Annotated in this window: 101 protein-coding genes (2 of these 101 cut by a window edge); 40 read left to right on the top strand and 61 right to left on the bottom strand. The window is 49.8% G+C overall.

Going from position 1 to position 115,343, the window contains the following annotated elements:
• Positions 1-2,638, top strand: the 3' portion of a protein-coding gene (locus tag Q4563_RS05045; protein ID WP_303603821.1) for a TonB-dependent receptor domain-containing protein. Its footprint begins 59 nt before the window's first position; only the last 2,638 of its 2,697 coding nucleotides appear in the window; its start codon lies beyond the left edge, outside the window; the stop codon is at positions 2,636-2,638.
• Between the two features lie 399 nt (positions 2,639-3,037).
• Entirely contained in the window at positions 3,038-3,766 is a 729-nt protein-coding gene (locus tag Q4563_RS05040) for a hypothetical protein (RefSeq protein WP_215978136.1), read from the top strand.
• 89 nt (positions 3,767-3,855) lie between these two features.
• On the opposite strand, the gene Q4563_RS05035 is transcribed toward Q4563_RS05040, so the two are convergent.
• Entirely contained in the window at positions 3,856-4,941 is a 1,086-nt protein-coding gene (locus tag Q4563_RS05035; protein WP_303603820.1) for an acyltransferase family protein, read from the bottom strand.
• Between the two features lie 339 nt (positions 4,942-5,280).
• Between Q4563_RS05035 and Q4563_RS05030 the strand changes: the two genes are divergently transcribed.
• On the top strand, positions 5,281-7,050 hold the full coding sequence (locus Q4563_RS05030; RefSeq protein ID WP_303603819.1) for an SLC13 family permease: 1,770 nt from the start codon (positions 5,281-5,283) through the stop codon (positions 7,048-7,050).
• A 48-nt stretch (positions 7,051-7,098) separates the two neighbouring features.
• On the opposite strand, the gene Q4563_RS05025 is transcribed toward Q4563_RS05030, so the two are convergent.
• The gene (locus tag Q4563_RS05025) at positions 7,099-7,632 is read right to left on the bottom strand and encodes a peroxiredoxin-like family protein (protein WP_303603818.1); all 534 of its coding nucleotides are present in this window, start codon (positions 7,630-7,632) and stop codon (positions 7,099-7,101) included.
• A 432-nt stretch (positions 7,633-8,064) separates the two neighbouring features.
• On the opposite strand from Q4563_RS05025, the gene Q4563_RS05020 reads away from it, so the two are divergent.
• Positions 8,065-9,396, top strand: a complete 1,332-nt coding sequence (locus Q4563_RS05020) for an OmpP1/FadL family transporter (RefSeq protein ID WP_303603817.1) — start codon at positions 8,065-8,067, stop codon at positions 9,394-9,396.
• A 68-nt stretch (positions 9,397-9,464) separates the two neighbouring features.
• Here the strand turns inward: Q4563_RS05020 and Q4563_RS05015 are convergent, their stop codons facing one another.
• The 8 genes from Q4563_RS05015 to glnA all read right to left on the bottom strand — a co-directional run bounded on the left by Q4563_RS05015 (position 9,465) and on the right by glnA (position 17,050).
• Positions 9,465-9,941, bottom strand: a complete 477-nt coding sequence (locus Q4563_RS05015; RefSeq protein WP_215978131.1) for a GNAT family N-acetyltransferase — start codon at positions 9,939-9,941, stop codon at positions 9,465-9,467.
• Entirely contained in the window at positions 9,938-10,183 is a 246-nt protein-coding gene (locus Q4563_RS05010; RefSeq protein WP_303603816.1) for a DUF2164 domain-containing protein, read from the bottom strand. The genes Q4563_RS05015 and Q4563_RS05010 overlap by 4 nt, the downstream gene beginning before the upstream one ends.
• A complete protein-coding gene (locus Q4563_RS05005) occupies positions 10,180-10,791 on the bottom strand; it encodes a transglutaminase-like domain-containing protein (protein ID WP_303603815.1) in 612 nt (203 codons plus the stop codon). Before Q4563_RS05005 ends, Q4563_RS05010 begins: the two co-directional genes overlap by 4 nt.
• 14 nt (positions 10,792-10,805) lie before the next feature.
• The gene (locus tag Q4563_RS05000; protein ID WP_303603814.1) at positions 10,806-12,191 is read right to left on the bottom strand and encodes an alanine/glycine:cation symporter family protein; all 1,386 of its coding nucleotides are present in this window, start codon (positions 12,189-12,191) and stop codon (positions 10,806-10,808) included.
• 84 nt (positions 12,192-12,275) lie between these two features.
• On the bottom strand, positions 12,276-13,697 hold the full coding sequence (gene glnG, locus Q4563_RS04995) for a nitrogen regulation protein NR(I) (RefSeq protein ID WP_215978127.1): 1,422 nt from the start codon (positions 13,695-13,697) through the stop codon (positions 12,276-12,278).
• Complete coding sequence (gene glnL, locus Q4563_RS04990; RefSeq protein ID WP_215978126.1) at positions 13,684-14,787, bottom strand: nitrogen regulation protein NR(II); 1,104 nt, start codon at positions 14,785-14,787, stop codon at positions 13,684-13,686. Before glnL ends, glnG begins: the two co-directional genes overlap by 14 nt.
• A gap of 191 nt (positions 14,788-14,978) precedes the next feature.
• Positions 14,979-15,500 (bottom strand): DUF4124 domain-containing protein, encoded by a 522-nt coding sequence (locus tag Q4563_RS04985; RefSeq protein WP_303603813.1) that lies wholly within the window; start codon positions 15,498-15,500, stop codon positions 14,979-14,981.
• Between the two features lie 140 nt (positions 15,501-15,640).
• Positions 15,641-17,050 (bottom strand): glutamate--ammonia ligase, encoded by a 1,410-nt coding sequence (glnA, locus tag Q4563_RS04980; RefSeq protein WP_215978124.1) that lies wholly within the window; start codon positions 17,048-17,050, stop codon positions 15,641-15,643.
• Positions 17,051-17,391: 341 nt separating this feature from the next.
• Here glnA and thiI point away from each other — a divergent pair, with 341 nt between their 5' ends.
• The 8 genes from thiI (at position 17,392) to Q4563_RS04940 (ending at position 25,260) form a co-directional block, all read left to right on the top strand.
• Positions 17,392-18,864 carry a tRNA uracil 4-sulfurtransferase ThiI gene (thiI, locus tag Q4563_RS04975; protein WP_303603812.1) on the top strand — a complete coding sequence of 491 codons (1,473 nt, stop codon included), beginning with the start codon at positions 17,392-17,394 and terminating at the stop codon, positions 18,862-18,864.
• A 9-nt stretch (positions 18,865-18,873) separates the two neighbouring features.
• Positions 18,874-19,344: a hypothetical protein gene (locus tag Q4563_RS04970; protein WP_303603811.1), complete on the top strand. Its 471-nt coding sequence runs from the start codon at positions 18,874-18,876 to the stop codon at positions 19,342-19,344.
• A 163-nt stretch (positions 19,345-19,507) separates the two neighbouring features.
• Positions 19,508-21,331: a translational GTPase TypA gene (gene typA, locus Q4563_RS04965; protein WP_215978121.1), complete on the top strand. Its 1,824-nt coding sequence runs from the start codon at positions 19,508-19,510 to the stop codon at positions 21,329-21,331.
• A gap of 215 nt (positions 21,332-21,546) precedes the next feature.
• On the top strand, positions 21,547-22,878 hold the full coding sequence (locus Q4563_RS04960; RefSeq protein WP_303603810.1) for a glycoside hydrolase family 2 TIM barrel-domain containing protein: 1,332 nt from the start codon (positions 21,547-21,549) through the stop codon (positions 22,876-22,878).
• A gap of 85 nt (positions 22,879-22,963) precedes the next feature.
• Positions 22,964-23,308 carry a hypothetical protein gene (locus Q4563_RS04955; protein WP_303603809.1) on the top strand — a complete coding sequence of 115 codons (345 nt, stop codon included), beginning with the start codon at positions 22,964-22,966 and terminating at the stop codon, positions 23,306-23,308.
• Between the two features lie 151 nt (positions 23,309-23,459).
• On the top strand, positions 23,460-24,761 hold the full coding sequence (locus Q4563_RS04950; protein ID WP_303603808.1) for a sensor domain-containing diguanylate cyclase: 1,302 nt from the start codon (positions 23,460-23,462) through the stop codon (positions 24,759-24,761).
• A gap of 2 nt (positions 24,762-24,763) precedes the next feature.
• Positions 24,764-24,934 carry a hypothetical protein gene (locus Q4563_RS04945; RefSeq protein ID WP_303603807.1) on the top strand — a complete coding sequence of 57 codons (171 nt, stop codon included), beginning with the start codon at positions 24,764-24,766 and terminating at the stop codon, positions 24,932-24,934.
• A gap of 80 nt (positions 24,935-25,014) precedes the next feature.
• Positions 25,015-25,260 carry a hypothetical protein gene (locus tag Q4563_RS04940; protein ID WP_215978116.1) on the top strand — a complete coding sequence of 82 codons (246 nt, stop codon included), beginning with the start codon at positions 25,015-25,017 and terminating at the stop codon, positions 25,258-25,260.
• Here the strand turns inward: Q4563_RS04940 and Q4563_RS04935 are convergent.
• Together Q4563_RS04935 and Q4563_RS04930 are read right to left on the bottom strand one after the other, a co-directional pair.
• On the bottom strand, positions 25,257-26,240 hold the full coding sequence (locus Q4563_RS04935) for a response regulator (protein WP_215978115.1): 984 nt from the start codon (positions 26,238-26,240) through the stop codon (positions 25,257-25,259). The two genes, Q4563_RS04940 and Q4563_RS04935, sit on opposite strands and share 4 nt — an antisense overlap.
• Positions 26,230-29,556 carry an MHYT domain-containing protein gene (locus Q4563_RS04930; protein ID WP_303603806.1) on the bottom strand — a complete coding sequence of 1,109 codons (3,327 nt, stop codon included), beginning with the start codon at positions 29,554-29,556 and terminating at the stop codon, positions 26,230-26,232. The genes Q4563_RS04935 and Q4563_RS04930 overlap by 11 nt, the downstream gene beginning before the upstream one ends.
• Positions 29,557-29,756: 200 nt before the next feature.
• Between Q4563_RS04930 and Q4563_RS04925 the strand changes: the two genes are divergently transcribed.
• Positions 29,757-30,368 (top strand): DNA-3-methyladenine glycosylase I, encoded by a 612-nt coding sequence (locus tag Q4563_RS04925; RefSeq protein ID WP_303603805.1) that lies wholly within the window; start codon positions 29,757-29,759, stop codon positions 30,366-30,368.
• Positions 30,369-30,429: 61 nt separating this feature from the next.
• Here the strand turns inward: Q4563_RS04925 and fusA are convergent, their stop codons facing one another.
• On the bottom strand, positions 30,430-32,520 hold the full coding sequence (gene fusA, locus Q4563_RS04920; protein WP_215978112.1) for an elongation factor G: 2,091 nt from the start codon (positions 32,518-32,520) through the stop codon (positions 30,430-30,432).
• A gap of 552 nt (positions 32,521-33,072) precedes the next feature.
• On the opposite strand from fusA, the gene Q4563_RS04915 reads away from it, so the two are divergent.
• The 3 genes from Q4563_RS04915 to Q4563_RS04905 all read left to right on the top strand — a co-directional run bounded on the left by Q4563_RS04915 (position 33,073) and on the right by Q4563_RS04905 (position 35,662).
• On the top strand, positions 33,073-34,317 hold the full coding sequence (locus Q4563_RS04915) for an EAL domain-containing protein (protein ID WP_215978111.1): 1,245 nt from the start codon (positions 33,073-33,075) through the stop codon (positions 34,315-34,317).
• Positions 34,318-34,355: 38 nt separating this feature from the next.
• Positions 34,356-35,099: a glutamine amidotransferase-related protein gene (locus tag Q4563_RS04910; protein ID WP_303603804.1), complete on the top strand. Its 744-nt coding sequence runs from the start codon at positions 34,356-34,358 to the stop codon at positions 35,097-35,099.
• Positions 35,100-35,236: 137 nt separating this feature from the next.
• Positions 35,237-35,662: a DUF4168 domain-containing protein gene (locus Q4563_RS04905; RefSeq protein ID WP_303603803.1), complete on the top strand. Its 426-nt coding sequence runs from the start codon at positions 35,237-35,239 to the stop codon at positions 35,660-35,662.
• Between the two features lie 82 nt (positions 35,663-35,744).
• Here the strand turns inward: Q4563_RS04905 and Q4563_RS04900 are convergent, their stop codons facing one another.
• The gene (locus Q4563_RS04900) at positions 35,745-36,392 is read right to left on the bottom strand and encodes an MOSC domain-containing protein (RefSeq protein ID WP_303603802.1); all 648 of its coding nucleotides are present in this window, start codon (positions 36,390-36,392) and stop codon (positions 35,745-35,747) included.
• A gap of 386 nt (positions 36,393-36,778) precedes the next feature.
• On the opposite strand from Q4563_RS04900, the gene Q4563_RS04895 reads away from it, so the two are divergent.
• From Q4563_RS04895 to Q4563_RS04885, 3 genes are all read left to right on the top strand, one after another.
• On the top strand, positions 36,779-38,881 hold the full coding sequence (locus Q4563_RS04895; RefSeq protein ID WP_303603801.1) for a sensor histidine kinase: 2,103 nt from the start codon (positions 36,779-36,781) through the stop codon (positions 38,879-38,881).
• A gap of 88 nt (positions 38,882-38,969) precedes the next feature.
• Positions 38,970-39,659: a response regulator transcription factor gene (locus Q4563_RS04890; protein ID WP_303603800.1), complete on the top strand. Its 690-nt coding sequence runs from the start codon at positions 38,970-38,972 to the stop codon at positions 39,657-39,659.
• 217 nt (positions 39,660-39,876) lie between these two features.
• On the top strand, positions 39,877-45,453 hold the full coding sequence (locus Q4563_RS04885; protein WP_303603799.1) for a DUF7933 domain-containing protein: 5,577 nt from the start codon (positions 39,877-39,879) through the stop codon (positions 45,451-45,453).
• Between the two features lie 57 nt (positions 45,454-45,510).
• On the opposite strand, the gene Q4563_RS04880 is transcribed toward Q4563_RS04885, so the two are convergent.
• From Q4563_RS04880 to Q4563_RS04855, 6 genes are all read right to left on the bottom strand, one after another.
• Positions 45,511-46,593, bottom strand: a complete 1,083-nt coding sequence (locus Q4563_RS04880; protein WP_303603798.1) for an endonuclease/exonuclease/phosphatase family protein — start codon at positions 46,591-46,593, stop codon at positions 45,511-45,513.
• Between the two features lie 163 nt (positions 46,594-46,756).
• Entirely contained in the window at positions 46,757-49,012 is a 2,256-nt protein-coding gene (locus tag Q4563_RS04875; protein ID WP_215978103.1) for a TonB-dependent receptor, read from the bottom strand.
• Between the two features lie 632 nt (positions 49,013-49,644).
• Positions 49,645-49,863 carry a DUF6500 family protein gene (locus Q4563_RS04870; RefSeq protein ID WP_215978102.1) on the bottom strand — a complete coding sequence of 73 codons (219 nt, stop codon included), beginning with the start codon at positions 49,861-49,863 and terminating at the stop codon, positions 49,645-49,647.
• 233 nt (positions 49,864-50,096) lie between these two features.
• Positions 50,097-51,503: a tyrosinase family protein gene (locus tag Q4563_RS04865; protein ID WP_303603797.1), complete on the bottom strand. Its 1,407-nt coding sequence runs from the start codon at positions 51,501-51,503 to the stop codon at positions 50,097-50,099.
• 514 nt (positions 51,504-52,017) lie between these two features.
• The gene (locus tag Q4563_RS04860; RefSeq protein WP_303603796.1) at positions 52,018-52,302 is read right to left on the bottom strand and encodes a hypothetical protein; all 285 of its coding nucleotides are present in this window, start codon (positions 52,300-52,302) and stop codon (positions 52,018-52,020) included.
• Positions 52,303-52,412: 110 nt separating this feature from the next.
• The gene (locus Q4563_RS04855; protein WP_303603795.1) at positions 52,413-52,847 is read right to left on the bottom strand and encodes an Rrf2 family transcriptional regulator; all 435 of its coding nucleotides are present in this window, start codon (positions 52,845-52,847) and stop codon (positions 52,413-52,415) included.
• A 115-nt stretch (positions 52,848-52,962) separates the two neighbouring features.
• On the opposite strand from Q4563_RS04855, the gene Q4563_RS04850 reads away from it, so the two are divergent.
• Both Q4563_RS04850 and Q4563_RS04845 read left to right on the top strand, forming a co-directional pair.
• Positions 52,963-53,862, top strand: a complete 900-nt coding sequence (locus Q4563_RS04850; protein WP_303603794.1) for an NAD(P)/FAD-dependent oxidoreductase — start codon at positions 52,963-52,965, stop codon at positions 53,860-53,862.
• A 47-nt stretch (positions 53,863-53,909) separates the two neighbouring features.
• Entirely contained in the window at positions 53,910-54,608 is a 699-nt protein-coding gene (locus Q4563_RS04845) for a class I SAM-dependent methyltransferase (RefSeq protein WP_303603793.1), read from the top strand.
• Between the two features lie 101 nt (positions 54,609-54,709).
• Here the strand turns inward: Q4563_RS04845 and Q4563_RS04840 are convergent, their stop codons facing one another.
• Positions 54,710-55,186 carry a DUF6231 family protein gene (locus tag Q4563_RS04840; protein WP_303603792.1) on the bottom strand — a complete coding sequence of 159 codons (477 nt, stop codon included), beginning with the start codon at positions 55,184-55,186 and terminating at the stop codon, positions 54,710-54,712.
• A 356-nt stretch (positions 55,187-55,542) separates the two neighbouring features.
• On the opposite strand from Q4563_RS04840, the gene Q4563_RS04835 reads away from it, so the two are divergent.
• The 3 genes from Q4563_RS04835 to Q4563_RS04825 all read left to right on the top strand — a co-directional run bounded on the left by Q4563_RS04835 (position 55,543) and on the right by Q4563_RS04825 (position 61,431).
• Positions 55,543-57,681 (top strand): ATP-binding protein, encoded by a 2,139-nt coding sequence (locus tag Q4563_RS04835; RefSeq protein WP_303603791.1) that lies wholly within the window; start codon positions 55,543-55,545, stop codon positions 57,679-57,681.
• A complete protein-coding gene (locus Q4563_RS04830; protein WP_215978094.1) occupies positions 57,678-58,316 on the top strand; it encodes a LuxR C-terminal-related transcriptional regulator in 639 nt (212 codons plus the stop codon). Before Q4563_RS04835 ends, Q4563_RS04830 begins: the two co-directional genes overlap by 4 nt.
• A gap of 67 nt (positions 58,317-58,383) precedes the next feature.
• On the top strand, positions 58,384-61,431 hold the full coding sequence (locus Q4563_RS04825; RefSeq protein ID WP_303603790.1) for a S8 family peptidase: 3,048 nt from the start codon (positions 58,384-58,386) through the stop codon (positions 61,429-61,431).
• Between the two features lie 217 nt (positions 61,432-61,648).
• Here the strand turns inward: Q4563_RS04825 and bla are convergent, their stop codons facing one another.
• The 17 genes from bla to Q4563_RS04745 all read right to left on the bottom strand — a co-directional run bounded on the left by bla (position 61,649) and on the right by Q4563_RS04745 (position 83,158).
• On the bottom strand, positions 61,649-62,290 hold the full coding sequence (gene bla, locus Q4563_RS04820) for a metallo-beta-lactamase (RefSeq protein ID WP_303603891.1): 642 nt from the start codon (positions 62,288-62,290) through the stop codon (positions 61,649-61,651).
• 342 nt (positions 62,291-62,632) lie between these two features.
• Positions 62,633-64,342 carry an ABC transporter ATP-binding protein gene (locus Q4563_RS04815; RefSeq protein WP_303603789.1) on the bottom strand — a complete coding sequence of 570 codons (1,710 nt, stop codon included), beginning with the start codon at positions 64,340-64,342 and terminating at the stop codon, positions 62,633-62,635.
• Positions 64,343-64,869: 527 nt separating this feature from the next.
• Positions 64,870-67,212 carry a DEAD/DEAH box helicase gene (locus Q4563_RS04810; RefSeq protein WP_303603788.1) on the bottom strand — a complete coding sequence of 781 codons (2,343 nt, stop codon included), beginning with the start codon at positions 67,210-67,212 and terminating at the stop codon, positions 64,870-64,872.
• Entirely contained in the window at positions 67,209-67,907 is a 699-nt protein-coding gene (locus tag Q4563_RS04805) for a hypothetical protein (protein ID WP_303603787.1), read from the bottom strand. The genes Q4563_RS04810 and Q4563_RS04805 overlap by 4 nt, the downstream gene beginning before the upstream one ends.
• A gap of 123 nt (positions 67,908-68,030) precedes the next feature.
• A complete protein-coding gene (locus tag Q4563_RS04800; protein ID WP_303603786.1) occupies positions 68,031-69,707 on the bottom strand; it encodes a hypothetical protein in 1,677 nt (558 codons plus the stop codon).
• 540 nt (positions 69,708-70,247) lie between these two features.
• Positions 70,248-70,535: a type II toxin-antitoxin system RelE/ParE family toxin gene (locus Q4563_RS04795; RefSeq protein WP_303603785.1), complete on the bottom strand. Its 288-nt coding sequence runs from the start codon at positions 70,533-70,535 to the stop codon at positions 70,248-70,250.
• The gene (locus Q4563_RS04790) at positions 70,516-70,764 is read right to left on the bottom strand and encodes a CopG family ribbon-helix-helix protein (protein ID WP_303603784.1); all 249 of its coding nucleotides are present in this window, start codon (positions 70,762-70,764) and stop codon (positions 70,516-70,518) included. Before Q4563_RS04790 ends, Q4563_RS04795 begins: the two co-directional genes overlap by 20 nt.
• A gap of 728 nt (positions 70,765-71,492) precedes the next feature.
• Positions 71,493-73,166 carry a dihydroxy-acid dehydratase gene (gene ilvD, locus Q4563_RS04785; protein ID WP_303603783.1) on the bottom strand — a complete coding sequence of 558 codons (1,674 nt, stop codon included), beginning with the start codon at positions 73,164-73,166 and terminating at the stop codon, positions 71,493-71,495.
• Positions 73,167-73,263: 97 nt separating this feature from the next.
• Positions 73,264-73,941, bottom strand: coding sequence for a hypothetical protein (locus Q4563_RS04780; protein WP_303603782.1), 678 nt, complete (start codon positions 73,939-73,941; stop codon positions 73,264-73,266).
• Positions 73,942-74,037: 96 nt separating this feature from the next.
• The gene (locus Q4563_RS04775) at positions 74,038-75,321 is read right to left on the bottom strand and encodes an Nramp family divalent metal transporter (RefSeq protein ID WP_303603781.1); all 1,284 of its coding nucleotides are present in this window, start codon (positions 75,319-75,321) and stop codon (positions 74,038-74,040) included.
• Between the two features lie 90 nt (positions 75,322-75,411).
• Positions 75,412-76,605, bottom strand: a complete 1,194-nt coding sequence (gene uxuA / locus Q4563_RS04770) for a mannonate dehydratase (protein ID WP_303603780.1) — start codon at positions 76,603-76,605, stop codon at positions 75,412-75,414.
• Positions 76,606-76,635: 30 nt separating this feature from the next.
• Positions 76,636-78,087, bottom strand: coding sequence for a mannitol dehydrogenase family protein (locus tag Q4563_RS04765; RefSeq protein ID WP_303603779.1), 1,452 nt, complete (start codon positions 78,085-78,087; stop codon positions 76,636-76,638).
• A gap of 78 nt (positions 78,088-78,165) precedes the next feature.
• The gene (locus tag Q4563_RS04760; RefSeq protein ID WP_303603778.1) at positions 78,166-79,242 is read right to left on the bottom strand and encodes a class I mannose-6-phosphate isomerase; all 1,077 of its coding nucleotides are present in this window, start codon (positions 79,240-79,242) and stop codon (positions 78,166-78,168) included.
• Between the two features lie 281 nt (positions 79,243-79,523).
• Positions 79,524-80,660 carry a DUF748 domain-containing protein gene (locus Q4563_RS04755; protein WP_303603777.1) on the bottom strand — a complete coding sequence of 379 codons (1,137 nt, stop codon included), beginning with the start codon at positions 80,658-80,660 and terminating at the stop codon, positions 79,524-79,526.
• Between the two features lie 173 nt (positions 80,661-80,833).
• Complete coding sequence (locus tag Q4563_RS23595; protein ID WP_442903720.1) at positions 80,834-81,097, bottom strand: GNAT family N-acetyltransferase; 264 nt, start codon at positions 81,095-81,097, stop codon at positions 80,834-80,836.
• Between the two features lie 118 nt (positions 81,098-81,215).
• A complete protein-coding gene (locus tag Q4563_RS04750; RefSeq protein ID WP_303603776.1) occupies positions 81,216-81,791 on the bottom strand; it encodes a YdeI/OmpD-associated family protein in 576 nt (191 codons plus the stop codon).
• Between the two features lie 164 nt (positions 81,792-81,955).
• Positions 81,956-83,158 (bottom strand): MFS transporter, encoded by a 1,203-nt coding sequence (locus tag Q4563_RS04745; protein WP_303603775.1) that lies wholly within the window; start codon positions 83,156-83,158, stop codon positions 81,956-81,958.
• Between the two features lie 276 nt (positions 83,159-83,434).
• Between Q4563_RS04745 and Q4563_RS04740 the strand changes: the two genes are divergently transcribed.
• Positions 83,435-83,707, top strand: a complete 273-nt coding sequence (locus Q4563_RS04740) for a type II toxin-antitoxin system Phd/YefM family antitoxin (protein ID WP_303603774.1) — start codon at positions 83,435-83,437, stop codon at positions 83,705-83,707.
• Positions 83,688-83,957: a Txe/YoeB family addiction module toxin gene (locus Q4563_RS04735; RefSeq protein WP_303603773.1), complete on the top strand. Its 270-nt coding sequence runs from the start codon at positions 83,688-83,690 to the stop codon at positions 83,955-83,957. The genes Q4563_RS04740 and Q4563_RS04735 overlap by 20 nt, the downstream gene beginning before the upstream one ends.
• A 223-nt stretch (positions 83,958-84,180) precedes the next feature.
• On the opposite strand, the gene brnA is transcribed toward Q4563_RS04735, so the two are convergent.
• From brnA to Q4563_RS04690, 9 genes are all read right to left on the bottom strand, one after another.
• Positions 84,181-84,438: a type II toxin-antitoxin system BrnA family antitoxin gene (brnA, locus tag Q4563_RS04730; protein WP_099036669.1), complete on the bottom strand. Its 258-nt coding sequence runs from the start codon at positions 84,436-84,438 to the stop codon at positions 84,181-84,183.
• A complete protein-coding gene (locus tag Q4563_RS04725) occupies positions 84,428-84,691 on the bottom strand; it encodes a BrnT family toxin (RefSeq protein ID WP_303603772.1) in 264 nt (87 codons plus the stop codon). The genes brnA and Q4563_RS04725 overlap by 11 nt, the downstream gene beginning before the upstream one ends.
• 782 nt (positions 84,692-85,473) lie before the next feature.
• Positions 85,474-86,514 carry an IS481 family transposase gene (locus Q4563_RS04720; RefSeq protein ID WP_303603771.1) on the bottom strand — a complete coding sequence of 347 codons (1,041 nt, stop codon included), beginning with the start codon at positions 86,512-86,514 and terminating at the stop codon, positions 85,474-85,476.
• A 110-nt stretch (positions 86,515-86,624) separates the two neighbouring features.
• On the bottom strand, positions 86,625-87,575 hold the full coding sequence (locus Q4563_RS04715; RefSeq protein WP_303603770.1) for a DUF5655 domain-containing protein: 951 nt from the start codon (positions 87,573-87,575) through the stop codon (positions 86,625-86,627).
• A 107-nt stretch (positions 87,576-87,682) separates the two neighbouring features.
• On the bottom strand, positions 87,683-87,997 hold the full coding sequence (locus tag Q4563_RS04710) for a hypothetical protein (protein ID WP_303603769.1): 315 nt from the start codon (positions 87,995-87,997) through the stop codon (positions 87,683-87,685).
• Between the two features lie 32 nt (positions 87,998-88,029).
• A complete protein-coding gene (locus Q4563_RS04705; protein WP_303603768.1) occupies positions 88,030-88,302 on the bottom strand; it encodes a hypothetical protein in 273 nt (90 codons plus the stop codon).
• 1,557 nt (positions 88,303-89,859) lie between these two features.
• Positions 89,860-91,035: an ABC transporter substrate-binding protein gene (locus Q4563_RS04700; protein ID WP_303603767.1), complete on the bottom strand. Its 1,176-nt coding sequence runs from the start codon at positions 91,033-91,035 to the stop codon at positions 89,860-89,862.
• Positions 91,032-91,463, bottom strand: coding sequence for a GNAT family N-acetyltransferase (locus Q4563_RS04695; RefSeq protein ID WP_303603766.1), 432 nt, complete (start codon positions 91,461-91,463; stop codon positions 91,032-91,034). The genes Q4563_RS04700 and Q4563_RS04695 overlap by 4 nt, the downstream gene beginning before the upstream one ends.
• 119 nt (positions 91,464-91,582) lie before the next feature.
• On the bottom strand, positions 91,583-92,620 hold the full coding sequence (locus tag Q4563_RS04690; RefSeq protein WP_303603765.1) for an NAD-dependent epimerase/dehydratase family protein: 1,038 nt from the start codon (positions 92,618-92,620) through the stop codon (positions 91,583-91,585).
• A gap of 684 nt (positions 92,621-93,304) precedes the next feature.
• Between Q4563_RS04690 and Q4563_RS04685 the strand changes: the two genes are divergently transcribed.
• A complete protein-coding gene (locus Q4563_RS04685) occupies positions 93,305-94,288 on the top strand; it encodes an integron integrase (RefSeq protein ID WP_303603764.1) in 984 nt (327 codons plus the stop codon).
• An 84-nt stretch (positions 94,289-94,372) separates the two neighbouring features.
• Here the strand turns inward: Q4563_RS04685 and minE are convergent, their stop codons facing one another.
• The 6 genes from minE to trmH form a co-directional block, all read right to left on the bottom strand.
• Positions 94,373-94,627 (bottom strand): cell division topological specificity factor MinE, encoded by a 255-nt coding sequence (gene minE, locus Q4563_RS04680; RefSeq protein WP_215976009.1) that lies wholly within the window; start codon positions 94,625-94,627, stop codon positions 94,373-94,375.
• Complete coding sequence (gene minD / locus Q4563_RS04675; protein ID WP_215976008.1) at positions 94,627-95,436, bottom strand: septum site-determining protein MinD; 810 nt, start codon at positions 95,434-95,436, stop codon at positions 94,627-94,629. Before minD ends, minE begins: the two co-directional genes overlap by 1 nt.
• 28 nt (positions 95,437-95,464) lie before the next feature.
• Positions 95,465-96,169, bottom strand: a complete 705-nt coding sequence (gene minC, locus Q4563_RS04670; protein WP_303603763.1) for a septum site-determining protein MinC — start codon at positions 96,167-96,169, stop codon at positions 95,465-95,467.
• A gap of 197 nt (positions 96,170-96,366) precedes the next feature.
• On the bottom strand, positions 96,367-97,062 hold the full coding sequence (locus Q4563_RS04665; RefSeq protein ID WP_303603762.1) for a hypothetical protein: 696 nt from the start codon (positions 97,060-97,062) through the stop codon (positions 96,367-96,369).
• A 248-nt stretch (positions 97,063-97,310) separates the two neighbouring features.
• Positions 97,311-97,643, bottom strand: coding sequence for a hypothetical protein (locus Q4563_RS04660; protein WP_303603761.1), 333 nt, complete (start codon positions 97,641-97,643; stop codon positions 97,311-97,313).
• A gap of 106 nt (positions 97,644-97,749) precedes the next feature.
• The gene (trmH, locus tag Q4563_RS04655; protein WP_303603760.1) at positions 97,750-98,442 is read right to left on the bottom strand and encodes a tRNA (guanosine(18)-2'-O)-methyltransferase TrmH; all 693 of its coding nucleotides are present in this window, start codon (positions 98,440-98,442) and stop codon (positions 97,750-97,752) included.
• 83 nt (positions 98,443-98,525) lie between these two features.
• On the opposite strand from trmH, the gene Q4563_RS04650 reads away from it, so the two are divergent.
• Positions 98,526-98,732, top strand: coding sequence for a peptidase S14 (locus Q4563_RS04650; protein ID WP_215976002.1), 207 nt, complete (start codon positions 98,526-98,528; stop codon positions 98,730-98,732).
• Positions 98,729-99,523, top strand: a complete 795-nt coding sequence (locus Q4563_RS04645; protein ID WP_303603759.1) for a sulfite exporter TauE/SafE family protein — start codon at positions 98,729-98,731, stop codon at positions 99,521-99,523. The genes Q4563_RS04650 and Q4563_RS04645 overlap by 4 nt, the downstream gene beginning before the upstream one ends.
• On the opposite strand, the gene hemH is transcribed toward Q4563_RS04645, so the two are convergent.
• Positions 99,524-100,534 carry a ferrochelatase gene (gene hemH, locus Q4563_RS04640; protein WP_303603758.1) on the bottom strand — a complete coding sequence of 337 codons (1,011 nt, stop codon included), beginning with the start codon at positions 100,532-100,534 and terminating at the stop codon, positions 99,524-99,526.
• 382 nt (positions 100,535-100,916) lie between these two features.
• On the opposite strand from hemH, the gene Q4563_RS04635 reads away from it, so the two are divergent.
• On the top strand, positions 100,917-101,285 hold the full coding sequence (locus Q4563_RS04635; protein WP_303603757.1) for a thiol-disulfide oxidoreductase DCC family protein: 369 nt from the start codon (positions 100,917-100,919) through the stop codon (positions 101,283-101,285).
• Positions 101,286-101,288: 3 nt separating this feature from the next.
• Here the strand turns inward: Q4563_RS04635 and Q4563_RS04630 are convergent, their stop codons facing one another.
• On the bottom strand, positions 101,289-102,419 hold the full coding sequence (locus tag Q4563_RS04630) for a PQQ-dependent sugar dehydrogenase (RefSeq protein ID WP_303603756.1): 1,131 nt from the start codon (positions 102,417-102,419) through the stop codon (positions 101,289-101,291).
• A gap of 273 nt (positions 102,420-102,692) precedes the next feature.
• Between Q4563_RS04630 and pip the strand changes: the two genes are divergently transcribed.
• From pip to Q4563_RS04605, 5 genes are all read left to right on the top strand, one after another.
• On the top strand, positions 102,693-103,664 hold the full coding sequence (pip, locus tag Q4563_RS04625; protein ID WP_215975998.1) for a prolyl aminopeptidase: 972 nt from the start codon (positions 102,693-102,695) through the stop codon (positions 103,662-103,664).
• Entirely contained in the window at positions 103,664-104,101 is a 438-nt protein-coding gene (dtd, locus tag Q4563_RS04620; RefSeq protein WP_303603755.1) for a D-aminoacyl-tRNA deacylase, read from the top strand. Before pip ends, dtd begins: the two co-directional genes overlap by 1 nt.
• A 61-nt stretch (positions 104,102-104,162) precedes the next feature.
• Complete coding sequence (locus Q4563_RS04615; RefSeq protein ID WP_303603754.1) at positions 104,163-105,035, top strand: TraB/GumN family protein; 873 nt, start codon at positions 104,163-104,165, stop codon at positions 105,033-105,035.
• 24 nt (positions 105,036-105,059) lie between these two features.
• Positions 105,060-105,239 carry a hypothetical protein gene (locus Q4563_RS04610; RefSeq protein WP_303603753.1) on the top strand — a complete coding sequence of 60 codons (180 nt, stop codon included), beginning with the start codon at positions 105,060-105,062 and terminating at the stop codon, positions 105,237-105,239.
• A 33-nt stretch (positions 105,240-105,272) separates the two neighbouring features.
• On the top strand, positions 105,273-105,632 hold the full coding sequence (locus Q4563_RS04605; protein WP_215975994.1) for a glutaredoxin family protein: 360 nt from the start codon (positions 105,273-105,275) through the stop codon (positions 105,630-105,632).
• Between the two features lie 426 nt (positions 105,633-106,058).
• Here Q4563_RS04605 and Q4563_RS04600 read toward each other — a convergent pair whose 3' ends face one another.
• The 5 genes from Q4563_RS04600 to Q4563_RS04580 all read right to left on the bottom strand — a co-directional run bounded on the left by Q4563_RS04600 (position 106,059) and on the right by Q4563_RS04580 (position 111,399).
• Positions 106,059-107,726 (bottom strand): S41 family peptidase, encoded by a 1,668-nt coding sequence (locus Q4563_RS04600; protein ID WP_215975992.1) that lies wholly within the window; start codon positions 107,724-107,726, stop codon positions 106,059-106,061.
• A gap of 107 nt (positions 107,727-107,833) precedes the next feature.
• Positions 107,834-109,492: a ubiquinone biosynthesis regulatory protein kinase UbiB gene (gene ubiB / locus Q4563_RS04595; RefSeq protein ID WP_303603752.1), complete on the bottom strand. Its 1,659-nt coding sequence runs from the start codon at positions 109,490-109,492 to the stop codon at positions 107,834-107,836.
• A gap of 3 nt (positions 109,493-109,495) precedes the next feature.
• Positions 109,496-110,122: a ubiquinone biosynthesis accessory factor UbiJ gene (locus Q4563_RS04590; RefSeq protein ID WP_303603751.1), complete on the bottom strand. Its 627-nt coding sequence runs from the start codon at positions 110,120-110,122 to the stop codon at positions 109,496-109,498.
• The gene (gene ubiE / locus Q4563_RS04585) at positions 110,122-110,871 is read right to left on the bottom strand and encodes a bifunctional demethylmenaquinone methyltransferase/2-methoxy-6-polyprenyl-1,4-benzoquinol methylase UbiE (protein ID WP_215975989.1); all 750 of its coding nucleotides are present in this window, start codon (positions 110,869-110,871) and stop codon (positions 110,122-110,124) included. Before ubiE ends, Q4563_RS04590 begins: the two co-directional genes overlap by 1 nt.
• Positions 110,872-110,931: 60 nt before the next feature.
• The gene (locus Q4563_RS04580; RefSeq protein WP_215975988.1) at positions 110,932-111,399 is read right to left on the bottom strand and encodes an RDD family protein; all 468 of its coding nucleotides are present in this window, start codon (positions 111,397-111,399) and stop codon (positions 110,932-110,934) included.
• 171 nt (positions 111,400-111,570) lie between these two features.
• On the opposite strand from Q4563_RS04580, the gene Q4563_RS04575 reads away from it, so the two are divergent.
• Together Q4563_RS04575 and Q4563_RS04570 are read left to right on the top strand one after the other, a co-directional pair.
• The gene (locus tag Q4563_RS04575) at positions 111,571-111,981 is read left to right on the top strand and encodes a YeeE/YedE family protein (protein ID WP_215975987.1); all 411 of its coding nucleotides are present in this window, start codon (positions 111,571-111,573) and stop codon (positions 111,979-111,981) included.
• Positions 111,982-111,990: 9 nt separating this feature from the next.
• Entirely contained in the window at positions 111,991-112,407 is a 417-nt protein-coding gene (locus tag Q4563_RS04570) for a DUF6691 family protein (protein ID WP_215975986.1), read from the top strand.
• Here Q4563_RS04570 and Q4563_RS04565 read toward each other — a convergent pair.
• On the bottom strand, positions 112,404-113,714 hold the full coding sequence (locus tag Q4563_RS04565) for a sigma-54 interaction domain-containing protein (protein WP_303603750.1): 1,311 nt from the start codon (positions 113,712-113,714) through the stop codon (positions 112,404-112,406). The two genes, Q4563_RS04570 and Q4563_RS04565, sit on opposite strands and share 4 nt — an antisense overlap.
• 191 nt (positions 113,715-113,905) lie before the next feature.
• Between Q4563_RS04565 and Q4563_RS04560 the strand changes: the two genes are divergently transcribed.
• The 3 genes in view from Q4563_RS04560 to Q4563_RS04550 are tightly spaced (at most 31 nt apart) and all read left to right on the top strand, a layout consistent with a single transcriptional unit that may run on beyond the window.
• Positions 113,906-114,808, top strand: a complete 903-nt coding sequence (locus Q4563_RS04560) for an MBL fold metallo-hydrolase (protein ID WP_215975984.1) — start codon at positions 113,906-113,908, stop codon at positions 114,806-114,808.
• Positions 114,809-114,839: 31 nt separating this feature from the next.
• The gene (locus tag Q4563_RS04555; RefSeq protein WP_303603749.1) at positions 114,840-115,319 is read left to right on the top strand and encodes a TIGR01244 family sulfur transferase; all 480 of its coding nucleotides are present in this window, start codon (positions 114,840-114,842) and stop codon (positions 115,317-115,319) included.
• On the top strand, positions 115,319-115,343 hold the beginning of the coding sequence (locus Q4563_RS04550) for a SulP family inorganic anion transporter (protein ID WP_303603748.1). Its footprint extends 1,712 nt past the window's final position; 25 of the gene's 1,737 nt are visible here — the first part of the coding sequence; the start codon lies at positions 115,319-115,321; its stop codon lies beyond the right edge, outside the window. Before Q4563_RS04555 ends, Q4563_RS04550 begins: the two co-directional genes overlap by 1 nt.

Raw genomic sequence — 115,343 nt, 5'->3', positions numbered from 1 at the left:
CGTGTTGTACAGTGGCCAGCAGGCTGTTGCACAATCTTCCGACGCCGGTGAAGTATCTTCAACACCAAGAATTCAAGCACCGGTGATTGAAGAAGTTCTTACAGTTGGCCGCCTACAAAGCGCGTCCGATTCAATTATTGATGAGCGCATTGAGCAGCCCTACGCCGCTGATGTTCTCGGATTTGATCAAATTTCCCGCGCTGGCGACTCCGATATTGCCGCCGCGCTTTCTCGTGTTACTGGTTTGACCGTTGTCGACAACCAGTACGTCTACGTTCGTTCTTTGGGGGAGCGTTATTCTACGACCCGACTCAACGGCGCGGCTGTGCCGTCACCAGAGTTAACGCGTAACGTGCTACCGCTCGACCTTTTGCCTTCTAGCATTGTTAAAACGCTAAAAGTGCAAAAAGCCTACTCTCCCAACTTACCGGCAACTTTTGGTGGTGGTAGTGTTGATATCCGCACCAAAGGTATCCCCGATGATGTCGTATTCGATATTTCAATCGGTACCGGTTGGAACAGTCAGAGCAGTAATGACGGTCTAACTTACTCCGGTGGTGATGTTGATAATGGCATTCCCGTTGAGCTGGGCAATGCGTTGACTCAATACCAGGGTGACCCCAGCATCAATGGCATCCTGAATGTTTTGCACACCAGTGGCGGCGCGGCCAGTGCCGAACTGCGTGAGCAAGCCGAACAAATCAACCGCGACCTTATTCTCTCGCTGGATCGGGACGTTGAGATCACTTCAAAATCTCTTGATCCCGATGTAGGCGCCAAAGTGTCGCTGGGTAATTCTTGGTATGTCTCTGATGATTGGCGCATTGGTGCGCTGGCCAACCTCTCTTATGACAAAGAGTGGCGCAATAAGAATCAAGAGAAAAAGGGTGTTGGTAACCCGGATACCGTGAACTCGAAAGTAGCCCGGACCACCGAAGAAGTAAAAGAGCTGGCCTCGGTCAGTGCCGGTGTTAGTTTTCAGGAAATGCACACAATCGAAGCGAGCGGCTTCTTTATTACTAACACTGAAGATTTAGCCAGCATTACAGAAGGTTTTAATAACAACAACACTCTTGCCGATGGCTCCCAGAGAGTGGATTATCAAACTCGTTTTGAAGAGCGTCGCCTTGAGGTACTCCAGGTGACGGGTGATCACGCTGTCGAGTTTGACTTGTTTGATGCAATGGATGAGTTGAGTGCTAACTGGTACTACTCAGACTCCAAGGCAGAGACTGCTGTACCTAACGAGACTAATATTCAGGGCTCCAACACGCTGAATCCAGCGACTGGCGAACTGATTGACACGGCGTTACTGGCGACCACATCCGTGGCCACCTTTGCATTCCTTCAACTGGAGGATAACGTTGAAAGCTACGGCTTGGATGTGGAGTTGCCATTAAACTTTGGCAACAACCTGGTCACGTTAAGTGGTGGTTATGATTACAACGACAAATCGCGTGCTTACTACGGTTACACGGCCAACATTAATACTGCCGGTATATCTGGCGATGTATTGGCCGGAACTCCCGGGGCGGTGTTGTCGGATGATAACTTAAGCAGCCTGGAGAACGGCTTTAACCTGAGCATGGGAACCGCGACTGGGCAGGAAAGTTATATTGCCGCCCAAATGACGGATGCTGCCTACGGCATGATCGATATCAATTTCGATTATACGTGGCGGGTCAATGCCGGTGTGCGCTATGAGGATTTTCGTCAGGCGGTATTGCCAATCGATCTGCTGGATCACACTGGTGAATCAATTCGTCAGCTGAACGAAGAATTGGCCAAAGAGGGGCAGTCCTTAGCGATTAAAGAAGACGGCTGGTATCCATCCTTAGCGTTGACCTATATGAATCAGGGCTTTATGGACGCCGATGATTTCCAGGTTCGCGCAGCGGTTAGCCAGTCAGTGATTCGCCCAGATTTGCGGGAGATGTCGAATGTGTCTTACATCGACCCCGATTTGGGTATTCTGGTTCAAGGCAATCCCTTGCTTAAGTTCTCCGAAATTAACCATTTGGATTTGCGCACAGAATGGTTTTATGGCGACGGGGATAACCTCACTGTCTCTTTCTTCTATAAAGAAATTTCTGATCCGATTGAGCAAACACGCAAACCAGCCTCAGATGATGATATTTCTCTGGAGTATTACAACGCGACTTCCGGTGAGATATATGGCCTGGAGTTTGAAGGTAAGAAAGGCTTGGGTCGCGGTTTGTTTGTGTCCGGTAACCTGACATTAAGCGATTCTGAGATCGTATCACCAGACGGTGAAGGCTTTACCAATACGGTACGTCGTATGACGGGCCAGTCCGAGTATGTGATGAATGCACAGCTGGGTTTTGACTCTGACGATGGTATGCATACAGCCTCGCTGTTGTATAACGTATTTGGTGATCGGGTTTACTATGCGGCGCGCTCTAACGGCCACCAGGACGCATTTGAAATGCCGTATCACTCGCTAGATCTGGTGTACACCTTTTATCCTACAGAAACTCTGAGCTTGAAGCTTAAGCTAAGCAATTTGCTTGACCAAGACCGTGAGTTTGAGCAGGTGAATGCTGGTGGTGAAACGGTTACGATTTTAAAACAGGAGCAAGGCACTGGTGTTGGGTTGGACTTTAAATACTCCTTCTAATACCTAATGCCTGTCACAAGGCAGGACAATAACGCAAAGGAATGCGAACCAGCCGCTGCCATCAGCGGCTTTTTTTTGCCCAATAGAAGGGGTGCTTGCCTGAATTTGGCTTCTACTGTCGGTTTTACTACTGGTATTTTTAGACTTTTTTGTTATAGATAAATGCTCATTTGCCCATTAATTGAGCGCTCCGCCCCTTTTTTGCCCACTATTTGGCTAAAAAAACGATAAAAAATTCAAATTTTTGCCCAAAAACAGGCAAATAAGTCATTTCTGTCACAATAAATTAACATTGATATGCTTGGGGCGGTGATATTCTTAATACAACGGCGCTGGTTAAACAATTGCAATTGGCGCACTTTGTAGTCGGGGCAACTCCCCAGTAAAGAGGAAATGAGCATGAAAATTCATCTAACCAAAAAGGTGCTCGGTTCACTGGCAATGTTGGCAGTTATCCTGCCTTTTTCCAGCAGTGCGAGCTCCATGTATCAGCCCGCTCAATTTGGCGATGTGGTTGATCAGGTAACCAGTAAAGTTGTTATTCCCCAATCTATGGCCACTGATAATAGAACTATAGCTGTATATTGTCAGGCTGACATTGCTACCACGGGTGCCGCCAGCAATGTAACTTGTTTTGAGAAAGCCGGTTACGATGATCTGCAAGGGCAAACCGAGCGCGCTTTAGACGGCTTGGCTTTTACCCCTGCTCAGGTGGATGGCGAAGCGGTGCCTGTTCGCATGACCTTTCGCGTTGTGTACTCGCGCAACGACTCACAGCCCAATGTGGTGATGCTGCCCAATATGGGTACACTACAGCGCGAATATGGCGTAAGTTACTTCGCCCCGCAAGAGCGTTTGGACAATGCCGATTGGTACAGTAACTATTCCGACCGCGGTGAAGGCCAGCGTTTTTTCAATAGCGGTCAGATGGCTCGTATTCTCGGTAACGTCAACGCTGAAGGTGGTGTGGACAGTGTGCAAACCATTGAAGCGCGTGGACGGGCTCGTCGCGACGCCCGTATTATTGAAGGCGCCCTGAAAGACTCTCGTTTTATTCCGGGTTTTGTCGGAGAGGACGCGGTCGGTATGCATTATATCGCTGTGGTGAACTACCCCGGAAACGACTAAACACTAGAGATATCGTAAGCTCCTGTCTTTAAGGCCGTCCTGTTGGGCGGCCTTTTTTATATGTGTGTTAAGGGCTTATTAACAACCTGCTAGGTGTTGTGAGTTTGCGGTGCAGGTGGTGGGGATACCGGTTTCAGCAGCTTTTTCTTCAATCCCAGGGCTGGCTTTTCAATCAATCGCCACGAGGCAAAAGCAAGAATAGCGACTATTATGCTGGCAATAACGGCGTGTAAGTAGGGGCGGTCACCTGGTAGGTAAGATGCCACTATCTGTTGTACTGGCCAAGCGTAAATATATACGCCGTACGAAATGTCCCCTAGGTATTTGTCTAGGTCTATGTGCTTGACGCCATAGGCCAGATAAAAAATTAAATACGTCAGGCTGGCAGGGAAGACATACGGAAACCACTGCTCACCAAAAGCGGTGATTATTAAAATCAGAGCTAATAAAGCCAGCCGGTAATGAATCAGAATAAGGTCGCGATTTATATAAAAGGCTACGCCGAGCAAGAAATATAAACAGGTACGGGTCCAGCGGCTATTATTACCTAGTAGTGGTATTTCACTAAAAAAGTAAGCGCCGAACAAGAAAAGAGCCAACAGAAGTGCGTTCGCCATTATTCGGGTGCGGAATACATAAAATGCGGAGAGAACGACCAAAAATACATAACACAGAACCTCTACGGATAGGGTCCAAAGTGAACCATTGATGGCTGTTTCCGGATTGTTTTCAAATACGCCCGGTAAAACCCACTGAACATTGGGTAAGGCGAAAGCATTTGACAGGTAGTGCAGCGTTTTGGGGTGTGAGAAGTACTCCGCCACTGGCAGGCTGGTCATTATGGGGCCGAGCACAAACACACATAGAGCAACACACACCATCAGGCCGGGCAATACTCGCAGTAAACGTGAAAGGCAGTAATCCACAGCTCCGCGCCGCAATAAACTAGCGGTGACCAGAAAGCCACTTATGGCAAAGAACCCATCGACTGCAATGGCTCCAATCCAAGTGGAGCCCTGAAACAATTGGGTTAACGGGTCGGGAATGCCTTTCGTAGACTGTATCGGGAAGCTGTGGCCGTATAGAACTGCCCATGCGAGCAGTAGTCGAATAACTGTAAAGTTATTGTCTCTACGGCCATCAAAATCGGTTAAATATCTGTTGGAGGTATTCACATAAGCCTCTTTATGGGTGATGGTTTATCGCCTGGACGCTATCGCAGCATGGTGTGGGCGAGCTCAACGCCCAAGTGTGGGCAGCACACCACTTACAAAGGGGCGGCCACTGGAGAGCCGATGATCAAACGCACAAGTTTACCATTCTCGGTTAGCCGGAGGGGGGCTTTTTATCATACTAGGGCGTGGGTTGTGGTTGTTGTTGATATTCAAGAAGTGTTGAATGAAAAGTGATCGATATACGCAGAAGTTATAAACCTAGCAGAAATAACTATTTTTCCCTTGCGCCAAGTTCGGGTATCCTCGCCGCCTTATTGTCTATTATTGGGTCTGAGAAAAATGGAGTGGCAGGGATTATTATCATTGGGGCTTGTGGTGGGTGCTTTGTTAGTGCTCATTTTTACCCGTATTGCCGCTCACTTGGTGATGATGGCCGTGTTGGTGATTCTCAGTGTTGCCGGGGTGCTGGAGGTCGGCGAGGCCTTTGCCGGCTTTAGTAATCAAGGAGTACTGACGGTCGCAGCCATGTTTGTGGTAGCGGCGGGTATCCACGGTTCAGGCGGCGTGGACTTGCTGGTAAATCATGTATTGGGGCATCCACGCTCTATTCGCTTAGCCCAAATTAGAATCGGCTTGCCGGTGGCCATACTAAGTGCGTTTTTGAACAATACACCGGTGGTTGCCACCATGATTCCCGCCGTGCGTTCATGGGCGCGGCGTATTGATGTGGCTCCTTCCAAGCTGATGATCCCCCTCAGCTACTCTGCCATACTCGGTGGTACCCTAACCCTAATAGGCACCAGTACCAATTTAGTGGTCAACGGTCAATATCAAGAATTGACCGGCCATGCCAGCTTCTCGTTATTTTCGATAACCGCTGTTGCACTGCCTGTGGTGATCGTGGGCATGGTATTTATGTACTTTGTCTTTCCCAAAAGTTTGCCGGATCGTCGCGAAAAAGCCATCTTTGGCAATTTGCGTGAATTTACTCTAGAGGTGGCGGTAGCATCGGACGGCCCTTTGGTGGGGCGCACGGTAGAAGAGGCGGGGCTGCGCAATTTAAAGCGTATCTACTTAGTGGAGATTGAACGCAAGGGCAGTATTATTCCTGCGGTTAGCTCAGAGGAGCCTCTGCAGGCAGCTGATCGCTTAGTCTTTGCTGGTAACACCGAAGCCATTTCCGACTTGTTGCGTATTAAAGGCATTGTGCCTTCTACCGATGGTGAGCTAACCCTTGCCAGTGAGCGTCAAGAGCGACGTTTAGTCGAAGCGGTTATTTCTCCGCACAGCGACTGTATTAACCAGACGGTACGCGATTCGAACTTTCGCGAGCGCTATGGCGCGGCGGTTTTGGCGGTGGCTCGCAATGGTGAGCGTATTCCGGGCAACCTGGGGTCAACGACACTAAAACCGGGTGATACATTGCTACTGGAGGCGCGCCCAGCGTTTGTCAGCCGGCAAAAGTACAGTAAAGAGTTTTTGCTGGTCAGTGATCTTGGTACCGAGCCGCCACGACATCAGCGTGCCTTTTTGTCTTGGGCGATTTTATTGGGTGTTGTACTCTCGGCCGCACTGGGGCTGCTCTCTATGCTGAACGCGGCCTTACTGGGAGCAGCCGCTATGATGATTACTGGTTGTTGTTCGGCGCAGCAGGCGCAAAAGAGCCTCGACCCGACCGTACTGCTTACTATTGCCTCCTCGTTTGCGCTGGGTAATGCCTTGTACAAAACCGGCGTGGCTCAGTTGCTGGCCGATGGCTTGCTTGTAATTGGCCAGGGGCATCCGGTGTTGATTTTGTTTCTGACCTACGTGGCGGTTTGGTTATTAACCGAATCCATTACCAATAATGCGGCGGCGATTTTAATGGTACCCGTGGTCTTGGAGATGACCGCCAAAGCAGGATTAAACCCCGAGCCTTTTATGCTGGTAGTGATGATGGCGGCCTCCGCTAGCTTTAGTACCCCCTTGGGCTATCAAACCAATTTAATGGTCTATGGCCCCGGAGGTTATCGATTTACCGACTTCCTTAAGGCGGGCTTGCCAATGAGCATCTTGGTGGGGTCTACCACCGTGCTAGTGCTGGCCCTCGGTTGGCCTTTAACACTTTAACGGGCAGGCGCCGCCCTCGTGGTTTTGGGGCGACGCCCGAGTACTGAATTAAGAGTAAGTACCGCGGATAGGGTAGTCATTTTCGGGGTCGCGAATGAACTCCAAACCCGATACCAATATCTCAGGGTCCGGCCGTGAAAAAGGCGCATTGGCGATATCAACGATTTGAATGCGCCCATCACCGTTAATAATAAACAAGGCTGGCTCTGCAAAGGGGTGATCCGTTTCTTTTGCTGAGCGAGGCTGCGAAATATACACCCCTAGGGTTTGCATTTGTTCGATGCTAAGGCTGTGGTAGAGCGCAAACGAAACCTCAAGCTGCTCTTTGTGTTCATTCAGCTGCTCTGAACTGTCGGCAGAGACGGCGACCAACTCCACATCCATATCGGCCAGCCTCTGTTTGTAATTTTCGAGCTCGTTTAAGTATTTTGTACAAATAGGGCAGTGTTTACCGCGGTAAACCACGACCATTTTCCAGCTCGATTCCGATTGACGTTGACCGAGCAGAACGTCGGTATTGTCGGCGCTTTTAACGCTAATGTCAGGAAAAACGGCGGCTGAAGAGATTTTTCTATCAGACATAATTGCCTCCTAATAATGCAACTTAAAAAATGCGCTATAAGCGCTTGAATCATCGCACTCTACAAGGGGCAAAAATTAAGCCAGTAGAGAGTGCAGGCTAACAAGATGTGCTGCGTCTCACAGAACTCGAAAATTGTACAAATAATAAACAAAGTCGACGGCGTGTAAGCAGTCTCGGAATTGGCTCGCATCGTTGTAATAGGGCTTTGGGGAGGGGGTGAGGTGTCGGTAAATTTTTGTGAGAAAAGCTGAATTTAGATTTCTATCTGCTAGTCTTATGGGAGGCAAGCTTATTTATGATTGCGGTGCCTCGCTGCCAGTGATGATTTGCTCTGCTGGCTGTGAGCCTATCTCTAGGCTCGGACCTTAGATGTATTCGGGTTCGAGTTGGAATCATTATCTTGTCGCTCGACTGACGCCTAGGAGCTATCTATGTATCATAAATTTAATAAAACAATACTGGCTACTACCCTCGCCTGTTTACCTGTGCTTGCACACAGTGCCTCTTTTCAGCTGTTAGAGCAAAGCCCTGCGCATATGGGGAAAGCATTTGCCGGTACAGGTTCGGATATTACGGATGCGAGTACCGTTTATTTCAACCCTGCTGGTATGACCCAGATCGATCGCACGTCCTTTACCGCGGCCATTAACTTTGTAGCAACCGATGCAACCTTTAATGATGAGGGATCATCCTTTTCTGGCGGCGGCGATAACACCGACGAGTTAGGTGTCATACCCAACCTCTACGCCGTTGTACCCTTGAGTGACCGGTTCTCGGTAGGGTTTGGTATTAATGCGCCCTACGGCTTGTCCAGCAGCTTTAGCGATGAATGGGTGGGGCGCTACTCGGCCACCTATAGTGAGCTGCAACTGGTTAATATTAATGCCACCACCGCTTGGCAGATAGCCGATTTTATTGCTGTTGGGGTAGGTATTAACTATCAAACCATCGAGGCCGACCTGCAAAGTCAGGTCGACTCGACCCTTGGTTTGGCTCCCAGCCCTGCTACCGACAGTAGCGCTCAAATCAAAGGCGATGACGACGGCTTTGTTATCGATTTAAGCGTACTGATTACCCCGTCCGATAAAACGAGCATTGGTGTTTCGTGGCGGGAGGGCGGCGAATATACTCTCGAAGGCGAAGCCACCTTTGATTTTAATGCTACCTGTAGCCCCGGCGTTGGTGCGCCTTTACCTCCTCAGGCAGGTGGGTCGACAGGCACCGCCTGCTTTGCAGGATTATCCACACTCGGTGGGGATATCGAATCAGATGTCACTCTGCCAGACACACTGACCGTTAGTGCGACGCAATATATTACCGACGGCTGGGCATTCCACGCGGACATTGCCAAAACCAGTTGGAGCAGTATTCAAAATATCCAGGTAATCAATGTCGGTAATGGTGCTGAGGTAGACGTGCTGGATCTGCAGTACGATGACACCATGCGCTATGCACTGGGCACCAGTATGGATACCGGGGCCTGGACTTGGCGCGCCGGGGTAGCGCTTGATGAAGCGCCGCAAACCAACCCAGAGCACGTCAGCCCGCGTATTCCCGATGCCGACCGCACTTGGTTAAGCCTCGGGGCTAACTGGGAAGTCTCTGCTAACTTGTCACTGGATTTTGGCTATACCCATCTATTGATTGACGATGCATCGCTCATTGAAGAAGAGACGAATGATCTGGGTATTACTCACACACTTTCCGGCTCATTTGACAGTAGCGTTGATATCTTCGCTGCGCAGCTGAACTGGCAGTTTTAAAATACGCAGAACGCAGAACGCAGAACGCAGAACGCGAGACGGGGTACGGATTATCATTCCGTACCCCGTTACAGCTTTTTCTCCCAAAAAAATGCCTGCCCTTGGGTGGGGTCTAATTGATAGCGGGAAAACCCGAAGGACTGGTAAGCGGCTTGCGCCCGTTCGTTGCCGCTGAGTACTTCTAGCGTTAATTTGCAGCAGTCATGATTGCGCCCCACTGATTCTAGCTCTGTCAGTAGCAGGCGGCTTAGGCCCCGGCCGCGGTAGTTTTTTAGTACCGCGAGATCATGAACGTTGAGCAGTGGCCGGCAGGCAAACGTCGAAAACCCAAAAAATGCGTTGAGGATAGCCACCGGGCGTTGTCCGTCCCAGGCTAAAAGTGTTACGGCATTGTGTTGCTTAAGTTTAGTGGCCAGATTTTTCCGGCTGTAATCCGACAGTGGTTGTCCACCCCCCATCGGATCTTGAGCGTAGGCGTCCATCAGTACAATAATGGCCTCGGCATCTTCAGCTCGATCGTAATCGGCGCGTTTAATGGTTATCAACGGCTCAACTCCGTGGCTTTTTCTAAGTCATAAACCGCATCGGTTATGCTGTCCATACGTTCGTGCAGTAAAGCACTGGCGTCATGCAGGCCGCGATTATAAAAATAGGGACCAATTTCTTCGGCAAAGAAATCCAATAAAAAAAGTGCATCAAAACTGCCAATGGTTTGATCCAACTCCTCGCGAAAGTACAGTTGAATTTTAGATGTAATGACCTCTTTTTCCCGGTCGGAAAATTTCATGAGGATATCCTTAAAGTTTGAATAAGAGGGATGTCGGGCAAGTGATCGGCCACTGCCTGCCATGTATGCTGTCGCTCTAGGCACTGGGTAATCAATGGCAGTGGCTCAGGCCATATTTCAGATAAATCGGCCTCGCCGGGTGTCAAGATTGGAAAGGCCAACTTTTCAATCGGTGGACAAAACTCAGTATTGACGCCCGGTTTATTGCCGCGAGCATCCAGCCGATACCAGCCGTATGGCGGTAAATACACGGCGTTTAAACCGTGCAGGCAAAACGGCGCCCGGTTATTACTAACAGTTAAGCGTTGATAGCACAATCCGGCTGGAATATTGGCGGCGCGTAGCAGTGCCGCCAGCAAATGGCTTTTGGCGTAGCAATATCCCGTACCGGCTTTTAATACTTCTGAGGCGCGGCAGGTGGTTGGGCTGCGCTGGTAGTCCCAGCTGTGTTCGATCTGGTCGCGTACAAATACAAAACATGCCTCGGTTTTTTCGCGAGGGGTATCGAGCTTGTGAGTTAAAGCGGCACTTTGTTGTGTTATCGCTTTATTTTGCCAATCAATATATACGCTGGCGGCTAAGTAGGAGGTCAAGGTGTCGGGCGTCATGGCGTACTTGAGGCCTAGCGATACGATTTATTCAGTTTTTGTTGTGCGAAATATTCTTGAGCCCTTCGCATAATACGTGGAGATAACAGTAAAGCCGACACCATGGTGGGGATGGCCATAACCGCGTACATGCCAATCAGAAAATTAAACAGGGCGGTGAGTGATGCCACCGCGCCGATCACAATAAACACACAGTAGATCCATACATAGTGGTGTTGGTGTTGAGCCCCAATTAAAAAACCTAAGCATTTACTGCCGTAATACCAAAAAGTAAGAATAGTGCTCAAACTTAGAAATATGACCATCATCGTAAGGAGTATGGGCCCCCAAGAGCCATAGGTCGCCGAAAAGGCACCGGCGGTTAACAGTACCCCATCGTTCTGGCCTAATTGCCAGACGCCGGTTACTAAAATTGCCAGAGCAGTGCAGGTGCACACCAGCAATGTATCGATGATAGGCCCGACCATTGCCACCAACCCCTCGCGCACCGGTTCATTGGTTCGCGCCGCCCCGTGCGCCATGGATTCTGTGCCTATGCCCGCCTCGTTGGAAAAAGCGCCGCGACTGACCCCAACTTTAATGACTGTGCCCAGCGCGCCCCCGGCCACAGCGGTGGCGGAAAAGGCGTCGTGAAAAATCAGCGAAAATGCCTCGGGAATAGCACTAGCGTGACTGATTAACACCCCCCCGGTCATCACTAAATAAACCAGTACCATGGTGGGTACGATGCGTGCAGTTACCTTGCCTACGCGCTGCAATTGACCGCTAATAATGGCAAAAATAACAAGGGCAGCCAATATGCCTACAACCAAATCGAACAGAAAGTGCGAACCATCACTGGCGAGGTTGAGGGGGTAGGCAACCGAGGTTCGTAGCAAGTTAACAAGCTCGTTGATCTGAAAGATAGGTTGTGTGCCGCACAAACCAGCAAACGCGAAGACAAAGGCCAGCCAGAGCCAGCGGGCGCCCAGCCCCTCGCGTATCACATACATGGGCCCGCCTTGAAGTTCGCCGGCGGAGTCACGGCCGCGATACATGACCGCTGCGGTGGCGGTAAAAAACTTAGTGGCGATACCCACCACGGCGGTTACCCACATCCAAAACACAGCGCCGGGCCCGCCGGCGGTAATGGCCAGGGCGACGCCGGAAATATTACCCAAGCCCAAGGTGCCAGAAAGCGCCGTGCTGAGAGCCTGAAAGTGATTGAGAGTGCCCTGGGCGTAGCTTTGGTCGTAGCGGCCGGTGAGTATGGCCAGGCCGTGGCCGAGGTGCCGATAGGGCAAGCCGCGGCTGTAAATGACGAAAAAAAGCCCGCCACCGACCAGTAAAACGATCAGTGGTGTGCCCCACATAAACGTGGCAAATTGTTGTAATAGCGTTTCCACAGAGCCCCCAATCATTAGATGAGGGTTAGGGTAACATTTTCAGCGGAGAACGGAGAACGGGGACAGGTTAAGGAAAAATCGGACCCGTAACCCGGCTCTCTAGCTCGTCTCGTCTCCCCCCGCCATGTTCAGCTCTTTGAGTTTGCGGGTCAGCGTGTTGCGTCCCCAACCCAGCAAGTTGGCAGCATCGCGTTTGCGCCCGGCGGTGTACTTAAGCGCGGTTTCAATCAGGGCGCGCTCAAAGGTGGGGACGGCTTCGCTTAGTAATTGGTGGTGGCCGCGAGCCAGGGCTTGATCGGCCCAGTGGCGCAGGGCTTTTTCCCAGTCATCGGCCGGCGCATTGCCTTCTTTATTGTCCATCAGCTCCGGCGGTAAGTCTTCGGTGTGCACTTCGCGCCCCGAGGCCATCACCGTAATCCAGCGACAGGTGTTTTCTAGCTGGCGGACATTGCCCGGCCATGACAAGCCACACATAAAGTCTTCGGTTTCTTGCAGCAATACTTTCGGGTCGACGTTTAATTCACCGGCAGCTTTTTGCAAAAAGAACTGAGATAGCTTGGGGATGTCTTCGCGCCGATCAGCCAACTTGGGAATATGAATACGAATAACGTTTAGGCGGTGAAACAAGTCTTCACGGAAACGGTTATCGGTTACCAAATTTTCCAAGTCCTGGTGGGTGGCGGCAATAATGCGTACGTCCACTTTCACTGGTGTGTGGCCGCCAACGCGATAGAATTCGCCATCGGCTAAAACGCGCAGCAGGCGCGTTTGGGTCTCGGCTGGCATATCGCCTATTTCATCTAAAAACAGGCTGCCACCATTGGCTTGTTCAAAGCGACCTTGGCGCTGTGTGGCGGCCCCGGTAAAGGCGCCTTTCTCGTGGCCGAACAGTTCTGATTCCATTAAGTCTTTGGGAATGGCGGCCATGTTCAGTGCTATAAAAGGTTCGTTGCGTCGCGGGCTGTGGCGATGCAGTGCGCGTGCTACTAGCTCTTTACCCGTGCCCGATTCACCGTTAATCAATACCGTGATATTGGATTGCGATAGACGGCCAATCGCGCGAAACACTTCTTGCATGGCTGGTGCTTCACCGATAATCTCGGTATCGACTTCTACAGCATCGGGGTGAGTGCGTTCGCTTTTTTGCTCTTCGGCGTGAGCCAGCGCGCGTTGAACCACGGCTACCGCTTCGTCTACGTCAAAGGGTTTGGGTAGGTATTCAAAGGCCCCACCTTGGTAGGCTGCTACGGCACTGTCTAAATCTGAGTGCGCTGTCATAATAATCACCGGCACTTCAGGGTGGTTGGTGTGTAGAGTTGATAACAACCCTAGACCATCAACCCCGGGCATGCGAATGTCACTGACAATAGCGTCGGGAATTTCTCGGTTAAGCTGACTGAGTGCCGAGTCACCGGTATCGAAAGTACGCGTTACAATGTTGGCACTTTGTAGGGCTTTTTCTAAAACCCAACGAATTGAACGGTCGTCGTCAATAATCCATACGCAATTAGACTTCTGCATGGCGGTTTCTCGTAGCTGTAGTTGAAGAGGATGTGGTTTCCATGGGCAGGAACAAGGAGAAGCGTGTCTCGCCCGGTTCACTGTGGCACTCGATTAAGCCATTGTGTTGATGGATCAAGTGCTGGGAAATAGTTAAACCTAGGCCAGTGCCTTCGGCGCGGCCAGATATCATGGGGTAAAAAATTTGTTTTACCATATGCTCGGGAATACCCGGACCGTTATCGACCACCTCAATATGAATCACCAGCGGATGGTGATGGCCGGCAATGGTGTATTGGCGGCGTACTCGTGAGCGCAAGGTCAGCGTTGGGTTGGGTGTATGGTTTTCTTTCATCGCTTGCATGGCGTTGCGTGCAATGTTGAGTAATGCCTGAATAAGCTGTTCTTTGTCGCCGTTGATATCGGGTAGGCTAGGGTCATAGTCGCGAACGATGTGAATCGCATCGCCACTTTCTGCGTGTATCATTGTGGCCACACGCTCTAAAACCTCGTGAATATTCAGTTGCGACAACTGCGGTAATTGATTGGGGCCGAGCATCCGGTCTACTAGATTTCGCAGGCGGTCGGCCTCGTCGATAATAATGCCGGTGTATTCTTTCAGTTCAGGTTCCGGTAATTCTCGGGCCAATAATTGCGCTGCTCCACGAATACCACCCAGTGGGTTTTTGATTTCGTGAGCCATACCGCGAATCAGAATTCGTGTGGTCTCTTGCGATGATGACAACATTTCTTCACGGGAGATGCGCAGTAAGCGGTCTATGGGTAAAATCTCAATCACTAAGCCTTGATTGTGACTGAATGGTGTAACCGTATAATCTACCGTAATTTGCTCGCCGTTGAGCAATTGCCATTCGGCGTGTCGCTTGGTGTAATGATTGGCTTGCTGTGCCGCGTGACTCAGCTCACCAGGTGTATCACTAGACTCGTGAAAAAAATGCGTAAAGGGTTCGCCTAGGCAGCGCTCCAGACTGATGGACAACAACGCTTCAGCGGCCGGATTGATATGGCACAGCTGCAGGTGGCCATCCAAAAGAATGATGGCTGTGCTCAGGCTGTCGAGCAATTGTTTGTGTAAATCAGTGGGTGTCACGTTATTTCTATACTCCTGGCGCCGCAGCGTTAAGGCTTGCGGTGATTAATCAAGGTGCACTATGCAATAACCAAACCAACACAAAAGGCGCGAAAAACGGGCGTTTCCTTGCTTGAAGTGTTATTGGGGTTTGTATTCTTGCACAGAATGAGGGCGTTTGCGCCATATTGGGGCGGTTTCTGCGGTCGGGATTACTTCACCGAGGCACGGTGAACATAAACGGTCACGGGCGCGCTGCTAGAGAGCGTGTGCTCATTGCTATCTAGTACATCTACCCGAATGGTGTGTTCGCCACGAATAATCTCGCGAATGGAATAGTTGTTGAGCTCGGTCGTGCCGAGCTGTTTGCCATCCATGTAAAACGCAAATTTGGCCTCGTGGCGCAATGGTGCCTGGGTGGTTACCGCAATCACCAGGTCTCGCTGGCCAGGTGTGAGGGTGTGACCCTCGGAGGGGCTAATAATACGCACCTGATAGTCGGGGTGCTTTTCTTCAGTTTCTATATCCAAGTCAATGTCGGGCGCCATGGCTTTGCCGGCTGGCACAATATTGGTGGGTGGGACATTCACTTTTTCAGTTTTTTCACCGCGTTTGTAGGCTGGGGCGGGGTCATCAGTGTAGGTGACGTTACCGTATTTATCGACCGATTTATAAACTTCGGCCGAGGCATGAAAGGCGAAAAGTGTCAGGGCAATAAATGTCAGTCTAACCATGGTGGTCATTCCTGTAGGAATCAGGTGCGTGCTACATAGTACGATAACGCTTTACCGACAAAAGAAAAAGGCCCGCCTGTTGCCAGGCGGGCCTTTTTGCGACTTAGTCCCTTATCCCTTAAGGGGGGGCTAAGCGAGACTTACACGCTGTAGTACAGTTCGAATTCTACAGGGTGTGGAGTCATTTGCAGACGCTGAATGTCGGCTTGCTTCAGCTCGATATAAGAATCGATAAAGTCTTTGGTGAATACGCCGCCTGCTTGCAGGTATTCGTTGTCGTCTTCCAGAGCTTGCAGAGCTTGTTCCAGGCTAGAGCACACAGTTGGGATTTGCGCTTCTTCTTCTGGGGGCAGGTCGTACAAGTCTTTAGAGGCTGCTTCACCTGGGTGGATCTTGTTCTGAACACCGTCGATACCGGCCATCATCAGTGCAGCGAAGCACAGGTATGGGTTGGCAGTTGGATCAGGGAAGCGAGTCTCAACGCGCTTGGCTTTAGGGCTGGTCACAAACGGAATGCGGATAGACGCAGAGCGGTTGCGAGCAGAGTAGGCCAGCATAACAGGAGCTTCAAAGCCTGGAACCAAACGCTTGTAAGAGTTGGTAGAGGCGTTACAGAAAGCGTTCAGTGAGCGTGCGTGCTTGATGATACCGCCAATGTAGAACAGGGCAGTTTCAGACAGGCCAGCGTAGTCGTCACCAGCAAACTGGTTAACACCGTCTTTAGAGAAAGACTGGTGTACGTGCATGCCAGAGCCGTTGTCGCCAATCAGGGGCTTAGGCATAAAGGTCGCGGTTTTGCCGTAGGCGTGAGCAACGTTATGTACGCAGTACTTCAAAATCTGTACTTCGTCAGCTTTTTTAACCAAAGTGTTGGCACCAACGCCGATTTCGCACTGACCAGCAGTGGCAACTTCGTGGTGGTGTACTTCAATTTCCAGGCCCATGGCTTCCATGGCGTTACACATAGCGCCACGCAAGTCGTTCAGTGAGTCAACGGGAGGTACTGGGAAGTAACCGCCTTTAACGGTTGGACGGTGGCCGGCATTGCCGTCTTCAAAGTCGTCGCCAGAAGACCAGGCGCCTTCTTCAGATTTGATTTTGTAGAAAGAGCCGCCCATTTCAGAGGCCCAGTGTACGCTATCGAATACAAAGAACTCAGGCTCGGGACCGAACAGTGCGGTATCACCCAGGCCGGTAGATTTCAAGTACTCTTCAGCGCGCAGGCCGATAGAGCGTGGGTCGCGATCGTAGCCTTGCATAGTGGTAGGCTCAACGATGTTACAGCGAATAATAATGGTGCTGTCTTCAGAGAACGGATCGACGATAGAGGTTTCGTCGTCTGGCATCAAAATCATGTCTGATTCGTTAATGCCTTTCCAGCCGTTGATGGAGGAGCCATCGAACATTTTGCCTTCTTCGAAGAAGTCCTCGTCAATCGTGGCGGCGGGGATGGTGACGTGCTGTTCTTTACCGCGGGTGTCGGTAAAGCGCATGTCTACCCAGCGCGCTTCGTGTTCTTTAATCAGTTCCAGTGTCTGCTTGTTAGACATCGAATGCCTCCAATTTGAAAAGCCTAGGGCTACGTACGTTTAGTTAAAAAATTCGTCAGTACTCAACGCTACTGATTCAGTGCACCACCGCTAAGGTGGGCAATTTGTGGTTGTGCTCGATTTAAGGCAAGAACTGTACCATAATATTCATATCAAAAGGTGGAGAAAATACAGGGCTTCCGGCCATGGGGTATCTACAGTGGCGCAATGGTGTGCACCATGGTTGTGCTCGTGCACCACGTTTTGACTCATTATGGTGCGCATAAGGTTTGCGCATTTCGCTCAGGTACCTGATTGCATTATAATAACGCGTTTTTACTGCGCGCTTACAGTAGGCTTACATGCATTTCATCGTCAAGGTTTTCCCAGAAATAATTATTAAGAGTCCACCGGTGCGAAAGCGCTTTATTCGTCAGTTGCGAGATAATATACGGTCGCAGGTGGTAGAGGTGTCCAGTGACATTCGGGTCAGTCGCGACTGGGAAAAAGTCGAGCTGATCGCCAGTGATGCAGGGCTGAGCGACCAGGAGGTGGCTCAGCGTGAGGCCCGGGTGACGGAAATTTTGGCCCACACGCCAGGTATCGGTAGCTTTCTAAAGGTGTTGGAGTTTCCCTTGGGGGATATGCACCAAAACTTTGAGCAGGTGCTCGCTTGCTGGCAGGGGCGTTTGGTTGGCAAAACTTTTTGTGTGCGGGTAAAGCGCAGTGGTCGTCATGATTTTACCTCCACCGACGTTGAGCGCTATATCGGCGGTGGCTTAGCCCAGCATACGGAAAACGCCGGCGTGGTGTTGAAAAAGCCCGAAGTGACCGTGCGTTTAGAAATTAAAGATGATCGTTTGTTAGTGGTTTCAAGTCTTCGCAGAGGCTTGGGGGGGTACCCACTGGGGTCGCAAGAGTCTGTGTTGTCACTCATTTCCGGTGGCTTTGACTCTACTGTGTCCACTTATTTGACCATGAAGCGCGGCATTCGCACCCATTTTTGTTTTTTTAACCTCGGCGGTCGCCAGCACGAGATGGGCGTTAAAGAGGTATCTTACTTTCTTTGGAATAAATACGGCGTTTCGCACCCTGTTAAATTTATCACCGTCCCCTTTGAGGGGGTGGTCAGTGAAATTCTGCAAAATGTCGACAACTCCTACATGGGGGTGGTGCTAAAGCGCATGATGATGCGCGCTGCCAGTCAGGTGGCGGCAGAGTTGAAGTTGCCCGCGCTGGTAACAGGGGAGAGTGTGGCCCAGGTGTCGAGCCAAACCTTGCCTAACCTCAATGTGATCGACCGAGTCACTGATACCTTAGTGTTGCGTCCATTGGTGACCATGGATAAAGGCGAAATTATTGATATTTCACGCCATATTGGCACCGAAACCTTTGCTGCCAGCATGCCTGAATATTGCGGGGTTATTTCGGTGCGACCCACCACTCGTGCCAAGCTCGACAAAGTGGTTGCGGTGGAAGAGAAGTTCGATTTTGCTGTATTGGAGCAGGCTGTGCAAAATAAGATCGTCTCGGATGTGCGCGATTTGGCTGAGTCAGTTATGCCCGAGCAACCGCTGGATATCGTGTCGAGCCTGCCCGTGGGTGGAGTGATTATTGATATTCGCCACCCCGACGAAGAGGCGCTCAAGCCATTGGCGGTTGGTGATGCCGAGGTGCTTAAAATTCCCTTTTATACTCTCAATAACGCGCTGGGGCAGCTCGAAGGCGAAAAGCGGTATTATTTGTATTGCGATAAAGGCATTATGAGTCAATTGCACGCCTCTCATTTGGTGGAGGATGGCCAGTCAAATATCGGCGTCTATCGCCCTGAGTGATCAGTGATTATGCGCAAAAAACACAGGGCATCAGTGTTGCAGGGAGCCGTATTGGGATTGGCGGCATTTGGGTTGGTGATGTTGTCGGTTGGTGCCACCTTGTATTTTTCAGGGGTTCCACTCGGTGAATTTGACTTTAATCGAGATCAGGCTGAGCAACAGCGCTATCGCCATTCAACCATGACCGATGCCCGTATACACTGTGAAGAGCGAATGCAGGAGTCTTTCGTTGATCGCATTCGGGTCATGCACGTAGATAAATTCAGCAGTCGTCATGACAGGTCAACCAATCAGTTTAAGATTTATATCGAAGCTGAGATTTTTAAGGACTCCAGCCGAGAGCCTCCCGTGCGTGAAATGTTTATCTCTTGTTTTACCAATGCCGAGTCCGGGCTGATAGAGCTGTTCCAGTTTGCCGGCGACAGCGAGGGGCAAATTGGCTCCGATGGTGAAGAGCCGACCAATTATTTTGGTCTTTGAGGCGGCAAAAGCCACTCACTAGGGATTATTTCCTCAATAGTGCCTAAAAACTGATCTTTTTCATTCCTGTTATCCCTTGAGACCGTTATAATGCGCGCCTTTTTAGCGGTAGAGGCTTCGAGTTGTCTGCCGCTGTCATTTCCCCAAAGTACTGAGGCACACTGTGACCACCCAATCCGACATCGCTAATTTGCGTAATATCGCCATTATCGCCCACGTTGACCATGGCAAAACCACTCTGGTGGACAAGCTGTTGTCTCAGTCTGGCACGCTGGATCGCCGCGACGAAGGCGCCGAGCGCATCATGGACTCCAATGATCAGGAGCGTGAGCGCGGCATTACCATCTTGGCTAAAAATACCGCCATTCGCTGGAATGACTACCGAATTAACATTGTAGACACCCCTGGGCACGCTGACTTTGGTGGTGAAGTAGAGCGCGTTCTGTCGATGGTGGACTCAGTATTGCTGCTGGTGGACGCTGTTGACGGCCCTATGCCGCAAACACGTTTTGTAACCAGCAAAGCGTTTGAAAAAGGTCTGAACCCGATTGTGGTGATCAATAAAGTTGACCGCCCCGGCGCTCGCCCTGACTGGGTTGTGGATCAGGTATTTGATCTGTTCGACCGCTTGGGTGCTACCGACGAGCAGCTCGATTTCCCGATTATTTACGCCTCAGCTCTTAACGGTGTTGCCGGCCCCGAGCCAGATGAGCTGGCCGAAGACATGACCCCGCTGTTTGAAATGATCACCGAGCATGTGAAGGCTCCTGCAGTTGATATCGACGGTGATTTCCAAATGCAGATTTCCGCACTCGACTACAACAGCTACGTTGGGGTTATTGGTATTGGTCGCATTAGCCGCGGCTCGCTCTCACCCAACCAACAGGTAGTGGTAGCCAAACGTGAAGGTGCACCTAAAAAAGCCAAGGTTCTGCAGGTAATGGGTTATCACGGTCTGGAGCGTGTCGACACCGATCGCGCCACCGCCGGTGACATTGTTTGTATTACCGGTATCGATGGGTTGGATATTTCCGACACATTATGTGCCCCCGATGCGGTAGAGGCGCTGCCCGCCCTGACGGTTGATGAGCCTACCGTGAGCATGACTTTCCAAGTGAACGACTCACCGTTTGCCGGTAAAGAAGGTAAGTTTGTCACCAGCCGAAACATTCGCGAGCGACTGGATCAAGAGCTGATTCATAACGTGGCACTGCGCGTTGTGCAGGGTGACAGCCCCGATAAATTCGTCGTATCCGGCCGTGGTGAGCTGCACTTGTCGGTACTGATTGAGAACATGCGCCGTGAAGGCTTTGAGTTGGGTGTGTCACGCCCCGAGGTTATTCAGCGCGAAGTGGATGGCGAGATTCACGAGCCCTACGAGAATGTGGTGATTGACGTTGAAGATCAGCACCAGGGCTCGGTGATGGAAGAGATCGGCTTGCGCCGTGGCGAAATGACCAACATGGAGCCAGACGGTAAAGGTCGCGTTAAGCTGGAGTTCTTGATTCCATCGCGCGGTTTGATTGGCTTTCGCGGTCAGTTCCTCACCATGACCTCTGGCTCGGGCATCATGACCAGCATCTTCGACCACTACGGCCCGGTCAAAGGCGGTGACATTATCAGCCGTCACAACGGCGTACTGATCTCTATGGTTAAGGGTAAAACTTTGGCTTACGCGCTCTTTACTTTGCAAGATCGCGGTCGTCTATTCTTAGGCCACGGCGCCGAGGTCTACGAAGGTCAGGTTATTGGTATTCACTCGCGCGATAACGACTTGAGCGTTAACCCGACCAAAGCGAAACAGCTGAATAACATTCGTGCCGCCGGTACTGATGAAGCGCTGACGTTGTCGCCACCAGTTCGCCACACGCTTGAGCAGGCGTTGGAATTTATTGAAGACGACGAGCTGGTTGAAGTGACGCCCGAGTCAATTCGTGTGCGTAAAAAGCTGTTGACCGAGAATGAGCGCAAGCGCGCTAAAAAATAAGTAATACTTTGGTCGGATGTCTGAGCTCGGGCATCTAATCCAATCATTGCTTGGCAAACCCCGCTATAGGCGGGGTTTGTTGTTTCTGGGGCTTTATTTTGCTCTAGACAGTGTGCCACTTTTCTCTGCGTCCCACTTTGCTTATTTCTGATAGGTGGGGCGAGTCCGTTCAAACCGCGTGCTTCAATAATCCAAAATAATATCGAGGTTATTGTATGCTGGTAAAATTCCTAGCGTGGTTAGCGCCCGTTCTGCTTGTTACTCTTCTGACTTCTACGGCCTGCGCCGAAGACAATAACGGCCCTCGCGAGGTTGATATTGTCAAAGTCGATAACGTCTACCAGCTAAGGGTCGAGGGTCAGCCGTTTGAGGTGCGAGGCGTGGGTGGTTCGCCTATAGGCAGTATGGATCTACTGGTGGCGATAGGCGGTAACAGTGTTCGTACCTGGAATACGAGCAAGGCCGACCAGTTGCTGGCCGAAGCAAAAAAACATGGCGTTATGGTGGCTTTGGGATTTGATACCGACAAAGAGCTGCACGGTTTTGATTACAACGACGAGGCCGCTGTTGCCGAGCAGTTCGAGGCCTTTAAAACAGCCGTTCAGACTTACAAAGATCACCCCAACTTACTGGCTTGGGTCGTCGCTAACGAGCCCAATTTGCTGATGGGCGAAGATGGCTCCCCCCAGGATGTGAACCCTAAAGTGTATGCGGCGATCAACGACATGATCGAGTATATACACCAGCACGACCCCAACCATCCGGTCACTTACACTTTTGCCGGCGCTTCTGAACAGCATATTAAAACCGCGCTGCAGTATACGCCCGATGTCGATTTTATTTCGGTGCAGTTGTATGGCGATGTCGGCAGCTTACCGGAAATCATCGAGGGCCATAATATCGACAAGCCCTACATGGTTACCGAGTATGGCGCCATCGGTCACTGGGAGCGTCCGGCAACCGAATGGGGGCGCGAAATTGAAGAGCCGAGTGGCGAGAAGGCCCGAACCATGGCGCTGCGTATGCGCGATGCCTTCGCGGGCAACCCCACCGGTAAGGTGATTGGCTCCTACGCGTTTTTGTGGGGGCAAAAGCAAGAGCGTACCCCCACCTGGTACGGTATGTTTAACGCCGACGGCAAACCCAATGCCCGTATCGATGAGTTATCGCGTTTCTGGACCGGGCAATACCCAGATAACCGTGCGCCGTTGGCCGCCGATATTCGGTTAAACGGTAAACTTGCCACCGACAGCGTCTACCTTAAGCCGGGGCAGCGGGTCGAAGCTGACGTGGCCGTGCAGGACCCGGATGGCGACCCGATTGACTATCAGTGGGAGCTGCTAAAAGAGGTAAAGACTAGAAGCCAGGGCGGCGCCTTTGAGCAAAAGCCCGCGACCGTTCCGCTTCAGGTTATTGAGCAAGGCTCAGGCCGCCTTGTCTTTACGGCGCCAATTGCAGAGGGCGACTATCGACTCTATTCTTATACCTATGATGGCAAAGGCAAAGTGGGTAATGCGAATTTTCCTTTTTACGTGAAGTTAAACTGACGGCAAGATAATCGCTCGCAGGTTAAAATTCTGTGGGCGAACTTGCTAAGTGATCTTGCCCTTCTTTTGGTTAAAAGGACTTAAAATGTACGTTGTTAAATGGATAATCGGTTCTTTAGCCTTAGTGGCGTTATTAACTGGCTGTATTTATGTGCCCAAGGTGGTGCATAAATACGATTCTGAATGCCAGATTATGGTTCGTCAGGCCGAGTTGGAGGTGAGCACCGTGAATCATCTGCTCCGCTGTGAAGGGGAGCGCTGTGCGGGGGCGTTAGTCTCGGCAGGGTTGGTCAGTACCGGCAGTGCGATTATCTCGGGGAGTATTGTGCTGGTGTCCAATACCGTCTATTGGTTCGAAAAAAATATCGACTGTCGCTCTGCCAGGCGTGCGCATGCATCAGAGTTGGCCGATCAACCCTCTGATGCATGACTCAATACTTTAAGTGAGTCGGGGCCACTTTTTATTTGCCTGGGGTTCATGGATAATCGTTGTAAAGGCGCTGGTTGTATTGCGCGCCAATACAACATGACCCAATAACCCGTATCACCCAATGACCAAACCCTGTGGCGGCCCACGCGCAATGACCTCACGCTTATCCCATTTGCTCCATATTCGTGACCATAAAGAGTTGCGGCTTTACGAACTGATTCCCGATGTGGTGTGGATTTTTGATGTCGATGATCACAAGTGGTGGTGGGGTAATCAGGCTGCTATTGATTTTTGGGGGCTCGCCAATCTGGATGAATTGATCAATAAAGATTTATCGGGAGACACACAGGGTGCCCGTGATCGCACTTGGCAAACCTTCGAGCTTGCTCAACAGCAGGGGTTAACGATTGACCCCTGGACAACCTACCCCCAGGGCAAACCAAAAACGCTTTATATGCGCCACCGCGCCGTGCTGGTGGGGCCAGACAAGCACCGCGCGATCATTGCCTATATCAACGAGCAGGTCAATTTGGGCGAAACCCCGGAGAATCTGCTGTTGGTGGAAGCTATGCGCTACACCCGGGTACTGGTTACCAGCTTTGATATGAATGGCACACGGGTCACCGAAAACCCGGCCGCCACCGAAGCCTACCCCCAGCAAACGGAGCGGGAGACGGGCGTTAGTGAATTTGTTGCGCGCTTTGTCTGCCCCGAGGATGGCCGCGAGTGTTTGCAAAAGGCAAAGCGGGCACCCGGTGGGCGCTGGACCTATGAAATGCGCACCGCTCAGGGCGTGCGCCGCCATACTTTGGATATTCGCCATACCCGCCATCCGCTCACCGGCGACTTCCTGTTGCTGATGGTTGAATACGATGTCACGGATCTACAGCAGGCACTGGATGATGCCGATCAGGCCAAATCACAGTTGCAAAAAATGGCGCACTACGACCCTCTGACCCAGCTGCCAAATCTACGACTGTTTGAGCGACAGGGCGCGGCAATACTGAGTTCGGCGCAGCGTACCGATTCACAGGTGGCCATTTTATTTCTTGATCTGGACGGCTTTAAAGCCGTCAATGACCAGTACGGTCATCAAGCCGGCGACGTGTTGCTCAAGGCCGTTGCCGAACGTTTGCAGGAACACTGCCGCCAGTCGGACTTGCTGGCGCGCATTGGCGGAGACGAGTTTGTCCTGTTACAGTCCAATGTTACAGATAGAGCCAATGTCGAACACTTGGCAAACAAACTGGTGGCGTTGATTGCTCAGCCCTTTCGTTTGGGCGGTGTGTCGCAACCACTCACCCTGGGAGGCAGCATTGGTATTGCTTGCTACCCGAAGGATGGCGAGCAAATGCAGGTATTATTGGATAAGGCGGACCAAGCGATGTATCAGGTTAAGCAGTCCGGCAAAAGTCACTACACATTTTATACGCCCGAATCACAGAGGTCATGAAGATGAATATCATATTGCGTTTGGCCGTTGTGGTCGGTTGTTTCTTTGCCGCAATAGCTTGCTTTGTTTTTGCTGCACCTGTGGGCGGCGCTTTGTTTATTGTCGCCGGTGTTATTTTTGAGGGGCTGATGTGGCGCGGTGTTTTTGGTGTGGCAAAGCCCGGCAAGCATTGAAGAGCCAGTTAATTAGCAAGCCTCTGTCCACCGGTTGAGCGGTGACTTACTTTTACCTGACAAATTTATATGGAGGTCGAATGACTCTGGAACGTATCGTCTCAATTTTTCTATTGGCTATTCTTGCAAGCGCTTGCTCACAGGTTTACTACGATCCGGGTTACTCCAAAGACGGTTTGCGTGAAGGTTACGAGCCCGACCTTGAAGCTTGTCAGGAAGCCTTTGCAGACTCTGCGACTCAGCGAGATGCTTGTATGGCTGAAAAAGGCTGGACTCGCTCCGACGCTATTAAAGTGGAGCGCGAGCCAGATTCTGCCATTGATTAACGGTTGTACCTTTGTTTGATGTCCAGCAATTGCGTTTTAATGCCGAGAAAGGTGGCCGTCAGTACCGGATCAAAATGTTTACCCGCCTGCTCGGCAATATATTCAAACGCCTGATCGGTTGGCCAAGCCTCTTTATAGGGGCGCTTAGAGGTCAGGGCATCGAACACATCGGCTAGGGTAACAATGCGCGCCTCAATGCTGATTTGCTCGCCCTGCAAGCCGTAGGGGTAGCCGCTGCCGTCCCACTTTTCGTGGTGTTCCATCGCCAGCTTGTGCGCCAGACGCAGCAAGGGCGAGTCGGAGTTTTCTAAGATTTTTCCGCCGATCGTGGTGTGCTCTTTAATTTTATCGAACTCACTGTGAGTCAACTTGCCCGGCTTTAATAAAATCGCATCCGGGATGCCGATCTTCCCCACATCGTGCATCGGTGCGGCCTGGCGAATAATTTCCGCATCGTCTTCGTTAATGCCATGCGCCAGTGCCAAGGCCTTACTGTACCGACTCATGCGCAAAATATGCTCGCCGGTATCTTCGTCTTTATATTCCGCAGCCGCTCCCAGTCTTTGCACTAAATCTACATGAGCCTTTTTAAGTTGTTCGGCCTGCACCAGTGATAAGTGGGTGCGCACCCGAGCCCGCACCAGCGCTGGTGTAATGGGCTTGATAATGTAGTCCACCGCGCCCACTTCAAAGCCTTGAAATTCATCGTTGTTATCGCTCAGCGCGGTGACAAAAATGACCGGTATATGCTGGGTATTGGGATTGTTTTTCAGTGCTTTACACACCTCTATTCCGCTCATTTCCGGCATCATGACATCGAGCAGTATCAAGTTGGGCACTTGTTCATCGGCAAGCTTAAGCGCGGCCTGGCCGGATTTAGCAAAAGAGAGCTGGTAGGTATCGGCCAGCACGTTTTGCATGACTTTTAGGTTGGTGGGCTCATCGTCCACCACCAGAATTCGCAAAGGGTTATGTGGCATGGTTGCGGTGTGTCATCTCTTCGTTGAGCGTGTTGATCAATTGGCTAAGTATTTGTTGCGCTTGCCCGAATTCGAACTCTTCAAAAGCAAGAGCAAGTGACTCTACCAGTGTTTTTTGACTTCCGGTGGCATAGGCTTGCAGTTGCTCTAACAGGGCGTCATCGGTTTGGGCTGCCTCGGCTTTTGCCTGCAGTTGTTGGCAAAGTGGCAGTAGTTCAGCCAAGTTAATGCTCGATGCTTGTCGAGTATCTTGTTCGCTGCCGGCCGTCTCGCCTGAAACTTCTTGCTTAATGGTCGCAATGATCGCCGGCAAGCCTTGGGCGACTTCCCGTAGCTTGGGTTCGCTTTGGCAGAGCTCCATCTCGGTTAATACTCGTGCCAGCTCGATTAAGCCGAGGTTGCCGGCGGTGCCTTTAAGTTTGTGTAGACTGTGGGCCAACACCTCAGCTGCCTGGCCTTCGTGGCCGAGCGCTAAAATTTCATTCTCCAACTTTTGTAAGAATAGTCGTATCTCTTGTATCTGTCTTTCCCTGCTGCCCCAGAGCAATTCACCGTGGTCGAAATCAATGGCGGAATCTTGCGGCGGCGCTATGCTGGTCGTGGTCTCGTGCTGGATGCCGAGGGCATTGGCCATTTCGCCAAACAATTGGGGCGGATCAATGGGCTTATTGGCAAATCCATTCATGCCGGCATCGAGTGCAGCCTTTTGATCCTGCTGTAGCACGCTGGCAGTCAGGGCGATGATGGGGATTTGTGGGCGTTGATGTTCTTGCTCGTAGGCGCGAATTCTTTCAGTGGCGCAAATGCCGTCGCACTCGGGCATATGAACATCCATCAGAATGATATCGACGGGTTCATTTTTATAGCGCTCAATAGCTTCTAGCCCATTACAGGCGGTAATCACGCTGTGCCCTTCACGCTGCAGCAGTAGCTGCAAGAGATCAATATTGGTGTCGATATCGTCAACCGCCAACACCTTCTGCGCCGGCAGGTGCAGTCCGCTCAAGGGGGCTTTAGGGGCAAGCTTATGCTTGTCGCCCGGAGGTAGCGGCAGGTGAAAGTAAAAACAACTGCCTTCTCCTAATTGGCTGCGGGCATTAATTTCACCGTCCATTAACTCCACCAGTTGTTTACTGATGGTGGTGCCAAGGCCGGTGCCACCAAAACGCCGGGTGGTCGTGTTGTCCGCCTGTTCAAAGGGTTGAAAAATAGTTTTTAAGCGTGCAGGGGCTACGCCAATTCCAGAGTCGATGACTTCGAATAGCACGCGCGAGTATTTTGTCGTGCTGACCTTTAAGGCGACACTGCCGGTATCGGTAAACTTGACCGCATTGCCAAGCAGGTTGTTGAGCACTTGTTGCAGTCGGTTGCTATCACCGATGCGCACATCGGAAAGGTTGGGGGCCACCTCAAGAGTTAAATCAATACCCTTGCGTTTGGCGAGCAGCCAAAAAGTGGAAATAATAGTGTCGAGCAACTCGCGCAGAGAAAAATGTTCGTGGTGGATGTCCAGTTTTCCTTTCTCGAGTTTGGCCGAGTCGAGAATATCGTTTAGCAGGTGCATCAAAGATCGGGCCGAGGTGTTAATGGTTCCCAAATGCTTTTTTTGTTCACTGTCGAGGCGGGACTCCAGCAGCACTTCACTAAACCCGATGATGGCGTTCATTGGGGTGCGAATCTCATGACTCATGTTGGCCAAAAAAGCCTGCTTGGCTTGCGCCGCTTGCTCGGCCTGTTGTTTGGCCGCTTTTAGCTCGTCCTCGTATTGACGCCGCTCGGTAATATCAATCAACACACCGTCGATCCACAGCGCTTCGCCCTGAGGGTTGAAATAAAAGCTGCCCTGATCGAGCACCCAGCGCAATTCGCCACTGCGGTGGTGAATACGATATTCCATGGAGTAGTTAGAGTGAGACTTCAGTGCCTGATTGATGCCGTTGTCAATCATGGGTAAATCGTCGGTATGGAGAACATCGCCCAGTTCGATAGTACGCTGCATGAAGTCGTCCAGTGGGTAGCCGGTGAGCTCCTCAATACTGGGGCTGGCAAATATCATCGACCAGTTTTCATTAATTTCACAGCGAAATGCCACCCCGGGAATATTGTTAAGCAAAGAGCGGTGCTGGTGCTCCTTTTGCTCAAGATTTTCCTGCAGAATCTGCTGGTCGGTTAAATCGGTAAGAAAAGCCACATACATGGTTTGATTGTGAGGGAGCGGGACCTCGCCCACACCGAAGCGAATAGGGAGGTTGTGTCCTTCTTTGTGACGGACCTGCACGGTTTGGTTGCGACCGACAAAATCCGCTAGGGCCTTTGATTGATCGGCATCAAGGCGAGCGCTGCTAAGAGGGGTGTCCTCTGTCAGGCTAGTTGCGGGTAGACCGATAAGCTCCTCTTTGGGGTAGCCGGTGATTTTTTCCACCGCGGGGTTGGCACCGATAATTAAGCCGTGTTCGTCCATGGTCACAATGCCGTCCACGGCAGTGGACAGGATGGCGCTTAGGCGCGATTCGCTCTCGGTTTTTTCTGCCAGCAGCAACTTAAAGCGGACCAAGCCATTGATAACCGCCACACTGAGAGTGAGCAAGATACTGGCGCAGGCCACGCTAATGGCGATAAACGACAAGTCCGCCTGCACTGTAGGTTGGTTGGGTTGTTGTATACCGGTGTCGATAAACCGAGTGGCTAGCATGCCCATATAGTGCATGCCAGACACCGCCAAGCCCATGATAAGGGAGCATATGGCTCGGTTATATCCGGTGGGAATGGCGGGCCAAATTTTAGGCAAGTAGTAACGTACCAATATGGCGGTCAGCGAGAGGCCAACCGCGACCACAATAGACAGCCCAAACAGCAAAGGGTCGTAGCGCAGCAGTGGCGCTAGCTCCATGGCGGCCATACCGCTGTAGTGCATGGTGCCGATGCCTGAGCCCAGCAGCAGCGCACTAAAAAGCATATTGCTGAAGCTGGCCTTGGCGGTCAGTAAATAGCTGGTGCACAGGCAGGCCAGCACCGCAGGCCCTGCGGAGAGGAAGGTGATGGTTGGATCGTAATGGATTTCGTTGCATAGTGAGAAGGCAAGCATGCCGATAAAGTGCATGCTCCAAATGCCTCCCGCCATCACCAGTGATGAGGTGATTCGAGCCACATGAGTGTAGAGTGGAAAGGGCGTGCGCCGGGCCAGCTCTAGTAAGTACAGGGTAAAATAACTGGCAAATACAGCGATGCCGAGAGATAGAGCGACAAGCTTGCCGTTGTATACGCCACTGAGAACAAGACTCGGGTCGTGATGGGTTAAGAAAAAGTTATCCAGCATGATTAAATCCGAGGGCTGCTCTGGGCAGGGTGGTTGAAGGCGCGTAAGCTCGGTGCGCACAGTACTAGTGTAGGCAAGTCGAGAGAGAAATGAAACAAACGCCAAGGCGAAACCTTATACGTTGAGCAGGCTCGTATGGATGTATGGCCGTGTGCCGTGGGTGAATGAATTGCTGGCAGTTGAGCGAACAAGAGGGGCGTATGATGAAAACGGTAGCGGGGCCAGATGGTAAGCCGCGTTGCGGCTGGTGCAGCAATGTTGAGGCGTTTTTCCCCTATCACGATAACGAATGGGGCTATCCGGTCGCTGATGACCGCACACTATTCGAGAAACTATGCCTGGAAAGCTTTCAGTCGGGGCTGAGTTGGCGCACGATTTTGACTAAGCGGGAGAACTTTCGCCGAGCGTTTCGGTATTTTGATTTTAACCAAGTGGCCGAGTTTACAGAGCAAGATGTCGAGCGCTTATTGCAAGATGAGGGGATTATTCGTCACCGGGGTAAAATTGAAGCGGTGATTAATAATGCTAAACGAGCGCAGGAGTTGGTGGCGCGTGAAGGGTCTATTGCCGCTTACGTCTGGCAATTTGAGCCTTTAAAAGAGTGTGCGGCCCAGTCCCAGACCACCTCAGATGAGTCTGTAGCGCTGGCTAAGGCGTTGAAAAAACAGGGTTGGAAGTTTGTGGGCCCTACCACGGTCTTTGCCTTTATGCAGGCGATGGGGTTGGTGAATGATCACCTTGAAGCCTGTGTCATGCGTAATAAAGTAGCTCAGGCGCGGGCTGAATTTAAACGCCCTAAGTCGCGCACTTGAACGACGGACACAAAAAAGCCCGCATCAATCATGATGCGGGCTTTTTTAGCGTGGCGGTTGCTTACTTCTTCTCAGCCGCTTCGCGTTCTTTCACCTTGGCAATCACTTCTTCAGTTACGTTGGCCGGGCATGGAGAGTACTGCGAGAACTCCATAGAGAATTGGCCGCGACCGGAAGTCATGGTGCGCAGGCTGCCGATGTAACCAAACATCTCGGACAGCGGAACTTCTGCCTTGATCCGAACGCCGGTGGCGTTTGGCTCTTGGCCGCTGATCATGCCGCGACGACGGTTCAAGTCACCAATCACATCACCTACGTGATCTTCTGGAGTAAACACGTCTACCTTCATCATTGGCTCCAGCAGCTGAGGGCCAGCTTTGGGCATAGACTGACGGAAAGCGCCTTTAGCGGCGATTTCAAAGGCAACTGCCGAGGAGTCAACCGCGTGGAAAGCACCGTCGAACAGCTCAATCTCAACGTCAAGCACAGGGAAGCCAGCCAGTGGGCCTTTTTCCATCATGCCTTTAAAGCCTTTCTCAATCGCTGGGAAGAATTCTTTCGGTACGTTACCGCCCACAACACTAGAGCTGAAGGTGAAGTCAGAATTTGGCTCACCTGGCTTGATGCGGTAGTCAATTTTACCAAACTGACCAGAACCACCAGACTGCTTCTTGTGGGTGTAAGAATCTTCGATTTCCTGGGTAATGGTTTCGCGGTAAGCCACTTGAGGCTGACCCACTTCCATTTCAACGCCGTAGGTGCGCTTCAGGATGTCGACTTTAATGTCCAAGTGCAGCTCGCCCATACCTTTAAGAATGGTTTCGCCAGAATCTTGGTCGGTTTCAACCTGGAAGGATGGATCTTCGGCAACCATCTTACCAATGGCGATACCCATCTTCTCGGTAGAACCTTTATCTTTGGGTGCAACAGCGATCGAGATAACGGGATCTGGGAACACCATGGCTTCTAGCGTACAAGGGTTTTTCGGATCACACAGAGTGTGACCAGTTTGTACGTTCTTCATGCCCACGATGGCAATAATGTCACCGGCTTGGGCGTGAGTCAGCTCGTTGCGCTCGTCAGCTTGCATTTCTACCATGCGGCCTACACGTTCGGTTTTACCGGTGAACGAGTTGAGGATGGTGTCGCCTTTGTTTAACTTACCGGAGTAAATACGAACGAAGGTCAGGGCGCCGAAACGGTCGTCCATAATTTTAAACGCCAAGGCCCGGAACGGCTCGTCGGCACTTACAATGGCTTTATCGCCAGTGGGGTTACCTTCTTCGTCAGTCAAATCTTGCGGATCAACTTCGGTTGGCGCGGGCAGGTAATCATTAACCGCGTTCAGAACCAGCTGCATACCTTTGTTCTTAAAGGCAGAACCACAGTAAGTGGGGAAGAATTCCAGATCGCGAGTACCCTTACGGATACAGCGCTTAACGTCTTCTTCAGATGGTTGTTCACCATCCATGTAAGCCATCAGCAGGTCGTCGTCCATCTCCAGAGCGGTTTCGATCAGCTGCTCGCGGTACATTTCGACATCGTCTTTCATGTCTTCTGGAACATCTTCGATCGAGTAGTTTTCGGGCTGACCAGAATCGTCCCATACGTAAGCTTTTTGGCTCAGCAGGTCAACAACACCGCTGAAGGTGTCTTCGCGGCCGATTGGCAGAGTCATCACCAGTGGCTTGGCGCCCAGAACGTTTTTGATTTGATCTACCACGTTAAGGAAGTCGGCACCGATACGGTCCAGCTTGTTAACGAAGATGATACGAGCCACTTCAGACTCGTTGGCGTAGCGCCAGTTGGTTTCTGATTGGGGTTCAACACCACCAGAACCACAGAATACGCCGATGCCGCCGTCCAGAACTTTAAGCGAACGGTATACCTCAACGGTAAAGTCAACGTGCCCAGGGGTGTCGATGACGTTAAAGCGGTGGCCTTGCCACTCACAGGTTACAGCCGCGGACTGAATGGTAATACCGCGCTCAGCTTCCTGATCCATAAAGTCAGTGGTGGACTCACCCTCGTGCACTTCACCCAGCTTATGGATTTTACCGGTAAGCTTCAGGATACGCTCGGTCGTGGTGGTTTTACCCGCGTCAACGTGGGCAAAGATCCCGATGTTTCTGTATAAACTAAGGTCTGTCATGTCGATACTCGTATAATCAAGGCCAAAAATTGGACGGCATTGTACAGCGTTGCGGGGTTCAATTGCCAATGGCAATTGGTCTTAAAACGTCTTTATGGGGGTGTTTTTTGACTATCGGGGTGGGTGCGAGGCATTTTGGTGGAAATTAAGCGTATTGTATTAATTTTGGGCTATCGATTCCTGCCTTGTGATAGCTCGGTACTATTGATTGGTTTGTCTTCAAAAGGTCATAAAGAATGTCGTGCGCGGCGCTTTCTAGGCATTATCGATTGCCTCTAAGTGGTGCGAGGTGGCGCACCGCTTCGGTGCTTTGGTTGTGCGATTTACGCCTAAAGGCTCGGTGGTCGTTTTCGGTCGCGCTTCCAAAGTGCTTTAAAATTGCGCGTCGGAGGGCGCGCGGTTGTGTTTACCGCTTTATTTGTTTGCATTCAGCATTGTGGAATACATTCTGCTATGAGAGGGGCATTCCGCTCAATAGTAGCGTTGTATGGCCCATCAACCATTTTTGCAGGGGCCCGCGCGAAAAAGCGATTTTTGACAGTGAGATAAGATGTGAACCGTTACAGCTCTATACCACCTTTCGCGTCTGATGTAGGCATTGACGCCGCTCTTGATCAGTATTTCCCTTATTATCAGCCCCTCATTGAATTGAGCACCGGGCAAGTGGTTGGGCACGAAGCGCTCGCCCGCACAACAAATGAACAGGGCCAAGTCATCTCGGCGGCGCCTTTGTTTTTTGATTCGAGCCTCCCGGAGGACTGGGTGTTGAATGTCGACCGCGCAATTAGGCGACAGGCATTGCACGGTTACGCCCATATGCCTGCGGATTCTTTTATCGCGTTGAATATTTCACCTGTGTGGATCGATCGTTTGGCGAATATGAACGTGATCCCCACCTTGGCGATGATCGAGGAGGTTGGGCTGGATCCTAAGCGTGTAGTGGTTGAGGTTACTGAGCGCAGTGGTGATTTAGAGAATTTAAAATTTCTAACTCGCGAATATCAGCGTCACGGTATCCGGGTTGCGATTGATGATTTTGGCTCGGGGGCCTCGCAGGTGGATCGCATTATTGCGCTCGAGCCTGACATCATTAAGTTAGACATGGGGCTCTTTAAGGAGGCGTCTCGCGGTGGAGGAGCCGCCGATATTGCCCTGTCTATGACCTCTATGGCCATGCGCGCTGGCTGCCAAATTGTTTGTGAGGGGGTGGAGACGCAAGACGAATTCGATTTTGCCGTTGAGTGTGGCGCCGATATTGTACAGGGGTGGATTTACGCTCCGGCACGGGCCAACCCTATTAGCAGTAATGCTTATGTCGAGCCGACACAAACATTAAAACGGCAGTACCTTGAGCGCAAGGCGGCCACCTTTGAGCGCAGCTACCGCCACCGGTTATCGGTAGAGCAACTCGCGCGCCAGCTGTGCGGTTGGTGGCGGGCGTGTGAAGATATTTCTTTGCTGCACCGCAACGTCCAACTCGCCACCTTTCAAGAGTTGGGGATACTGCGCTTTTATTTGTGTAACAGTACCGGGACCCAAGTATCTCCCAACTTTGAACTCTCGGGCGACAGTGTTCAATCAGACGGTGCAATGCAGGGGCGCAACTGGAGCCACCGACCGTACTTCCCCCACTTGATTGGCATCCGAGACTTACCCCTTGAGCAAATGGTGGTTTCCGGCGCTTACCGCGATATACGCAGTGACGATATGTGTAAAACCTATGCCGTGGTCTTGGCTGAAGACAGTATTTTAATGCTCGATGTGCAAGTGCATGATCAAGTACTTTTTACCCGCTAACCCACTCTCATACATACTCCCTTAATATGGGCACTGCTATGTTGCCGATCGCCATTTACAATACCGACACCATTGCACCACATTTGGCTGTCGAGCATGGCCAATACCCAGATATGTTTGTGCGCAGTCTTGCCAGGCAGGCTCCTTTGCAGAGGTTTGAGCGTTTTGACGTGAATCGCGAACAGTACCCGCAGTCGCTCGATGGTTTTAGTGGTGTCATTATCACCGGCAGTCAGTCGGCCGCGTATGATCACGACCCTTGGATTAATCGACTAAAACAGCACATTGTCGATTTAGTTGCGCAGCGCGTTCCGGTTGTGGGTATTTGTTTTGGTCATCAAGTGATTCACCAAGCGCTCGGTGGGCGTGTGGAGAAGGCAGCTGCTGGGTGGTGTGTGGGCACTCACTACAATCGGTTAACCGATAGGGCCAAGTCGTTAGGTTTTGCCGGCGATGGGTTTCATTTGCTGTCGAGCCATCAGGACCAGGTGCAGGCGATGGCGCCAGGCGCCGAATGTTTGGCTAGCACACCGGATTGTCCCATCGCCATGACTTACATCGCGCCGAGCGTTTTGACTTTTCAGGGGCACCCCGAGTTTACGTTGGCCTATGCGCGGGCTTTGATGGAGGGGCGGGTGCGCGCAATTGGCGATAAGAAGGTTCAGGGGGCCTTGGCGACGTTAACCGAGCCGCTGGATGACGAGCGAGTGCTGTCGTGGATACTTCGTTTTCTACACTTTGGGGCGCAGGTGGGTGACGGCGCCGTGACCGCTGAATTGTAAATTGTGCATCAATCGTCTTGTCAATTTTACAAAACCCACCGAGCTGCCATCTTAAATAGAGTCAAATCAATAGGTTACATCTGGGCATGGTTCCTGCAGTTGAGGGTTGACCATTTTGAAAGTTCTAAGGAGATAATATGAAAATTGCTAAACCCGCTCTGCTCAGCGCAATGTTTGCAGCAACGCTTGCCTCTACCGCCGTACAAGCCCAAGAGGCCCCGCAAAAACCAGCCATGCCCGAGGCGGCCGCACAAGCCGCACAAACGATGGATGTCAGTGATGGCCAGGTGGCAGAATTTGCCGATGCTTATGTTGCTGTGCAGTCGCTGAGTAAGCAGTATGGTGCGCAAGTCCAGCAGGTGACTGATCCGGAAGAGAAGCAATCTTTGCAAAAGCAAACGCAAGGTCAAATCCAGTCCGCGATTAAAGATTCCGGCTTAAGTTTGGATGAATACAAAAACATTGCCCGTGCTGCGAATGCCAATGAAGAGCTGCGTGAGCGCATTTCCGTTGCGGTTAATGATATTGTTCAGCCCGAACTCAACGAAGAGTCTGGTAGTTAAACCACATGGCTGCGGGATCAGCTCGCAGCCAGTGTTCCCTTGATTTCCCGCCTTATAATTGCTATCCGCTATCCGCTATCCGCTATCCGCTATCCGCTATTCCTGCACGCTTAGAGATAATACGGCGCGCGATTTTGGAAAGGGGTGAGCCCAATGCTTGATGTAATGCTGCTTTATCCCACGCTTTTTGGTGCCATTGATAGAACATGCCCTTAATGTCAATATAGTTCTGCTCTGTGGGTTGCCACTTAAGGGCGTCTCCTTTAGTGACCGAGCCTATTTGTAGCACGCGTGCGTAAGCACCAGGACGCCCAGCTCGAATAAACGCTTTAACAAAACTGGCGTCTCCCATTTTGGCGGCGAACTTGGCGCAGGGAACCCGAGGCGCCGTAATTTCAAGTAGTAGTGACTCACCAATTTGCAGCCGATCCCCGACGCGTAGCACGCCGTCGTGAAAAGACATAATGGTCAGGTTCTCGCCAAAAGTACCCGCGGGTAGCTCGCGGTCTAGTTGTTCGCTCCACCATGCATAATCTTCTGCGCTGTATAGGTATACCGCCTGATCTTCACCGCCGTGTACCTTTGTGTCCACAATAGTGTCACCCGCGACCCCCAAACGACCGATAACCACAGTTTCTTGTGTGGGTTTTTTGAAAATACCAGTCGCTACCGTTTTATTGCCGAGAGTAATGTCGGTTGCGATGGCGCGATTAATAGATAAAAGCTGCATTGGATGCCTGTCATAAGGATGTAAAGCTGAACAGGTTTAAAGTTAATCACTATAAGCTATTTTTCGCAATGTTGAGGTGGGGGCTGGATGTAAATGCTTAGTGTGTATTCTGGGGTCGTTTTGTGCGCTTGGGGGTGGTCTTAAGTGACTTGTGGTTCACCTTATGTCTTTGATTGTGAGTTTTTGTGAGGTGGGTTTTCTATATTGACTGTAAATCCAATGAAAGCCACAGCAGTTCTGGCTATTCGAGAAGGTGTCGAGCTAGAATTGCTCGTAATGCAAATTGGGGCGTCATAGTGTTGTATGTCGCACATTTATCTGGCTGTGCTTGTTAGTGGTAGGGCCTATTTTAAGCTGGCGATGTAGCGCATGAAATGGTGTCAAAGTTGAATAACGCAAAAATTATGGCACAGCCCCTAAAAGTCATTATTGGCTACTACAAAGTCGTTATGTGGCTATTAACTGTCAGTATTATGTGTGGGTTTTCATCATTTTCCGCCGCGGGCTGTCTGCCTCAGGCTATCACTAGTTCGATGGAGGGCGCTCCTAATATTAAAAATCTTAGTATTTTGATGCTAGAGGACTCCACGCAAAAGCTGACGTTTGAAGATGTTTCTGGGTTTTCTATTGATCGGTTCACGCCTACAGCTGGGGTTGTGGATAGTGCCGTTAAAGGCGGGAGTATTTGGCTTAAGTTATGTCTAGATAAAAACCTGGATGCAAGAGAGCATTGGATATTAAGCGTTCTTCCTGCCTATATAAAAAAGGTGGAGCTTTACGAGATTATCGATAATAAATTAAACAGAAGTGTGGTGGGAGATGTCACCGCTTGGGATAAACGTAAAATAAATTATCGAGGCTATGCTTTTCATTTAGACTTTTCTAGGTATTCCGAAAAAACAATATATTTAAAGCTTGATTTTCATCATCGTATTTCAGCTGACATTATGATGATTGATGGCGCTTCTATGTATGATGTGGTGGCGGATGATTATTTAAAGTTTGGTATGTATTTCAGTATTGTATTGATTGTTTTCTTGGCTAACTTAATTCTTTCTTTTCGAACGAAAAATAAGTCTTATTTTTACTACTCAATGTGTATATTGTTTTTATCCTCATTTACTATTCTAAATGGAGGGTATTTATATCAGAGCCTTTTTTCTGATGAAGGGATGTCGGCAATGCCGGCGATCATGGTTTCAATCTGTTTGTATTTTTGTTCTCTTCATTTGTTTTTCAATGCAGCTTACGAGTTAGAATCTAACGCCAAGTTATTAAATATCGCTAATTATATATTTGCCGCTGGGTACGTTATTATCTCAGTTTGTTATTTGATAAGTAACGATTTGCTGCTGTATAGGATTGTTACTGTGATCTATATGGCCTCTATTCCTGTATTTTTTGGCATGGTTGTTTACGATGTTTTTTGGCTAAAAAAGCATAGGTTTTTCTCATTATCTTTAGTGCCTGTTTTGTTGGCGTTTGTACTAAGCAGTGCTCGATCGTTTGGAATGTCAGACTCGTTTGCGTTTGTTGAAGAGATTCCAGCAGTGGCTTCTCTTGTTCACATGATAACAACTAGTATTATATTGGCTAAAAAGGCGTGGTTTTTAGAATCAGAAAAATCTAAAGCCGTTAAAGAGTTGCTGCGATTCTCTCGTGAGTACAGTAGCAATCTCGAGCGTGATGTGGATTGTCGAACCAAGGATTTGGCGCTATCAAATGAAAAATTAAATAATGAGATAGAGAGCCGAAGGTTGACTGAGGATCGGCTTCGGGAAGCGATTATTATTGAGCAAAAAGAAAGAAAGATGAAAAGAGAGTTTGTGGCCATACTGTCACATGAGTTGCGGGCACCTGTATCAGCTATCGATATGGCTGTACAAAATTTGGAATTTAATCTTTCGAAGAGTGTTTTATCTGAGTCTGAAACTTCAACGTCTAATAGAATAGAGTCAATTAAAAAAAGCACGAATAAATTAAATCGTATAATTGAAAATACTATTGTGAATGATAAGTTGTTGCGAATTGATTGCGCCGAAATCGAGGTGGTAGAGGTTGAGTTGTTTGGTCTTATTGCCAAGACTGTCTCGACGATTGATTTTGAGTGCAGGGTTGATTTGAGTGGTATTAAAGAAGAAATGATGGCAAAGGTCGATGTTGATCTTGTTCAAATAGCATTGAGTAACCTTATAGATAATGCACTTAAATACTCTGATAAGTGCTTTCCAGTTAAAATTACAATGATGCAAGTGGACGATTGTGTTGAAATCTCTGTTATCGATAACGGGGAAGAGATTTCTGAGGATGAAAAGCGTGATATATTTGAGAAATACTATAGGTCTCATACTGCCCATGGTAACCCTGGGTCAGGGTTAGGCCTGTTTTTAACTAAGATGATTGCTGAAAAGCACAAGGGATCAATTAAAGTTATTACCAATGATTCGAATGTGGGAGGGAATACATTTGTGTTGAGGCTGCCCATATAATAATTTCGTGTTTTTGAATATGGGAGCAGGGTGTGTTGTAGGGGTATACTGTGTTTATTGAATGGGTAAATGAATTCTAAGGGGCTTTATGCATGTAGTTCTAGTTGATGATGATGTGACGTTTAGTTTGGAGTTGGCTTTGGCGCTAGAGAATCAAAGCTTTAAGGTTAGTTTGGCTCACAGCTACAGTGATTTAGAGAAAATACTGAAACAAACTCATGTTGATGTCATATTGCTGGATGTGGGTTTGCCAGATTTAGATGGTTTTTCCATTTTGCAGCGCCTGCATCTTGAATTTGAGCGGACGGGTGTTGTTATGCTGACGGCTCGTACCGAACTAGGGGATCGAATTCGGGGGCTTGCTACTGGTGCTGATGCTTACTTGTCTAAGCCAGTTAACGTTGCTGAAATTTCAGCGACCATTCATGCTGTGGGACGGCGACTAAACGTACATCGTGAAGGTAAAGAGACTAAAATTACAGCGTGGCGTATCGAGAACTCTGGCTGGGTTGTCATATCCGCAGACGCTGAGCGCTATGAGCTAACGGCTCAAGAGCGGCATTTTGTGCTGTCACTACACGATGGATTTTCTAAAGGTCGGGCCGTAAGCAGAAGAGAGCTAATGTTACAACTGGGGAAAAACCCAGATATTTACGATGATCACTTCCTGGATTCATTGGTAAGTCGACTAAGGAGTAAGTTGGGCAAGAGTTTTCCTTTGCAAACGATACGTGGCGTTGGTTATACCTTGTCGGAGTCAATTCAAAAATTAGATTAATTTTCCAGGGCATTATAGCACCTAATCCTTCCCGTTTTATTTCTGATTATTATTTTCTACTTTATTGTGAGTTTTGCAAGATTAGTGAGTTTTGTGATTTTTGTTAGTTTTCGTTCGAGAACCTGAGTTGATTGATTCATACACTGCCACCGGTTAGCCCTGGTTTAAAAATTAGGGCTGCCTGTCATTGCTGTCTCTATTACTCGTGGTGCTCTGTATGTTTCGCAAAGGAAGCTCGTTAAGTCTATCTTATGGTAGTGTATTTCATCGATATAATATCGTTGGTGTGGTGCTGGGAATTTTATTTTTGGTAGGTGCATCACAGTCATGGGCACAATCCAATGCCAACTTCGCTGTGGCGGTTAATACGGGGCCAGTAGCGCCCAATAGTGACACCGTATATCCCGGCGAGGCGACCAGTTTACGTATTACCTTAAGTAATAACTCTACTGTAGATGCCATTACAGGGGTTGCCTTTTCGAAAGCGCTCCCCTCTACCGCTAGCGGTGGTTTGACTGTTACGGGTACTCCGACCATTAGTGGTTCGGGTTGCACCGGTGGCTCGCTTTCAGCGGTACCAGGAACATCAACTATTACACTCAGCGGATTAACTATTCCAGTACAAGATCCGGCGGCACCTGGCTCAGGGCAATGTTATTTAGATATCCCCATTGCAGCTTATTCAGATGGTGGCAGTACGTCGTTCTCTTATGCACTGAATACAGGCGAAGTGACAAGCGACAGCGGTACTAATGCGTCTGGTGGGCCGCAAGGTTACACTGTGTTGGCAGCAAGTCTGCCTACCTGGCAAAAAGGATTTCCTACTGGCAACGGCTTGGCAATTTTGGGTGGAGAACCTACCACCTTGCGCATACAGTTAAATAATAATGACAGTAACATCGATCTAACCAATTTTAGTTTTGTCGATATATTTCCCACAAGTGGTGCCGGTGGCGCGGTAATTGAGCCCACTGGTGTGCCTGCGACAGGCAGCTGTGTGGAGCCACCAGTGAATGCCAATGTTGTGTTGACAGCGGGTTCGACTGCACAGGTTGCTGTCGATGGCGGAACTCTGGCGCCATCGACCAATTGTCTGTTGGAGGTTGAAATTCGAGCACGTCATACTGACGGTGATTATCAGTTGAATGTGCAAAACACTATGCAAACATCAAGCTTTAGTAGTGATGAAGGGTTAACGCCGGCGGCAAATGCTAGTCGAAACATCACAGTTCGCTCGCCAATCTCTGTAACCAAAGCGTTTACGGAAAGCCCGGTTGCCAGTGGTGTACCGAGCACCTTCACTATTACGCTGAATAATAATGGTGAAGTGGATTTACCCGTTAGTAATTTTTCTGACAACCCAGTTGCCGCTGCACCCTTTCAAGATCGCATGAATGTTACCCATGTGAATAATAGCTGTGCCGGTGGAACTGAGAGTATCGTAAGTGGTGGGCAAGGTTTTGATGTGGGTGGGTTTTCTATACCAGCACAATCGAGCTGTTTATTAACCGTAACTTATAGTGCTATTACTCCAGCAACTGATTTACCTTCTACATATACCAATCATATCCCTGCAGGAGCGGTAGAAGTAACGGGCGAGCCGGGAATTATTAGTCAGTCTCGCTCAGCAACAGTCATTGTTGCCGATCGCTTGCGTGTTCTTAAATCACGCAGTCCCAATAATGTCGCACCGGGTAACCCGGTTATGTACAGCGTGACCGTGCAAAATTTTTCGAATACAGATGTTTATAATGTAACGGTGGCCGATGTACTGCAAAACGGCTCTACCCTGCTAACCAATGGCAGTTTTGCGCCCAGTTTAACGGCCGCGTGTGGAAGCTTGAATTTGAATGGGCGTGTAGAAGGTGACAGCGACTTATTGTTTACTATTCCAACCTTGCCCGCTCGAGCCACAGCTAGCTCTCCGGGTTCTTGTACCATCAGCTTTTGGGCCATGATTGACCCCGCCAGCACCCAGAATACGACCAATCAAATTGGAGCGTGTGCGGTGAGAATTAACGGTGATGCTGGTAATTGCAACGCCAGCCCGTCACAAGAGGTCTCGGCCAATCATCACGCTGTGATCGCTCTGCAAAAAACCTTCGATGGTCAAAACAGTGCGACTTTGACCGAGGGGCAGGTATCGCGTTTGCGTCTGAGGGTATTAAATTATTCTGATAACGCACTTACTACCCTAGCCTTGAGTGATACTTTGCCAACAGCGGGGCCATTTGCTCAATTGCGTATTGCCTCCGTAGCTAATGCGGGTAATACCTGTGGAGGCACTCTGGTAGCCGTGCCAGGATCGACCTCATTGGCGCTTAATAACGGTACGGTTGGCCCACGTAACAGTGCGACTAACGTCCCTGCGAGTTGTTATGTTGAGGTTGATGTTGTGGGGCCTGCTGGTGTTTATGTGAATACCGCGACTGCCACGGCAATTCAAACGAATGCCGATGGCTCAATGTTGCCAGTTACCACCGATGACAGTGCCACCATAACTTACAGCGACGCGTTGGCGGCGAGCAAAAGCTTTACCCCCGACACCAGTGCACCTGGTGGTGAAGTCCAGGCACTGATTCGCCTGCAAAACCTTGACAGTACGGTACCGATTACGGGTATTCGTGTTGAAGATAATTTGCCAGCAGGGATGTACTTGGCTTCGCCGTCCAACGCTTATACGACTTGTAACGGCCCCGTTCAGATGACGGCAGTGGAGGGTGCAAGCTATGTTGGACTGGAGGGCGCAAGTCTAGCGCCTGGGGCGACCTGTGATTTACTTTTTAACGTGGACGTAGAGGGAAATAGTAGCTGGACTAACGTTATTGCACCCGGTGAAATAACAGCTGATGGTGGTTTGCTAAATCGCACCAACGTAAGCGCTACGCTTAATTACGAAGCTCCTGAAGTACCCGTTATATCCAAAGCAATTAACCCCGGCTCTATTGCACCGGGTGAGACGGCTCGTTTGACGATCAATATCACTAACGCTGCACAAGATCTAAGTAATATTCGTCTTAGTGATTATTTTACCGTTGATGGCCTGTTAGGTGGTGAGGTTAATGGAATGAGTGTCGCGGTTTCGCCCGATGCTCTTACCTCTTGCCCCGGCGGGGTAGTGTCGGCTGTGTCGGGTGCGACGAGTGTGACTTTAACAGGTGCAAATTTGGCGGCCAATGCGAGTTGTGATGTTAGTGTTAATGTCACCTCGTCTAAAGTTGGTACTATTACCAATACCATACCGATGGAGAGTATCGCCACCAACGAAGGCGCGACTAACACCACAACCTTTGCGCAAAGCACATTAAACACTTCGTACAGTGTGGGGTTGAGTAAACATTTTACTCCGGCGGTTGTAACACCAGGCGAAAGTTCGACACTGCGCATCACCGTATATAACTCGATGGAGTCCGGCTTGCTCGATTTTGATTTAATCGATCCCTTGCCGTCAGGTTTGCGTGTAGCCGATGAAGCCAATGAGTTTACCAATTGTGGTGGATCGGCCAATATTTCTTGGCCCGCTGGCACCCAAGTACAACTTATTGGCGGTAATTTGGGGCCAGTGATTGCCGGTGAGGCAAGCAGTTGTTATATCGATATCGATGTTGTGGCTGATCTGGAAGGTACCTATGAAAATATCATTCCAGCCGACTCTATTACCGTGGAAGAAGAGCCAGTAACGCATCCACCCGGGACAGGCACTTTGGAGGTGCGTGAGCATATTCGCGTCAATAAAGCGATTGATGGCTTTACGCTGGATGCGGATGACCCGGTAGGTTTTACCACCGGATCGGCTTATCGTTTGGCGGGTGTACCGGCACCACTGACTATTCGGTTGGAAAATCCCAATACTATCGATTTGACCCAAGTACAGCTGATAGACATCTTGCCAGAAGGCTTGTTTGTGGCAACCGCGCCCAACATTGGGACCGATTGTCCTCAAGCCGTGGTGGCGGCTCCTGCCTCGGGCACGCAAATTACTGTTACCGGGGTTACTTTAGCAGCGGGTTCTGCATGTACACTGACGGTTGACGTGTTGAGTAACGTAGCGGGTTCCTATATTAATGAAATTCCACAAGGCGGAGTTACGAGCTTTGAGGGAGTGGAAAATTTAGAGCCGACCCAGGCCGAGCTGATCATCAATGTGCCGGGCACTGTTGGCAAAGCGTTTGAACCACCCGTGATTCCACCGGCGGGAGTATCGCGCTTAACGATTACCATCGATAATCCTAACGATGCCGATATGGTATTGAGTCAGGACTTGGTTGATGAGTTGCCTGCCCACCCTGCACAAATGTTGGTGGCCAGTCCGGCTAATGTGGTAAATACGTGTACAGGCAGTATCTCTGCGGCTGCGGCAAGCACGACGGTAACGTTGCAAAGTGGCGCTATTGTGCCCCCTGGCGGTTGCCGCATTGAGGTTGATGTGACAGCCCCGGACGCCGGTGAATACATCAACAATATTGCCGTGGGTGCGCTACAGTCTAACTTTGGTCCCAATGAGGAGCCCGTTAATACGCCGCTGTTGGTCAGTACGTTGGGCTATATTTCCGGTAAGGTATTTTTGGATAATCAGGCGATACCCGATGGCGTTTATATTCCCGGTGGTTCCACTCCAATTGCAACCAACACCGTTGAGTTGCGTCAAGGTGCAGATTGCACGGGGGCTTTGTTAGAGCAGGCGAAGACCGACGCACAGGGTAATTACTTATTTGCGCTTTTACCCGCCGGTACATATTCGGTGTGCCAGCCATTGCAGCCTGCCGACACATTAAACAGTGTGACGACCGAGGGTACGATCGTCGGTTATAACGGCAGCGGGGGCACGCCAGGTGTGGCGGCAAACCCAAGTGATACGACTAGTGAAATTGTCGGCATTGAATTGACCGATAGTGGCGATGCTGATGAGGTGAGTGGTTCACCCAACAATAACTTTTCCGAAGTGCTGCCGGCGCAAGTGGCGGGACGGGTGTATCACGACATTAACGACGACGGTATCATTGATCCCGCAGAGAGCGCGATTAGCGGTGTGACAATTACTCTGACGGGACCCGTTACACGTACCACCACAACCGATGCCAGCGGTGCGTACGCCTTCACCAATTTACCGCCCGGTGAGTACACCATTACTGAAACACACCCGCAGGGTTGGACCGACGGTATAGATACGGTTGGTAGTCACGGTGGCAGTGTTAATGTCGATGATGAATTTATCGGGATTAATTTAGCGCCGGGCGATGATGCCACTGAATATAATTTTGGTGAGTATTTATCGGTGGGGGCCGGCGGCATTACACTGCAGGCGAGCAGCTACTGTAATGAACATGCGTCGTGGGTAGAGTATCAATTGTTGTCTGATGGTCAGCCGTTCGAAGGTTCTGCACCTGATGTGACTCTATCGTGGTTCAGTGGCACGGATCGTTTATTGCAACGGCTAACCAACCAACCGTCTTCTGGTCAATTGCTGTGGCCTGGTATGTCGCTCGGTGCTGAATTCGCCCCTACGGTATGGCCTGGCTGGAGTTATATCGATGAGAGCTGGGTTGAGGTGGAAGATGATCGCTTAGAGGGGGTGCGTATTGTGGCGGACTTGGGCGTGAGTGTAGAGCAGGCCGTCGACTACCCTGAGGCCGATTACAGCTGTGCAGCGCAACCCTTCGGAACGGGGCCTCAGCCTCCGGCCAACCTGCCGGCGACGTCGTACTGGTCACTCGCTTTGCTCTGGCTGTTTATCAGCGGTATTGCCGCGTGGGGTTATCGCTACCGGGCTTGGTTTGCGGCAACACGCCACTAGCGCGTAACGCTTTGGCCGAGGCGATTGTTGATCGCCTCGGCTTTTCCTTTCTGCGTATTACTCACCGGGTTCTGGTACATCATCAGCGCCTACCTCTTGCTCTTGAGCAATGGACTTGGCCCAAGATTTTTCATCGCGGTCGGTGGATGGCTCCTCTTGCTTTTCTTTCGCATTTGGCGTGAAGGCCAGACGAGTTAATAGCGGGAAGTGGTCCGAGCCAAAATAAGGTAAGCGTTCAATCGAACTGACTGTGAAGTGGCGGCTGTGAAATAAATGATCCAGTGGCCAGCGCAAAAATGGGTACTTGGCGTGAAAGGTGTTAAACATTCCCCGGCCTATACGCGGGTCTAGCAAGCCGCTGAGTTTGCGAAACAGCTGAGTGGTGGCAGACCAGGCTACGTCGTTTAAGTCGCCGGTGACTACCACCGGTTGATCGCTCTCAACAACACTCTTGGCCACGACAACCAGTTCTGCATCGCGTTCGGCCGACTCGGGATTTTCAGTGGGGCTGGGCGGCGCTGGATGTAAAAAATGTGCGCGTACGGCATCGCCACTGTGCAATATCACCTGAGCGTGCATGGAAGGAATGTCGTCTTCAACAAGGTAGCGCGTCTCGGCTTCTTTTAGCTCGAGGCGAGAATAAACGTGCATACCGTATAAATTATCCAGCGGGCACTTGATGCAGTAGGGCATATCGGCCTCTAAAACATCCAGTTGGTCTTGCCACCATTGATCGGATTCCAGGGTCACTAATATATCGGGCTGGTGCTTTTTCACCAGGGCTAGCAACGTGTCTGCCTGCCGATTGGGGGTGAGAACATTGGCGGTCATTATGGTGAGATTGTGCTCGGGTTTGGCGTTCGGATTGTGTTTAACCTCGGCGCGCCACAAGCGTGTGTAAGGCAGTACCCACCACAATTGCCGACACAGGCAGCCCAGAGTGACAATCAACACAATCCAAAACGTGGGTAGTGTCCAGGGTATTAAAAAAATCTGTAACGAGATAAGTGCTAGGGCAATCAGCGCAAGTTGTAAGCGGGGAAAATCCAGCCCACGCACCAGCCAGTGGGGATTTCGCCATAAAGGCAGCACTGTGGCCAGCGCTAATATACCAGTGGCAATACAGATAAATAGGGTCATATTGGGTCGCCATGGGAATTTGTGTGATCAATACGATAGCAGATGCGACAAAGCTAGGCACCCAGTGCCGAGGTGTTAAGTTACGGCTAGGTAAAGTGACGGTCGTAAAAAAGGGGAATGGTTGCCCATTCCCCTTAGTTGGTCTTCTAGTGCAGACTAGGAGTTAAAAACTGTAGTCGAGTTTGACGTAGGCAGTTTGTGGGGCGCCCCAAACCGCGTAACCCCAGTCATCACCGCCGGTGTTTTGGTAGGTGAAGTACTCTTCATCTAACAAGTTTTTAACCGCGCCGGTAACCGCCCAAGCGCCAGACCGCCAAGAGACCTGTGCGTTAAGTATCCCGTAGGCCTCTTGCTTGGACCAGGGGTCATTTTCCAGCTGCAGCTCGTGATCACCGAGCCAGGAGTAATCGGCTTGTAGTGTCCAGTCGCCCAGATAATAACGCGCTACCAGATTGAGGGAGGTGGCAGGTGCGGAAGGCATTTCGTTGCCGTCGATCTCGATAACCTGACCGGCGACATTAGTGACTAAGTCCGATTTGATTTCGGTGTCCAGAAGCCCCAGGCCAGTAATCAATTCGAAGTCGTCGGTTACGAGATAGGTCAGCTCTGCTTCCAAGCCGTGGCCATGGACATCCCCTAGGTTAGAAATATCGGCGGAGCCGGTGGATGAGTCCCACAGTTGCGCCTGAAAGTCTTCTAGCTCATAGGCGAATACCGCAACGTTTAGACGCGCTCGGCCGCCCCCCAGAGTGGCCTTGTAACCCGCTTCCAGGCTGGTCATGGTTTCTTTTTCGACCGGACCAAAAGCGCCAACGCTACCGACATAAGAGCCGTTAAAACCGCCGGATTTTAAGCCGCGAGACAGGCTGGCGTAGTACAGTGTGTTGTCGTTGGGGGTGTAGTCTAGGCCTAAGCGTCCGCTAAAACCTTCTTCGTCAATTTCGTCAGCAAACAGTTGGTCGCCGTAATAGCTGGGTTCGCCGCGGTTGCTCAATACGGCGTCTTTTTCTTCCCAAGTGTAGCGGGCACCCACCGTCAATGACAGTGTGTTGCTTAGTGCTTTGTCGATCTGACCAAAGACCGCGTAAGACTCGGTGTTTTGGTCGATATATTCGTTATGCCAGTAGCCTTCGAAGATAATGGCGTCACTGGTGGTGGGGCCCTGGGTGGCCAGGTTGCGTTCATCTTTAAAATAGTAGATGCCCGAGACCCAATCCATGCTATCGGTAGCGCCGCTGATGCGAAGTTCTTGGCTGAACTGTTCGGTGTCGGCTTTATACTGCTCGTCGAACCAAATAATCGACGTCGCGTCAAAGTCATCTTCTAACAGTTTGTCCATGGTCTCCAGTGCGGTAATGGAGGTGATATCAAATTTATCAGTGGTGATCGAAAGCTTAGCCGAGGCGCCAAAGGTTTCAATTTCGGTTTTAAGTCCATCGGCCGCACCGGAGGAGGCGTACTCTGGCCCCCAGCCGCCGGCCTCTTCGCGACCCGTGAGCGCGCCCGGAATGGTAACGCTGATACAATCGCCCTCAAGAATGCTCGCGGTGGCGCAGCGATTGTTCGTGTTGGTTGGGTCTTGATAACCCAAGTGCACAAAGCCTACGGTTTGTTGGTCGGCATCGCTGCCGTGCACATCCAGTAGCAAGTTAACGTTGTCCGTGAAATCGATTGCTAATTTACCGCGATACCCCAAGGTATCGGTGGTGCCAAGGTCTTGTCCATCAATCCCGTTGGTTTGCCAGCCATCGCTATCACTTTTCTTAACCGCAAAGCGGCCGCGTACGTTGTCGGTTAAGGCGCCACTGACCGCACCTTCAAAAATACTTTGATTGTAGCTGCCCAGCTGGAGGCTGGCGTTGGCTTCAAAATCTTCTGTTGGATCATTGGTAATATGGTGTACTAAGCCGGCCGAGGTGTTGCGGCCAAACAGTGTGCCTTGAGGGCCGCGCAGCACTTCAATGCGTTGTACATCAAACAATTGCATGCCAGAGCCCGAAGGGTTGCCACGATAAACTTCGTCTACATAAAGTCCAACGGGTGCTTCCCATGTGTCGGCAAAGTTAGATAAACCAATACCGCGCAGCGTTAGTGATGGGCTGGACGCTTCGCCAAAAATGGCAAAATAATTCATGTTGGGAACTTGCTGGGTAATATTGATACCCTCTTCAAAGCCCATCTTGTCCAGGTCTTCGCCGCTGAACGCGGAAATAGCGATAGCGACATCCTGTGCGCTTTCGGAGCGTTTCTGCGCGGTGACCATAACTTCCTCAATCGCTCTGGTGTTTTGGCCTTGCTCTTGTGTCGCGCCGTCTTGCTCTTGGGCGATGGTTGCTCCTGCATAACTGGCAGCGGCAATAGAGACAGCTATGGCGAGCGATGCGGATGCATTGCGGCGTTTGGTCTTCAACGTTTGCATAATTTTTCCTTTTAGTTAACCGACTTAATCGAATCTATCAAAATATCGCCTTCGAATGAAGCTCCGCTTAATTCAGTAGTACTGCTCAATATTTAAACCTTCAGGTCACACATAGGTTTAGTACCCCTTGCAGAAGATGTCCACTGTCAGCCACTGTGCGTTAGAGTCGTTCATCCACGGTTTCGATCAGCCAGCGTGAGAATACGAAGGTACGGCGGGTCACATAAGGCATATTTCGCGCCAACGCTCGATGTAAAAATAAGAAGTATGATAAAAACTGTTAAGAGCAATCGCATCGGGGCGCATAAATTTTTGTTGTCGCGCCAGATGCCACTGATGACGCAGGGGGTGATTATATAAAGACAGATTTAAAGAGTGAGGCGGGGCGTATAATTCTTTATTACTCAAGAATTTCTGGTGGTAAAACTGATTCAACTCTTATCAAATTATGCTCTGCTGCGGGGCAGATGAATAGCAGTCTGCATTTATGTGAGGCGAGTATTGAATCCTGGAAAATATTGCGGATCCAATTTTTCTTGTTTAAAAGAACAGTTTTTATACAGCACTATAAAGTTATGTAAACGCTTATCAAGTCAACTTTTGCACAAAAGTAGTGGTGGCAACCTGCTAGATTAAATGTCAGCGCTTACCATTGATTTAATTTTTATGGCTTTTTCGAAATGATCCAACTGATGGGTTTCTATCCACCAGGTTGCAGCCTCCATCAGCAATTCTGGATCAGTATTCTTGTTTTTGAAAAATGCATAAAAAGAAAGGCCCACGTTTTCTCCTTTGGATTGTATTTTTTGATCACAAACTTCAATGATCTTGGCTCTTAGTTCTTTGCGCATAAAGTTTTATCCATATACTCGTGGTGCTAAGTAAAAACATTGAGAATGACGTTAAGCTGAAGGTTTAACGTCTAGGTTCTTGATTGAGTTCAAAAGAAAACCGGTACTTGTCTGATTATGAGTATGTTAACAAGAAACGCTCGGTTACACTCAATGAGTGTCTGGGGCTGTGTTTAGAACACCAGCGGCAGGGCGCAGACAGTCTGAGCCCTGCTGTTTGCATGGTTAAAAGATTAATAACGGTATAGGGACATGCTCTTTACGGAAAGTGTTTCATCTTTATTGCGTTGGCTTTCTATGACAACGTCATAATCACCATCGGCGGGTATCTCTGAGCTTACGTCATAGGTGAATGTTTTTGTTCCGCCTGCTTGATGCGTGTCGTGCCCTTGCATGTGGTGAGCAGCTCCAAAAAATGTCATTACCCCCGTGAGTGTTCGGCTGCCGTTACCGTTAACAATAAATACGTTGTAACTGTCGTGTGGTTCAGTTTCAAAAGCCACAACAATCTCAATGACGAGCGCTTCGGGACGATTCAGTAGCATTAGTTCCATATTCTTTTGCGGTTGAATCATGGGGGCATCCATAACGATCGTATTATCTTCGGTGGTTTGCTCGATCTTTTGATGCCATACCAGCTCTTTGTTTTGGCTGGTATTTTCTGCCACTAACAGTTTGTGTTCGCTTGAATTGAGTGGTTGGATTTGAGATTGCAGCTGATCATATTGGTAGTCGATATTAAAAGCCGTTTTATACGCCTCCTCAATGGTGTACTCAACTCTTTTGCCATTTTCATCAAAGAATTGATAAGGCCAGGGCGCTTTTTCCAACTCAGCTAAAGAGGGGCGAGTTCCATTTGGGCTTAATTCCCAAGCTTGCCAAATGAAATCGATATTTGAATGGTGTAGCCAAAATATCGGATCAAACCCGGCGGATGGCACGTGAGACATCAACCCAAACTGATTGTCATTCTGGTAAATGGGGTTCCACATTTTCGTGCCAGCATAAAGGCCGCCAATATAATTGTGCATGGCACCGTGTGGGGCGCTATCAATGTTATTGTTGAATACAGAAAACACGCTATTTTTCATTAATAAATTAATGTTTAACTTGGAATCCATGTCCGAACTAATACTTTCCCCATTGTTCAGGCTGGGGAGCCTGGATTCTTCAAATAAAGAAGTATCCGTTGTTCGAAAAGCGTTAGGCATAACACGGTTTCTGGGGTCAGTATAATTCCAGTAGGGTAAAGCGAAATCGGACTTGCCTGAAAGCTTGCGTACAATTTTTTCAAAATGTGCAATATACAGGCGGTGCCACATAAGAAAATGTATTTCAGAGCCGGCTTTATGGGTGCAAGTAGCCCATGCCCACTTTAAGTCGGCCTTCTGGGTGTAGGACGGACACAGTGGGTTGGGTTTTATTTCGTCGGGAATGGAATGAGTTGCACCTTGATAGTACCAGCTGAATGGCTCATCGCATGACATCGCTTTCATTTTTTTGAGTGCAATGTTGAGCGCTTTAATGTCTGCTTGAGCCGCGTCGGTGGCGGCATTTTTTCGCAGATACTGAGCCGCTTGGGCGGTTGTAATGCTAAAAATGACTAGAATAAACAGGCAATATTTTATGATGTTTTTCATAAATTCCTCCTTGATTTTAATTGTCGCCTTACAAACCCGCAGGGTAACCCTTGGTTAAAGCAAGTGATTTATACGGGGATTAACTGCTGTTGGCGATCGCTATTGGATCATGTCCACTCGTCGTAGTCACGCACTATTAATTGCTGTACCTGTATTCGGCTAATACCGGCACAGGGTTATAGATAAAGGGAATAACACTAAAGGCTTCCGTGTGTTTTTTTAAAAATAATACTTAAGCTCTGTTGATCTGCGTGCCACAAGAGCTGAAGTCCTAGCTGAATAGAGTATCTGCCATTTCAAGGCGTGTATTTCATCTTTATTCTATCGCCGCTTAAAATAGATACATGTATTGATAAAGTGAAAAAGGGGGAGGCGCTTGGTAGCAATCTTTTGGTTGTTTGTCTAAATCCGGATGGTTTCGAGGCCTGTTTGGTTTTGATGATTGCAGTCACACAATCAATTCAGATCAGTGTACACCTGCGCCCTTATTAAATTTTTGAAGACTCAGCAGCAGTTAATAATATTGTACCCAAGCTTTAGTCGGCGCCACATACACAAAGTCCGCATTAATACATTGCACTAACCGTAGATCTCCATGATGAGGTGGGTCGTAATCTTCGAGTCCCTCTAGCGACAAACTATTTGCCATGGGTTCTTTGCGTGTTAATTGATCGGGTATTTCTTGTAAATGCAGTTCTGTGGCCGTCCAGGTCAAACCATCCCGCTCTTGGGCTGAGCTATTTGGATTGTTCTCATCAATAAAAACGGCCGAGGTGCCTGCTAATTTTTTGTAAGCCATATTACGTCCTCCAAAGTGAAGGGTAAATTTTAAGCTTTTATCCAGTGGTCGCTTTGATTTAAATCAGGTGTTGCTAAGTTTTCTGTCAAGCATAATGACTTAGAGATCTGTTAAGAGCGCAGATTGACGGGGTGGCCTGTGCTGCCTTGTTCGAGTTTATCTAATGTAATCTCGCCAAAGCGCTTCAGCATTAAATTTTCGGCTTCATTCATGACATCTTTTAACGCTTCATTAACGGCGATTTCTATCGGGCAGTTGTTGTGTTCGTCGGTCAGGCCAATGGTAAAAATTGAGCTTTCGCTGAGTGCGTTATGAATATCCAACAGGGAGATGTCGGCCAAGGGCTTAGTCAGTGCCCAGCCGCCGTTGTGGCCCTTGCTGGACTGCACATAACCCTGGGTGCGCAATAGCGCCATGGTGCGTCTGACTACCACAGGGTTAGTGGCGAGCATATTGGCCAATGTCTCTGAGGTAACCGGGCCGTCTGATCGATTAAGGTGTATGAGTACATGCAGCACTCGGGAGAGTCGACTGTCTTTGCGCATAGAACGCCTTTGCGAGTAAATCACCAATATATCATGAAACTTTTTGTGTTACATGGCTTGCTGTGGCGGCATATTCATGTAACTATTGTTGTTTCATGAGTTGCAGGTGACGAAAATGAAGACAGAAGTGCTTATTGTCGGGGGAAGTTTTGCGGGGTTGTCGGCGGCTATGCAGTTGGTGCGCGGTCGGCGCAATGTCATCGTGGTTGACGCCAATAAACCGCGCAATCGTTTTGCTGCCGAATCTCACGGGGTTTTTTGTCTGGACGGCAAAACTCCTGCTGAAATTCGTACCACCGCGCTAGCGCAATTGCAGGCCTACCCAACTTTTCAACTTATCGACGACAGTGCCGTCGATGTCGAGCAGACGCAGGGCGGCTTCTCGGTCACGCTGACAGGTGGGGCTAGCTACCACACGCAAAAGCTTATTCTTGCCACCGGCATCACCGATCGTTTGCCGAATATTCCGGGGGTTAAGGAGCACTGGGGCAAAAGTGTTATTCACTGTCCTTACTGCCACGGCTACGAGCTGCAAGACCGTGCGCTGGGTGTTTTAGCCACCGGTGAAATGTCTTTTCACCAAGCAGCGTTGATTCCGGATTGGGGCGCGACCACCTTATTTACCCAGGGGCAGTTCAAGCCTGAGGCAGAGGTACTAGAGCATCTAATTCAAAGAGGTGTCGGCATAGAAGATTGCGCCATAACCCAAGTTGTCGGTGACGGTGAAAAAATTCAATACGTTGCTTTGGCCGATGGCCGTCAGATTCCTATTAAAGGGCTGTATGTCGCCCCCCAAGTCACCATTACCTCACCCCTTGTGGCTAAGTTAAAACTTGAAACGGTAGAAGCCCCACTGGGTGCCGCTGTTAAAGTGGATGATTTTAAAGAAAGCTCAACCCCCGGTGTGTTTGTCGCAGGTGATTTATCCAACCCAATGCAGAGCGCTACCTTTGCCATTGCATCGGGCACCATGGCGGGTATCGCCGCCCATCGCGCGCTGATATTTAATCATTAAGCAGGCCAATCTCTGCCCGCCGCTATTCACTACTAAGCGAGAAGACAATGCAACCTGATGAAATAACCGCACTGTTTGACCAGCAGGCCGAACACTACGACGCTCACTGGGCTAAAACGGCTGCGATTCGCGAGTGTTTGTATTTACTGGTCGATAGCTTCCTGGTGTCCTTACCTATTGATGCGCACATTCTCTGTGTTGGTGTAGGTACCGGGGATGAACTGTTACACCTTGCCCAGAAAAACCCCCGCTGGTGTTTTACGGCCGTTGAGCCCTCTGGTGCTATGCTGGCTAAATGCCGTGCAAGAGTGGAGCAGGCAGGTATAAGCTCGCGCTGCGAGTTTTATCAAGGCTTTTTAAGCGAGGTGCCCAGCGTCGCCAGACACGACGCTGCTACTTGTTTTTTGGTATCGCAATTTATTCTGCCGCGTGCAGAGCGTACACAGTTTTTTCATACCATTGCTGACCGACTACAACCCACTGGCTTGTTAATCAGCGTTGATTTGGCCGCAGAAATCACCTCGCCCGAGTTTGACCTATTGCTGCGCGGCTGGGTGAGTATGACCTCGGGTAAAATCACTGAGTCAGGCGTAGCCCGTATGCGCAACACCTACACGAATCATGTGGGTGTATTGCCGCCGAGCGAAGTCTCTAGCCTTATAGCTGCTGGTGGTTTTGAAAATCCACTTCCATTTTTTCAAGCCGGCTTGATGCACGGTTGGTTGGCGAGGCGGGTAGAGTTTTAAGGGGCAAGATAATTAAACGGGCTTTCGCTCTAAAGGCGAAAAACACCTCGTTAAAACACACCGCCATAAAATATAAGCCACTTTACAAATGTCCATCACCATCAGGTCTTACCCCACATGTGCGGGTTGGCCCAGAACCTGGGGTTGTTCCAGGGGCGTTGGTGGTTATAGCTGCTGATATTGTAGGTGTACAGGGTTGATGGGTTGCGGCCGCCGTCTTCCCCAAGCTGCGCCTCTCTTTTAAACCCCAGTGCGATAAAATCATTCAAATCCCAGCCACTTTGGTCCTGCACCAGTACCGCGATTTGGCGGGTGCCGTAATTGCGCAGCTGGCCGATCAAAATCTGCCCTTGCTGAAAACTCACATGCTCCAAGGTGTCGGAGACTAAGCCGAGGTCCTGAACATCAGCAAACGACAACCCGTTTTGAGTGTCCTCAAGGTTTAGGTGAGTAACCTCACATTCACTGTGCTCAGACCACCGTTGTGCTAACCGCTGCGCCGTCTCGCCTAGCGCGACGATTCTGCTGGGCTGGCAACTGTCGATAATAGCGGCAAGCGCTTGTTCGGATTCAGACATTGGGCTAAAACATTTAAGAGGTTCGGGCGTTGAGCTTTAGTATCACATTCTTGTCTTGGTGCTAGCAAGGTGGCGTGGTTTTAGAGGGCATGCGGATATAAATTTTTCGCCTTCAGAGTGAGTTACTTTTCCTGGCTCGAAGAAAAGTAACTCCGTCGCTTTTGAAATGGCATCTAACAACACATGCAACGCTAAATAAGTAACCGTGTATCTGTCCCTAGCATTTCAAAATTTATCTGGCCGTAATTTTCTCTGTGGTAAGCTTGAGATGTTCCAAGTCACATAATAACGCGAAGGCGCAAGCGGTTTGGCCCACAAGGTCATGTGCTTTTGGTGGATCGGTAGAGGCCGAGCCTATGAAGCGAACGGTATTCACACCTCAATATATATTTTTCCTGGCAGCAGTGATGGCAATGGCCGCTGTTGTTCTGTGTGTGTGGTTAATTATTACAGCGCCTTGGTTTGGTGTGAGTATCGCCTCTGCTCCAGACCGGGTAGGAGAGGTGATAGCGGTCGATGATCGCGCTCGGTCGGCAGGTCTTGCCGTGGGCGATAAGGTGACGGCCTTTGCTACTGTTGGTCAATCCCCGGTTTTGCTTGAGCCCTTGAGTCTGGTGAGTGATCCTGACCGCACCGGAAACTTCTCCGGTCTTAATGCGTTGTTCGATCATGTGGCCGCGCTTTATCGCGCTACCGACCAGACGCAAACGGAAATTCACTTACAGGATGGGCGCAAGCTTATACTGGAGGCGAGTCGCCGCCCGTTGAACAGTCTGTCGCCATGGTGGTGGCTCATGGCCGCGGGCACAATCCCCTTTTTGGTGGGCGCTGGGGTATGGAGCTACCGGCGACGGGAGTTGGCCAGTCATATGCTGCTATTGGCGGGGGCCAGTTTTGCCATTATTGCCTTGTCTAATTTGATATACGCTTATCGCCAACCCAGTATCCATCCGCAGTTATTCGAGTGGGCCGTTGCTGGTAATCGGCTGGGTACGCTGTTGTTTTTCTTCTCTTACCTAGCGGTATTTTTAGTCTATCCGCGTCGGTTGGTCTCGGGTCGAGTGCTGTGGGCGCTGTTAGTTGCCACATTGCTGTTGTTTGTCAATGAGCTGACGCAAGCGGTTGATTGGCCGGGTAGCACCTTTGCTTTTCCTGTGGTGTGTGCATTGCCTGCCACTTTTACAGTGATTGCAGTGCAGTGGTTTTTGTCTCGTCGTCATCCAGTAGATCGAGCAGCCCTGCGTTGGTTTGTATTGGTGATGATGACAGGGATAATTCTGGTCACCAGTCTGTATTTTTTTCCGGCCATGATGGGGGCGGCACCGGTATTGCCGCTGGAGATCGCGTTTGGTGTCGGAATTGTCAGTTATCTGGGATTGATCATGGCGGTCGTGCGTTATCGCCTGTTCCAACTGGGGCAGTGGTGGCTCTCGGCGTGGCTGTGGTTGCTGGGTGGGGGAGCGGTTATTGGGCTGGATTTACTTCTGGCCTATTGGCTGGAGCTGGCGCCCACATACGTATTGGCGCTGTCAATATTTGTGGTGGGCTGGGTGTATTTTCCACTGCGCCAATGGTTGTGGCGCAAGCTGTTCTGGCAAGGTAAAGACCCCATGCAATGGCTGCCACGAGAATTGCTGAAAAGTCTGATCAGTGACGGTGATGATGAGGTGTTGAATTCCAGCTGGCATCAATTACTTTCGCGTCTGTTTCAGCCGCTGAAAACACAAGTAAGCACCACAAGGTTAACCATGCCCTTGCTCGTAGAGGAGGGGTTGGTGTTACAGATTCCCAATCTGACCGGCGGAGGCAGTATTACGCTCGCCTATCGCAGTGGTGGGCGGCATTTGTTCAGTCCCGATGATTGCACCTTAGTGGCTTCACTGTTGCACATGGTGGGGCCAGCGGCCGATGCACGCACAGCTACCCGGCGCGAACGCGAGCGTATTATGCGCGATCTTCACGACGACGTGGGCGCACGTTTGCTTACACTCTCTCACCGGCTAGAAAGCGCGCGTAATATTGAATTAATGACCGAGGCAATGCAGGCGCTGCGTGAAACTATATATCGACTCAATCGGCCCGAGGGGTGTGAGTTGGGAGAAGCGATGGCCGAATGGCGTTGCGAATTTTATGAGCGCCTAGAGGCGCCAGGCGTTACTCTGCACTGGCAAGTGGCTCCCGAACTGGAACCGTTGGTTTTATCCGCGGCGGCGCGAGTTGATCTCGGCCGAGTGTTACGTGAGTCGGTGAGTAATAGTTTGCGCCACAGCTCGCCCAGCTGTATTGCCGTATTGTGCCAACCCAATAATACCCAAAGGTGGCAGATGGTCATTACCCACGACGGAGCCACGGGTGACCCGGAAACTTGGCGGCCGGGTACAGGTATCTTGACGATACGTAGGCGCATGAAGGATTTGAATGGCAGTATCCACTGGCAAAAAAACGGGGATGAGCTGATGACGACACTGACATTGCCACAGGAGTTGATGGCATGAGCTTAACGACCGAAAATATTCTGATCATCGAAGATATGGCAGAAACTTGTGATTGGCTGGCAAGCATTGTGGTACGTGTCTTTCCTCGGGCGCGAATCCATAAGGCCGCCTACTTGCAACAGGCGCGCGAGTTATTAAAAACCGTTTCGGTAGATTTGGCGCTGCTGGATATACATCTTCCGGATGGTAATGGTCTGACGCTGTTGCAGGAAGCGGCAGGCCGTGAAATTTACTGGGTAGTGACCACAGCATTTGCCGATGATGATTTCGTTTTTGATGCTCTGCGTCAGGGGGCGCGTGGTTATGTGCTCAAAGAGCAAAGTGCCGAACAGCTGGCCCGCCACCTGGCCGGTATTGCCGAGGGGCAACCGCCATTATCACCGCGCATTGCTCAACGGGTTTTGGCTTATTTTCAACCGCAGCCCGCTGAGGAGCTGACGGCTCGCGAGTTGCAGGTGCTTACTTTGATTGCCAAGGGCTTACCTCTCAAGGTAGTGGGCGAGGCCTTGTGCATCAGTACTCACACGGTTGGCGATCATGTTAAGCATATTTACCGAAAGCTGCGTGTTCACAGTCGCGCCGAGGCGGCAATACAGGCAGAGCGGCGCGGGTTGATTTCTCACAATACCCCCTGAACTAGGGATACGCGCCACAGCCCTCTCGTTGCATACTGGCGGGAATAATTAATCAGGGGTGTGTGTGATGGGGTTGTTTAAAGTTATTGGGGTGTCTGCTTGTCTTATCGGTTTTATGACCGCATGCGGTGGCGGAGGTGGTGGGGGTTCTAGCACTGCGCCGGCCTCTGAGCATACCGTTAGCGTGACTCAAACCGCCGGTGGCAGTGTTTCCCCCAGCTCCGCCAGTGTTGCCTCAGGTCAGAGCGCCCAGTTCACCTTGGCTGCGGATGCGGGTTACAGCATTGGCAGTGCGACAGGCTGCGGTGGCAGCCTAAGTGGCAATACTTACCAAACAGGCCCCATTAATGCCGCCTGTACCGTTACCGTAAATTTCACTTCCGACAGTCTCGATGCCCCCGAGGGATTTAGTCTTGCCCCGGATAATGAGCAGCTAAGTCTAAGCTGGGATGCTGTCAGTGGCGCCAGTGGCTATAACCTTTATTATGCTAACGAAGCCGATGTTACTCCGGAAAATTACGCTAGCCTTTCAGGAGGCACACGTATCGAGAGCATAGAGTCGCCCCATGTGCTGACCGGCCTGCTCAATACTAGCACCTATTATTTGGTCGTTACCGCTTATAACGCCGGCGGTGAAAGTTCGCCCAGCCTGGAGCTTAGCGCCAACCCAGGGTCGACCGAATTGACCTTCGAAGTGGATGCCGGTATCGAGCCCGCGCAGAGCACTGTGGAAGATAGTGAGGGCATGTCGCGCTCGCTCGCACGTATGGTTGATGGTGGGGGTGTCGCCACCGATTTTCTGCTCAATGAGTTGGTTATCTATACCGACAATGAAGCCAAAGTAAACGCGATTATGGGCCGCTGGAGCGGCAGTTTACTCAAAAAAGTTGACATGGAAGACGGCTTTTCCACCTATCGTATAGCAATAGATCCATCAACTGCAGATGCTGCGGCCATGATCGCCACGCTCAACGAGCTTTACCCAGAGGTGTCTGGTCTGTTGCAGACCTCCAGTGAAGCGGCCGCCCAACTCCTGGCCATTGCCTATACAGAAATGCATCAGGAACAGATCAGCGTATTCCCCAATTTTGTGGCTTTCCCGCAAGACATAAGTGGTGGCACTACCGCCGAGGCGTCCATCTCGGGGGATGGGGATTACTCACCCAACGCCTTTGATTGGACCTATATGAATCAGGGCAGTGCCCAGGATATTGGTGTAGGTGCCGCTTGGCAGGCGATGGAGCGCGGTGGACGTTTTGATAATAAAGTGCCCATTATGATTATGGATGGCGGTTTTGCTCCCAACGCTGATTTTCCAGGGGGCAGACAAGTTATCGGGCGCGGCTGGAATATCCCCAACCCATCCGAATGTGGTGGTGGCACTGCCTGCCCTTGGCATGGCACTAATGTGACTACCTCTGCCATGGGCACCCTCGATAACGGTTTTGGTGTGGCAGGCCCCGCAGGCCCTGTGGGGCAATTGGTTGCCGTACAGTTCAGCACCAATGTGGTGGACATCATTGAGACACTGGTCGAAACCATTGGCACACTTCCCCAAGTGAGAATAATCAACCTGAGCTTTTCGCTGGAATTAGGTTCTGGCTGGGACGTAGCGTCGAGAGTTTTCTGTTTTTTCTGTCCCCATCCCAGTGAAATTTTAAGTGGCATTACCCAAGCGGTTACCAATTCCAACACGCTGATTTTTGCGTCTGCCGGGAATAACGGCAGCAATGTGGACACAAGAAATGGTTTGGGTATAGAGCGCTCCACTACACTGCCCTGTGAATTGAATACCGTTATTTGCGTCGGGGGGATGGCCTATAACGCCACCGCTCGGGATGGAAACTCCAACTTTGGTTCGCGTACGGATAACAACAGCGTGGATATATATGGGCCCTATACCGTTTGGGGTGGGTCTGCGCCTGACATACCCGGCGATGAGGCGCGCAAGATTAGTGGAACCAGTTATTCATCGCCGTTTGTGGCGGGCGTTGCCGCGCTGGTCTGGGCCGCTGATCCCTCACTGACCTCTCAACAGGTGTGGTCAATTGTGCGTGACACGGCTCATGTGGGTGGAGTCGGTGTTACCGGTCACCAACGCAGAATCAACGCCTTTGATGCTGTTGCTGAGATATTAGGTGGTGGGCCACCGACCGTCACACTCAATAGCTCAACCACTATTCCGCTTAACCGTGAGTGGGCTGTTACCGCTGTCGCTAATGATCCTGAATACGGCGGTAACTGCCCGCCGGTTGCCTGCCCACTGGCGTGGAGCCCTGAGCCCGACCGGATTGTCGGCAACACGGCGTTTTACCGTTTTACAACAGCGGGTAATGCCAGCGTTACGGTGACGGCTGAAGACTTAATAGGCCAGGCTACCAGCGCCAGCCGCTCGGTCAATGTGATCAATTCGCCACCTATCGTCACGCTCTCCCAGCCTACGGCCGGTGCGACAATTTATTTCGGGCAAGAGGTACAATTGTTGGGGACTGCTACCGATGCGAATGAAGGGGCAGATCCGGGGCCTGGCAACTTGTCTTGTACTTGGACCAGTAGCAATGCCGGCGATGCTGATTTCCCCCATACCGGAAGCTGTAATCGCCAGGCCACTTTTGCCAGCACAGGCACTCGTACACTCACCCTTAGAGCCACTGACCCGCAGGGGCTTAGCAGCTCAGACACGGTCACCATCACCGTTAGTCCGGCACCGGCCAATTTACCGCCCACAATCTCCATGGGCAGTATAAGCCCCGGCATTAACTACAACGGTGATGGCTACACCTGGTCAACCACTCTGACAGCTAATGCCAGCGCAACCGACCCTGAGGGAAATAATCCTATTACTTATATCTGGCGTGCCACCTCCTTTGAGCCCAATAGCGCTACCGAATGGCGCAGCAACGTGCAACTTAGCAGTAGTGCTTCAAGTGGCAATCTGAGTTGGACGCCAAGCAGCTCTAACCTGAATGATTTAATTGGCAGTTATGCTCAGTTAGGGAATGATTGCTACTCAGGGCAGGTGGTGAGATTAACCCTAGAGGCACGGGACTCACTGGGCAATTCAAGTTACCAATCCCTGCCTGATATCAAAGTGTATCGCTGCATTTTGATTTAATGACAGCCCTGGGCCTATCAGTATCTGATGGGCCTAGGGTGTTAGTAGATGCGGATTATGCAGGGTGTCCTCTTTTGAACACTTTTCTGGACACTTGATCTCAACCGGCCGGCGCAACACATGCAGTAAAACTATCAGCGGGCGTTAGCGGTATCCAAAGATCAATCCTTGGCTTTTTCTGCAGTCTGACTTTCGGTGAGCGCCGGGCAAGCGCGCATCACAACCCTTTATCCGTCACCGCCCCCTCCGAAGCCGAAGACACCGTCTTGGCAAACTTAGCCAACACTCCCCGCGTATAGCGCGGCGCGGGCGCTTGCCATTTGGCTAGCCGGGCTTTAATTTCTGCCTCGGGAATATTCAGGGTAATTTGAGCGCTGTCGGCATAAACATTAGAAAGACAGCGCTTGTTCTCACATGATTGCCATTGCCAGCATAGGGCACCGGCGGTATGGCCGGGCGTAGAAATTGGAGTAAGCGCAAGATTACCGAGGCTAACCACTTGACCATCCTTTATAATTTTATCTACTTTGGCGGCAGGAAAGGGGTTATGCATGCCGGCTTGCGGGTCAGTGTCGGCGGTAATGCCGGTGCTTAAAACGGGTGCCGCTTCGGTTGAGGCAAGAAGCTTAGCGCCACTGACTCTTTGTAATTTAGCCAAGCCGGCCACATGGTCGAAGTGTTCATGGCTATGAAGCAGCAGTTTTACATCATCAAGAGAAAAGCCTAAATTTTTAATATTCTCAATAATGACATCGGCTCCGGCTTCGGTTGCACCATCAATCAGTATATGGCCCTTATCACCGGTAATTAATGTCGCGGTGATTCCGCAGGTGCCGACATAATAACTATTGCCGAATATTTTAAATGGAGGTGCCGGTTATCCCAGTCGTCCCAATAGCTACAAGTGTTCACCCATTGCGTGGGTGTGTATTCTGAAGTGCTTGTACTTGCGTTTGTGTATCCTGCCAGGCTAAAAAAAAGACTTTGCACCAAGAGAAAGCGTAATAAGCGGATATAAATTGTGAATTTAATGTTCATTATTGACCTTGGGGTTTTTGTCTGTAGAGCTCTATATTATTTAAAAAGCAGTAGAGCTGAATTTCGATTAAATATTAACTATGTCTCTACAATGTAAACGCTTTAATTATGCGTTTGAATTTATAATTGTAGCGTTTAAATATCATAATATTGAGTTAATATTTTACGAATACCAATCTTTTTGCGTTTCATACATACTTTTATAAACACCATCTTTCTCAATCAGGGCTTGGTGACTTCCTTCTTCTACTATTTCACCATTCTGCATTACTAATATTCTATCGGCGTTTTTAATAGATCCCAGTCTGTGAGTAATCATTAGTGATGTTTTTCCTTGGGTGATATCGTTAAACAGAGTATAGATATCACTTTCTATAATAGGGTCAAGGGAGGCAGTTGGTTCATCCAGAATATATAGTCTTGCGTCTTTATGTATGCACCGTGCAACGGCCAGTCGCTGCCATTGGCCGCCAGATAAGTCTGTATCCCCCAGGGTTCTATCTAAACGGACGTTCAGAGATGGTATTTTCTCCGCAAGTCCGCACTGAGCCAAACTGTCGGCAATACTTTTATCGAGTTCACCGGTAGACGTAAAGGCTATGTTCTCTCGAACTGAATATTCATATTTACCAAAATCCTGAAAAACGCCACTAATTTCATTGCGCCACCTATCCAGGCATAAGCTTTTGAGAGGTTGACCGTTAACTAATACTTCTCCACTTGTAGGAGTACACAGCCCAAGTAGAACATTAACGAGGGTAGTCTTACCGCTGCCATTGGCGCCTACAATAGCAATATGCTCCCCTTGTTTAATTGTAAAATGAACCTTTTTAAGTGCATTATCACTGCCATCATAAGAATAGCTAACATCAGTAAATTGGACGCTAATAGTATTCGCCAAACAGTCATCAGTTGCTTTTATATCGGCTCTCTGCTCAAGCTCCAGAACTACAAATATGGACTTAAACATCAGCAAAAAACGTTGTATTACAGTAACACCACTCACCACCTGATCGACACTGCCCTGCGAAGCATAGAGGCTCTGTAGAACGACAACGAATGCAGCCGCGGGAATTGTGCCAGTGCCATAACCTTTTACCAAAAGAACAAAACTAACAACCGATCCGGCCTGCATCAGTAGCAAAGTGGGCAATGGGTAAATAGTACTCTTAATTCTGGCGTCATGCAGATGAGCCCAGAGTTCCTTAAAATTAATTTTTATTTTATTTTGAAAAAAACTTTTCGCACCAAATAATCGAACTTCTTTCGCTACGCCTCGATTAGTCAGTAAATCAATGCCATACTGAATTTCACGCCAAGGTTTGGTTGAAAGGCGCGCATTCCAGAAGTGGTACTTCGATAGTTGGGCCAGAACCACTGCATGAGGGATAACCGCAATGCACATAATCAATGCAACAATAGGTGAATACGTAAGCACCACAAGCACAAGCCCACCGGTAGAGAGGAACCCTTTTGTGACCCGATGAACTTGTCCCATAAAATTCGAAGGACAATGTTCTAGGTTTCGTTGAGCAAAGCTTAAATCCTGATAAAATTTCTTAGACTCAAACGCCTGTAAATCTGGCATACCAAGGACGCATGCGCTGATTTCAGTCTGAAGATACTCTAAACTTCTGTCACTGATTGAATGATGAAGAAATCCGACCCAAGGTTCCAAAAAACTCCCAATTGACAAGCTTACCCACCACAAAAGTCCCCAAATTATCAAATCTGATGTTGCTACCGTATTACTGGAAATTACTTGCTCGATAATATAACCCGTCAGCCACACGGTAGCTGGCAAACTAAGGGCCTGGAGTGTGACCAATAAAAGCAGCAACAAAGACAACAGTGGCGACCGACCATAGGTCACCCGAACGGTATCCGACAAAACTTTTATGTGATTTATCATAAAAAGACGAAACTTGCCTTAATTGTTATTGTCACTGGAGTTTAATAGATTTGGAGTGGCGGTTAAAGGTGGAAAGTTAGTACTTTTGTGTCTGCAGAAAAACACCGGGGTCAGGCCTTACATTTTACATTTTGATGTGGAATGTAAGGCCTGACCCTCATCTATGCTCTAGGCGAGCGAATGACTGTTTATTTGGTAAAAAGTCGGGGCCGACGGCAAGGACAATGACGCCGAATTACTGACCGTAGAGCTTTACTAAGGTCGACATTCGAGTTTCCCCGGTAGTGGCGGCGCGTGAAATGTAAGGCCTGAAACCGATGACTTTCATGGGTGACTTGGAAATATAGCGTCCGCTTCAGCTGCGCCGAAGCCGTAGCGTTTTTGTGTTAATGTTTGAGCGCAGCGAGTAACACAAAAACACGGAGGTTTTGGCGTCAGTCTGGAAGCGCTTGTTAGTTTTTATGCCAATGCTTATTCTGGTTTTAAAATCAAATATAATGTTCAACTTTTATCTTTATATTGATGTTCTTTAATTCATGTATTGATTCAGTGAAAATTATTTCATTCTCATTAATGCTATTTACAAATGGCTTAATAATCTCAGCTTCTTCAATTGAAAAGCCATACCTCATTAACCAAATTTCAACTTCTTCATTTGTCCCGTACTTAAAATATCTGACCATCATATTGGCTCTTGGGTCGCCTGTTTTTATAAAGTACTGATCAAAAGCTGCCGCATATAAATCAGATAAAGAAAAAGATATTACTTTATCTAAAAAGTCATATGTATCATAAACCACCACATCATAATTAAAACTTTCCATCTTCTTACCGCGAAACCTAGAGGGTAATGAAGACTTTAATTCTGAGTTAGGTAACGAATAAGGAATGGCAGAATAAGTAATAGCTAGCTCATCAATCATACTTTGAGCCTGTAGCGATGTCAGCTCACCTGACTTCTCTTTTCTTCGGAGTCGTCTTTGCTCACTTTGATTAGTTAAATAACTATAACGAAAACCTAATAACTCTTTAAATGTTTTCCCTTGAATCTGCCATAGTAAAATCGTAATAGAAGCAGACAAGACTGTTTTCTCGCCTGCGTATAGTTCTCTATCAAGTGATAGCTCAAATATGTCAGCAAGAGAGTTTTTTAATTTCTTCTTTTGTGATTTGGTTAAATCACGGTAATGTTCGCCCGTCATTATATTTCCATCAACAAATAGAAAGTCTAAAATATTTTTGATACTACGATGTGCCTTTGGTAAGTTAAGTCTCTCTATTTTTGAGCTAGGCAATCCATATTCTTCATTTATAGTATCGTTTTTTATTGCATCAATAAATTCTTTTTGGTCATCAGAAACACCATTTAAATCTTGATCTAATTGAGACTCAACAGATAAAGTAGATTCACAATTAAGCTTAGAAACAAAGCCTTTAATGTTCTTAACAACTACGAACCCAAAGTCAAAGCAATTTTTTTTATTAGTACTACGTCCAGCTCGGCCAATTAGATTTTTAATACCTAATGTCTGATCTTCTTTAGAACCTATAAATCTAAGATTCTCAATCCAAACTATATCAAAAGGCATATTTACCCCTTGAGCTAGAGTCGATGTTGCAAAGCAGATTTTTGCAAAACCCAAGTTAGTAAATTTTTCAATTAGAAACCTGACAACCAAAGGTACTGAGCCATGATGAATGACCACGCCCTTTTTCATAAGATTAATCAATTCGGACGTTCTCGTTTTTGCCCCTATTAAATCTTGTATTTCATCAATTATTTCTAGTGCAATTGGATCTGATATTTCGTCACAATACCCTATATATAATTCAAAGTCTTTCTCAAAGCTTTTGTCATATATAGAGGATTTTGAAATATAAATTAGCGCACTACCACCATTTTTAATTTTGTCTTCAAGGATATCTGAATTGAAAGGCGCTTTGTTTTCCATCAAATGAGGGTTTTCGATAAAAGGTGAAAAACATTCAAACATATCTTTATTTGAATCGTAACCAAGAAATATTTTCCCTACTGTACTTTGTTCGTAAGCCATTGATGAACAACTTTCTTCATATGCATGCTTGGTTAGCTGGGCCTCAGGATTGCTTATGAAAGGATGCGCAAATACTTTTTTTGCATTTGGGAAAACCTTCCCTACACGCCTAACGAAAGAGTCAAAGCTGACTCCTCTGGTTTTTTCTTCTGAAATTTGTGCCTCATCAAACAGGAAAATAGATGGATTATATTTTTCTGAAGATTTCAGTATGTCTGAAGCCCTTTCTGGAGTAACAACAAATATCTTACGACTAGTTTTAAATATATTGACGCTATCAATAAATTGGAGAATTAAAATATCTTTTCTATCTGGGATCATTTCTCTTATGGTCAAAATATATTCCGCGATTAATGCTCTAGATGGAACGACTATAACTATATCGTTTGGCTCTTCGTAAATAAGATCCCTTAAAAGATATGATTTTCCTGCACTTGTTGGAGCTGAGAATGAAAAATATCTATTAGCAATAATATTTTTACGTATGCTAGCTTGGACTGGCGTAAAATTACTTCCTGTTTCCTTATTAATTGAATTAGAAAATATTGAATAAGATAAAGATAAAAGATCTTCTGGCTCTGATACTTTATAAAACAGACCAAGAAGATACATTATTCTTGGCTCTTCGAGCTTGAAAATATTAGGATGAAAGTATTTTATATATGATAATTTTTCTAAGTCACCTGATTGAATTGGCCCCTCATTGTGTATTTTTAATAAGACATCTTGAAGGATTTCATTAGGTTCTTCTGTACTAATTAAATCTCTTGGCATCATGCCGTCACTCCGATAATGAAAAGCTCATCGCAAAGTTTTGTTAGCGACTTAATATCTTCATTGGCCAGTGAGTTTTTTAATATTTTTTCGTGATCTGTTGAGTTAATAGAAAATGCTACGACATACCCTTTTTTACCGTTACTTAAATTTTCTATAGCAACAAGATCGCTAAAATGTAGCAGGTGCACAGCATCTCTTTTGTCTTTGCCCTCTCGGCAAAATCTATGAACCTGTTCCGCAGCTGATGTACATGAGTTACCGTTACTCACGTACTTAGCTTCACCGAATGAGAACTTTAAATCAGGGCTAAGAGTATGAAAGTCAAACCCATGATTATTTGATAATTTTTCCTTCCATAACTCTGACAGGGGTAAAACTACATGGTCATGTTTATCCTTTAAACAATGACCAGAGACCATTGAAATCATGAACTCTCCAAAGTCTTTAGTAACCTTATTATCAACAGATTTGAATATCTCAACCAATTTTGCAATTGTTTCTTTAGCAGTATCTTCATAAGACATTTTTGCCACAGGATTTAGAACGTTAATCCACGAGGTTTTTGATATTTCAACCAAAAGTTCTTTAGCACAGGAATTTACATCTGTTATTTCAATAAAAGAAATGTACGTGTTTGCAGTTGCATCTTCAGGTAAATCAGTAGATTTTACTTTCTTATGGTAAGTTACCTTCACGAATAATCCTTTTATAATTGAACTCAGAGGCTAACGCCCCAATAAGGGGCTGATAATGCTTGGCTAAAATGTGTAGCGGAGCGAAATCGAGCCAAGCTTTAGCAGTCCCACTTGATTGGTTTGTTAAGTCTTCTTATTGATATTAAACAACATTCCTACTGGTGACATTTGTTCTTTTTTATTTTCTTCAATTAAAGATTTTATTGAAGCAGGGATACTTTTTAATTTAGAAGCATCTAAAATTTGATCTGCTCCTAAAGCAGCTATAGCCCATATTGGAGCCCCAGTTGCAGCAGCAGTTATGCCTAATGTACCAGTTACAAGCCATGAGCCTATATCTGTGCCTGCAAACTTCCATTGTTTAGCTCTTAACTGCTTAACATTTTCTTTATGTTTATCAAACGCTTCATTAATATTGTCAAACATTTGGTCTCTTGAACGATGGAAGTTATTCGGGTTACTTTGAACTAATTCTTCAACTCCTTTCCCAAGTAAGCTACGAATTTCGTCCATTGCACCTTGCTTGCGTACTTCAACAAGGGCTGTGGGGGGAACATTTCCCAACCACTCCATATCTCCATTAGCTAGATCTTGTAATCCCCTCATAATGTGCAGATCCTTGCCATTAGTAGCTGATTCAGCTTCAGATGAATCGTATTCCATTTTCCAAGCCAAATATTGCCATGATGTTGGAGCATCAATAATTGGCGAGCCTTTCAATCTTCGTGACTTAATTAAAAGTTCATTACTAACTGACATTCTGCCTACTGATTGATTAGCTAGAATTATTCCAGGGTGGTTTGTGCCGATTAATCTTGTATGCGACGACTCAGTTGCTTTCTTGAGCTGAGCTGCAACACCTCCTTTCCATTCAGTATCAAAAAGAAACCTGGATTCATCAGCTATCTCCGCAACTGCTCTTTCAACTGTATCGAGTTCCTGAGCAAATTCAAGAAGTTCGTCTAATGACTCAAACTTTCTACCAAATAACTTTTCAGAGTGTTTTAATGAGTCAGAAATACCAAGCTCATGAAAAAACTCACGCTCTTCTTGTTCTAAAGCAGCTATATCTGGCAATACAACAACAATGGGGATATCCACATCTGCGCAAGCTAGCTCTTTATACTGGAGTATGTTCATGGCATGTTTAATTAGATAATACGCTTGATCTGCTGGTTTTGATTTTTCAAAAACATGCTTAGAACGAAGAAAAGGATCTGGCAGGACAATCGTATCTGTGTAAATACCACATTTCGACGCAATATTTTCATCATGCGCAGGAAACAAATCCCCGCCGAACACACCTTTAATATTATTGTGTTGGTCTTCAACATGGATATGAGCAATATCACCAAGCTCTGTCCAAAATTGTTCTATAAATTCTAAAAGTTTGTCTAAATTTTCGGTTACTTCCCTTATCGAGCCTTCACTTTGGATTGCAGCTCGACCAGCATCGTGAGGAGTAAGCTTCCTCTTAAGCATTAATTTATAAAAACCACCAAAATTTTGTTCGAAGAAATTGAAATATGAATTTTGAATTTCTGATAATGACGCTAATTTTTTTAACTCTTCTCTATCGTGCATTTCTGTCACAGCAAGAGCCATAGAGCGAACCAAGCCATCAACAGTATCTAAATCGACAACTCCATTAGCATCCATACGAACCGCTTGAAGGCTATCTGCTACTTTTAAGCCTTCTGCTATATGAATTTTACCTTGCTTCATTTGTTCTTGGAGTATTTTCAGCCTTCTACGAAGTCTTTCTTCATATTCTAATTGCTCTTTATTTGGCTCAGACATTCATCCTTCCTTGAAAAACCACACGATAGACTTAACAGTATATTAGGCGGAATTTCGTTTAAGCAGCACGAAATCACGCCTCTTTATCGTTTATTTTTTACAAATCCCTATAAAAATCAACTGCTTATCCGCCGCGCTCGTACAGCCTACACCCGTTAAAAAGAAGCCGCTGTGTTTAACGAGACCCGGCAAGGTCTTTTATGCACCCGAAACGCAATAAAAACCCCAAAGATTTCAGAGGATTATAGAAATGCATGTGGAACAACACAGACTACGAGTCTTAAATTTCACACAATAAAAATGCATAAACCATCCCGCTCTACATTAAATTTCTCGCGAATGATTTAACAGGCTGAAAGGAGAGAAAAGACTGACTGCGCTGCATTCCGGGCTTTGCCCTTTATTATCTCACCTTCCTGACTGGCTAAAACTAAGGTTATGGCGACCTGCCCTCTGGCAAGCTTGAAGTTCAACCATAGCCCTTACGCGCTGCGTGGTAAATCGTGCCACGGTTCGGTGGTGTTGGCAACCGGGAATTGCCTATGCCGTTGGCCACTGCTGCGAGCTATGCAAAACTCTAAGCACGTCGAGTCTGCTAGCCGCTTCTCGATAGACGAGCAAAAAGGGCAGGCCGTCGATGACGAGTTCACGCGTGCTTTTAACTCGACCTTGGCGGCCTGCTTGTGGGTGGCGGGGTAAGATCAGTTCTGTGGTGTTAATAATCGACAGTACAACATCTATTGCTATAATAGAGCTGCTTTCTTGTGCGATATAGCTTTCTATCTTTTCCAAATCTTGCGCGGCGAGGTCAGTCCATTTGAGCTGCACGCTTGGCCTCCCACTGGGCTTTTAGGTCGGCGTGGTCGATGGCGCGGTTATCGTCAGCGGCGGCCAGGCCTTGCTCTACCTCGCGGATAAACCATTCTTCCCGGGAGACATATTGTTTAATGGCCTCGGCCATTAACCAGGCGCGAGGCCTGTCCATGGCTTCTGCTATTTGTCCGATTCGGGCCAGGGTTTCGTCATCCAGCCTTACTGAAGTGGCTTTAAGAGGCATAACGGTTCTCCGAGGTTCTCAAAGATTCTTAGTATATCTGGCCAGCCTTAGGTTGTACATTATTTGAACCGAGGCGGCACAGAGCGAGCGCGACTACAGCCTGTCGGGCATCAGTGCCTGCCGTTCACACAAAGCCCAACTAACGGCCCAATGACTCACTAATTAATGTTTATTTGAATGGCTTTAGCAAAGGAAGCGGCCAAAGCTAACTACGCCCCCGAGTCCTAGCATTTATTATTTGGCCTTATGGACGAACTAAACCTGTGGTTACGGTTACAACCTTTGAACTGTTTTTCGGAGCTTCTCGGCCAGCGAGGTGGTAACCCACCAATTCAACCCAAAGCACTCCGTAGCCAAAAAGCCACTAGATACCGGCTCAAGGCCGGTATGACGATGTAGACCAATGAATGTGATATCGCGGCGACTCAACCAGCTACGAAGCGCCGCTTTTATTTCCCCCGTAGATACAGCCGAATGGAGGCTTATTTTATCGGTTGAGCACACAGGACAAGGTGAATGGCGCGAAGCGAAAGAGAGGGCAGCCTGGGCTGCGTTTGCGCAAGCATCGCCACGCCATGGAGAAGGTGAATGCCGGAGGCAGAGAGGCCGGCCTGGGCCACGCCCGGCGACACGGGCTTATATACCAAAGCCCGCGTTAGCGGTATCCAAAGATCAATCCTTGGCTTTTTCTGCAGTCTGACTTTCGGTGAGCGCCGGGCAAGCGCGCATCACAATCCTTTATCCGTCACCGCCCCCTCCGAAGCCGACGACACCGTCTTGGCAAACTTAGCCAACACTCCCCGCGTATAGCGCGGCGCGGGCGCTTGCCATTTGGCTAGCCGGGCTTTAATTTCTGCCTCGGGAATATTCAGGGTAATTTGAGCGCTGTCGGCATCGATAGTAATCTCGTCGCCGTTTTCAATAATGGCAATGGGGCCGCCGTCCATGGCCTCGGGGGTGATGTGGCCCACCACAAAACCGTGGCTGCCGCCGGAGAAGCGCCCGTCGGTGATTAGCGCGACATCGTTACCCAAGCCTTTGCCCATAACGGCCGAGGTGGGGCTGAGCATTTCGCGCATGCCGGGGCCGCCGCGCGGGCCTTCGTAGCGAATGACGATCACATCGCCTTTAATAACGGTGCCGCCCAGGATGGCCTCTAGCGCTTCTTCCTCAGAGTGGAATACCCGCGCTTTGCCAGTAAACACCAACCCCTCTTTGCCGGTCAGTTTGGCCACCGCGCCCTCGGGCGCCAAATTGCCTTTAAGGATAACCAAGTGGCTGGTGGCTTTAATGGCGTTGTCAAAGTCGTGAATAATATCTTGCTCGGCCGGATAGGGCTTAATATCGGCCAGGTTCTCGGCCAGGGTTTTGCCGGTCACGGTCAGGCAATCGCCGTGCAGCAGCCCCTTGTCCAGCAGCATTTTCATCAGCGGTTGAATGCCGCCTACGGCGATTAGCTCGGACATCATGTACTGCCCGCTGGGACGCAGGTCGGCCAGTACCGGGACGTTTTGGCCGATGCGCGAAAAGTCATCCAGCGAAAGCGGCACATCAACGGCGTGGGCCATCGCCAGTAAGTGCAGCACAGCATTGGTCGAGCCGCCCAAGGCAATCACAATGGTAATGGCGTTTTCGAAGGCCTTGTGAGTCATGATATCGGTGGGCTTAATGTCCTGCTCCAGCAGATCGAGCACAGCGGCGCCGGCGCGGCGGCAGTCTTCGGCTTTGGAGCTCGACACCGCCTCTTGCGCGGAGCTGTCCGGCAGGCTCATACCCAACGCCTCGATGGCAGAGGCCATGGTGTTGGCCGTGTACATGCCGCCGCAAGAGCCGGGGCCGGGTATGGCGGTTTCTTCGATCTGTTTAACGGCAATGGTGGATAGGTCGCCCCGGGCGTGCTGCCCCACGGCCTCGAACACCGAGACAATATCGGTATGGTTGGCGCCGGGCTTAATGGTGCCCCCGTAGACAAACACCGACGGGCGATTCAGCCGGGCCAGGCCGATCATGCAGCCGGGCATGTTTTTGTCACAGCCGCCAATGGCTACCAGCCCGTCAAAGCCCTCGCAACCGGCCACGGTTTCAATAGAGTCGGCAATCACCTCGCGGGACACCAGCGAGTACTTCATGCCCTCGGTGCCGTTGGATATGCCATCGGAGATGGTAATGGTGTTAAACACCACGCCCTTGCCGCCCGCCTGGTCGGCACCTGCGCAGGCTTCATCGGCCAGTTTATCGATGTGCATATTGCAGGGCGTGACCATACTCCAGGTAGAGGCAATGCCGACTTGGGGCTTTTTAAAATCATCGTCAGTAAAGCCCACGGCCCGCAGCATGGCGCGGGCGGGCGTTTTTTCAATACCGTCGACTACTTTGGACGAGTGTTTGCGTTTATCGGTCATCAGGTGCCCCTATGGTTTGCAAGCGTGCGTCGGGTTGTTTCATTAGCATAGCTTACAAGGTACAAGCGCCCGAGATACAGCTCGGCAAGGCAAAACCTTAGCCCTTTACCGCCAAATAAATCGTATGCTTACTCCCTTTACCTTTGTGCGCCCGCACAGTCTTTACATCTACCTTAAACTTGGCTTTTTTCAGCTGCGTGGTAAACGCCGGGTCGTGCCAGGCTGACCACACCGCCAGTACACCGCCTTTGTGCAGCGTGCTGCGAATGGCGTGTAGGCTATCGAGTGAATACAAGCTGGTATTGTCGGCGCGAGTAAAGCCCTCGGGGCCGTTGTCTACATCCAGCAGTATCGCGTTAAAGGCCGGTTTTTGATCTTGGAATAATTCCGCGACATCCCTCAGGTGTACAAGCGTGCGGGGATTGTTAAGTGGAAACCCCGCGCACTCGCCCAGCGGGCCTTTGTTCCACTCAATGACCTCGGGCACCAGCTCGGCCACGGTAATCTTGGTGGACTCGGTCGTCGCCTTAAGCGCGGCCGCTAAAGTAAAACCCATACCCATGCCGCCCACTAAAACGGCGGCTTTTTCGGTATTGGCAATAGGTGCACAACCTAAGTCGGCCAGTGCCAGTTCCGAACTGTGCATGCGGCTGTTCATCAACTCGCCGCGCACACCTTGCAGAGAAATAGAGAACTCTTTATCGCGCTGCGCCAAACGCAGAGTGCCGCCGTTGTTGGGAATGTCAGCGGTGCCCAGTAATTGCCAAGGGGTCATATCAATACACAATAAGGGGGTGGCCGACAATCTTAACAGATTACAATCAATGGCCGAGTACGGGCTGTTTTAAACCCGCCCCGACGTGTGTCATTTTTAGCGCGGCAGCAGCTCAATCACACCCTTAATACCGACAAACGAGGTAAACAGGGAAAAGAGTAAAATTGCCACTAATATCGAGTTGGCAAACCTTGAGTTGCGGTGCTCGCCCATCAGGTCGCGCCGGTTGGTTAAGTAGAGAATACAGGCGACCGTGGCGGGCAGAATAACAGCGTTAAACGCCTGGGAGATAATCATTACCGCGATGGGGCGCGCAGAAAAAATGGGCACCACTAAACCCAGCAGGGAAATTAGCAAGACCATAATGCGATAGCGTGGCAGAGTCATATTCCGCTCGGCGCCGGTATAGTCACACAACAGCCAGGGCAGCATAAGTACGTTGGGAAATTGCGAAGATACGCCTGCCGCGACCAAGCCCAGGGCAAATATGGAGGCCGCAAATGCACCGGCTAAAGGTTCCAGCAGGCCAATCATTTGTGAGGCTTTGCTCAGGGTAACGCCTTCGGCGTAGAGGGTACCGCTGGCGGCGGCCATAATGGCGGCGCTAATGACAAACATCAGTACCACAGAGACAATGGCGTCGGTGCGCTGTTTTTTCTCATCAGCCAGGCTCCAGCCCGCTTCTTTTACCAGTGTGGTGCGGATAATAAACAGGCCCGAAAAAACTGTGGTGCCCACCATGGAGGCAATCACTAAAAATGGCCCCTTACCGGAGGTCGTATTTACCTCGGGGAGGTTGGGAACAAGTCCTTTGATAATATCGACCGGTGGCGGCATAAGAATAAAAAAGTTGATCAGAAAACAGGCGGACATCAGTGCCACAATGACGGCCAGGCTGCGTTCAAAAAACTGTGTGCGGCCGTTCCAAAAAATAAAATACACCAAGGCAACAAAAAAAGCGGCAAAGTAAATGGGTGCAATACCGCCGGGCACGAGAGCTTTGGACCATTCGTAGCAAATATCGGCGACTATGCCCATCACGCCCATCACACTGCCGCACACGCCAGCGGTCAGAGCGATAATAAAAAACAGACCCACCGCCGGATGAATGTGTTTGCGAAACGCTTGCAGGGCGGTATCACCGGTCACCAACGTAAAACGTCCGTATAGATTGATCATAAAAAAAGTACACAGGCAGGAGACGACAATGGTCCAGAGTAAGGACATACCGTACTCGGCGCCGGCATTTGCCATGGCCGTGACGCTGCCGGTGCCAATGTTAAAACCCAGTAGAAAAATACCAGGTAAAAACAGGGCCAGTGTTTTAGCGAATTTGGCCGCAAAAGTCGGACGGGTAGCAGTGTGTGTATTAGCTGACATAGTGAGTGCCCTGATTATTATTGTTGTCTATCAACATCATTCGCTCGCCTACCTGTGTAAACAGCGCAGGCAAGCGGGTATCTAGATTGTTTAAATGCTAAGCGCGCGAATAACCCCGCGAATTTCGGCCAAGCCTTTTAACCGGCCGATGCCGGAGTAACCCGGGTTCACCTTTTTGCCGATATCATCCATCATCTGGTGGCCGTGATCGGGGCGCAGGAAAATGCAGTTGTCGGGGTTGCTCTGGATGTCGCGTCGATTTTCTTCAGCCAGTAGCGCTTTAATGACACTGACCATATCGATATCGCTGTCTAGGTGATTGGCTTCATAGAATGAGCGTTGCTCATCCGCATCGCGACTGACACCCCGCAGGTGGGTAAAGTGAATGCGCGGGCCAAACTGTTGCGCCATGGCGGGCAGGTCGTTGTCGGGCCGACTGCCGTAGGTGCCGACGCACAGAGTCATACCATTGGACTCGCTGGGCAGGGCGCTAAACAATTCGTTTAAGTCATCGGCGGTGCACAGTATACGGGGCAGGCCCAGCATATCGCGCGGTGGATCATCGGGGTGAATGGCCAGCTTAACGCCCAGCGCTTCGGCTTTGGGTAAAACATTCGCTAGAAAATGAATCAGGTTTTCACGCAGGCCTGTGCGAGTCATGCCTTTATAGTTGGCCAGCATTTGTTTAAAGCCATCCAGACCATAGCTGTCGGTCATGCGTCCGGGTAGGCCGGCGATAATATTGTTGGTCAGCTGTTCCTTTTCGGCAGCGGACATTTGCTGAAAAATGCTTTTCGCTTCTAAAACTTCATCCGCGCTGTAGTCTTGCTCTGCGTTTTCGCGTTGCAGAATAAATAAATCAAACGCGGCAAATTTCTTTTGATCAAAACGCAGGGCGTAGGCGCCAGTGGGCAGCTTGTAGCTGAGGTCGGTGCGGGTCCAGTCAATGACAGGCATAAAGTTGTAACAGATGGTTTTAATGCCGCACTGGGCCAGATTTTCCATCGAGGTAATCCAGTTGTCGACGTAGACCTGACTGCCAGGGCGGGCGAGCTTAATGTCTTCGTGCACCGGAATGCTTTCCACTACAGTCCAGCGTAACGCTGCCTCGCCGGGCTCGGCGCGTTCAATCATCGCCTGATGTTCCTTAATAGCCTCTAGTGGCCATACCTCACCGGCGGGAATGGAATGTAGCGCGCTGACCACATCGGTAGCACCCGTTTGTTTGATATCGTCTATGGTAACTGGGTCATTCGGACCGAACCAACGCCATGATTCTCGCATAATATCTACGCTCGCGATTAAGTGAAAAAGTTAAGAGGTTGCCAGCGGTTGTAACGCGACTTCCACCCCTTGCTCGGCAATGGCACTCTGGTAGGCCTTTACCTGCGCCATAAAACTTGTTTGCTTAAAAAATGCAAATTTCTCGGCCCCGGCTAGGGTGAGAAAATTGTGTACGTCTTGTTCTTCTGACTGCGCCAAGTGTTTGGCAAAGTCGTCTTTACGTGGGTCGTTTAAATCGCTTGCTTGCAGGGCCTGGCGGATGTAAACCACCCAAGCGGCCAGCGCAAAAGCGAGATGGTTAGAGCGAGCGCCATGGATCAAGGCGCTGTCGATACTGGGAAACCAGCGCTGCTGAATTTTTTGTGAGCTGTCGGTGCCCACTTGCAAACAAGCGTAAGGTAAGTTGGCATTGCGAAAGCGTGCCAACACCTGATCAATATACTCTGTGCCGTCGATATCTTGAGGCACATCCACGGCTGGTAGTACTTCGTGTTTCAGGGTGTTCTCGGTGTAGTCGGCCAGCAGTGGGCGTTGCAGTGCCTCGTGTACATAGCGATCTCCGGCCAGATAACCGAGAGCCGCTAACATGGAGTGGCCCGCATTTAAAAAACGCAGTTTGACCCGTTCGTAGGGCGCAATATCGTCGACAAAGGTGGCGCCGACTTTATCAAACGGTGGTCTTTTACCGGAAAACTTGTCTTCTATCACCCATTGGGTAAAGGGTTCGGCGGCAACGGGGGCCTGGTCAATAACGCCGAGCTTATCCGCCACCTGCTGTTTAAGCGCGTCGGTGGTGGCTGGGGTAACTCGGTCCACCATTGAGGCGCAAAACGATACCTTAGCCGCAACCCAGGTTAACACCTGTGGTGCGTGCTGCTGCAGCAGTTGTGTAACACCTTGCTTTAGGTGTGCGCCACCGTGGGTAATATTGTCGCAACACAAAATGGTTAGCGATGCCTGATTAGACTCAAAGCGCTGAATAAGTGCCGCCGCTAAATAACCGTAAATAGAGCGTGGTTCGGCCAGCGATTGCTGATCGTGCTGTATGTCTGACTGCGTGGTATCAATAGCGCCATTGTTCAGGCAGTAACCTTTTTCGGTAATGGTCATGGTAACCAGCTGAGTGGTCGCTTTGGCCACGGCATCTAGAACAGCGCTTGGGTTTTCGGGGGCGACCAAAATACTTTTGATGGCGCCGATGATTTGGAAGCTTGTGTTTTCGCCCAAGGTCAGTTGGCTGTAGAGATAATCTTGCGGAGCAAGGTTGTCACGCATGCTGGGCGAACGCAGCGATACGCCGGTAATGGCCCACTCGGTTTCACCTAAATTCAATAGCGCATCGCAGTAAACCGCTTGGTGGGCACGGTGGAAGTTACCTGCGCCAAAATGCACGATCCCCGCGACTAAAGACGACCGATTGTAATCCGGTGTAGTAACCACTGGGTTCAGTGAGCCGAGAGTCTCGCTGCTAAGCCTTTGCATAGGTTCGTTAACCTCGTATCGTTTAAGTGCGATCAGCCTCTATGTTTTAACCGATTTTTGTGTCAGTTGTTATTGGCTTTACAGGCCGCCGGGGTAGCATTCAATAATGGTCATACCCTCGCTGGAATGGTAGGCAAAATCTTTGACCTTAGCGGGGCAAAAAAAGCGCTCCCATTGAGTTAAGTTTATTGCTTCGTCGCCTACACGCAAAGTGCCCGAGCCCTGTACTACCACACCGATAAAAAAGGCATCGTTAGTGCGGGCAAAGTCGCCTTGTACTTCGGCTCTTCTGATGCTAAAACAGGGTGTTTGTTCGGCATCTATCAGTTTTTCCAACCGGTTGCCCCCACCCTCATTGATAAGATCGCTGGGCTGACAGCGGAATTCGTTATCTACCTGTTCGGTGGGTACAGGGTCAAAATTAAACACATCCAATGCGGTTTCGATATCGCGATTCATAAAGCGCGCCGCCTCAGGAATTACATAGCCACAGCGTTCAAACTCAAACCGGACCGCCAAGTCGGAAGGCTCCATAATCTCCAGCATCAAAATCCCTTCGCCCAAGGCGTGGGGACGACCGCCTGGGATAAGAAATACATCGCCAGGTTTCACGGGTATCTTGTCAAAGCATTTTTCGATCGCACCAATGTCTTGGGTTTCGATCCAGACTTTTAATTGTTCACGGCTGGGCGGGCGCTGAAAACCGGCGTAAATGTAGGGCTCGGCGATATCGTCTCGGGTGGCGAGTATCACGTAGGCTTCGGTTTTACCGCGCGGCATACCCAGCCGCTGTTGGGCGAATTCACGGGTGGGGTGGGCCTGAAAGTGCAGACGCGTTGCGCTGTCTAAGTATTTAACCAGCGGAATGTCTTCCAGACCAAATTGACCTTCAGAACTTTGGCCCAGCATAGTCAGGCGATTTTGTTCCACGATTTCTTTAAAGGTTACTGCCGCGCCGGTGATGTTGGCGATATGCGCTAAGCCTTCCGAGATATGCTCGCGCCCTACATTGCGTGCCTCTACCGTAGAGCCAATCCAGTCTTCGGGGAAATGAGTGTCTTCGGGGTTGGCCTTGTCCTCAATGGTGTCGAGCATTTTGCCGCCCATATAGGTGCGCCAGACTCGATTGGCTGAGAATTTGATGATATTGCTCATAGTTTCTCCCCCGAAGGGCTCAGTAAGACTAAATAGTACATGTCAATTTTTGCAGGTTTTGCCCCTGGTCGAGAGCTTTTGTGAGTGTAGCCGATGGCAAATCCTACCTTATTCAAGGCCACAACTAAACCGTTTTATCTCGCATATATTGTCTCGACCTTGTTGAGCGAAAAGTAGTCAGTGATGATTTGCAGCGAGACGTCGCGATAAGTTGGCGGGTGATCGATGCCTTCTGGAGGGGGTAATCTTCGTGGTGTGTATATATCTAGTGCTGCTAGGTTTTAGCTCTCGCCACCTGTGCGTTCAGCATTAGCGTCTTCATCGATGGGGGTCAGCGGTGTTATACGATTAAACTGCTCTTCGAAGGCGGCAAAAAATGCGTTTTTAACCACACCCCATACCGCGCCCCAGGTTTGAACGTCGTTGTTGTCTAGCGTGCCTTCAATATCAATTTGAGTGGCCAGTTGATTGGTTTTTTGGTTATTGAAAATTGACTCGACAATATCGACCGCACCTTCCCACAAAAACTGCAGTACGCCATCGTTTTGTTGTTCTACGTCTTGTTGCCAATCGAGAATTTCAACATCTTCAAAAAAGGGTTTGATATACCCGTTAAGTTGCGCGTTGCTGGCTTGCAGTTCGGCGTAAATGTTGCCGTGGCCTTGGGCAAAATCAAGGTTGCCGTAAGCCCTGGCAAAGTCATTAATTTGTTTTAGCTGAAAGTTGTCGGTTTTTACCGCCACCGAGAAGTCGTTAAAATCAAAGGGGTCAAATCGTGCCTCTGCGCTGAGCGGTGAGCTTCCGAACAGGCGAGCGTTTAACGCTGCCGAGGCGATACGTTCGCCGCTGGCGTTTTTGATGTTCGTTAAATTGGCAACGCTGAGGTTAATCTTATCGGCGCTTAGGTGGACTTTGGGGTCGGAATCACGATTAAAGAAGTTAAGCTCGCCGTTGTGTATGTGGAGCGTGTTGATAGCGACAGGGGTCAGTTCATCCAGCAGAGTTTGCCAGTTACCACCTTGGCCCGACTGGGCATCTTCGGCGTTCGCGGCATCTTCAAAGTTTACCTTGGGCTCGCGAATAATAATTTCTAAAAACAATTCACCTTGGGTGAGTGCGCGCCAGTCTACGCCTATGGTTGTTTGTCGCACGCTTAAAAAGGGTTTGTATTGCTCGCCGCCGTTTTTGGTGATGGTGAGTGACTCAACGACATAGGCGCCCCTTATCAGGGCCAGGTCCACGTCTTCCACATGGCCGCTGTAATCGCCCAAATTATTGAGAATACGCTCGTTCAGCCCCCACTCAATGGCAACTGGCAGGCTCACCCGTATGATTAATAGCAAGGTGGCGAACACCAGAGCGATTGTTAGCGCTATACGTTTTTTACTCCATTTATGCCGTTTTTGTGACGGACTCATGGTCTATATACTCTCTGTGAATTGCCGAATGTTTTTTTGCATTGTAGGTAATAATTAAGCGGAAGTTATCGATAAACTTAACACTTCTTGAATGTGGTTACAAAATCTGAAATTTTAGGGGCGAGTTGTCAATATGGATTGAGACGAGAGATAATCAAGAATGAGGGTATGATCTACAGTTTAAACGTATTAGGTACAGGGTAGATGCACGCTTGGCTACTGGGTGTTGCCAATTTATGCAGAGGAGAGTCAAAGTCCATATAATGCTTAAAGCCGAGCTTTTCGTAGAATTTTCCAGCACCCTTCTTGTTGGTTTCTACGAGAATTTGTTCCTGACTGTCTGCACTACAGGCTTTTTTAATTCTCAGCCATAGCTTCTTCCCTATCTCACTTCCTTGATAGCCGCTTTTTACTACGAGCAGTACAGCTTCATTTATTTGGTCTTCGCGGCGACTATAGTCGAATTTTGTATAGGTACTATATTCAATATTCCGTATGACTAACCATGTCTCAGGTTAGATTGTATTTACGGATCAATTGGCCCTCGAATGCGATCTATATAGGCTTTTGTCTATTGCTAAGCATGGTCATGTATTTTGTAAATCGCCTTTGTCGTGTTTCAGTTTTTTTTGCGCTGATTAATCCGTAAGCGATTACGTAGCGACTCGACTTGTTAAGGGTCGCAAAAAATTGTTTTACCGGTGGATTGTTCTCTAGCGCGGCTAAGAAGTCGGCTGGTACTTCGACTTCACTGACAACGTAGGCGTTATCCCAGCGGCCGTCGGCTTTTGCTGCACGCACGTGTGCAAGCCCTGGCTCTTGCATTCGACCTTCGCTTATCAAGCGTTCCACGTGCTTCGTGTTTCTTTTTGACCAGTTGCTTTGGGGTTTTCGGGGCGTTATTCTTTGCACGTAAGCTTGTTCATCGACTGATTTTTTGACGCCATCAATCCAACCCCAACATAAAGCCTCGATTACTACCTCATCCCAAGTCACACTTTGAATCCCGGAATTTTTCTTGAATATTTTAATCCAAAGCTCATTCTTGATATTGTGGTTTTCTTGTAGCCATTCCCCGAGGTCTAGCGGAGTTGTAAATGACAGAGGTTGTAAAGAGTCGAGCTCATGCATCAGTTTCGATTCTCTTGGGTATGGTGTTTCATATTATCCAAGCGCAATACTGTTGAGTTAATTAATTTTCTAGATGGGTATAAATTTTGACCCATACAATGGCAGTTTTTTAAACGATAAACTATTGGATAGGTCGTTACGCTGGTATTGGCATAGCTTGCGATTTATGACAATCGCCCATCGCTCTTCTCACGTCTTACCGCCAAGCCATAAAACATTAAACCGAGCACCGCAGTGATCGCGCCCATGTAGCCGGTAGAACTCCAACCCAACCCAGCCGATATGGCAAAGCCCCCCAGCATGGGCCCTATGGCGTTGGCGGTGTTAAAGGCGGCGTGGTGGGAGGCGGCGCCCAGTGTGCGCGCGCCAACAGCAACGTCCATTAAATGGGTCTGCAGTGGGGGTGATATGGCAGCAATGGTGCCGACCAAAAATACGGCGGGCAGAATACTCCAAAGGTGTGCGGTGGTGTGTGGGTAAAGCAGCAGTACGACAATGCTCCACAGTAGAAGGCCGCCCACGGCTTTAAATTGAAATTTATCGAACAGCCAGCCACCTAAAAAGTTACCGCAGAACCCGCCCAGACCGAAGGTAGCCATGGTGATGGGAATCCAGTTTTGATGCACTTGAGTGACGTTCAGTAAGGTCGGGGCCAGATAACTGAATACACAAAACACACCGGCAAAGCCCGTGGCGCCAATCATCAATGCCAGCCATACCTCGGGCTTGTTAAAGGCTTTTAGCTCGGCCATGGGGTTGTTGCGCAGTTGATTGTGATTGAGCGGCACATAGATATAAATCAGTATGACGGTAAGCACCGAGATAACCCCCACCAAGGCAAACGCGTAGCGCCAGCTAATGGATTGCCCCAGCCAGGTCGCCATAGGGTTGCCAATCAGTACTGCTACCGTCAGCCCCACCATCACCCGGCTAACGGCTTTACCGCGCTGGCTGGGCGGCACTAAGCTTGCCACCACCAGTGCTGCCACCCCAAAGTAGGTGCCGTGGGGCAGGCCGGCTATAAAACGAAAACCGAGCAGAGTTTCATAATTGGGGGCCAGGGCGCTGGCAATATTGGCGATGGCGTAAAAGCCCATCAGCAGTAGCAATAAGTTGCGGTGAAAAAGCTTGGCCCCAAATACAGCCAACAGCGGCGCGCCCACTACCACGCCAAACGCATAGGCGCTGATCACATGGCCCACCTGCGGCTCAGAGACTCCCAACCCTTCGGCAATAGGAGGCATCAGACCCATGGCGGCAAATTCCCCGGTGCCAATACCAAAACCGCCTATCGCTAAGGCGATCTCAATCATCCACATGGCGCCCTTGCTAAGCTTGGGTTGAGTTGATTCGTTGTCGTGTTGCACGTTTAAGTAGGCTCTTAAAAAATAAAAAAGGGAGAACCCGGTTTCACGCTGGGCGCGACCGGTCCGAATTTCGTCAGTGCTTACTGAAATTTAACAATTACTGGTGGCGCTATTGTAGCCGATAGCGCAGTCTGTGAGTGTTAAGACAAGGTTAAGGCACCGGATAAAGCGGTATAAATCGCCGAGGGTTGGGCGGGACACCCTCAAGCTTGGCGTTGCTTTGCCTGAGCTTACCCGCTAAAATCGTACGGCATTACCGTACTGAAGGTGAGATTTATGGATACCGTAAGCGTAAACCAGTTTAGAGATAAGCTAAAAACCTTTGTAGAACAAGTGGTTAAAAATCACACACCGATAAAAGTTACTCGTAGAGCAGGGGAGGCATTCGTTGTTATGAGTGCCGAAGATTGGGAAAGAGAACAAGAAACCCTTTATGTTCTACAAAATAGCAGTTTGATGAGGCAGATATCGGAGGGGGTGGCGACACACGGCAAAGATACCGGCTATACACCAACCAGTGAGGAGCTAAATGAGATCACTGGTATTTGAAGGCAGGTCGTGGGAAACCTACGAAGCATTAAGAGAGAGGGATAAGAAGCTACATAAAGCGCTTTGCAAATTACTGAAGGAGATGCTTCGAACGAACCCGAACCAAGGAGTGGGAAAACCTGAACAATTGCGACATAACCTTACTGGCTTTTGGTCAAAACGTATTTCTCAGAAAGACCGATTAATTTATAAATTTGACGATAACTCAATTTATATTTTTGCGATCGGCGGTCACTACGAAGATCATTGATTAGGAGGGTGGGGTCTGTTTGTTTGACAGTTTTGGAGCGTCCATTTAGGCCCATGATTTTTCAACCACGTTAACCATTCGAAAACCCTCTGTTTTACTCAATTCATGGCTGTCCTATTATTTGATTACTGTAACTGTTCTTGCTGTTGGAAAAAGAAACCGTAATGAAGTATATGACCTAGCGCTTTCTCGTGATAACCCCGAGAAGCCATAACGCCCGCATTCAGCGGCTCGTCCGTTGAAATGCTTTGTTAGCAGCAGATTCCTCTAGACGCTCTGCCAACCATACTTTTATGATTGACTGCCTAGTTACACCCAAGCGACTCGCCTCCCGATCAAGCGACTCAATCATCCAAGTGGGAAAGTCGACATTGACCCGTTTCTGCACCTGATTTGAGCGCTTTGCGGAGCTTAGATCAAGGTGTTCTAGAAGATCTTCTTGGTCATCGTCAAATGTTTTATCGAACTCTTTAGCTTTCATACAGTGTTACCTCTGATTTTCGCGCCCTCCTAACCGAAATGATACGAATGGCACCCTTTCGGTAGGTGATCACTGCGGACCACACCTTTTCGTTTATAGCCCCAATGACCAGCGTCCTAGGTTCATCCATCGGCTTGGCGTCAATTTCTACTACATTCGGATCTCCCCAAAGCTCCTGAGCCTCATCAAAGTCAATGCCATGCTTCTCTAGGTTCGCCAGGTTCTTGGAAGGGTCGTATTCAAATCGATTCATGGTATATAAATTATACCTTTTCGGGAGGTTTTGCAATAAACTGCCGGAGCGAGATGGGGTGCTGCTCGAGCAGCAACCAAGATACCCACTAATTTGATCGCTATTTATTCTGGCAGAACTAGTTATTTTTAATTGAGGGTGTCCTATTTACTTTTGATGCGGCTTTTATCCTAATATTAAGAAGGCCATTTATACCGGTTTAGGCCACAGGCAAGGGTATAAACAAGCATACAGAGCTTTTCCTAAGAAAAACGGTTCGACCTGACACTTCACTTTCTAAGCGCCATGTACCTTGCTTTCTTGCCAGGGTTTGCCATTACAGGTTGCGTAGTTTTTGCAGCTTTTCATGCAACCCCGGCAGGGCAGTCGCGGTGAATATTGGCCAGAGCCGGAAAGGTTCTGGTCTAAACTTGAACCGTGTGGGTTTCGCTGGGTGGTTTCTTCGCTAAGTAAATCGTTCACAGTATTTTCCTCTTTCAAGTCAATACGCTACGCGCAGCGATTTAGATGACTTGGAATAGGAAACTGGCTTTTTATACTGTAATACTTACAGTATTGCGCCACAGGCTTACGATCTCAGTGTGCGATTGTGTTGCAGTAGCCCATATTTATTGACAACGAAACCGGCGAAAACAAGGGCATCCACACTAGCTAAACGGGAACACCCACAAAACTGACCTAAAATATTTTTAGCTACGGATTGAGCCACAGTCGCTTGTTAGAAGCTGTAGTAGCTCAGACTTGATCTGACAGTTACCCGTTTTAAGCCGGTGTCTGTCAGTTTAGATCTGAGTTAAATTTTTCTCAACCCAGATCGATTTTCCATCGAGCAAAGTGTCCATCGGTGTCCTACCACAGCACATCTTGCCTTGATGGGTTCGTTCATTGTTATAGTAATCCATCCACTCGTCCAGATCTTTCTGAAGCTCCTCGAGTGAGGCGTAGAGTTTCTTGCGAAAAGTGATCTGGTAGAACTCATTGAGTATCGTTTTATGGAAGCGCTCACAGATGCCATTCGTTTGGGGTGACATGGCTTTCGTCTTGGTGTGATCAATGTCGTTAATCGCCAAGTAGAGTTGATAGTCGTGCTGATCCACACGGCCACAATACTCCGTGCCACGATCCGTTAAAATACGCAGCATAGGCAGCTCCTGCTGCTCGAAGAACGGCAGTACTTTATCGTTCAGTACGTCAGCTGCCGTGATCGGTGTCTTCGTGGTATAGAGCTTACAGAAGGCCACTTTGCAAAACGTATCAATAAACGTCTGCTGGTAAATACGGCCCACGCCTTTGAGATTGCCTACGTAGAATGTGTCCTGAGAGCCCAGATAGCCTGGGTGCGCGGTTTCAATTTCACCACAGGCCTCGTCATCGTGTTTCTTTTTCTCAAGCGCCGCCACTTGGGCATCGCTGAGAATAATACCTTCACTGGCGACTTTCGCTTCCAGTGCTTTCAGGCGTTTTTTGAAGTTCTCTAGGTTGTGCCGCACCCATATTGAGCGAACACCGCTGCCTGAGACAAATATACCGGTCTTGCGTAACTCATTACTGGTTCTGTGCTGACCGTGAGCTGGCTGCTCTACGGCATAAGCAATCACCGCCCGCTCGGTTGCTTCGTCCACCCGGTTCTTTAAATTGGCCGTTCTACGGCTTTTGTTTATCAGGTTGTCGATATTGCCATCCTCAACCAGCTCCTGATAACGATAAAAGGTATCGCGAGATACCCCCATCACCTTGCAGGCTTTGGAGGCATTGCTTAATTCTTCCGCCAAATTTAGCAATCCGGCTTTGTGTTTAATGATGGGATTGTTAGTATGGATCATGAGAGTTACCTTTTGTTTTGATTTTAGATTCGACACCTTTATCAAAACGGGTAACTCTCTCTTTTGCAAGAGATATGTCAGATCTAGTCGGAACTAATACATAGAAGCCATTAGCCACCAACCTTGTTATACGCCATTGTTATAAATTCTTTAACTGGTTCAAATTCCGCCTCCGAAGATACGGTGAACTCAACATCACCAGTACCGTAATGGCCTATTGATGTTACATCTCGATAATTTTTAGTTCCCTCTGGAATATCCGAAGGCTTGAGCTTTAAGAACAGCTTGATGTTCTTACCTTTAACTTCCATACAAGCGATGTTCTGGGAGATTTTGTAAGCAACGTAGAATTTTTTCGGGACTTCTTCAATTGATTCATCAAGGCCAATGATAAACTCTCGTATAGTTGCTGTTAACTCTTGGATTTCCTCACTTTGTCCTTCGAGCCTTTCATCAAAGGTATAGGTTGCCGTGGCTCGGGTTAGCGCGGCTTTTTTGCCAGCCTCTACCATAACAGGATTTTTGTATCCATTATCAGATGTGGACGAAGACGTTGTTACTGCCGATGATTTTGCAGTATGAAAAACTTCTTCCAGATAAAGAGAGTTGTTTGAAAATAAGCGATATTTCCATAGTTCAATGTTTGCGCCCATAACCTGAACGGCATGCAAATCATATTTCTTATAGTTTGGTGCAATGCATATAACCCTAACATCAGACCAATCTACCTTTACACCATTTCCCAACCGCTTTTGTACCGCGATCTCAAAATCACCCTTGTGATCTTGAATCCAATGCAAGTAAAAAAGGCTTTGATTAATAAGCTCTGATGATTCGACTTTTTTGTACTCGATAATCACCGGATTGTCTTCTTCTGATAGAGCGAGGCTATCAATTCGACCTGCGTGCTGTGCACCGGTTGAAAACTCACTGGCAACGAATCTGCAATTGAAGACCGTTTCGAGGTTTTTCTCTATCAGGGACTGCAAATCCTTTTCTAGAGCAAAGTTCTTCTGCTCAACAGCAGATAGCTTGTCTCCTGAAATATCGAAAATCGGCACTTGATGTTTACTCCATTGTTTCTTTGGCTTCTAACGCCCAAAGCAGCGGCGCGCGTCAGCGCGTCCAGCCCGCAGGGTGATGCTGCCTTTGTTTGTTAGCTGTGGCTTCACCACAGAACCTTAATCTTATTTAAATGCTTGTTGAAAAAGTATTTCGATAGCTTGGTTGCATAGTTCAATAGTGGTTCACCAGACTCCTCGAATTTTTGATAATTCAGCATGCTGACTTCGTGCCTAACTCCAAACGTAAAGCTGCCATCTGGATTCTTGACAATGATGGTGTCGTAATCTGAATCCAACGTTTGGTCGACAGGGTAAGCCCCATACTCCTCGACCAGGGATACTATTTCAGCCACCAACTTCTTTCTATGAATGCACACGTCCGGCCTGAAATCTACACCCCAGCCATTGCTCCCATCCAAGTTTAGGAGCTCCTTGCGTATTGTTAGAACCTTTAGCAACTACCACCGTCCCCACCGCCAGAATCGCCACCACCAAAGCCTCCTGAGTAAAACCCACCTCCTGAGCGGTCGGAGAATTTACCCGGTACTGGCGTGCCCTTTAAGATTCCTATTTTATATAGAACAGAGATAAAGAGAACAAGTAAATAGGAACCAAACACTAACGGAGCAATTATACTTTGAAAAGTATTTTCAGATGTAACATCTGTTGCGAACCAAAAGAAACTAAGAATTGATATATGAATAATCCATTTAATCATCTTCATTTCCTCTCTTTCTCGAATTAATTTCTAACGCCCAAATAATGGGCTAAGTAATGTTGGCTAAAATAGTGAGGAACGAACGGTAGCCAACTGTTACGTGTCCCTGTTAATTTGCTTGTTAGTTGCGTTGTTTATTGAACACACAAAACTAACAAAAACTTACCATGTTTAAGAAATGGTAGGAAGAACTAAAAGCACCGCCGCAATACACACCAAAACGTAAACTTTGAGCCTTAAAAACTAAAGCTAAATTGATAACCTAAACGCGTAAGGCGAAAACTGGAGTTAGCAAAAGGAAAGGGATGTTTGAAAGGCACTTCCATTGCCAAACCAAGGATTGAACCACACACAAAATATCAAGTTGAGCACATAACGCGATAATAAAATTTACCGAATTATTGCGGACAACTAACGCCCAAATAATGGGCTAAGTAATGTTGGCTAAAATAGTGAGGAACGAACGGTAGCCAACTGTTACGTGTCCCTGTTGATTTGCTTGTTAGTTGCGTTGTTTATTTAACACACAAAACTAACAAAAACTTACCATGTTTAAGAAATGGTAGGAAGCACTAAAAGCACCGCCGCAATACTCACCAAAACGTAAACTTTGAGCCTTAAAAACTAAAGCTACTTTGATAACTTAAACGTGTAAGGCGAAAACTGGGTTTAGCAAAAGGGAAGGGATAATTGAAAGGCACTTCCATTGCCAAACCAAAGATTGAACCACACGCAAAATATTAAGTTGAGCACATAACGCGATAATAAAATTTACCGAATTATTGCGGACAACTAACGCCCAAATAATGGGCTAAGTAATGTTGGCTAAAATAGTGAGGAACGAACGGTAGCCAACTGTTACGTGTCCCTGTTGATTTGCTTGTTAGTTGCGTTGTTTATTGAAAACACAAAACTAACAAAAACTTACCATGTTTAAGAAATGGTAGGAAGAACTAAAAGCACCGCCGCAATACACACCAAAACGTAAACTTTGAGCCTTAAAAACTAAAGCTACTTTGATAACTTAAACGTGTAAGGCGAAAACTGGGTTTAGCAAAAGGGAAGGGATGTTTGAAAGGCACTTCCATTGCCAAACCAAAGATTGAACCACACACAAAATAATAAGTTGAGCACATAACGCGATAATAAAATTTATCGAATTATTGCGGACAACTAACGCTTTGCTAAGGGGCAAATAATACGTTTGCTATAATGCGCGGAGCGCGAGCAAACTGTTATTTGTCCGTTTGAGCAACTTGTTATATGCAGCGGTGGCTGTACCAAACACTACACGACTTGTAATTGCCCGTAATAATAAAACCAAACCGTGAACTTTTGACGCTACACGCAATTGGTTGAACGAAATTAATAGTGTTGCCACCTTTGAAAAAGGTATAAAAGGCAACGCTTATTAGTGACTACACTAAACCGAATTTAGCGACAAACACTGTTTAAAAATGTCTTGCCCTAATGAATATTACTAAGAGCATATAACGCCCGCAACACCGGACAAATTGGAGCGCAGCGGAGATTTGTTCCGAGTGCTTGCGTTTGTTAGAGCATTTAGAAGAACGCATATACTAGAGATCCGATACTAGCTATTGAGCCAATTATGGAGATGGCAAGAACCATATTGTTTTTCCACCACTTACTGTCCTGAAGAAGTGGTTTTTCTTCTCTATCTATTTGGGAAAAGTAATATTTACCTTTTAATTTAGAGACTTTAAGAACAGAGATGTTTTCATATCCCGCCATTTCACCTGTATCAGAAAAAGATATTGATCCAAGTAGTGCCTTATGTACACCAGAGTTTAGAGTGTTTAAAAGTTGATAGCGTCTAGCTGGGAGTTCGGGCACTAAAACTGAATCCTGATTTTCATACAGCACATTGCAAAAGGTCACAACTGCATTCATAGTAGACAGATCAGGATCTGCAGTATCACGAAATATCGCTTGAAAATGATCAATTTCATCTCTTGCAATAGGGTTGACATCCTCTCTATCAAGATCACAAACCACAATTGTATTTATCAGAACATCATCCAGTAAGTTGGTATTTGAGCCAAACGCAAAAAATTGGGATCTAATGCCTCTATCTCTATAGATCTTTGCCAATTCTTTGACTGAAGCGCTGGGCCCGCATGCTATGGTAGGCTCGTTTTCCGACGGCATACCTTTAGGTTCGCTGTCATTATTGAAGTCGAAATGCGTCCACTTAACACTGTATTTCTCAAGGGAATTAATAACATCCTTTTTTAGCTGTTGGCCATAACTAAGCTCATGACCTTCCTGTGCCGCCACATATACTAAAGAACCTGGATATATTCTTTTTACATACCGAACTAAAATCTCGGCACGAATGCTATCTGGTGTAGTAAAACGGAAAAAATTCTTGTGACCATTATTTGAAAGAAATGTAGCTGACGATATAGTCGAAAAGACAGCTATATTGGAGCAAACCTCAGACTCTAATATTTCTCTCATTGCTAGGCTGTCAGTAGGGCCAATTATTACCAAACAGTCTTCTGCTACGAGTTCCTTAGCTTTTTCGACAGCTGTTGAAGCTAAGCTCGAATCATCTTTGACAACCAGCTCAAGAAAAATTCCTTTCTTCTCTAACCATCCAGCCTTCCGGTCGATCATGTATTGTGCTGAATCTAACATCCCCCTGCCAGCTTTGGCGTTTGCTCCAGATTTTGAAGCAATAATCCCAATCTTAACCTGAAGCTTTTTCTTCATCGATTCACGAGCTCCTTGCCGAATATTTTGCTATTGCCTGTAGAGATCAGTTCTTTGTATCCATTATCAATGTAGAAGTTGCTCGCGAATTTCTTTGTTTCTGTAGATTTGTAGAGAAGACTATTAACAAGGATAATTGCATTAAAAGATTCGACTGAAAGGGTTTCAAAAAGCCGAATGAGTTCCCCACCAACACCTTCACTTCTTAGCTCTTCTTTTACAAATATATTTAGAAGCTCAATAACATCAGGAGCAAAAGGTTTTCCATAGCAGAACCCTACTATAGCCCCTTTGTCAACGGCTACAGAGGCGGGGTACTCCTCAATATATTCTCCAATACGGCCTGTAACTTCACGACCAGACGAGAATGAAAACAGTTTGGAAATCTCCTCCTGATCTGTATTTATTGCTTTACGTATCTCAATCAAACTTTCCTTCCTAATTTTTCTTGGGTGACTTGGTGCTCTAACGCCTATAGAACAGGACGCGTTTTAAGTTGATGGAGCGAAGAGGAGGCGGCTTAAAACCGTTCCTGTTACTATTTTTGTTAGGCATTTTTCATCCACTGATCATACCTTTCTAAAATAGTTTTCTCTAATTCAATATCTTCTTGCATATTTCCGTGAAATGAGTGGCCGCCTGTGACTTTATGATGGTAGTCATGCTCCCATAACTTTGACCATTCATAAGTATCTACAAATGTACTCTTCGGATCTCTAAAAGTAAGCCCCTCGGCAATGGCTTTAACACTTGAGACTTGGTTAAATGCATCAAAGCCCTCCCAAGAAAGACCCAATCCGACAGGGGGCAGGTGCCATTTATCCAAAGTTCGTACAAACTCCATAGGTAGATACTCAATGTCTACATCAGAACCTGAAATATTCTGGCATAAATTAAAAAACTCACCCGAAGAATATGAGGTTTGAGGGCCAGTAACGTTATAAATTCCACTCTTGTTTTTTTCTGCCATTGAAATGGCCCATTCGCACATATCCCGTGCATCAATCCATTGAACAGGTGTTTTTGAGTTTCTAATAGCCGTAGCACGACCACCATGCAAAAACCTTTCTATCCAATAAGTGAGGCGACAGGTAATGTCATAGGGGCCAGTGATTAGGCCAGGTCTTAGAATGAGGTGGTTGCCAGGCATGGCATCTTGAAGAATGCACTCGCAAGCGTACTTATTCTCGCCATAGCCTTGTCGTTCGCGGTTTTCGTCCTCATCACTCTCAGGTATTGGATTAAGCTTCTCCGAAGCTTCATCAAGCCAACGATCTCCCTTGACGTTATATACACTTATGGAGGATATAAATATGTAAAACTTGGTGCTGGTTTTAAGGTGTCCAAGGGCACTGCGCATGACTCGAGGAATGTAACAGCTGGTGTCAATAACCACATCCCATTGCTCGTCGCCCAATCGGTTTAGGTCCGTCTCCCTATTTCCCACGACATGGCGAGCGCCAATAACGGGTTCGGATTTCAGCTGACCTCTGTTGAAAATAGTTACTTTGTGGCCCCTTTCTAAAGCTGCATTTACAAAGTGTCTGCCAACAAACAACGTTCCGCCAAGTATTAAAATATTCATATTGTGTATGTACTTACTCTTGCCTAACGCCCAAAGCAGCGGCGAGCGTTAGCGAGTCCAGCCCGCAGGGCGATGCTGCCTTTGCTTGTTAAGTGTTTTACTGTGTTGATGCTAATCGACTTCATATTTAAACTTTTTTGGTTCGGCCCATTTTTTGAATTCTTCTAAGAACCTATGTTGCTCAGACTCAGACATCTTGACTGTTTCTTTACCCGGCCAACAACCGGTGCATTTATATATAACAAAATTAATTTCGCCCACAAGCATTTCCCATTCCATATGACCGGTACGGCCATCAATTTTTCCAGAGATTTTTCCACCCCGACACCTTGAAACGAGAATTCTGTCATTGCTTCTCCAGACACTTAACATTTTAATAGGTGTCTGGGGCAAAAAACCGCCCCCCAGACATCTATCTCGGTTAATTAAAAATCGACACTATCTCACAGCCTATGGCTGGTCAAGGTTTCAAGCTGTTTGTCGCCTAATTTAACCCGAGATAGACGTCGCAGAGTTGACGCCTATCCCGGCCTTTACAGTCATTGCTAAGCAATTGAATCATAAACATTTATTACGAACATTGGTAATAGTCAGCCGAGATAGACGTCACTCGGACTATTTTGACTATCCGGATAGACCGTACTACTCTTAACCTGTATGAATATACAGTTTTGAGGTGTGGGGATGGACGATATTCCAAAAGTGCTGCCCAGTAAGCCTGTTCGGTTTATGGACCGGTTTCGTGCTTTTATCCGCGCTAAGGGGTTGGCGTATAAAACCGAAAAAACATACTGTACCTGGGTGGTGGATTATATTCGTTTTCATAAGATGCAAAAGCCGGAAGAATTGCATAGCGCAGACGTAGACCGTTATTTGTGCCACATTGCTACTAAGCGTTATTGCTCGGCAAATACTCAGAAAACGGCATTGAATGCGCTGGCTTTTTTGTACAACCAGTTTCTTAATCAACCCCTTGGTAAACTTGAGTTTCAGCGCTCAGTACGCCCGAAAACATTACCAACGGTGTTAAGTCACGATGAGGCTAGACAGGTACTTGATCAGCTGGAGGGTGTCGCATGGTTGTGTGCTTCGCTTATGTATGGGAGTGGCTTGCGGGTAATGGAGGCCGTGCGTTTGCGAGTTCAGGATATTGATTTTGCCAATAATTGTTTAATTGCGCGAGAAGCTAAGGGGCGCAAATGGCGTAGAACGCTCTTGCCAGCGAAGTTGTTGGAACCTTTACATCAGCAAATCGAAAGTGCGCTGGAGATTCACCGCCAGAATTTAGGTGAAGGCTATGGTGCGGTGTATTTGCCTGATGCCTTAGCAAGGAAATACCCCAAGGCGCCTAAAGAGTCAGCTTGGCAATATGTATTTCCCGCTGCCCACCGCTCCATTGATCCGCGTTCTGGTGTAGAGCGACGCCACCATATTGGTGAGCAACAGGTCCAGCGGCAGGTGAAGCGCGCTGTGCAAGCGGCCAATATTCATAAAAAGGCGGGGTGCCACACGTTTCGCCATAGCTTTGCAACTCAGTTATTGCGCTCAGGAACGGATCTTCGCAACATTCAGGAGTTGTTAGGCCACACCAGTCTGGAAACCACTCAGATTTACACTCACGTGGTGAGTATTGAGCAGCGAGGCGTCAAAAGCCCAGTGGATGAATAATGGGGGCTTGGTGCTTGCCGTTGGAAGTGCTTGCCGTTTATAACGCGGTTGGCCCTTACCCCATATGAGGCAAGGGCCGCTCGGTTAGCGGTCGGGCAGGGTGACGTTTAGCTCTAGTACCGAGCAGTCGTTGTCGTCATCGAGCTGGACCGACACCTGATCTTGATCGATGTCGACGTATTTGCGAATCACCTCGATGATTTCCTGTTGCATTAGCGGCAGGTAATCGGGTTGGTTGCGGTGATTGCGCTCGTGCGCCACTACAATTTGCAGACGTTCCTTGGCGACCGAGGCCGAAGAAGGCTGCTTTTTGTTGATAAAGTAATCAATTATGCCCATTACTTTCCTCCTAGCAGGCGCTTCAAGAAGCCCTTTTTCTGCATTTCCAGGAAGCGGTGTTCAACGTCTTCGCCTTCCAGGCGGGCGACGGCATCGCAATAGGCTTGGCCGGCTTCCGACTCTTCGTCGAGAATGACCGGGGCACCTTGGTTGGATGCTTTAAGTACCGCTTCAGATTCGGGGATAACACCCAGCAACGGAATGGCGAGAATTTCTTCTACATCGGCCACGCTTAACATTTCGGCGCTGGCGACGCGCTCGGGGTTGTAGCGCGTTAATAGCAGATGTTCTTTGACTTGTTTGCCCTGCTCGGCCAAACGCGATTTGCTTTGCAGTATGCCCAATATGCGGTCGGAGTCGCGCACCGAGGAAACCTCAGGGTTGGTCACTACAATGGCTTCTTCGGCAAAGTAGAGCGCCATTTGCGCGCCCTGCTCAATACCGGCTGGGGAGTCGCAAATAATATAGTCGAAGTCTTCGGCCAGCTCGTTTAACACCGCTTCTACGCCTTCGTAGGTGAGCGCGTCTTTGTCGCGGGTTTGCGAGGCGGGCAGAATAAACAGCCCTTCGGTGCGTTTGTCTTTGATCAGTGCCTGTTTCAGGCTGGCTTCTTTGTTAATGACATTAACAAAGTCGTACACCACGCGGCGCTCGCAACCCATAATCAGGTCCAGGTTGCGCAGGCCTACATCGAAATCGATAACCACGGTTTTGTGTCCGCGCAGGGCAAGGCCGGTCGAAATAGCGGCGCTTGATGTGGTTTTACCAACGCCACCCTTACCGGAAGTTACAACAATTATTTTAGCCACGGTGTTTCCTCAAAAAGTGTTGGCACTGTCACAGTGCGGCAATTTCAATAGAATCGTCTTGTAAAAAAATCTGGGCGGGTTTTTTCCAAACCTCGGCAGCGATGCCGTCGTGCAGTATAAATTGCCCGGCAATCGAGACAAGCTCGGCCTCCAGCTTTTGGCAGAAAATACGCGCGCTGGGGTTGTCGCGCACTCCTGCCAGCGCCCGGCCGCGCAAGGCGCTGTAAACGTGGATATTGCCATCGGCAATGACTTCAGCCCCTTCGCTGACGGGGGCCAGTAATATTAAATCGGCGCCTTCGGCGTAAACCTGTTGGCCCGAGCGCACCGGTTTGTGAATAACCTTGGCGGGTAAGCTGCTGCTCACTCCCGCAGGAGCGGCTGCCGGCTCAGCAGGCGGGGCTTCGGCCTCGGTGCGCGGGCGCGGGGCCGGTAAATGCACCAGCCCAACATCTTTTGCCAGTTGTGCCACCGATTCTTCGGCGCCGCGAAAGCCGTACAACTGAAAGCCCGCGCTGCGGCACTGGTCGGCAATGCTCTGCAGTTGGGCTTTGTCTAGCTCGCCTTCGAAGGAGGCGAGGTTTAAAAACAGAGGCGAGCCGGTAAAAAACAGAGGGGCGGTTTCAATTTTGTCCCGCAGTGCCGCGGCAAATTCCTCGGCTTGGTAACGGTACAGATCCAGTACCATGCTAGTAACGCTGGTGCCTTTGATGTGAAAGCAGGGGTCTGCCATCGAGTAATCCTAGTTCGTGCGGTGTGTGGTGATCGCTAGTTGATCGTGTTTGCTGTAATCGCATATTTAGCCCTTAGTTTTGGGCGCAATGCATGGTTATACGCAATGGCCCCGCAATATACCAAATATTGCGGGGCCAAAATATGGTTTACGTCTTATGTGGGGCTTTTTATGCGGTCTGGGCTCTGCTCAACGGTTTACTCGCAGGCGTCTACAATCGCTTGTGCGGCCAACTTACTGGCCTCCAGCGTTTTAGTTTCCTCGTTGCTGACTTCGGCCCGTACGCTGAACATGGTGTCGCCAACGAGTACATTCAGGGTTTTAAACCGGCCGACTCCACCCCAGGCGGCTTGATCGCCTAAGCCGGTAACGGGGTCCCACTGCATTTTATTAACCAGACTTTTGGCAAAGTCTTTGCCCATATCGACATGTTTTTTATCGATCGTGCCATCTTTGGCTTTGGCGTCAACGGCTTGAGCTGCCTGCTCGGCCGCCTGTGCTTTCTCTTCGTCGCTCAGGGTCCTGTGTTGGCGTATAAAGGTATCGGCATTGACCTGGCGAATGTTGCTCAGCTCCAAGGCGTCGTCTACATCAACCTCCATGGCGAAGTTGCCTGACCCCACCGTTGATTTGCGTCCGGTTTGCCAGCTAATGCGGCAACTTGAGCTGTATTTGGTGACGTTTTCATTGATATCGATTTTTTCTGGCAGCATGGGGAATACGGTGCGAGCGCGCTCGATGGTGAGTAGGTCGCAGGGCGACTGGGCGGCGTCTAGTAGGCAGGCAGAGGCGCTGCTGGTTTGGCTTGATTCTGGGCCGGTGTCACTGCAGCCGATTAAAAGGGTAGCGCTGGCGGCCAGTGTGGCGGTTAATAAAGGTTTCCATATGGTCATTGGTCTGTCCCTATTTCAGTCTTTAGTTAGTTTTGATGCAATCGCCATAGCATAGCTAGCAAGCCTGTTGTCGACAATAGGGTGCCTCTAATAGGGTTCACAAAATCATGCTAATTTTGGCTGTTAGAGAAACAATAGGGTGTGAGGCCCAGCCGCTTGGCGGTGAGAACCGATCTGTAACGCCTGCATAAAGGATGGGCGGGGCCGACGGGTGAGCATCGGCCCAGATTGGAGGTGTTTATCGTTCGCTAAAAACCAACGTACACCACGGTGACGGGGATCGGTTCATTTGTTCGATTGTTTCCGTGAGAGGCCGGCGGGCGGTGACGGATGGCTTCTAGCTCAGGGTCGTAGCCGACTTGCAGGCGGTTGCCGAGTTTTTGTCGGGTTTCATCGCTGATTTGTTCGCCGGTTGACTCGGTTATAGCCGCAGGTGGTGTGGGGCCGGGTGCGCGTGGGGCCGAAACCACCACTTCTTCGATAATGCGCTCGTTATCGCTTTGCGCCAGCGCTGAATGAAAGCCAGCCGCAAGCGCTAATGTGCAGAGCGCAGTTAGGGTTTTCCGTGATTTAAGTGCCATGATGTGCCTCCTGCCGCAGGGACTTTCTTTGAGTTTAGTCCATGGCGCGGGTGCGGTAGCGGTGGGTGGCTAATATATCGCCTAGTTCTCACTTTTCGCCCCGTTTTTACTTTTCGTGTGAATCGAAGGGGCGGCGGTAGCGCTCATCTTTGGGGGGGATGATATCGCCGTCTTCATCAATAGCGGGGTAGGGTAATTTGTGCGCCTTGCAGTATCTGACCATTTTGGGGTGCATCCACTCAAACAGTGTGGTGTGGTAGTGCTCGTCTTCGTTGAATTCGCGCTCATACAGGCCGGCTTTTTGCCGCTGTTGCATCGCCTCTTGCAAAATAATGGCGGCGGCGACACTGACGTTGTAGCTCTCTACCAAACCGATAATGGGAATGGTCACATGGGCGTCGGCCTCGCGCGAGGCGTAATCACTCAAGCCATGCTTCTCTGCGCCCATCACCAGGGCAAAGGGGCGGGTGTAGTCCGCTTCGCGGTAGTCGATGGCGCGGTCGGACCAGTGGGCGGCGTAGAGTGCCATGCCTTGACCCTTTAGGTGAGCCATACCCTGCTCAATATTCTCGTGTACGACCTGTTCGGTAAAGCGGCCAATACCGCCTGCTGTGTTGTGATACACCAAATGGCCGCGTTCGGGTTTGACCATATGGAGGGTGCCGATGCCCGCCGCCTCAGCGGTGCGCAAAATGGCGGAGATGTTCTGTGCCTTGTGGACTTTATCGGTCAGCACGGTCATATCGGGCTGGCGCTGTCTCAGTACTTGTTTAAATTTCTCGAAGCGTTCGCGACTCATGATTCTTCTATGGTGGTCAGGGGAGCGGGTGGCCATTATAGTGGATGGGTGAATCGAGAGCATCCATCGTCTGGAGGTTTGATATGAAAGCATCTGAATTTTTGAAAAAGTACGAACAACAGCAATCGCAAAAAGAAGACGAAGAACACTCACTGCAGCATCAGGCCCGCGAGCGGGCGGCCCACTTGGAAGAGGGGCTAAATGTGGGCAGCCCCTACGACTGGGAAGACCTCGAAAAGTACAAAAAAGAGTTAGCCCGTATGGATCGCGAGGGGCCGGGCAAAAAGTGATCGTTTGGCTGTTAAGTTACCTGCTGCTGGGTGCCGCTACCGGCTATATGGCCGGGTTATTGGGTATTGGCGGGGGCGGAATTATGGTGCCGGTCCTGGTGATGTTGTTTTCCTGGCAAGGGGTGGCGCCGGAGCATATGGTGCACTTTGCACTGGGTACTTCAATGGCGGCGATTGTGCCCACGGCTATTTCTTCGGCCCTGGCACACCACCGGCGCGGCTCGGTCTACTGGCGGGCAGTCTTATGGATGGCCCCCGGCGTGTTGTTCGGCGCGTTTCTGACTACTTTTGTCGCCACTTATATTCCCGCCAAACCGCTGGCGGTATTTTTTGCTCTGTTTATGACCGGTATTGCCGGTTACATGATTTGGGGCCGCCCCCCCAGGCCCGACCGTATTTTGCCCCGCGCACCGGGTTTGGCGGCTGTTGGTACGGGTATTGGCGGTGTCTCGTCGCTGGTGGCCATTGGCGGGGGTTCACTGACCGTGCCCTTTTTGGTGTGGTGTAACCAAACGCCGCAGCGGGCCATAGGCACATCGGCCGCTCTGGGTATTCCGATTGCGGCCGCTGGGGCGCTGGGCTATATGGTGAACGGTTGGCAGGCGGCCTCGGCGTTGCCGACGATTGGCTATGTGGTATGGCCGGCGGTATTGGCCATGGCAAGCATGAGCTTTATGACGGCGCCATTAGGAGCCCGACTGGCGCACCGTTTACCCGTGTTGAGACTCAAACAGATTTTTGCCGTAGTGATGGTAGCTCTGGCGGTAAAAATGTTGCACGGCGTTTGGTAATCACAAACGCTGCTCAATGACCTCCACCAGGGCGCGAATATGGTCGTCGCGATCATTCAGTGCCGCAATATAGTGGTACTGCTCGCCGCCCGCCTCAATAAATGTTTCGCGGTTTTCCTCTTCTAGCTCTTCGAGCGTTTCCAGGCAGTCGGCGCTGAACGCTGGGCTGAGAATGGCAATATTTTTTACGCCCTGTTGTGGCAGCTCAGCCAAGGTTTGGTCCGTGTAGGGCTTGAGCCATTCGGCTTTGCCGAAGCGCGATTGAAAGGTAGTGAGGCAGTCATCCGGGTTGAGCCCGGCGCGGGCAGCGGCCTGGCGCGTGGTTTTTACGCAAAAACAGTAGTAGGGGTCGCCTTTTTCTAAGCTGAACTTGGGGGTGCCGTGATAGGAGAATACCCACTTTTGCGGTGTGCCGTGCTGCGCTTGATGTTCGCGCAAAGTGGCGGCCAGCGCCTCCAGGTAAGTGTCGTTCTCGGCATAGCCGCTAATAAAACTTAACTCTGGCACCCAGCGCCAGCGGGTAAGTTCGCGCGCCAGTGCATCGAAGGTGGAGCCTACGGTCGCGGCGGCGTACTGCGGGTAGAGCGGTAAGACAATAATTTTGCGCACGCCGCTTTGTTGCAGCTGCTGCAGGGCCGAGGCGATTGATGGATTGCCGTAGCGCATGCCGAGGGCGACCTGGGCTCTACCGGCCAGAGACTCGGCAATTTTGCGCTGTTGTTTTTGCGCGATGGCGAGCAGCGGCGAGCCTTCGTCTGTCCAAATGCTGGCATAGAGCGCAGCCGATTTTTTCGGCCGCACACGCAAAATAATGCCGTGCAGAATAATCTTCCACAGAATTTGGGGGATCTCCACAATGCGCGGGTCCGATAAAAACTCCGCTAAATAGCGCCGCAGTGCGGGCGCGTCGGGCGCATCGGGGGTGCCCAGGTTGGTGAGCAGTACACCGACTTTGGGAGATTGTTTAACCGTATCATGAGCGTTGTCGGTGAGGGCAGAGTACTTGGCCATAGAGGGACTGTTTCCGTGTGTAATTGTCGCCAGAACCTGTTCACATTAATGGAATCCACCTGCTGGAAGCCAGTTTTGCTTTCAACTAGGCGCGGTGAGTGCTGTTTGGTTATTCCAATTAAACGAGTGGCAACAACGCAGGTGGCAAAACTGATTCCAGCCTTTCGGGGGGGCTAAAAATCCACCGCTGTGCGTTACTCGTTTTTCATTTGGGGTAACCAAATCTCTCACCTGGCGCCTTGGTTGGCGAATGTTTAATCGCGACAGGTTGTATTCATTCGTGTGAGCAGGCCCTAGTGTAACAAGTTCGGGGCTGTGGTGATCGCCCTGTAGTGGTACGTCGTAATGCATAAAACGATCAGTCCGGGGGATGTTGGGTTTTATGAAGCCACAATTGTATTTTGACGGTAAGTGCCCTCTGTGTCGGCGCGAAGTTCACTGGCTAAAAACATTGGCGGGCGAGCGGCTCGAGTTTGTCGATGTTCACAGTGCGCCTGTGACAGAAGCTGAGCGCACGGCGATGCTGCAGTGGCTGCACTTAAAGCAACCAGATGGAACTTGGTTAACGGGGCTGGAGGCCAATGTCGGCGCCTGGCAATACACGGCATTGGGCTTCTTGTGGGCGCCCTTGCGCTGGCCGGTTATACGGCCGCTGGCAAGGCGGGCTTACAATCATTGGGCGTGGCGGCGCAGCCAACGCTGCGACTGGGTTCCGGCTATACCGCCTCGCCCAAAACGAGGCGGTGAGTGATCGTTAATCTGCCGGGGCAATGCGTATAATTTTCCCGCCGCGCTGGTCGGTCAGCAGATAGAGGTAGCCGTCGGGGCCCTGAGTGACGTGTCGAATGCGCTCTTCCAAATCATCGGCCAGCATACGCTCTTCGTAGATAACGCGTTCATTTTCCACATCGAGCCGCGACAGTGTCTCGGCGCGCAAGCTGGCGACAAATAGATCGCCCTGCCAGGCGGGGAATTTATCCCCGGTGTAGAAGGTCATACCCGCGGTGGCCAGAGACGGTAACCAGTAATATACCGGTGTTTCCATTCCCTCTTTCTTAAAACCTTCACCGATTTTGCCGCCACCGTAGTTTTCACCGTAGGTAACCACCGGCCAGCCGTAGTTGAGGCCTGCGTGATCGATATTGACCTCGTCACCGCCTTGGGCGCCGTGTTCACCGCTCCAAAGCTCACCGGTATCCGGGTGCAAGGCCGCGCCTTGCATATTGCGGTGGCCGTAAGACCAAATCTCGGGCAGGGCCCCTTCGGTGTCCACAAAGGGGTTGTCGGCCGGTACGCTGCCGTCGGTGTTAATACGGATTACCTTGCCGTGGTGGTTGTCCAGCGTTTGGGCGTCATCCATGCGTGAATAGCGATCGCCCAAGGTTAAAAACACGGTGCCATCGCCTTTGAACACAATGCGCGAGCCAAAGTGGGAGTTACTTTTAAATTTGGGCTTTTGGCTGAAAATCACCTCAAGGTTCTGCAGGGCGTTGTCTTTGAGTTGGGCGCGGGCGAGAGCGGTACTGCTGGTGCCATTGGGGCCGGGTTCGGCATAACTAAAATAGATATAACCGGTGTCGTTGTAGTTGGGGTCGGTGGCGATGTCGAGCAAGCCACCCTGCCCCTTAACGACGATTTCCGGCAGGCCTGTCAGGGGCTCGCTCAGTGTGCCGTCCGTGTTCACGCGGCGAATATTGCCAACTCTTTCGGTCACCAGCATGGAGCCGTCGGGTAAGAATGCCAGCCCCCACGGATTGGTTAGATCGTCGGTGAGGATTTCGAGTTTAAAATCCTCCCGGTCACTTACAATGGTCTTGGCGACAATAGCGGGTGAAAAAGCCAGCGAGGCCGCGAAGGCTGCGGCGCAGAGAGTGCGAAAACCCATGGGATACTCCTGTAAATAAGGATGGTATGGCAAGAGTAGCAAGAGCAGCCTAAGCGAGCAACGCAGCGCTGGCCGTTTTGTTGCTGTGCCTGCCTGCCCGGTGCTTGTTTGGCCCACTGGGCTTGCTAAGGAGATTTGGCAATGAGCTTAGCCTGTCTCGGGCCATGCTGCCGGTGCCGCTAAAGGTCGTAAAAACCGCTACAAAACGGTCGTACCGCTTGGGCATGTATGCTAACTTGGGATCTTCAAAAGTAGAGGTTAGGTTAAGCCCACATGTTGATGTTTTATCCTGAAATCAAACCCTATGCGCGTCACCAAATTGCGGTTGATGCACCCCATGAACTCTATGTGGATGAATCCGGTAATCCCGATGGAATTCCGGTGTTATTTGTTCACGGTGGCCCGGGGGCGGGTTGCGGCAAGTATGACAGGCGCTTTTTTGACCCCGAACTCTATCGCATCATCTTGTTTGATCAGCGCGGTTGCGGCCGATCAACGCCGCACGCCGAGCTGGGCGGCAACAATACCCAAGCGCTAGTTGCGGATATTGAAAAAATTCGTCTTCAGCTGGGGGTGGATAAGTGGGTCGTGTTCGGTGGTTCTTGGGGGTCAACGTTAAGTCTTGTGTATGCCGAAGCCTATCCCGAGCATGTGCTTGGCTTAATTTTGCGGGGCATATTTTTGTGTCGCGATCAGGATCTGCACTGGTTTTATCAGCATGGTGCCAGTTCGATTTTTCCCGATTACTGGCAAGATTTCCTGGCCCCCATTCCCGAAGGCGAGCGCGGCGATTTAATGAGCGCCTATTACCAGCGTTTGACCAGCGATAACGAGTTGCAAATGATGTCGGCGGCTAAGGCTTGGTCACTGTGGGAAGGCCGTTGCGCTACCTTGCGTCCCAACCAAGACGTGGTGGATGCTTTTTCCAACCCTTTTAAAGCTTTGGCTCTGGCGAAAATTGAAGCCCATTACTTTACCCATAAAGCATTTTTACAAGACAACCAGATTCTGGCTAACGCCGATAAGTTATCGGGTATTCCCGGCATGATTGTGCACGGCCGCTACGATATGGTTTGCCCGCTGGATAATGCTTTTGCCTTGCAGAAAGCCTGGCCCGAGGCCGAGTTACAAATTATTCGCGACGCCGGTCACGCCTCACGTGAGGCGGGCATTGTCGATGCTCTCATTCGCGCCACCGATGCCATGGCGCGCAAGCTGCGCAATGATACCGACCAGATGGCGTAATGAAAGGTCTGATTCAACGCGTACAGCGTGCGGCTGTTGAGGTCGATGGCAAGTGTATTGGTTCTATCGATCAGGGCTTATTACTGCTGCTGGGGGTGGAGCGTGAAGACAGTGAAATTAACGCTGATAAGCTGCTGAAAAAAATGCTGGCCTATCGGGTTTTCTCCGATGCCGAGGGCAAGATGAACTTGAACGTCGGGCAGGTCGGCGGCGGCGTGCTAGCGGTTTCGCAATTCACCTTGGCCGCCGATACTCGCAAAGGTTTGCGGCCCGGCTTTTCCAGCGCTGCCAGTCCCGATCTAGCCCTTGAGCTATATCAGTATTTCGTCGCGCAGTTGCGCGCCGTTCACCCTATCGTAGCCACGGGCGAATTTGCCGCCGACATGCAGGTATCCTTGGTCAATGACGGGCCGGTCACTTTTTTGCTGCAAGGTTAATATTCATAATAAAAGCCTGAGAGTTTTGCAAATAATACGAACTATGAGTAAGGGATCTACGATGAAAACCTTGAAAAAAATCGTGTCGAACACATTGATGCTGGCTGCTCTTGCCGTGGCGCCACTGAGTTTGGCCGACGCCCTAGTTTGGCAGGCAAGCGTGGGTGATAAAACGGTGTATTTAGCCGGCACCATTCATATGCTCAAACCCAGTGATTACCCTTTACCCGAAGAGTATGAGCAAGTCTTTGCCAAGGCCGATACGATTGTGCTGGAAACAGATATGCAGGCCACTCAAACGCCTGAGTTTGCCATGCTAATGTCGCAAAAAATGCGCCTGCCCGCCGGACAGTCACTGTCTACTGTGCTCAATGAAGAGGTCTACGCTCAGGTGCAGGCTGCCGCCGAAAAACGCGGTCTACCACTGCAGGCGCTCGCTAACTATCAACCAGCTTTTGTGGCATTAACGCTCTATGTTATGGAATTGCAGACACTAGGGTTTGCCGAAGGTGTTGATGCAAAATACGCAAACAAAGCGAGCGAGGCGGGCAAAGTGTTGGCCGCGTTAGAGACGCCCGAGCAGCAGCTGGGCTTTATGTTGGCCATGGCCGAGCTCGATGCCAATGATTTTATGCGTTATTCCCTAGCCGATATCACAACCCTGCCCGAGCTGATGGGGCAGATGGTCAGCGCTTTTAAAACGGGTGACGCCGAGATGTTGTATCGATTGGGGGCAGAGCCGATGATTGATTATTCTCGCGCACTCTACGATACGCTTCTGACCGAGCGTAACCAAAGCTGGGTGGCGGACATTGAGGGGTATTTAACAACCCCGGAAACCGAGTTAGTGATGGTTGGGGCTCTGCATTTGGCCGGCCCGGACGGCTTGCCGGCGCTACTGGCCCAAAAAGGGATTACTGTTAAACGGTTTTAAACACGCATTTGTTAAGGATGATTGATGTCCGTACGTATTATACTCGCCACTTTTATAATTATGTTGGCGATTATCAGGCTGTACGGTCCACAATTTGTGCAACAATTTTCCAGTGATGAATTATCGCCCACCGAAGCGTTCGACCCATTGCGGGATTTGGTCGATCTTATTAAAGAGGTCACCCGCAAGTTAGGTGGCGGTTAAACGCGGCGCACGTAAAGTTTAGGAGTGTGATGTATGAAAGGTGGATTGTGGTTTGCAGTGGCGCTTGCGGTGCTGTTAGGTGTTAAATTTCTGGGTGGAGACCCGTCAGCTAATGCTGCTCCCGAGCAGGTAAATCAATACCCTAATGAGGTGGTGCTATACGCAACCTCATGGTGTGGTTACTGCAAGAAAACTCGAAAGCTGTTGCGCGATAACAATATTCAATTCACTGAGTATGATGTGGAAAATTCGGCGCGAGGTTCGCGTGAATTTAATGCGCTAGAGGGCAAAGGTATTCCACTGATGGTGATCGACGGTGAGGTTATTCGCGGCTATAAGCCCGACCTTATTTTGCAAAGTGCTCTGGCGGTGCAAAAGCAGCGCGACCTTTAAGTCTTAGTGCTAGCTTTCACTGAATCGGAGGCAGCCTTACGCCAGTCTACTTGGGTGCGCAGCGAGCATTAGCGAGTACCCATTCCCGCCCGCTTTTTTCATGTCTTAACCAGCACTGTTGTTTTTTCTTCCACAGCGTAAAGTGATCGGGCCGGCCCAGCTTGAATGCTTTGTTTTGCTCGCTGGTTCGTGGGCTTGGCGGGGCCTCAACAATCAACCGGCTCGTTTCGGTCAGCGCGCGGGGGGACAAAACCACAGGCGTGCCCAGGGCAGAGGATACGCGCTCTTGCAAGGCTTGCTGAACAGATTGCTCCGGCGATACCAGCCGGGCCGGTTGTGGCCCACCTGGTAAGTGTTGGCAGCCTGTGAGCAGCCAGACGGCGATCAGGCACAGCCCTTTGGGCGCCGTGCTAGTGGCCGCTATTTTCAAGGCTCAGTGCGTAAAATCGCATCACCCATGCCCGGCGGGTGGAACATAATGCCGTCGTTGGGTGTGTTTAGATGTGTTTTGGCAGAGACCGATGTTTTGGCGGCGGTATCGGCCGGGCAGCTGCCATGATCGCGATAATAAAGTGCCGCAGCTAACCGGGCTTCATTGCTATCGCCCAGTGCGTGGGTGTAATCATCATTCACCATACAGCCGGGCAGTTCAGAGGCGTCGGCACTATCGGCGGCGCCTGGGAAAAAGCCTGCGGCATAGTCGCCAAAACCTTTGGCGTTAGTACCACTAAACTGAGTAGTAAAGTAAGACTTGCCGCAGTTGTCGATGACATAGGCCCCGTAAGGCTTGCCGCAAGTGGCGTTACCGATTTGTATAACCTCTACATCCGCCCCGGCCAAACCGTTGATTACAGCCTCAGATGCCGAGCAAGTGCCGCTACCGGTAAGCACATAAACACGATTTAAGTTCAGTGTTGGCAGAGGTTGTCCTTCAGGTTCAGAGAAATTTTGCGTGGTTGAATGAAATTTAATAGGCGCCAGGCTCTCGCCACTAAAGGGGTCTGTCTCCGGATGCTTGTCATTGAACCGCAAAAAGTAGAAGTCTTTATCAGCAACATTGGTGCCGCCCACCATATAACCCAATTCGCTGGCAATATCGAGAAAGCCGCCACCGTTATAGCGCAAGTCTAAAACCAAGTCGCTAACGCCGGTATTGGCAAAGCTTTCAATTGCGTTTATGAGTTCGGTCTCGGCGGTGGCAATATGACTGTTAAACAGCATATAGCCCACATCCCCGGTAGCGGTGTTAATAATGTTGGTTTTGTTGACAGAAGCAATGGCCGCTTCTGTGGCGGTGAGCACGACATCACGGGTTTCAGTGCTGCCCAACTCCTGGAAAGTAAAGGTGTGACTTTGGTTGGCCACGGTAGGAATTAGCGCCATATTGAGAAGGTTGATGCCCTCGGCGCTGTCATCGTTAATTAAGTCAATGCCATCAATACTGACAATGCTGGCGCCGCGGCTTACCCCCGCCAGGCCGGCCGAAGAGCTGGGTTCGGTGTAAACCACCACGACTTCGCGCGGCGGCACACTGGACAGAATCACCCACTCCATACCGTAATCGACGGCGATACCGGAGTCCTGTCGGGCGCGGTAGGTATCGGTATTTTCCGACCAGTGGAATTGATCTTTCAAGGCACCCGATGGCGTGCGCTCTTGCGTCACCAACAAGTCAAAATACGTTGGGGTATCGAACAGAATCGGGTTGCGATCATCAATCTCATCGTACCAGAGATAGTATTCGTTACTGAACGAACGCAGGAAGACATTCTCATCGATATAGCTGCCGGCCATGTCTGGGTAGGCCTGGCCGTTGTAGGGCGCAATGCCTTGGCGTGGGTTTTCACACAGTGACCAATAGTCTTCCAAATTGGGAAAAACACCTTCTTCCCAGACGAATGTGTCACCGGTGTTGGCGCTGCTACTACTGATTGAGCTTGCCGCGCTGCTGACCGAGCTGGATGAACTGACAGTGCCGATCACATCGTTAAGGGAGCCGCTGTCGCCACCGCCACAGGCTGTTAGGGTGAGCGCTGCAAAAACGCCCCATGAGGTTAAGTGCCTTAGGGCCAGTGTTGGGGCTGATTTCAGCATAGCGCGCTATTCTCCTTGCCGCAGAAACTGTATGAGTTGGGGGTAGTCCTCACATTATCAGATGTCGATGCATTGAACACCTGATAATGATAAAAATCTCGGCCGTTTTAGCGTCTGAAAACCAAGAGTAGGACTCCGGTCGTGGCCAGTAGCCAGCTCGCCGTGGGGACGAGCGTAAGACTTACCGGGTCGGCTTGGGCGGTAATATGGGGCCAGTATGGCAGCAAGCAGAGCGCTGCGCCGCTAAACGCGGCGATACTGGCCAGTGTGAGGCGGCGCCTGACACTGGCCCGACGGGCCTGCCTGGCCTGTAATTCACGCTGCTCGGCAAGCTCCAGGCGCAATTCATCCAGGTGCTGCACTTGTTGCAGGGCGTTAAACACCAAGTGCGGTACTTCGGGGAATTTTTCCATCCACTCTGGCCCGTAGCGCTTAAAGTCGGCCCAAAGGGTTTTGGGGTGAAAACGCTGTTTGAGCCAGCGCTCCAAAAAGGGGTGGGCGGTTTCCCACAAATTGAGGTCGGGATAGAGCTGGCGCCCCAAGCCTTCGATGTTGAGCAGGGTTTTTTGCAACAACACTAACTGCGGCTGCACTTCCATATTAAAGCGGCGCGCGGTGCGAAACAGGTTGAGCAGTACGTGGCCGAATGAAATCTCTTTTAAGGGGCGTTCGAAAATGGGCTCGCACACCGTGCGCACGGCGGCGGCCAACTCTTCGGTGCGGGTGTCTTCGGGTACCCAGCCGCTTTGAATGTGCAGTTCTGCCACTTGGCGGTAGTCGCGGCGGAACATGGCCAGCATATTGCGCGCTAGGTAGTATTGGTCGGCGCGGTTGAGTGAGCCGACAATGGCCATATCCACGGCGATGTATTTGGGTTGAGCGGGGTGCTCACGGGCGACAAAAATATTGCCCGGGTGCATGTCGGCGTGAAAAAAGTTGTGGTCGAATACCTGGGTGAAAAAAATCTCTACCCCGCGTTCGGCCAGTTTTTTCATGTCGGTGTCTTGTTCGCGCAACTGATCTAAATTGGTCACCGGAATACCGGAGATGCGCTCCAGCACCAGGACATTGTTGCGTGTGTAATCCCACATGACCTCGGGAATGTAGAGCAGCGGCGAGTGCAGAAAGTTGCGCCGCAACTGCGAGGCGTTGGCCGCTTCGCGCTGTAAATCCAGCTCGTCAAAAATGGTGGTGCGGTAGTCATCGACAATTTCGACCGGGCGCAAGCGCTTGCCATCGGCGCTGTGGTTTTCTATAAGTTCGGCCAATAGGCCGAGCAGGCTGGTGTCCTGCGCGATCACCCGCTCGATACCCGGGCGCACCACTTTGACCACTACTTCGCGGTTGTCGTGTAAAACGGCTGCATGGACCTGCGCGACTGAGGCCGAGGCCAGTGGCTCGCGATCAAACTGTTGAAAAATCGTATCGACGTTATCGCCCAGTGACTTCTCCACCAGTGCTAAAAACTCTTCTTTGGCAAAGGGCGGCACCCGATCCTGCAGTGCGCTTAGTTCGCGTACGATGTCTTCGGGGACTAAGTCGGGGCGGGTGGAAAGCAGTTGACCAAATTTAATAAAAATGGGGCCCAGGGCTTCCATTGCCAGGCGCAGGCGTTGGCCGCGGCTGTAATCACCACGGGGGATGATACTGAGCGGTAGCAATAATAAACGCAGCCACCAGGGCAAGCTCTGACGTGGCAGTAATAGATCCAGACGGAAACGCGCTAGGGTGGCAATGATTTTTATCAGGCGAAAAAAGCGGCTCATGACTCAGGGCTGTTCCTTAGGGTGAGCAAGACTTAGTTGGTCTACGCGCGCTTGCAAGCGATCGAGCGCCAAACGGGTTTGGTTAACATCATCGGCAAACAGGTCAAACTCGGTGCGGCTGAGCCCAGCGCCACTTTCCTCGCGTACATATTCGGCGCCTAAATGGGCGGCGCTCTGGGCGCGATCGCGACTCCACTGCATGGCCTGGCGAAAGCGCTGGGCGATAAAGTGCGCGGGCAGGGTGCCAATAGTGTCGGCCAGCCACATCTCCCAGTCTACGTCTAAGGTTTGAAAAATAGCCTGTAAATCGGCCAGCAGCTGTGGGCTACCCTCTAGGCTAACGCCGGTGCCATGCAGGCTGTGGGCATCGCTGGCGGCCGCGACTTTTAATAGGTCATTGGCGCTGCCGTGCAGTGCGCAGCTGACCGGGCCGTCGTAAAACTGGGCCAGTTTGAGCGTTTCGCCCGGCAGAATAAAAAGAGTGAGCGCAGGCGCCGTACAGTGAATAGCCAAACACTGGCCCTGCATAGCGGCTAAGCGCTGTCGGCTGGCCGGGTCGTAGGCGAGCGCTTTGTGCGTGATGGCCTCAAAGGCTACCGCCAGAGCGGCGATCGCGGTGCGGTCGAGCATCAGGGCTTAATCCCGGTGTGCAGCGCGACGATACCGCCGGTCATATTGTGATATTCGGTCAGAGCAAAACCGGCGTTATCCATCATGCCTTGTAAGGTGGCTTGATCCGGATGCATGCGAATCGACTCGGCCAGATAGCGGTAGCTATCGGCATCGCCGGTAACCCATTTGCCCATGTTGGGCAAAAGCTTAAACGAGTAGGTGTCGTAGGCTTTTTGCAGCAGCGGATTGCCGGGCTTGGAGAATTCCAGCACCAATAATTTACCACCGGGTTTGAGCACGCGCAGCATGGAGGCTAGCGCCAAGTCTTTATCGGTAACGTTGCGCAAACCAAAGGCGATGGTAATGCGGTCGAAGGTGTTGTCGGCAAATGGCAAGAATTGCGCATCGGCCTGGGTTACTTCGAGGTTGCCGGCCACGCCTTTGTCGAGCAGTTTGTCGCGTCCCACCTTGAGCATGGAATCGTTAATATCGGCCAGAATGACCAGCCCGTCTTTACCCACCTGACGGGCAAACTGGTAGGACAAATCCCCCGTGCCCCCGGCGATATCGAGCACCTTGTGGCCGGGGCGTACCGCGGCTTTTTCAATGGTTAAGCGTTTCCACAGGCGGTGTACGCCACCCGACATTAAGTCGTTCATCAGGTCGTATTTGCCCGCGACCGAGTGAAAAACCCCGGCTACCCGCTCGGCTTTTTGGTCGATGTCGACGGTTTCAAACCCAAAGTGGGTGGTTTTCTTTTCGCTCATAACTCGCCTGTGTTGGGCTTCTTTGTGGGGAGGCTATTGTACATTGACTGCGCCCGAGCGTCAGTTTTCTCTGGACGGTGTTTGTGAGGCGGCTTGAATCACCAAGGTGCGCGCCAGCTTGTCGTGCCAGCCCTGCTTTTTTGAATCAAAAGCGATCCAGATAAAGCCGAGGCCCAGCGGTATGAGGGATACATAGTAGCCCAGGTAGCGCACCGCCAGTTGCCAGCGCTGGGGTGGCTGCAGGCTTGCTGCATCGACAATGACCGCGCCCAACAGCATTTTACCCGGCGTTGCGGATTTCACCAGCCAAAACAACAGCGTAAACGCGGCCGGTACGCCATAGTTGAGCCAGGGGTTTTCGGCGCTCGCCATCAGCATATTGAGCCAGCTGCCCGAGTGTTGATACAGGCCAATAGCAAGGGCGATAAGCAAAGGGGTAATGACTAGCGAGTCAATGATAGAGGCGAGCAGGCGCAGGCCAAAGCCTGTGTAGGTCGGAGTTGCGGCGGCTGGAGTCGGGTCGGTCATAGATATCTCGTTTGTCAGTTTTGTCAGTCGGTCTGTCGCACTTGTGTCGCTATTGGCCAAGATCGGCAGTATAGCGCCCCGCCAGCCCTGTCGTTATGGGGGTTGACGCATTGGCCCTAAAGTTGCTCTACCCTTAGGGATGGGTGTTACACGATTTACTAGGAAAACATTATGACGCAATTTATCCCCGCTTTGCTTGGCGGTTTGTTAATTGGCGCTTCGGCGGTGGGCCTACTTTACTGGTTGGGCCGTATTGCCGGGGTCAGCGGTATTTTATGGGGTGCGCTTAGCAGCGCGCGCGATACGCTTTGGCGCTGGCTGTTTGTCGCCGGTTTGTTGATGGGTGCCTGGCTGGGGCATCGTTTGACCGGCGTCGCTTACCCGTCACCGAGTGAGTTGCCGCTATGGCAGGCCATTTTGGGTGGGCTGGTGGTCGGTGTGGGCGTAAAGCTTGGCAGCGGCTGCACCAGTGGGCACGGAGTCTGTGGCATTGGCCGCTTGTCGCCGCGCTCTATTGTCGCTACCGCAGTGTTTATGGCCACCGGTATTGTCGCGGTCTATTTGATTCGCCACGTCTGGTAAGGAGCGATTATGAAAAATGTATTGGCGTTGTTGTGTGGTTCGCTGTTTGGTGCCGGGCTGGCTATCTCTGGTATGACCGATACGGCTAAAGTGCTGGGCTTTTTGGATTTGTTTGGCGCCTGGGACCCGACTTTAATGTTTGTGATGGGAGGCGCGGTAGCCGCCACTGTGGTGGGTTTTCCCCTTGTGCTCAAATGTCGCAGCCCGGTGTGTGAAGACCGCTTTATGCTGCCGAGTAATCGCCAGATTGACGGCAAGCTGTTGGCCGGGGCCGCTCTGTTTGGTGTGGGCTGGGGCATTTATGGCTATTGCCCCGGGCCTGCGCTTTCGGCACTGGTGTATCTGGACGTCCAGACCTTCGCGTTTGTGGCGGCCATGCTGGTGGGAATGGCCTCAGTGGCGCTAGTGCAGAGACTTGCGCGCTAGCGCTCTTTAAGTTTGCGGTAGAGTGTGCGCACGCTGATACCCGCCGCTTTGGCGGCGGCTTTTTTGTCGCCGCCGTGTTCTTGCAGTAATTGTTCTAAGTGCCGCGCCTGCAGGGATTTAAAGCCTTGCTGCGCAGTTGGGTCAGATTGCTGGTGGTGGCGCTCGCAGGCGCGGTCGGCCGCGACCGATCGCTCCAGCGTTGCGATGCTGATGGTGCGGTCGGTTTCCAGCAAGCTGGCCCTTTCCAGTACGTTGCGCAATTCGCGAATATTGCCGGCAAAGGGATGATCCTGCAGCCATGCCTCCGCCTTGGCGTTAAGGGTTAGCTGGGGGTGCAGTTTGTGCAACAGGGCGCGGGCAATCAGCGGAATGTCCTCGCGCCTGTCGCGCAGCGCCGGCAGGCAAATCGGAAAGACATTGATGCGAAAGTACAGGTCTTGGCGAAACTGGCCTTCGGCCACCAGTGTTTTTAAATTTTTGTGGGTGGCACACACCAGACGAAAATTAGCCGCCTGGGGTTGCACGCTGCCAATGGGGCGATAGGTGCCGGACTCTATCAGGCGCAGCAATTTCACTTGTAGGTGCAGCGGAATATCGCCCACCTCATCCAAAAACAAGGTGCCACCTTGGGCCGCCTCTACCAGCCCCTGCTTGCGATAGCTGGCACCGGTAAAGGCGCCTTTAAGGTGGCCAAATAATTCACTTTCAAACAAGGTGTCGGTCAGCCCGGAGCACTCAACAGTGACAAAGGGTTTGTCGTGCCGGTTACTGGCGTCGTGTACGGCGCGCGCCGCCAGCTCCTTGCCCGTGCCGGACTCACCCAGTAGCAATACGGACGCATCGCTGGGGCCGACACGGTTAATTAAGTCCACTACATTGTTAAAGGCGGCGCTCGTACCCACCATTTTGCTTGTGGTGGTGTCGACGCTGGCGGTGGAGATCGGCTTTAACAGCTCGATAAAGTATTTGAGCTGGCCGTTATCACCCTTGATGGGAATCATCTGGACATCGACATGTTCGCGCCCGCGCGGAGTATTGTGAATGTGCAGCACTCGCTCCTTGCGCCCAGATTCCTTGCAGGCAGTCAGCGGGCAGGATTCGCCCGCCTGGTCGCAGGGGCGATCATAGCCGTGGGATACTTGATAGCAGTGTGGTGTACGATCTGGGTCTATCGCGCCGAAGGTGGAGGTGTATAAATCATTGGCGGCCAGTACCCGATACTCTCCGCTCATTAAAATAGCAGGGCAGTCGTAGCCCTCCAGCATACGGGCTATATCCTGAGTGGTGTCGCGAGCGATTATCTGCATTGTGTCAAACCTGACTGAATTTATGTCAATTATGGCAGAAGGCGGTGGGTTTTTCCTGCAGCTAACAGCGAGAATAGTTAAAGTCTATGAAAATCAAAGAGTTGCTGTTTCATTTACGAGCCTGAATCTTGGCCTGAGGGTTGCAATATAGTTGTAGTAACGACACTAAACTGAATCAACAGGAGGCAAACATGGAAAAAGTCACCCTGCCCTTTGCGGCTAATAGGCAAGTTCATCCGGTGGTGATCGCCTTTTTTGATGAGCCCACCAATACATTTTCTTATATCGTTAAAGATCCGGATTCGGATTACTGCGCAGTGGTGGACTCGGTGATGGATATCGACTACGCCTCGGGTCGGACCAATTTCGATGGCGCGGATAAGATTATCGATTATATTCGCGATAACGGTTGGACATTGGAGTGGATTATCGAAACGCATGTTCACGCCGATCACCTATCGGCGGCCCCTTATATTCAGGGCGAGCTGGGAGGCAAGCTTGGCATCGGTAATCAAATCACGGTGGTGCAGGAAACCTTTGGCAAGATCTTTAACGAGGGCACCGAATTCGCCCGCGACGGCTCGCAGTTCGATCGCCTGTTTGCCGATGGCGATGCCTACACGATTGGCGGCATGACTGCCTACGCGATGCATACGCCTGGCCATACTCCTGCGTGCATGACCCATGTGATTGGTGATGCCGCCTTTGTCGGAGATACGTTATTTATGCCCGACGGCGGCACAGCGCGAGCCGATTTCCCCGGTGGCGATGCCAAAACACTCTATCGCTCCATTGCTCGGGTCCTGTCATTGCCCGATGATACGCGGCTGTTTATGTGTCACGACTATATGCCCAACGGCCGCTCGGTGGCTTGGGAGACCACAGTGGGAGAGCAGCGTGCGTACAATATCCATGTTAAAGAGGGTATTAGTGAGCACCAGTTTGTCGCCATGCGTGAAGAGCGCGATGCAACCTTGGGTATGCCCAAACTGATTTTGCCCAGTTTGCAGGTCAATATGCGGGCCGGTCACTTACCACCGGCGGAAGACAGCGGCCAGGTGTTTTTAAAAGTGCCACTTAACACGCTGTCGTAAATCAATCGATAATCATAAAAGGCGTCATCATATGAGCTATCAATTTCTGAGTTCGGACTTCGCTGTCAGTGGTCAAATTGACAGCAATACCCTAGCCGCTTTGGTTGGGCAGGGCTTCAGCGATGTTATTTGCAATCGGCCGGACGGTGAGTCTGACGAGCAGCCAAGTGCGGAACAAATAGCGGCGAGTGCAGCGGATTGCGGCCTGACTGTGCACTACGTACCCGTAATCCCCGGACAATTTAAAGCCGAGGATGCTATTAGTGTTGGCCGTATCATTGCCAGTGCAAAGGGGAAGGTGCTGGGTTATTGTCGCACCGGTAATCGCAGTAGCCATTTATGGGCAATCGACCAGTTGTTGCGAGGTGTTAATCAGTGCGAGCTGGAAGAACTGGGGCAGAGGGCAGGGTTTGACTTAAGCCAGGTGCTGACCTTGTTCAATCGGGATGACATTACAGAGAGTGAAGCGGCAGAAGTGTCTGTCTCTAAAACACCGGGCCGGCAATCGTAATGGGGGGCTTGTTGCAAACCATTG

It is taken from the genome of Gilvimarinus sp. 1_MG-2023 (assembly GCF_030548285.1).
Note: the sequence above shows the minus strand (reverse complement) of the source record. Positions and strands in the feature narration are given on the sequence as shown.

Excerpts from the sequence above, each read along its gene's own strand:
- Q4563_RS05040 (WP_215978136.1), top strand. The coding sequence starts at position 3,038 with ATGAAAATTCATCTAACCAAAAAGGTGCTCGGTTCACTGGCAATGTTG.
- Q4563_RS05030 (WP_303603819.1), top strand. The coding sequence starts at position 5,281 with ATGGAGTGGCAGGGATTATTATCATTGGGGCTTGTGGTGGGTGCTTTG.
- Q4563_RS05025 (WP_303603818.1), bottom strand. The coding sequence starts at position 7,632 with ATGTCTGATAGAAAAATCTCTTCAGCCGCCGTTTTTCCTGACATTAGC.
- Q4563_RS05020 (WP_303603817.1), top strand. The coding sequence starts at position 8,065 with ATGTATCATAAATTTAATAAAACAATACTGGCTACTACCCTCGCCTGT.
- Q4563_RS05010 (WP_303603816.1), bottom strand. The coding sequence starts at position 10,183 with ATGAAATTTTCCGACCGGGAAAAAGAGGTCATTACATCTAAAATTCAA.
- Q4563_RS05005 (WP_303603815.1), bottom strand. The coding sequence starts at position 10,791 with ATGACGCCCGACACCTTGACCTCCTACTTAGCCGCCAGCGTATATATT.
- Q4563_RS05000 (WP_303603814.1), bottom strand. The coding sequence starts at position 12,191 with ATGATTGGGGGCTCTGTGGAAACGCTATTACAACAATTTGCCACGTTT.
- glnG (WP_215978127.1), bottom strand. The coding sequence starts at position 13,697 with ATGCAGAAGTCTAATTGCGTATGGATTATTGACGACGACCGTTCAATT.
- Q4563_RS04985 (WP_303603813.1), bottom strand. The coding sequence starts at position 15,500 with ATGGTTAGACTGACATTTATTGCCCTGACACTTTTCGCCTTTCATGCC.
- glnA (WP_215978124.1), bottom strand. The coding sequence starts at position 17,050 with ATGTCTAACAAGCAGACACTGGAACTGATTAAAGAACACGAAGCGCGC.
- thiI (WP_303603812.1), top strand. The coding sequence starts at position 17,392 with ATGCATTTCATCGTCAAGGTTTTCCCAGAAATAATTATTAAGAGTCCA.
- Q4563_RS04970 (WP_303603811.1), top strand. The coding sequence starts at position 18,874 with ATGCGCAAAAAACACAGGGCATCAGTGTTGCAGGGAGCCGTATTGGGA.
- Q4563_RS04960 (WP_303603810.1), top strand. The coding sequence starts at position 21,547 with ATGCTGGTAAAATTCCTAGCGTGGTTAGCGCCCGTTCTGCTTGTTACT.
- Q4563_RS04955 (WP_303603809.1), top strand. The coding sequence starts at position 22,964 with ATGTACGTTGTTAAATGGATAATCGGTTCTTTAGCCTTAGTGGCGTTA.
- Q4563_RS04950 (WP_303603808.1), top strand. The coding sequence starts at position 23,460 with ATGACCTCACGCTTATCCCATTTGCTCCATATTCGTGACCATAAAGAG.
- Q4563_RS04945 (WP_303603807.1), top strand. The coding sequence starts at position 24,764 with ATGAATATCATATTGCGTTTGGCCGTTGTGGTCGGTTGTTTCTTTGCC.
- Q4563_RS04940 (WP_215978116.1), top strand. The coding sequence starts at position 25,015 with ATGACTCTGGAACGTATCGTCTCAATTTTTCTATTGGCTATTCTTGCA.
- Q4563_RS04935 (WP_215978115.1), bottom strand. The coding sequence starts at position 26,240 with ATGCCACATAACCCTTTGCGAATTCTGGTGGTGGACGATGAGCCCACC.
- Q4563_RS04930 (WP_303603806.1), bottom strand. The coding sequence starts at position 29,556 with ATGCTGGATAACTTTTTCTTAACCCATCACGACCCGAGTCTTGTTCTC.
- Q4563_RS04925 (WP_303603805.1), top strand. The coding sequence starts at position 29,757 with ATGATGAAAACGGTAGCGGGGCCAGATGGTAAGCCGCGTTGCGGCTGG.
- fusA (WP_215978112.1), bottom strand. The coding sequence starts at position 32,520 with ATGACAGACCTTAGTTTATACAGAAACATCGGGATCTTTGCCCACGTT.
- Q4563_RS04910 (WP_303603804.1), top strand. The coding sequence starts at position 34,356 with ATGTTGCCGATCGCCATTTACAATACCGACACCATTGCACCACATTTG.
- Q4563_RS04905 (WP_303603803.1), top strand. The coding sequence starts at position 35,237 with ATGAAAATTGCTAAACCCGCTCTGCTCAGCGCAATGTTTGCAGCAACG.
- Q4563_RS04900 (WP_303603802.1), bottom strand. The coding sequence starts at position 36,392 with ATGCAGCTTTTATCTATTAATCGCGCCATCGCAACCGACATTACTCTC.
- Q4563_RS04890 (WP_303603800.1), top strand. The coding sequence starts at position 38,970 with ATGCATGTAGTTCTAGTTGATGATGATGTGACGTTTAGTTTGGAGTTG.
- Q4563_RS04885 (WP_303603799.1), top strand. The coding sequence starts at position 39,877 with ATGTTTCGCAAAGGAAGCTCGTTAAGTCTATCTTATGGTAGTGTATTT.
- Q4563_RS04880 (WP_303603798.1), bottom strand. The coding sequence starts at position 46,593 with ATGACCCTATTTATCTGTATTGCCACTGGTATATTAGCGCTGGCCACA.
- Q4563_RS04875 (WP_215978103.1), bottom strand. The coding sequence starts at position 49,012 with ATGCAAACGTTGAAGACCAAACGCCGCAATGCATCCGCATCGCTCGCC.
- Q4563_RS04870 (WP_215978102.1), bottom strand. The coding sequence starts at position 49,863 with ATGCGCAAAGAACTAAGAGCCAAGATCATTGAAGTTTGTGATCAAAAA.
- Q4563_RS04865 (WP_303603797.1), bottom strand. The coding sequence starts at position 51,503 with ATGAAAAACATCATAAAATATTGCCTGTTTATTCTAGTCATTTTTAGC.
- Q4563_RS04860 (WP_303603796.1), bottom strand. The coding sequence starts at position 52,302 with ATGGCTTACAAAAAATTAGCAGGCACCTCGGCCGTTTTTATTGATGAG.
- Q4563_RS04855 (WP_303603795.1), bottom strand. The coding sequence starts at position 52,847 with ATGCGCAAAGACAGTCGACTCTCCCGAGTGCTGCATGTACTCATACAC.
- Q4563_RS04850 (WP_303603794.1), top strand. The coding sequence starts at position 52,963 with ATGAAGACAGAAGTGCTTATTGTCGGGGGAAGTTTTGCGGGGTTGTCG.
- Q4563_RS04845 (WP_303603793.1), top strand. The coding sequence starts at position 53,910 with ATGCAACCTGATGAAATAACCGCACTGTTTGACCAGCAGGCCGAACAC.
- Q4563_RS04840 (WP_303603792.1), bottom strand. The coding sequence starts at position 55,186 with ATGTCTGAATCCGAACAAGCGCTTGCCGCTATTATCGACAGTTGCCAG.
- Q4563_RS04835 (WP_303603791.1), top strand. The coding sequence starts at position 55,543 with ATGAAGCGAACGGTATTCACACCTCAATATATATTTTTCCTGGCAGCA.
- Q4563_RS04830 (WP_215978094.1), top strand. The coding sequence starts at position 57,678 with ATGAGCTTAACGACCGAAAATATTCTGATCATCGAAGATATGGCAGAA.
- Q4563_RS04825 (WP_303603790.1), top strand. The coding sequence starts at position 58,384 with ATGGGGTTGTTTAAAGTTATTGGGGTGTCTGCTTGTCTTATCGGTTTT.
- Q4563_RS04810 (WP_303603788.1), bottom strand. The coding sequence starts at position 67,212 with ATGATGCCAAGAGATTTAATTAGTACAGAAGAACCTAATGAAATCCTT.
- Q4563_RS04800 (WP_303603786.1), bottom strand. The coding sequence starts at position 69,707 with ATGTCTGAGCCAAATAAAGAGCAATTAGAATATGAAGAAAGACTTCGT.
- Q4563_RS04790 (WP_303603784.1), bottom strand. The coding sequence starts at position 70,764 with ATGCCTCTTAAAGCCACTTCAGTAAGGCTGGATGACGAAACCCTGGCC.
- ilvD (WP_303603783.1), bottom strand. The coding sequence starts at position 73,166 with ATGACCGATAAACGCAAACACTCGTCCAAAGTAGTCGACGGTATTGAA.
- Q4563_RS04780 (WP_303603782.1), bottom strand. The coding sequence starts at position 73,941 with ATGACCCCTTGGCAATTACTGGGCACCGCTGACATTCCCAACAACGGC.
- Q4563_RS04775 (WP_303603781.1), bottom strand. The coding sequence starts at position 75,321 with ATGTCAGCTAATACACACACTGCTACCCGTCCGACTTTTGCGGCCAAA.
- uxuA (WP_303603780.1), bottom strand. The coding sequence starts at position 76,605 with ATGCGAGAATCATGGCGTTGGTTCGGTCCGAATGACCCAGTTACCATA.
- Q4563_RS04765 (WP_303603779.1), bottom strand. The coding sequence starts at position 78,087 with ATGCAAAGGCTTAGCAGCGAGACTCTCGGCTCACTGAACCCAGTGGTT.
- Q4563_RS04760 (WP_303603778.1), bottom strand. The coding sequence starts at position 79,242 with ATGAGCAATATCATCAAATTCTCAGCCAATCGAGTCTGGCGCACCTAT.
- Q4563_RS04755 (WP_303603777.1), bottom strand. The coding sequence starts at position 80,660 with ATGAGTCCGTCACAAAAACGGCATAAATGGAGTAAAAAACGTATAGCG.
- Q4563_RS04750 (WP_303603776.1), bottom strand. The coding sequence starts at position 81,791 with ATGCATGAGCTCGACTCTTTACAACCTCTGTCATTTACAACTCCGCTA.
- Q4563_RS04740 (WP_303603774.1), top strand. The coding sequence starts at position 83,435 with ATGGATACCGTAAGCGTAAACCAGTTTAGAGATAAGCTAAAAACCTTT.
- Q4563_RS04735 (WP_303603773.1), top strand. The coding sequence starts at position 83,688 with ATGAGATCACTGGTATTTGAAGGCAGGTCGTGGGAAACCTACGAAGCA.
- brnA (WP_099036669.1), bottom strand. The coding sequence starts at position 84,438 with ATGAAAGCTAAAGAGTTCGATAAAACATTTGACGATGACCAAGAAGAT.
- Q4563_RS04725 (WP_303603772.1), bottom strand. The coding sequence starts at position 84,691 with ATGAATCGATTTGAATACGACCCTTCCAAGAACCTGGCGAACCTAGAG.
- Q4563_RS04720 (WP_303603771.1), bottom strand. The coding sequence starts at position 86,514 with ATGATCCATACTAACAATCCCATCATTAAACACAAAGCCGGATTGCTA.
- Q4563_RS04705 (WP_303603768.1), bottom strand. The coding sequence starts at position 88,302 with ATGAAGATGATTAAATGGATTATTCATATATCAATTCTTAGTTTCTTT.
- Q4563_RS04700 (WP_303603767.1), bottom strand. The coding sequence starts at position 91,035 with ATGAAGAAAAAGCTTCAGGTTAAGATTGGGATTATTGCTTCAAAATCT.
- Q4563_RS04690 (WP_303603765.1), bottom strand. The coding sequence starts at position 92,620 with ATGAATATTTTAATACTTGGCGGAACGTTGTTTGTTGGCAGACACTTT.
- Q4563_RS04685 (WP_303603764.1), top strand. The coding sequence starts at position 93,305 with ATGGACGATATTCCAAAAGTGCTGCCCAGTAAGCCTGTTCGGTTTATG.
- minE (WP_215976009.1), bottom strand. The coding sequence starts at position 94,627 with ATGGGCATAATTGATTACTTTATCAACAAAAAGCAGCCTTCTTCGGCC.
- minC (WP_303603763.1), bottom strand. The coding sequence starts at position 96,169 with ATGGCAGACCCCTGCTTTCACATCAAAGGCACCAGCGTTACTAGCATG.
- Q4563_RS04665 (WP_303603762.1), bottom strand. The coding sequence starts at position 97,062 with ATGACCATATGGAAACCTTTATTAACCGCCACACTGGCCGCCAGCGCT.
- Q4563_RS04660 (WP_303603761.1), bottom strand. The coding sequence starts at position 97,643 with ATGGCACTTAAATCACGGAAAACCCTAACTGCGCTCTGCACATTAGCG.
- trmH (WP_303603760.1), bottom strand. The coding sequence starts at position 98,442 with ATGAGTCGCGAACGCTTCGAGAAATTTAAACAAGTACTGAGACAGCGC.
- Q4563_RS04650 (WP_215976002.1), top strand. The coding sequence starts at position 98,526 with ATGAAAGCATCTGAATTTTTGAAAAAGTACGAACAACAGCAATCGCAA.
- hemH (WP_303603758.1), bottom strand. The coding sequence starts at position 100,534 with ATGGCCAAGTACTCTGCCCTCACCGACAACGCTCATGATACGGTTAAA.
- Q4563_RS04635 (WP_303603757.1), top strand. The coding sequence starts at position 100,917 with ATGAAGCCACAATTGTATTTTGACGGTAAGTGCCCTCTGTGTCGGCGC.
- Q4563_RS04630 (WP_303603756.1), bottom strand. The coding sequence starts at position 102,419 with ATGGGTTTTCGCACTCTCTGCGCCGCAGCCTTCGCGGCCTCGCTGGCT.
- pip (WP_215975998.1), top strand. The coding sequence starts at position 102,693 with ATGTTGATGTTTTATCCTGAAATCAAACCCTATGCGCGTCACCAAATT.
- dtd (WP_303603755.1), top strand. The coding sequence starts at position 103,664 with ATGAAAGGTCTGATTCAACGCGTACAGCGTGCGGCTGTTGAGGTCGAT.
- Q4563_RS04615 (WP_303603754.1), top strand. The coding sequence starts at position 104,163 with ATGAAAACCTTGAAAAAAATCGTGTCGAACACATTGATGCTGGCTGCT.
- Q4563_RS04610 (WP_303603753.1), top strand. The coding sequence starts at position 105,060 with ATGTCCGTACGTATTATACTCGCCACTTTTATAATTATGTTGGCGATT.
- Q4563_RS04605 (WP_215975994.1), top strand. The coding sequence starts at position 105,273 with ATGAAAGGTGGATTGTGGTTTGCAGTGGCGCTTGCGGTGCTGTTAGGT.
- Q4563_RS04600 (WP_215975992.1), bottom strand. The coding sequence starts at position 107,726 with ATGCTGAAATCAGCCCCAACACTGGCCCTAAGGCACTTAACCTCATGG.
- ubiB (WP_303603752.1), bottom strand. The coding sequence starts at position 109,492 with ATGAGCCGCTTTTTTCGCCTGATAAAAATCATTGCCACCCTAGCGCGT.
- Q4563_RS04590 (WP_303603751.1), bottom strand. The coding sequence starts at position 110,122 with ATGCTCGACCGCACCGCGATCGCCGCTCTGGCGGTAGCCTTTGAGGCC.
- ubiE (WP_215975989.1), bottom strand. The coding sequence starts at position 110,871 with ATGAGCGAAAAGAAAACCACCCACTTTGGGTTTGAAACCGTCGACATC.
- Q4563_RS04580 (WP_215975988.1), bottom strand. The coding sequence starts at position 111,399 with ATGACCGACCCGACTCCAGCCGCCGCAACTCCGACCTACACAGGCTTT.
- Q4563_RS04575 (WP_215975987.1), top strand. The coding sequence starts at position 111,571 with ATGACGCAATTTATCCCCGCTTTGCTTGGCGGTTTGTTAATTGGCGCT.
- Q4563_RS04570 (WP_215975986.1), top strand. The coding sequence starts at position 111,991 with ATGAAAAATGTATTGGCGTTGTTGTGTGGTTCGCTGTTTGGTGCCGGG.
- Q4563_RS04565 (WP_303603750.1), bottom strand. The coding sequence starts at position 113,714 with ATGCAGATAATCGCTCGCGACACCACTCAGGATATAGCCCGTATGCTG.
- Q4563_RS04560 (WP_215975984.1), top strand. The coding sequence starts at position 113,906 with ATGGAAAAAGTCACCCTGCCCTTTGCGGCTAATAGGCAAGTTCATCCG.
- Q4563_RS04555 (WP_303603749.1), top strand. The coding sequence starts at position 114,840 with ATGAGCTATCAATTTCTGAGTTCGGACTTCGCTGTCAGTGGTCAAATT.